Here is a 115,343-nt window from a genome sequence, read left to right on the forward strand (position 1 = left end):
AGTAGAACCCGACGATAGCGCCGAAGCCTATACCGGCAAGATCTTCGGTGCGACCATTGCTGCCCTGGATCTGGCACGCCGCGAAGTTTCCCCCGCAAGAGTCGAGCGCATGGTCGACTACTTGATCCAGGCCAGACAAATCCACTTCTTCGGTCTCGGGGCTTCGGGCGCAGTCGCCCAGGACGCCCAACACAAGTTCTTCCGCTTCAATCTGCCGGTAACCGCCTATGTCGATGTTCTGATGCAGCGTATGGTGGCATCGGTCTGCCATACTGGTGATGTCGTGGTCATGCTGTCCTATACCGGACGCACTCGCGAGCTGGTGGATATCGCCGCACTCGCCCGTGAGAATGGTGCAGTGGTACTGGGAATCACCGCTCCCGACTCGCCTTTGTCGCGACAATGCACTGAAACCCTCGATATCAGCGCTCCGGAAGATACCGAACACTACATGCCGATGACCTCGCGCATGATCCAGCTGGCACTGATCGATGTACTCGCCACCGGTGTGACTCTGAGGCGCGGTGAGGACTTCCTGCACCACCTCAAGAAGATAAAGGATAGTCTGCGCGATACTCGTTACCCAATCGAGCACTGACTCCTCCATCCTCGAACTGCCGCGCCATGCTACTGGCTGCGGCAGGCCTTGCCAGTCCAACGTTCTGCAACAGGAAAGTCGCCGCTATAATGCTGACCAGCGACATCAATGCCGCCCAACGACTTCATACGGATATCCTCATGCGCCATACCCTGCCTGTTCTGGGCCTGATCCTTGTCACCGGACCTCTCGCTGCTACCTCAGCGCTGGCCGATACCTTCCGTTTTACGGCGATACCGGATGAGGATGAGTCACGCCTCGTCGAACGTTTCTCCAAGGTAGCCGATTATCTCGAAGGCGAGCTGGGTGTCGATGTCGAGTATGTCCCCGTCAAATCCTATGGCGCGGCCGTCACTGCGTTCCGCAACGACCAGGTGCAGCTCGCCTGGTTCGGCGGTCTGTCAGGAGTTCAGGCAAGGCGCCTTGTGCCCGGATCCGAGGCATTGGCGCAAGGTGCCGAGGATGCCGAATTCACCAGCTACTTCATCGCCAATCAGAGCACCGGGCTGGAACCCGGCGAAGAGCTTCCTGATGCGGCAGAGGACATGACCTTCACCTTCGGCGCCAAGACGTCCACGTCCGGCCGTTTAATGCCCGAGCATTATCTGCGCCAGCGCTTCGATGAAGCGCCGGAGGGCACTTTCTCCCGCGTCGGTTTCTCTGGCGATCACTCACGCACCATCGCATTGGTCGAGGCCGGCACCTATGACATCGGCGCGGTGAATTTCAGCGTCTGGGATGCCGCCGTCGAAGAAGGACGTGTTGATACCGACAAGGTCCAGGTCATCTGGACTACGCCCAGCTACCCGGACTACCAATGGACGCTGCGCGGTGATGCTGATGAGCGCTTCGGTGACGGCTTTACCGATCAGGTTCGCCAGGCACTGCTGGAGATGACCGATCCAGATTTGCTGGAGAGCTTCCCACGCTCCGGGTTCATTCCTGCCGACAACAGCATGTACGCTCCGATCGAGGAAGTGGCTGAGAATCTTGGCCTGATCCGCTGATGAAATCCGAGGTGCTGGTCGAGTTTGAACGTGAGTCTCTGGGTCATGGCGATCGAATCGTCCTCAGCGACCTCAGCCTGACGCTGCGTGCCGGCGAGCGAATCGCGCTGCTCGGCGAAAGTGGCGCAGGCAAGTCCACGCTGCTTGGCGTCCTGCGCCAGCGGCTGGGCCGCCAGGCAGCCTGGTGCCCTCAGCACCACGGTCTGGTGGGCCCGCTGTCGGTGTATCTCAATATCTACATGGCGCGTCTCGATCAGCACTCGGCATTGGCCAACCTGTGGAACCTGGCTCGCCCTCTGCCACGTGCCTGGCAAGAGGTTGCCGAGCTGTGCAAACCGCTGGGGCTCGAAGGACTGATGAAGCGTTCGGTATCGCAACTCTCCGGCGGCCAGCGCCAGCGCGTGGCGATTGGCCGCGCGCTCTACCAGCAACGTGACATTTTCCTCGGTGACGAGCCTGTGGCCAGTGTCGACCCCCACCAGGCGCTATCGCTGCTGGAACTTATCGAGCAACGCCACCAGGGTAGCGTGATCGCACTGCATCAACGCGAACTGGCACTGACACACTTCGATCGAGTATGGGGCATCGCCGAGGGCCGCATGGTCATCGACGCTCCCAGCGCCAGCCTGAGCCTCGCTGACCTCGATACGCTCTATCCCAGCGCCACCCCGTCGTTTGCTGACGCGTCTTCCATTGCCGAGCAAGAGCATGCCGGTGACCAGGATGCTCCTGAAGTCGCTCTCCCCTGTCATCGAGGACGCCAGTGAGTCTGCAACACACCGATAGTCATCCTGGATTGTTACAAGGCAAGGGGATCGGTGCACGACTGGCTCGCCATAGTCTGACGCTGCTCGCCATTGCTCTGCTGCTTACGCCCTTCGCCGATCTGCACGTACTCAGTCGGGACCCCTGGGCGGAACTGGGGCGCATTGCTCATGGCATGTTGGTGCCGGATTTCGGCAGTGTCGATGCGCCACTCAAGGCGATCGGCCTGACCGTCGCCGTTGCTCTCTGGGGCACCCTTGCAGGTGTGGTGCTTGGCCTTCCCCTGGCGTTGGTGTTCTCGCGTTCACGTCTGGTCAGAGCCGGCTGCGCCTTCGTCCGCGCCATCCACGAGCTGTTCTGGGCGCTGCTGTTTCTACAGATTTTCGGCCTTTCAGCACTGACCGCGTTGGCAGCATTGGCCATTCCCTATGCCGGCATTTTTGCCAAGGTCTATGCCGAGATCCTTGAGAACACACCTTCTGCCGCTGGTGACGCCCTGCCACAAGGCACCGGCCGCCTGTCACGTTTCGTCTACTGCGAACTACCCCTGGCGTTCAGCCAGTTGGCAGCCTATACCCGCTACCGTTTCGAGTGCGGGCTGCGGGCCAGCGTATTGCTGGGCTTCGTCGGCCTGCCAACACTAGGTTTCCAGCTCGAAAGCGCCTTCCGTGAGGGGCGCTATTTCGAAGCCGGAGCGGTGATGTGGTTGTTCTATATCTTGATCGCCGCGCTGCCCTGGTGGGCGCATCGGCGCCTACTGATTGTACTGGCACTGGGCAGCCTGCTGTTGCTTGGCCCCTGGCCCGATATCAACGGCGCGCTGGTGTGGCGCTTCCTTTCCACCGACATCTGGCCTGCTCCTCTGTTGAATGGAGATCTGCCTGGGCTGGTTGACTGGGCGCGGGATATCCCCGAACTGCTGCCCGCCATAGGCAATACGCTACTGCTCGGGTTATTGGGGACGGCAGGCGCGCTGGTCGTTGCCATGTTGCTGTGGCCGCTGGCATCACGACACTTCGGGAATCGTTTCAGCCGTGCCGCCGGCGCAGGCCTGTTGATCTTCCTGCGCTCAACACCGGAGATGATGCTGGCATTTGTGTTTCTGCTGCTGCTCGGGCCGTCACTATTGCCGGCCTGGCTCGCCCTGGCGTTGCACAACGGTGCACTGATCGCCTTTCTGGTCGCCCAATACTCCAACACTCAGCAGCCGGGTATGCCCGATCTGCCTGCCAGTGGGCGCTTTGCCTATGAGCTATTGCCACGGGTCTATCCCAGTCTACTGGCGCTGCTCTACTATCGGGCCGAGGTGATCCTGAGGGAGAGTGCCATCCTCGGCATGCTGGGTGTCGCCACACTCGGCTATGTCATCGATGACTACTTCCAGACATTGATGTTCGATGTGGCCTTCGTGCTATTGCTGATTACCGCCACTCTCAACGTCCTTGTCGACGCACTGTCACGACGCCTGCGCCCCCGAGAAGCGACACAGGACGATCCGTGCCTGAGATAAAGAGACCGAAAAAGGGAAAGAAAAGAAGGAAGAAGTGCTATGCCCCCGATCCTGTCGACATCATCCCTGGTTCACAGATAAAAATCCGGGGGGTAGCAACCTCTGGTCGCCTGGAATCTACAGCTTACAGTTGGGTTGCTCGTTGCTCCTCGCCAGGACTGCTATTCTATGCGGCTTGCTTACCCCTGATCTCAAGGACGCTCCGTGCCACTTCGTGACCTGCTGCCAGGCCTGTTCGCCATTGCCCTCTGGGCGCTGAACATTATCGTCATCAAGGTTGGTGTCACCGAGATGCCGCCGCTGCTGTTGACGACCCTGCGCTTCACGCTGGTCGCTCTGCTGTTGGTGCCCTTCTATCCGGTATCACGCCACCAACTGCCGTTTCTGCTGTTGCTGTCGTTGACCTTTGGTGCCATGCATTTCGCGCTGATGATCATTGGCCTGGAACAGGCGGAAGCCGGTACCGGCGCTCTGCTGGTGCAGATGGGCACGCCCTTTGCCACTCTGCTGGCGGTGATCTTTCTCCGCGAACGTATGGGGCTCAAGCGCCTGGTGGGCCTGCTGTTGTCCTTCTCGGGAATCATCGTGCTCGCGGGGGGACCATCATTGCCGGCTCCTCTCCCTACCACCTTATTGTTGACCAGTGCGCTGGGCTGGGCCATCTCGCAACTGCTGATCAAGCGCGGACCCAATATCGCCCCCATGGCATTGGCTGGTTGGGTGGCATTGTTTACCGTGCCTCAGGTGGCACTGGGCTCCTGGTGGTTCGAGGACCACCAGTGGCAGATCATTCAGCAAGCAGGGGTGAAGGGCTGGGGTGCAGTGGTCTACACCGCAGTGATGTCATCGATTGTCGCCTACGGACTGTGGTTCAGTCTGTTGCGCCGTCACGATGTCAATCGTGTCGTTCCCATGACACTACTGGTACCAGTGCTGGCGGTGATACTCGGCATCCTGCTGCTCGGCGACAGCACCGATATCTACAAACTCGGCGGCGGTGGTCTGGTCGTCGCAGGCGTCGGCTTGATCGTGATTCGCTGGCGCCGCCGACGCCTAGTGTGAACGCAGCTCGTAGCTTACCCACACTGCCCATTACTACCCGGCCAGCTGACACAGTCCCCCACCCGAACACCGAGCTTCTCCAGCGTGCCGGCGTTGACCTCCAGCGCTGCATGATAGGCCTGCGCAGGTTGAGTCGCCGGGCAACTGGACGCCTCAACCTTACAGGGTTGCATCTGCTGGATATCGACAATACGCCCATCTGCACCGATAAAGGCGATGTCCAGCGGGATCAAGGTGCGATACATCCAGAATCCGTTTTCCACTCCCAGCGGCGCGTCGTACAGAAACAGCATGCCATGATCCGCCGGCATTGATTCGCGTTCCATCAAGCCGAAGTTACGCTCCTGGGGATCATCCGCGATCTCGACATCGAAGCGGGTTGGACCCTGTTCGCCGTGAATCACCAGGGGAGCGGTCTGACTCGGCGATGCCGAGGCTGAGGCCGTACGCCACACTGTCGCCAACGGCGTAATCACCAATGGTGACAGGGCTAGCGGTGACAGGGCCAGCGGTGACAGGCAAAGTGTCTTGAGCAGTCGTCGACGACTCATTGTCATGATCAAATCTCCTGGTGGGGAATCGCGTCCTGCGACGCCGTTCCCATGATATGAATACCCGCCGCAAGCAGCGATACTTCCACTTGCTGATGACGCTCCAGCCCACCACGCCGCACGACATGCGTGGCGATATCGAAGCGCATGGTCTGACTCTCGTGCGCAAAGGCCAGCGTCATGCTGCTCATGCCGCCCAACACCACCAACTGCTCGATACGCGCGTGAACACGGTTCTCGTAGTGCCCCCGGGATGATTGCTCGGAGCGCTGCAATACAATATCCGACTCCGGAAGATACCAGCTCAGTCGATCACCCTCGGCGTAGTCCGCCAGCCCCTCGGCAACCTCCAGTTGCCACTCGCCCCACGCCAGGCGCCGCCCCTCCGGGGTATCCACCACATGGCCGCTGAACACATTGGGACGATCGATCAGTCGGGCTACCTCGGCACTGGCTGGGCGCCGGAAGATCTCGCCTGGTGCTCCCTGCTGCAATGAGCGTCCGCCATGCAACACACAGATGCGATCGGCAAGTGCACTGGCCTCATTGAGGTCATGGGTGACCATGATAATGGGAATGTTGAGACGCTCACGCAACAGAGCCAGTTCGCACTGCAGACGACGGCGCGTCACCTGGTCCACCGCGGAGAATGGCTCGTCGAGCAGCAATGCCTGGGGTTCACGGGCCAGGGCTCGTGCCAGCGCCACGCGCTGACGCTGGCCTCCGGAAAGCTGATGCGGATAACGTCGCTCGAAGCCCTCGAGGTGCACCAGCGTCAGCCAGTCTTCAGCACGCTGGTGACGCTGATCGCGCGGCAGGTGGCCCAGTGCCGTGGCGATATTGTCGCGTGCGTTGAGATGCGGAAACAGCGCATAGTCCTGAAAGACCATGCCGACACGCCTCCGCTGTGGCGACCAGCAGTGACTGCCTGCCGCATACCACAGCTCATCCCCACAGCGGATCGAGCCTGCCTCAGGCCGATAGAGTCCGGCGATGCTACGCAGCAGGGTGGTCTTGCCACTGCCGGAGGGGCCAACCAGTGCCAGCAATTCTCCGGGCCCACAGCTGAAGGTCGCGGCCAGCGGAATCGGTGCCGACTGCGTCAGGCTCACCTGTAGCGTATTGGTTGCCATCAGACGTGCCTCTTCCAGCGTTGTCGTGCCGCCAGACCATAGACCACACCAATAGTCAGGAAAGACACCAGCAGCAGCATCGCCGACATGATGCCCGCGCCACTTTCATCGAAGGCCTGCATGCGATCGTAGATGGAAATTGCCAGGGTTCGGGTCTCACCGTCGATGGAGCCGCCCACCATCAGGATGACGCCGAACTCGCCAAGAGTGTGGGCAAAAGTCAGCGCCAGCGCAGAGATGATGCCAGGAAGAGCCAGGGGCAGCTCGATGCGCCATAGCGTCTGCCAGTGCGAGAGTCCGGAACACCAGGCGGCCTCGCGCAAATGAGCCGGGACCGCCTCGAAAGCGCGCTGTACTGGCTGAACCGCGAACGGCAGATTGACCACCAGAGATGCCAGCAGGATACCGCTGAAGCTGAAGTTGAGACTGCTGCCGAACAGCTGCTGCCATGCTGCGCCCAGTGGCGCATCACTACTGAAGCCCTGCATCAGATAGAAGCCCAGTACCGTCGGCGGCATAACCAGCGGTAAAGCCACCAGTGCTTCAGGAAGCACCTTCCAGCGCCCCTTCGCCTGGGCCAGGCGACGCCCCAACAGGACACCCAGCGGCACCAGCAACACACTGGTCAGCAGGGCCAACTTGAGGGAAACAAACAGCGCCGCTCCATCCATGGCAGGGCGCCTACGGGGTATCGGGTATCGAGAAACCGAAGCGGTTCAGAATCTCTCCCGCCTCAGGTGACTGCATGAAGTCGAAGAAAGACCTCGCCCCCTCTCCGGCATCCTTGACCAGTACCATCCTCTGCACCAGCGGCGCATGCCACTGTTCGGGAATCAGACGCCAGGCGGCACGCTCCTCGAGTTCGGGCGCGGTTACCAGCGAATAGGCCGAGAAGCCGCCAATCGCCTCCGCTGACAGGGAAAACTGCGCTGCCTGAGCAACATTCTCACCCACGATGCGCAGGTCCTGACTGTCCTGCCACAGCCCTTCCCGCTCAAGTACCTCACGGGCCGCCATGCCATAGGGAGCATGCTCGGGGTTGGCCAACGCAAAGCGTTGACGCGTGCCACTCTTCTGTGCCTGAGCGATGGCCTGACGCACCGCCTGTAGCGGGTCGCCCTCATCGGGCAACGGGTGCTCTTTTGATTGCAGCCACACCAACCGACCCAACGCATAGGTCAGGCCTTCGCCATCACTCAGCCCCTGCTGCTCCAGAGTACGCGCGCGGGCTTCATCGGCGGACAGGAAAATCTCGAAGGGGGCGCCCTGCTGAATCTGGCGCAGCAAGTTGCCGGAGGCGCCGAAGGTCACCCGAACGTCATCGTCGTGCTCAGCTTCGAAGCGCTCGACCAGCTCGGGCATGGCAAACTGCAGCGACGAAGCCGCGGCGACGGTAATGGTCTCGGCATGCGCCGCTACGCTTGCAGACAAGGTCATCGCCAGCAACAACGGAGCCTGGAACAACGGAGCCTGGAACAGCTTTCGCATCATGGTTGACACGCCTTGGTGAAATCGGATGTCAGGCCCGGCTGCCGGACAGAATCGCCTTGAGATCGATGCTGCTCTCACGTGGCCCCAGATCCAGCAGCCCCTGCAGGCTGGACAGATGGTTTTCGATATCGGCACGTGCTGCATCACCATCGCCGCTACGCAGATGCTTGATCAAGGTAGGATGATCGCCTTCGAGATAACAACTGCCCAGTCCCTGACGCTTGTAGAGAGCAATGACGATCGAAGTGCGCAGTATCAGATCGGTCAGCATCGCGCCGAGAACACGGTTGGGCGAGTGTTCGGCCAGCAGATGATGGAAGGCCAGCGAGTGCTCGATACGCGTCGGTTCGTCACTGGCGAGAAAGGCCTCGCGCTCACGCTCGGCACGATCCTCCAGTTGCACCAGCACCCGATCTTCCAGGCGCCCGGCGGTCAGCGCCGCCACCTCGCCCTCGACCAGGTTGCGTGCAGCAAAGGTTTCCCGCGTCTCGTCCACATCCGGAGCCCGTACCCGCGCTACCTGGTTGGGGCGCTGATCGACCACATGCTCCGAGGCCAGGCGTGTCAGCGCCTTGCGCACCACCGAACGGCTCACGCCAAACACCTCGCCGAGCGTCACTTCCGGCAGCCGCGAGCCCGGCGGCAAGCGCTGCATCAACACGGCTCGCCTGACCTGGCGGACGATATCGCCATCACTGACACGTCCTCCGGCGCCAATTTCTGCCATCACTTCCTGCTGCCAGGTGCTGCTCATTGTCTACTCGCCTTTATTCACTTGGCCAATCAATGACCTTCGCACGTTTTCGTCAATTGCACCACAGAATCCAATTAACGTGTATACAACTGTCGAGGGGCGTGCAGTGAATCATGATCCATGACAACAGTCAGCGGCGAGAAAATGGCGACGGATACCCCTTTATCAGTAGCTCAGGCAACGCACCGCCTGCTCGACACCTCGCAGTTCAGCCAATCCCTTGAGGCGGCCGTAGAGCGGATAACCGGGCACCGTGTTGCGCTGCTGGTCGTCGAGAATATGATGGCCGTGATCGGGCCTCAGCGGTAAACGCGCGCCGCCTTCCTGCTCACGCCTGCGCTCCTCGGCGACCAGTGCCTGAATCACAGCGACCATATCCACGTCACCTGCAAGGTGCGCCGCTTCATGGAAAGAGCGCGGATCAGGTTGCTCGCGCTGCGTGGCTCGCAGGTGCACGAAGTGGATATACGGCCCGAAGTTCTGCGCCATCGCCACCAGGTCGTTATCGGCGTTGACACCGTAGGACCCCGTACACAGCGTGAGTCCATTGGCCGTCGATGGCACGGCGTCGAGAATCCAGCGCGCATCCTGCTCTCCAGACACGACTCTGGGCAAGCCAAGCAATGGACGCGGCGGGTCATCAGGGTGAATCGCCATGCGTACCCCGACCTCCTCGGCTACCGGGATTACCGCACGCAGGAAATAGCCCAGATTGTCACGCAGTCGCTCGGCATCGATCTCGGCATATTCCGCGATGACCTCGCGGAAACGCGCCAGGGTGTAATGCTCTTCGGCGCCAGGCAGTCCGGCGATGATAGTGTTCACCAACCGCTCGCGTCCGGCCTGATCCAAAGCATCAAGCCAGCCTCGCGCCTCATGCTTCTCGGCCTCGGAGTACTCCTGTTCAGCACCGGTTCTCGCCAGCAGGTAGAGATCAAAAGCGGCGAAAGCCGTTTGATCGAAGCGCAGCGCGGTCCCGCCATCAGGCAGAGGCCATGCAAGGTCGGTGCGTGTCCAATCGAGCACCGGCATGAAGTTGTAGCAGACGACATCGATACCACAGAGCGCAAGGTTGCGCAGCGTCTGCTGATAGTTGCCAATCCAGACATCACGAGCGGCGCGCGCCTGCTTGATGTCCTCATGCACCGGTACGCTTTCCACCACTGACCAACGCAACCCTGCCGCTTCGATCATCCGCTGGCGAGCCTGAATGGCCTCCAGCGGCCAGACGTCCCCATTGGGAATATCGTGGAGTGCAGTAACGATCCCGGTGGCACCGGTCTGCCGAATTTCTGCCAGTGAAATGGGGTCATCAGGGCCGAACCATCGCCAGGTGTGTTCCATGAGTCCATCCTGTGTCAGATTGCAGGTATTGAAGATAGCGAAAAGTGAAAGCGTGGCTACAGGACCGGTTGCAGGAAACGTACGAGTGTCGCGGAGACGCCCGCTTTCTGCAGCGAGCACCAGGCATCTACCACCGTCTTGACGAAATGCGGGTACCCGGCCAGTTCGCTCGGGAATACGTCTTCCTGCGCAAGGAAGGCCATCACCAATGACTCGGGATCGCGGTGCGCGGCATGCAACGCGGCCAGGCGCTCGGCAATCGGGTCATCCACGCCATGGGCATTGCCATGCAGATCACTGCCGGCGGTATAGCGCATCCATCCGGCGACCCCCAGCGCGGTACATGTTGCGTCCCTACCCGCCTGTAGATTGATCAGCGCACCCTGCAACCAGCGTTGTGGCAGCTTCTGAGAGCCGTCCATGGCGATCTGATGCAGACGGTGACGAAGACTGTCATTGGCGAAGCGCACCACCAGGCTATCGGCATAGGCTGTCGCGTCGGCCCCCGCTGGCAAGGTCAAGGTGGCAGCGGCTTCAGTGTGCATGTAGCGCTGCAACAGGGCGGTGAACGCTTGCTGTTGCATGGCATCGCTGACGGTGTGAATACCGGCCAACGAGCCCAGATAGGCCAGTAGCGAATGACTGCCATTCAGCATGCGCAGCTTCATGGTCTCGAAGGGTGCCACATCGGCAACCATCTGCACGCCGTCATGCTCCCAGTCGGGCCGCCCCTGGGGGAAGTGGTCCTCGACCACCCACTGGCTGAATGCCTCACACACCACTGCGCCAGGATCGTCGACGCCCAGCTCGGCGAGACGCTGGAAATCCGCCGCGGTCATGGCCGGGACAATACGATCGACCATGCTGCATGGAAAAGCGACGTGCTGGGCGATCCACTCGGCCAGTTGCGCATCCCGGTGACCGGCCAGTTCGACCACCGCCTGCCGCGTGCGCTTGCCGTTGTCCGGCATATTGTCGCAACACAGCACCGTGAACGGCGCGATGCCCGCCTCCCGACGCCGAGACAGCGCCTCCACCAGCATCCCCGGTGCAGTCTGCGGGCGTTGAGGATGTTGAATGTCATGAGCAATGGCTGCTGCATCAACCAACAACGCACCACTGCCAAGGCTGGATTTGAGCTCGAAGTGGAGCTGTAGAGAGAAGTTGGGTTTTAAATAGTAGCCCTTCTCGGTCACCGTCAGAGTGACGATACGCACACCGGGATCACTCATGCGCTCGAGCAATGCCTCGAGGTCCGGGCCATCGGGCCCGGCGTACAACGCCTCGCGGATCGCCGTTACCTCTCTCAGCGTGACATCGCGACTGTCACGGTACTCGGCCACGTGGTAGCGCATACCACCATCACGCAGTTGGCTGACCAGTTGCTGATTGGAGCGGATATTGGCACTGCATATGCCCCAGCTTCCGCCCTCGTGGCGAGACAGGTTGCGCTCGACATAGACGGCCTGATGAGCGCGATGAAAGGCGCCGAGCCCGAGATGCACAATACCGATATCGGCACCGGAATGGCAGCTGGCGATGTGTTCAACGTTCACTGGTTCCGTACACAACATGCTGATCACTCTCCCATCAACAGATTGGGTAGCCATAGCGAGATTGCCGGGACGAATGACACCAGCATCAGTACCACCAGGTTACAGATCAGGAAGGGAATAATGGCCCGCGCTACCTGCAGCATCGGTAGTTTACCGATACTCGAGACCACAAACAGGCACACCCCTACAGGTGGAGTGGTCAGGCCGATCATCAGATTAAGTACCGCCATCACGCCAAAGTGGATCGGGTCCATACCGATACCGGTCGCCACTCCCAGCAGTGCAGGGAACAGGATAATCAGGGCGGCGATGGTCTCCATGAAGGCGCCGACGAACAGCAGGATCAGATTGAGGATCAGGATCACCACAATCGGGTTGTCGCTGAAGCCCAGAATGGCATCCGCCAGCAACTGGGGAATCTGTTGACTGGTCAATATCCAGCCGAACAGGTTGGCCAGCCCCACCAACAGCATCAAGGATGCCGAGGTCAGGACGGTATCGGAGAGGATGCCGCGCAGATTGCTCCAGTTGATGCCCTTATAGACGAAGGTGCCAATCAGCAGCGCGTAGAGGCTGGCGACAATCGATGCCTCGGTGGGAGTAAACAGGCCACCGATGATGCCGTAGAGAATAATGAACGTCATCAGCAGCGCCCAGAAGGCACTACGCCCTTCCGTCAGCAGCTCCTTGAACGTGGCGCGTTTTTCTCTGGGGTAACCACGCCGCATGGCCAGCCAATAAACGGTGATCATCATCGCCACGCCCAGCAACAGGCCCGGTATTGCTCCGGCGAGGAACATGCGTCCCACGGAGATCCCCGACAGAGAACCGACAATGATCATCGGCACACTGGGCGGAATTATCGGTCCAATGGTTGAGGATGCCGCTGTCACCGCTGCAGCAAACGGCTTGTCATAACCTGAGCGAGCCATGCCGGGAATCATCACCGAACCAATGCTCGCCGCGTCCGCCACGGCGGTACCGGAAATACCGCTGAAAATCATCGAACCGCCGACATTGGCCAATCCGAGGCCACCACGAATATGGCCGACCAAAGCATTGGAGAAGCGCACGATATGCTGGGTGATATTCCCCACATTCATCAGATTGCCGGCCATGACGAAACCGGGAATGCACAGCAACACAAAGACATCGATTCCCGAGAACATGCGCTGGGGAATGATGGTCAGGGAAATATCGCTCAACAGCAGGTAGGCCAGTGAGGCGATCCCCAGACAAAAGGCAATCGGCAGGCCGATCAACAGCAGCACCAGAAAGGTGATGAAGAGTACCGCGATTTCCATTACCGCACCTCATTGGCTGTCTGTTCGCCGCGCACCAGAGCAATGATGCCTTCCAGCGTACAGATGACGCTGTAGAACAGCAGAGAGCCGAAAAGCACAACCGAAGACAGGAAGATATAGATCATCGGCACACGCATGGAGGGCGAGGTCTGGAAGGCACCGATCTGGGCGAACTTCCATGCCTCGGGCAGCACGATCAACGCGAATCCACCGGTCAACAGCGAGATCAGGGTGAGATAGGCAGCACGACCGCGAAACCCCAGCGCGCCATGAAACAGTTCAACATTGACGTTGCGGTGACGATGCAGGACCACACCGGCTCCCAGTGAAACCATGTAGATGAACAGATAGCGAGTCAGCTCTTCCGTCCAGGCCACAGTAAACGGCAGCAACAGCCGCGATACCACCTGCAGCAGAACCGTCAGCGATAGACCCACCAGCGCGATGACGGCGAGGGTCAACAACGTCCTGTCCAGCACATCGGCCAGCCGGCCGAGCGGTCCCTTGAGCCTAGGGATGGTGTTCAGTACCTCCAGCGACTCCGGTATCTCCTGAGCGAGATCCGACATGGGCTTCTCCATACGTGAAGGTCGACGGAAACCGAGGCGGTGGCCGCCCCGGCAAATGATCCGAAGTATGAGACTTACAGTGCCTGGATGGCCTCGTAGAGTTCGACCTGCTCTTCACTGAGGGACTCGAGCACTGCCGGACGCGCCTTCTCGGCAAAGGCCTGCTGATCGACCTCGACAAACTCCATTCCCTTGTCGGTCAGCGCCTGCTGGAGGCGCTGCTGATCTTCGCCAAACAGCTGCTGTTCGTAGGCCTGCATTTCCAAAGCGGCATCACGTACCACCTGCTGCAGGTCCTCAGGCATGGACTGTAGCTTGCTCTGGCCGATCACCACGTAGATCCAGCTGCGCACGTGGTCGGTCATGTTCACGTACTGCTGTACCTCGTTGAAACTGGCACTCTCGATCAGGCTGAGCGGGTTTTCCTGAGCCTCGATGGTGTTCTGCTGCAAAGAAGTGAACACCTCGGAGAACGCCATCGGTGTGGGTCGGGCATCAAGGGCTTCCCAGCTATCGACAAACAGCGGCACGTTGGGCACGCGCAGACGCAGACCATCGAGATCATCCGGAGTAGTGATCGGACGGTTGGAGGTCAGCTCACGCGGGCCACGCTCGAACCAGGCCAGCGGTACCAGGCCGGTACGCTCGGTGATCTGCGCTTCGATCTGTTTGCCGATATCGCTTTCGACGGTCTGACGCAGATGCTCCTCGTCGCGGAACAGGTAGGGCACTGCCATCATCGCGGCCGCCGGCGCCCAGTTCTGCAGGCTCTCTCCGGTGATGGTCATGTCCGCGGTACCCAGTTGGATGCTGTTGATGACATCCATCTCGCTACCCAGTTGCTCATTCGGATAGACCTGAACCTCGATACGCCCATCGGAATTGGCTTCGACCAATTCCTTGAACTTGAGCGCAGCCTTGTTCCAGATGTTCTGTTCATTGGCGAGGTGGCCGAACTTGAGAGTGAAATCAGCCGCCAGCAATGACTGGCTACCGAGAATTGCAGCACCCAGCAGGGCACCTGTTACCAGCCGCTTGAAGGTTGTTGTTGACATGGCGTGGGCTCCTTTCTCTTTTCTGGTCTGTGACAATTGCCGGGTCTGGCAATTGTGTGGCCTTGCGGTGGACCGAGCGCCTCAAGAGGCGATGTCGACGAGGACCTTGCGGGCCTTTTCGGGGGTGGTGTCGAGCATATGGATCGCCCCGGGCATATCGCGCAGTGCCACGCGATGACTGATCAGTGCTCGGGGATCAAGGCGGCCCGCATCGATATGCGCGAGCACCTCGGGAAACTTGCGATTGTTGAGGCGTGAGCCAATCAGCGTCAGCTCCTTCTTGATCACCTCGAGTTGAATCAGATCGCTGGGCGCCGGACTGAAGCCCAGCAGACCGATGCGTCCCGCCGGACAGGCGATGCGCAGCATGGTCGGCAGCATCGCCGGGATGCAGGCCGCATCGGCAATCAAGGGCACGCCCTCGCCCGCCGTCAGTTGCTGTACGGTCTGCTCCAGGTCCTGCTCAGCGCCATGAATGACATGGCGGGCGCCCAGTTCGAGAGCCGTATCCAGCCGCTCCGCAAGAATATCGGTGACGATGATCTCCTCGATGCCCATGGCCTGTGCCATCTGCACGATGGTCAGGCCAATCACGCCGGCACCGATGACCAGTAGACGATCTCCCGGCAGCGGCTCCATGTGCGAGAGCACATTGGCGGCAATCGAGTAGGGCTCGACCAACGCCGCCGCATCCAGCTCCAGTGAATCGGGAATCGGGTAGGCATTGGCCGCTGGTACATTGACCTGCTCGGCAAAACCACCGTGACGATGAACACCGATGACCTGCATCGCACTGCAGACATTGGGTCGCCCGATGCGACACGGATAGCACTCACCGCAGCTGACCACCGGGTCGATGCAGACACGTTCGCCGACACGCCCGGCATCAACGCCCTCGCCTACCGCACGGATGACTCCGGCGAACTCGTGGCCGGTGATACGCGGAAAGCGTACGAAAGCATTGTCACCATGGATGATGTGCATGTCCGAGCCACAGATGCCGGCATAGGCCACACCCACCAGCACCTCCCCCGCTTCCAGCTGCGGAGCCGGTTGCTCGCTGACGTCATAATCGTGCGGGGCCTTGACCTGAAACGCTTGCATGAAACCGCTCCTCGAGCTTGAAAACTCACACCGGAAAAAGTCACACCAGGAAAAAAATCACACCGACGATGGCTACCAATGCCAGAGCGTGCCGTCCTCGAGACGGTTGACCGGCAGGCTCGCCCGCTTCCAGGGGTATTGCGCCGCCAGCGATTCATCGATATCGACGCCATGTCCCGGTGCTTCACCGACGATGAAGTGACCGTCCTCGAAGCGAAAATCGTGGGAGAAGACCTGCAGCGTCAGATCGTCATGCGGCATGTATTCCTGAATGCCGAAATTGGGCACCCAGCTATCGAAATGAATCGCCGCGCCGAGACACACCGGGGACAGATCGGTGGGGCCATGGAAGCCGGTGCGGATGTGATAGAGCGCAGCGAAGTCGGCGACCCGACGCATATGAGTGATGCCGCCACCGTGGCTCAGCGGCGTGCGGATGTAATCGATCCACTGGTTCTGGATCATCTCGCGGTAATCGTGAATCGAGTTGAAGACCTCACCGATCGCCAGCGGTGTGGTGGTGTGTTCGCGAATCAGGCGCAGGCTCTCCTGGTTCTCGGCGGGCACACAGTCTTCCAGCCAGAACAGGTGATAGGGTTCCACCGCCTTGCCCAGCCGCGCCGCCTCGATCGGCGTCAGGCGGTGGTGCACGTCATGCAGCAGATGCAGGTCATGACCGAACTGCTCACGCACCGCGGCGAACAGCTGCGGCACGTGGTTGAGGTATTTCTCGGTGCTCCACACATGCTCGGCAGGCAGCTCGGAATCCGCCGGCTCGTAGCGCTCGCCCTCACGTTTGGCAACGCCGTAGATGGTCGGTATTCCGGGGATCCCAGCCTGCACACGCACCGCCCGATAGCCCTGGGCCACATGACGTTCGACTTCCTGCAGACAGCCATCGATGTCCTTGCCGGTGCAGTGGGCATAGGTCATGACACGCTCGCGACTGCGGCCGCCCAGCAACTGGTAGAGCGGCATGTTTGCGACCTTGGCCTTGATGTCCCAAAGAGCCACATCGACAGCACCGATGGCCGCCATGGTCACCGGCCCACGGCGCCAGTAGGCACCGCGATAGAGATACTGCCAGATGTCTTCGATACAGCTGGCATCCCTGCCGATCAGCGCCGGAAGCACATGTTCCTCGAGGTAGGCCACCACGGCCATCTCTCGGCCATTGAGCGTGGCATCGCCGATGCCGTACACCCCGTCCTCGGTAACGATCTTGAGGGTGACGAAATTGCGCCCGGGCGCACAGACGATGGTGTAGGCCTGCTCGATCTTCATCGGCTTGCTTCCTCGATAAGTGATTGGGTCTGTTGATCATCGAACATGTCGGGAAAGCGCTGCACCAGGTCAGGCAGCGAGATCAGCACCTCACGCAGGTGGATCTGCATGGCCTGTTCGGCGGCCTCGACATCACGCGCCTCGATGGCAGCAAGGATCTGTACATGCTGCTCGATCAGCTTGCCGATCGGCGTGCTGTCGGGGACGCTGAGATAGCGCACCCGGTCGAAATGCGCCCGGACCTCCTCGACCACCTTCCATGCCGCCTGCTGGTGAACGCCGAGAATCAGTGCACGGTGGAAGAGTTCGTCGAGATGATAGAAACGGTCGTGATCACGCGGATCGGTACAACGCCTCTGGCGTTCGACCAGATCCTGCAACTCCGACAGTGCCTCTGGTGCCAGCCCTCGGCTCGCCGCCAACCGCACCACAGCGACTTCAATGGCTTCACGAACGAAGCGGGCCTCAAGCACCGCCTGCTGCGAGATCTTGACCACGAAAGTGCCTCGCTGCGGCCGCACCTCGACCAACCCTGCTTCCGAAAGGCGAATAAAAGCTTCGCGGACGGGCTGCCGGCTCACCGAGAAAGTGTCGGCCAGTTCCTTTTCCGACAGCCCCTGCCCCGGCACCAGCACCATCCTGATGATCGACTCGCGCAGTACCTGATACAGCCGCTGGCGCACCGGGTCGCTGATCCTTGTCTCCTGCCATAGCGATTGCAGCGTTGTCTTCATGCGCTCCACCTTGACTGAGCCCGTTGCGGTTCGAGGCGCGTCGACCCCGTTCTGATATGACTAGTATGGTAGTATGGTAAGAAAACACAAAGCCTCTTTTTCTTAGACTTTGGTTCTACGAAAACCCGGTTCTACAAAAACCCGGTTCTACAACAATCTGGTGTTACAACAGTCGCCTGGAGACCACCGTGAAACGTCGCTCGTATACCGGAACCGATTACCGCAAGGCCCTCAACATCCAGGACCTGGAGCGCATCGCACAGCGTCGTCTGCCCAATATGGTCTTCGAATATCTTCAAGGGGGCGCCGATGATGAACGCACCCTGCAGCGCAACAGGAGCATCTTCCATGACTACCTGTTCGAGCCTCGCACCCTGACTCGAGTAGGCCCCCGCGACCTGAGCACCACACTGCTGGGCCAGCAGTATTCCCTGCCACTGGCCATCGGCCCCACCGGCTACAACGGCATGCTGACCCGTGATGGCGACCTCAAGCTGGCCCGTGCGGCACGCGACGCCGGCATTCCCTTTGTGTTGAGCAATGTCGCCACCACATCGCTGGAGGAGATCGCCGCGGTGGAGGGACTCAGTGCCTGGATGCAGATCTACTTCTATCGCGACCGGGATTACGTCAGAAAACTGGTCGAGCGCTGCCGCACAGCAGGCTACGAGACCATCGTGGTCACCACCGACAGCGCCATCTATGGCAATCGCGAATGGGACCTGCGCAACTTCCGCAAGCCCATGCAGCCGACCCTGCTCAATCTGCTGCACATGCTGACGCGCCCACGCTGGATCACCGATGTACTGATTCCCGACGGCATGCCGACCTTCAAGAACCTCGGTGACCTGCTGCCTCCGGGCAAGCAGAGCGTCCAGGGCGCCTCGGCAGTCATCGGCCAGCAGCTCGACCCCACCCTCAACTGGGACGATATTGCCTGGCTACGCGACCTCTGGCCGAAGCGACTGGTGATCAAGGGAATCCTGTCCGCCGCCGAAGCACAGCGCGCAGCAGAGTTGGGAGTCGATGCGGTGGTGTTGTCCAATCATGGCGGCCGCCAGCTCGATCAGGCCTGCTCGCCCCTCGAGATACTGCCGGAAGCCCGGCGAAGCGTCGGGGATCGTTGCCAACTGTTCATCGACAGCGGCTTCCGACGGGGCACGGATATCGTCAAGGCACTGGCCCTGGGAGCCGATGCGGTATGGCTGGGGCGCACAACCCTGTATGGACTGGCCGCAGGAGGCCAGCCCGGGGTTGCCCATGCACTGGGCATTCTGCAACGGGAAATCGACCGCACCATCGGTCTGCTGGGCGTCGAGCGCATCGCCGACCTCGACGCCAGCAAGCTGAGGCCCGCAGGACGCAGTTCATAGCCTCCGGCCCGGCACTCTCATCGACAAGGGAAACTCATCAACAGCAAAGCCCATCAACAGCAAACGAAAGCAGGCCACCTCGGGAGAGATGGCCTGCTTGTCGGCTTGTGGATCAGCGCTTGTCGCTATCGAGCCTTGCTCAATTCACAGCATCACTTGCTGACATGACGCTCGTTGACATCGATGATCTTCAGGGTGTTGGTACCGCCATGGGCATTCATGTGATCACCACGGGTCAGGATCACGAAGTCACCGACGCTCGCGACACCATGGGCGACGACGCGCTCGAGTGCACGATCATTGAGTTCCTCGGCGCTCATGCCACTGGTATCGAAGGGTAGCGAAATCACGCCGCGATACAGCGCCATGCGCCGCTGAGCCACCGGGTTGTGCGCCAGGCCAATGATCGGCAGGCCAGAGCGAATGCGCGAGGCAATCAGCGGCGTGTAACCGGTCGAGGTCATGCAGGCGATGGCCGCCATGCCGGACAGGTGGTTGGCGGCATACATGGCCGACAGGGCGATGGTCTCGTCGATGCGCTCGAAACCCTCGTGAATACGGTGGCCGGATTCCTGAGCGATACGCTCACGCTCCGCTCCCAGACAGACACGGTTCATGGCTTCGACGGTTTCCACCGGGAAATCACCAGCAGCGGTTTCTGCCGACAACATGACCGCATCGGTGGCATCCAGCACCGCATTGGCCACGTCGAACACCTCGGCACGGGTCGGCAGCGGCGATTCGATCATCGACTCCATCATCTGAGTCGCGGTGATCACCGCACGATTATGGCTACGCGCATGCTTGATGATGCGCTTCTGGGTACCGATCAGCTTCTCGTCACCGATCTCGACACCCAGGTCACCACGCGCCACCATTACCGCTTCACTGGCTTCGATGATGCCATCCAGCGTCTCGTCATTGGCAACCGCCTCGGCACGCTCAAGCTTGGCAACCAGACCAATCTCCTTACCGGCCTCGCCCAGCAGACGACGCGCCTCGAGCATATCCTCAGCAGTACGCGGGAAAGACACCGCAAGGTAGTCAACGCCGATATCCATCGCCGTCTTGAGGTCCTGCTTGTCCTTGTCGGTCAGTGCAGGGGCCGAAAGGCCACCGCCCTGCTTGTTGATACCCTTGTTGTTGGACAACTTGCCACCCACCACCACGCGGGTATGGATTTCGGCTCCAGCAACGCGATCCACGTCGAGCACGACTCGGCCATCATCCAGCAACAGGCGGTCGCCAGCGGTCACATCGTCGGCCAGTTCGCGGTAATCACAACCGACACGCGTGGCGTCACCCGCTTCCTTGTCCAGCGACACATCGATAACGAAAGCATCGCCTTCCTTGAGGTGTACAGCACTCTCGGAAAAACGGGCAATACGAATCTTCGGGCCCTGAAGATCACCCAGCGCGGCGACACTACGCCCCAAACGATCTGCAATTTCGCGCACCTCGCTGAGGCGACGTCGGTGGTCGTCGGCACTGCCGTGGGAGAAGTTGAGGCGCACCACATCAACACCTGCATTGATCATCTTCTCGAGGACGCCCTCGCGATCACTGGCAGGCCCGAGAGTGGCTACGATCTTGGTACGGCGAATTGGGGGATGTGGCAGTCGGCTCATGCTGTCCTCGATAGTGGTTCGAGATGGTGGCTCGAATATGACTTCTGGAAACCCCTGATGCACTGCCCTGCTGCGCCCACCGCGCCCTGGAATACTCACGCCAATGATAGGAGTCATGGCGATACGGATGAGATGCATCAGCGATCTCTTGCGACGATCTTTTACAACGATCCTTTACAGCGATCTTTTACAGCGATTTTTTACAACCGGGAGTCGCCTACTGGGCAACTTATTGTGTAATTTTACTACACATCCAGCCATCAACGCGAACGCCAGCGTTACAAGAGTCATATTGGTAGAAATTTCTCTTTCCAACAATAGCTTGAATGGCGTTATCTCAATTCAGCAAAGGATCGAAGAAATCCTCACATTCGCCTGGAAACGACACGCCAACAACGTTTTTGTAAATAAACTACACAGCGAACATGACAGGCGAATGGCGCCGCCAGCTTCGCCTGTTGCCACAAACACCGAACGTCCAGCTCGAGCTGCTCGTAGCTCGATCCGGTCAAAAAAGCCCGCCGACCAGCAGGAACAGGGGGGAAGCAAGCCGGCGAGCAAGGGCCATCCGATCCACAAGAGAAACGGACGGCCCCAGCAGGCGACGACCCGACGCCTGCACTCAGGGAGCAGTCATCTCCCCTGTCCGCCATCTCCCCGGGCTGTCATCTCTCGAAGCCGCCCGGGGCGATAGCTGACACAGCAACGGGTTACCTCAATCCTGCTGGCCAACTTCGTGGTCCGACAGAGCTTCGAGGGCACGCAGGATACCGGCATGATCCCAGTCACTGCCGCCCTGTGCGGCGCAAGCCTGGAACAGCTGCTGGGCATTGGCAGTACCCGGCAGTGCCAGATTGAGACTGCGCGCCCCTTCCAGCGCCAGATTGAGGTCCTTCTGGTGCAGGCGAATACGGAAGCCTGGCTCGAAAGTCCGCTTGATCATGCGCTCACCATGTACATCGAGAATCTTCGACTGAGCCAGGCCGCCCAGCAACGATTCACGGACCTTGGCAACATCAGCGCCTGCACGCGAGGCGAACAGCAGACCTTCCGCCACCGCCTCGATGGTCAGTGCAACCACGATCTGGTTGGCGACCTTGCAGGTCTGTCCTGCGCCAGGACCACCGATGTGAGTGACGGTCTTGCCCATCACTTCGAGTATCGGCAGTGCACGCTGGAAGCCTTCTTCAGTCGCGCCGACCATGATCGTCAGTGCCGCATTGATGGCCCCCCCCTCGCCACCAGACACCGGTGCATCGACATACTCACCACCCGCCTGATGGACACGCTCAGCGAACTGCTGGGTGGTCATGGGCGCAATCGAGCTCATGTCGATCACTAGGGTGCCCGGCTTGAGGCCTTCGATCACTCCCCCCTCTCCGAACAGCACCTCTTCAACATCAGGGGTGTCAGGAACGATGGTGATGATGACATCCGAGGCCTCAGCCACGGCCTTGAGTGAGTCCGCCTCCTTCATGCCCTTGTCGGCGAGGGTCGCATCCAGACTGCCACGCTTGACGGTGGTCAGTTGATGACCGGCATCCAACAGATGTCCTGCCATCGGGCGCCCCATGATTCCCAGACCGATAAAACCGATATTGTTCATGATGTTACTCCTGAATTCCGTAGATCGTCGTGCAACAAATTCCGGTGAATACGATAGTCAAAAGCGCCAGTGGCTAGCGCCGCGCTCAACCGCGTGCCGAATCCAGCCAGCCCAGACCTTCCTGCGTAGTGGTCGCCGGCTTGTACTCACAACCAATCCAACCGTCATAACCAAGACGTTCCAGGTGAGCGAACAGGAACGGATAATTGATCTCGCCGGTGCCGGGCTCATGGCGTCCGGGATTGTCGGCCAGTTGTACATGGGCAATTCGCGCCAGGTGACGTTCGATGGTCGGCGCCAGATCGCCTTCCATGATCTGCATATGGTAGATGTCATACTGCAGCTTGAGGTTATCGCTGCCGACTTCGTCGAACAACGCCAACGCCTGCTCGGTGCGATTGAGGAAGAATCCCGGGATATCACGCGTATTGATCGGCTCGGCCAACAGCAGAATACCCGCCTGGCCCAGCCGCTCGGCGGCATAACGCAGATTGTCCACCAGAGTCCGGTGGGCCTGCTCCTGACTCACCCCCTCGGGCACGATGCCGGCCAGGCAGTTGAGCTGGCGACAACCCAGCGTGGTGGCGTACTCAATCGCGGTATCGACACCGGCGCGAAACTCCTCGACACGATCGGGGTGGCAGGCAATACCGCGTTCTCCCGCTGCCCAGTCACCGGCAGGCAGATTGTGCAGCACCTGCTCGAGGCCATTGGCTTCGAGACGTTGCTTGATTTCAGTTGCGGAGTGGTCGTAGGGAAAAAGGTACTCGACGCCCTTGAAGCCAGCCCTGGCGGCGGCTTCAAAGCGCTCTAGAAAGTCCACCTCGGTGAACAGCATGCTGAGATTTGCAGCAAATCGAGCCATTGTGGGTCTCCCTGTTTTATGGGTTGTAGACCCGGTCGTGCCATCCCCATGGCACGACCGGAAAAAGGATCAGGTCAGTGCAGCGATGGAGCTCGGCGCATCTTCGAGATTCTCGGCCAGCGCCTCGAATTCATTGATGCCACCAAGATCGGTACCCATGGAAATATTGGTGACACGTTCGAGGATTACCTCGACCACCACCGGCACACGATACTCACTAGCCATTTCCCGCGCCTGACGCAGTGCCGGCGCAATGTCGTCCGGACGAGTGACACGCAATGCCTTGCAGCCGAGACCTTCAACAACCGAGACGTGGTCGACGCCGTAGCCGTTGATCTCTTCGCAGTTGATGTTCTCGAACGCCAACTGCACGCAGTAGTCCATGTCGAAGCCGCGCTGCGCCTGGCGGATCAATCCCAGATAGGCGTTGTTGACCAGCACATGTACGTAGGGCAGACGGAACTGAGCGCCCACTGCCAGTTCCTCGATCATGAACTGGAAGTCGTAGTCGCCGGACAGCGCCACCACTTCGGCATCCGGATCGGCACGACAGACACCCAATGCCGCGGGAATCGTCCAGCCCAGCGGCCCCGCCTGACCACAGTTGATCCAGTGACGCGGCTTGTAGACGTGGAGGAACTGGGCTCCGGCGATCTGCGACAGGCCGATGGTGCTGACATAACGCGTGTCACGCCCGAAGACCTTGTTCATTTCCTCGTAAACGCGCTGGGGCTTGACCGGCACGTCATCGAAGTGGGTCTTGCGCAGCATGGTGCGCTTGCGCTGCTGGCAGGACTCCGCCCACTCACTGCGATCCTTGAGACGGCCATCCGCCTTCCACTCTCCAGCAACTTCAAGCATCAGGTCGAGCGCAGCCCTGGCATCGGATACGATGCCGTAATCAGGGCCGAAGATACGCCCGATCTGGGTCGGCTCAATGTCGACGTGAACGAACTTGCGGCCTTCGGTGTAGGTCTCGAGATTACCGGTATGGCGATTGGCCCAGCGGTTGCCGATACCCATCACGAAATCGGACTCAAGCATCGTAGCGTTGCCATACCGATGAGACGTCTGCAGCCCCACCATGCCCGCCATCAGCGGATGATCATCGGCAATCGTGCCCCAGCCCATCAGCGTCGGAATCACCGGCACTCCGGTCAATTCGGCAAAGGCCTGTAGCTGCTCTGCCGCATCAGCGTTGATGATACCGCCCCCAGCCACCAGCAATGGACGCTCGGAGTCATTGAGCATAGTCAGCGCCTTCTCGACCTGGGCGCGAGTCGCCGCAGGCTTGTAGGCCGGCAACGGCTCATAGGTATCGGGATCAAACTCGATCTCGGTCATCTGCACATCAATCGGCAGGTCGATCAGAACCGGGCCAGGGCGTGATGAACGCATGATCTGGAAGGCCTGCTGAAAGGCACGCGGCACCTGGGCAGCCTCAAGCACGGTGATCGCCCACTTGGTGACCGGACCGGCAATCGCCGTGATATCCACCGCCTGGAAGTCTTCCTTGTGCAGCTTGCTGGCCGGTGCCTGGCCGGTGATGCACAGAATCGGAATCGAGTCTGCTGAAGCCGAGTAGAGACCGGTAATCATGTCGGTGCCAGCAGGGCCGGAAGTCCCGATACAAACCCCGACATTACCCGGCTTGGTGCGGGTATAACCCTCGGCCATGTGAGAAGCGCCCTCGACGTGGCGAGCCAGCACGTGGTCGATACCTCCTACCTTACGCATCGCGGCATAAAAGGGGTTGATGGCGGCACCGGGCAATCCGAAGGCAACGTCAATGCCCTCCTTGCGCAGCACATACACAGCGGCTTCAGCGGCAGTCATACGAGCCATGATGTATCTCCTGATATTTGATTATGATTTTTGTATACAAAAAGTTTCGACAATGATGCCAAAACAAGTTTTGTGGAAATTCTTTTCATTATTTGTAGCAGTCACAAAAGCTCTTTGCCAGAAAAATTGGAAAAAATTTCCACAAAATTGTCGACAGTCATTGCCAATCATAAATAGATCATTGTTTTTACTTGTAAATAAGCAAAAATATATACTTCATTCATCTTCGACATGATGCAATCAAGTGGAGCAGGAAGCTGCGATATGGACGAGATCAAACCGTGCAAGGCGCAAGATCGATATACCTGTACGAACCAGGCAAGCATCCTTTTCCCACGAACAAGCGTTTGATAACGTATACAGAAAGTCGTATTCGGAAGAACGCCAGCCAACGCAGTCATTGGCTATACGCAGACACGACGAATGCCCCCGGAACAGAATGCTCCGAGGGCGACGGGTTACCAGCCTGAAAGACAGCGACGAAACCTGAGGTCGGCCTTCAGTCCAGCGTCGGCAGTTTCATGTACCGTTCAGAATGCCTTGCTCATGCCTCGCGGGCGCGCCGGCGATTGTAAATACAATCATGGTGATCGACTCCCCCCCGGCGTCACCCGCAAGACATCGTTCTATCCCACAGCGCCGGGCAGCCACAGGACCAGCCCAGGCCAGAGGATGATCAACCCGACGAACAGCAGCATGATGGCGAGGAACGGCAGACTGCCGAGCATGACATCACCAATCGAGCCACGCCCACGCACGCCCTGTACCACGTAGAGGTTCATACCGATGGGCGGAGTGATCAGCGAGATTTCCATCATGATCACCAGGAAGATACCGAACCACACCGGGTCGAAGCCGAACTGCACCACCATGGGCACCACGATGGGTACGGTGGCAATCATCATCGACAGCGTCTCGAGGAAGCAGCCCAGTACCAGATAGAAGATCACCAGCGCGAGGATCAAGCCCAATGGCGACAACCCCAGATCGGCGACCCATTGGGTCAGGGTATGGGGGATGCCGAGGATACCCACGATGTAGTTGAGGAAGAAGGCTGCCACGATGATCAGCATGATCATCGCCGTGGTACGCGCCATCGACAGGAAGCACTCATGGAGCATGGCGAGGCTCAACTTGCGATTGATCGCCGCCAGTACCAGCGCCGCCACCACACCCAGTGCCGCCGCCTCGGTGGGCGTTGCCCAGCCGCTGTAGATGCTACCCATGACAATGGCGAAGACAAAAGCTGGTGGCAGCAGGTCCACCAGTGATACCAGCCGCTCGCGGAGCGAGGCCCGAGGTTCGGCCTCCCCGGCTACGTCCGGGCGCAACAGGCTGAAAGCAATGATGGCCAGCATGAAGGCCCCAGCCAATGCCAGACCGGGAAGTATCCCGGCAATGAACAGCTTGCCGATTGAGGTGTTGGTGATTGCCCCATAGATGATCATGTTGATGCTGGGAGGGATCAATATCCCCAGCGTCGCTCCGGCAGCCAGCGTCCCCAGCGCCAGGCGCTCGTTGTAGCCACGTTCGGCGAATGCTGGAAGCGCTACGGTTCCGATGGTAGCCGCGGTCGCCACCGAGGAACCCGACATGGCAGCAAATACCGAGGAGGCACCGATGTTGGTGTGCAACAGCCCGCCAGGCATACGGTTGAGCCAGACAGACAACGCACTATACATCCGTTCGGTGATGCCACTACGCAGCAACAGCTCCCCCAGCAGGATGAACAGCGGAATCGATGTCAGAATGAAGTCATTGAGCGTGCCCCAGAGGACATCGCCGAAGGAATACAGCAGCGGCGTACCCAGGTACATCAAGGTGCCGAGAGCAGCCACTGTAAAGATGGCCACCGACACGTGGATACCAGCCCCCATCAGGCCCAGCATGATGAGAAAGCCGACCAGGACCTCGATTGCGGTGATCATGACGCTTTCCTCTGCGGCGTGGTGGTCAAGTCGTCGGCCTGATCCTGCAGCGCATAGTCATGCCGAGCTTCGTCCAACTCATCCTGGGTATTGCGGGGTCCGTAGTCGCTGTTGAGCGCGAGGAACCGACCGCTGAACAACTGCCTCAGGGCATGCAGAGCAAGCAGGCTGGTCAGCACAGCGAAGACTCCCAGCCCCAGAACCCAGAGGCTCTGCGGGAGCCATAGCGGGGTCTGCAGCGGGGTGCTGGCGAGACTGCCGAACTCCAGTGTCTCGATCAGCGTCTCGACGGCCCGCCACAGCATGAACAGTGAGAAGCCGGCCAGCATCAACATGGCCAGGGCATTGAGTGGTGCCTGCGCCTTGCCCGGCAGTCTGGCCAGCAGCACGTCGACCCGGGTATGGGCGCGATGCAACAGGGCGTATGCAAAACTGAACGAGACACCGATCGCCAGCACATAACCGCCGATCTCATCCACACCCTGCAACGAAAAGCTGAACAGCTTGCGTGCGATCACCTCGAAGGTGATCAGCAGTGACAGGACCAGCACGGCGTAGCCGGCAGCCACGGCTGCACCATGCGCCAGACTACGAGCTAACCAGTAGGGACTTCGGGATTCCATCGGAAACCTCCACGGGAGCCCCGGCCACGGCCGGGGCTCGGGTTGACGAGACTTACTGGATGCTCAGGCCGGTAACCTCACCGACGGTGGCATTCCAGTCCTCAACGCAGGCTGCGTACTGCTTGCTGCAGGTCTCGGCCCACACCGGCAGCACTGCCTCGCTGGCAATCGACTCGACCAACCTGCGGGAATCCGGATCGATCTCCACCAGCTGCATATCGTAGGCCTCATGGCCTGAGCAGCTCTGCTGGCCGGTGTTGCAGGCAATGGCGTCGTCGTTGACATCGTGGGCCAACTGCCACAGCTGATCGTCCAGGCGTGAGAATGCCTCGCTGAGTTCCTGCTGCTGCGTCTCATCAAGGCCATTCCAGGTATCCAGATTCATGAAATGTCCCTGCACCGAATACGCCAGCGGCAACGGCACGAAGCGATCGGTGACTTCCGGCCATTTGCCGTTGTTGCCGGCGGATGGTGCCGTCACACCGCAATCGGCAACGCCTCGTTGCAAGGCCAGGTAGACCTCGCTGAACTGCAGCGTCACAGGGATCGCCCCGAGGCCTTCCACCAGCCGCGACATGGAGGGAGTGAACACACGGACCTTCTTGCCGGCGAGATCATCGACACTCTCGATATCACCATTGCAGAACATCATTTGAGGCCCAAAGGGCCAAAGCGTCATTACCTTGGCGTTGAAGCGCTCCTGCAGGCGCTCGTCAAACTTCTCGCGTACCGCGTTCACCACCTCTCGCTGAGTCTCCAGATCGGCGGCTACCCCGGCCAGATCGATTCCTTCGAAAAAGGGCTCATCGCGTGAGGCCATACCGATCTGTACCGACATGACATCAAAGGCGCCAGAGCGAAGCAGACGCAAGGCGTCGGCGGCCTCGACACCAATCGCGTCCATCGGGTTGTAGACGACCTTCAGACCGTCCATGGCATCGAGCTCGGTGAAGAAGGGCCGCTCGACCTCCTCGACATGCAGCTTGTTGCCGGAGAAGTTGCCGACCGTGCGCAACAGGGTGTCGCTGGCCTGTGTCAGCCCTGTTACCAGCATGCCAGCGGCAAGTGTTCCGCCGAGCGCAATTGTCCTGGGAGTCATGATTGGCATCAGTTCACCTCGTGATTGGGATTGTTGGTGGTGGTCTTGCCCTTGCGTCGTGCCGGTCAGGAAGCGCCTGACCGAGCCTCCGGACCTCACGCCGTCAGGCGCGGGTCCTGGAACAGCCCTCCCCAGCCACGGACCCTTGCCGGGTCAACATTGGCCATGATCAGTGCCTTCCACACTGTCACGCTGACGGAGTCGTAGATGGGAATTCCGATATCCTTCTCCAGGGCCTCGACAATTCCTGCACCACGCAGATTGGTGCACAGAATCGTGATTGCCTGAGGCCGGGCTCTGGCCACATCACGGACCATGTCGACGAGAATGTCCTCGTGGTACTCCGAGAAGGAAAAGTTGCCGCGATCGTTCAGGTGACGCTCAGCGATCACCTCGACGCCAGCCTTGTGGTAATGGCCGATGATCTCGGCCTGGATCTCGTCGAGATAAGGTGTCACCAGTCCCAGACGCTCCACACCGGTCCGCGCCAGGATCTCATTCAATGCGAGTACGCTGCTCGTTGCAGGCACCCCTGTCGTTTCGGCAATCGCAGCACATAAGTGGCGGTCTCTCTCGAAACCCAGCCAACTGGCCGAGGTACCGTTCCAGGCAATGACATCCATGTGGGCATCACCCAGCAGTGCGGCGGCTTCCAACTGTGCTGTCGGATCGAACTGCGCAAGGGCGGCAGCATCCAGGGCGATTTCCTTGACCCTGAAACGCTGGAAGTGAGCGGTCACATCAGGTGCCAATTCCTGCAACATTGCCGACGTGTAGGGTTCCAGCACGGTATTGGATGACGGTGTCAGCATTCCGATGAGCTTGCGCTGCATGGCTCGGACCTCAGGTGTCTATGCATTTTCTTATGCATCTAGCTTTGTGTACAAAAAAATGCAGATTCTTATTTTATTTCTTTATGTGGAAATTCTTTTCATTAGTTGTATCAGCTGTAAAGCAACGTTACCAGATAATTGGAAAAAAATTCCACAAGCCTTTCTCATACCAGCACAGACGCAAATCAACTAATTGTTTTAATTAAAAAAATTACAAGAAACTATCTCTCGTCATTCTTCGAAATGAAGCGACGAAACACTGAAAAAGAAAGGGGAAGGAACAGAGAAAGACCCTGGAGAGCCCTCGCTGAGGATGTCTTGAGGCGTTGAAAAATAAGTTCCGGATACGAGAAGGTCGCTGTGCATTGTATACATGACCAACGCCCCTAAAGGTCGATGATCAATCTCGCCAATGACCGCTTACAGACACGACGAATGCCCCCGGAACAGAATGCTCCGAGGGCGACGGGTTATAACCCTGAAAAACCAGCGTTTCGTCAGAGGATTGTTTCGACAGATAGCCGTTTCTACAGACAATAATATCGAAATCTGAGGTCAACTATCTGTTCAGTGTCGGCAATTCCAGGTGGCGCTCAGAAGCCCTTACTCATGCCCCGCGGACGTGCCGGTTGTGGTCGCTCGCATTCGAGGAACTGTCCATAGCCCGGGCTCCCTGCCGGGGCGCCGTCGCGGGATACCACCGTGCCACGGCAAAGGGTCAACACCGGCCTGCCGATCAACTCCAGCCCTTCGTAGGGTGTGTAGTCAACCGCATGATGCAGGTCCTGATTACGCACGGTAGAGCGTGCTCGAGGATCCCACAGGGTGATGTCGGCATCACTGCCGATAGCAATTGTGCCCTTGCGGGGATAGAGCCCATAGATCTTCGCCGGATTGGTCGCCGTCAAGGCCACAAAGCGAGTGGCATCGATGCGTTCCTTGATCACTCCTTCGGAGAACAGGATCGATAGTCGTGTCTCCAGTCCCGGGATCCCGTTGGGGATATGAGTGAAGCTTGCCGACTCACCATTGAGCTTCTTGCCCTTCGGGTCGTCATAGCGAAATGGCGCGTGGTCCGATGAGAACACCTGAAAGACCCCTGTCTCGAGCGCTTGCCAGACAGCTTCCTGGGCAGCGGGATCTCGGGGTGGCGGGCTACATACACACATGGCGCCATCGAATCCTGGTTGATCCAGGTCATCCGCCGTCAACATCAGATACTGGGGACAGGTTTCACCGTAGACCCTCAAGCCACGCCCCTGGGCCCAGCGAATCTGCTCGATGGCCTCCGGGCCTGAGACATGCACAATCAACACAGGAACATCGATCAACTCGGCCAACGAAATAGCACGATGAGTGGCCTCACGTTCAGCGATGGATGAGTGAGCCTCAGCATGAAAGTATGGAGCGGTTTTTCCCTGTTCCTCAAGCAGTTCGGTGAGATAGGCAATGCAGTCAGCATTCTCTGCATGCACCATCACCATGCCGCCCTCACGGCGCGCCAGCGCCAGCACGTTGAGTACCTCACGATCATTGAGTTTGAGATCGTCATAGGTCAGATAGATCTTGAACGAGCTGTACCCCTCTTCAATCAATGCGGGGAGTTCCTCCTTCAGCACCTTCTCGGTGGGATCCGTGACGATCATGTGGAAGGCATAGTCGACCCAGGCCTTGCCTTCGCTACGCTGGTGGTAATCCGCCACAGCAGCCCTCAAACTCTGGCCCTTGAACTGGGCCGCAAAGGGAATCACTGTGGTCGTCCCGCCGCATGCTGCTGAACGCGTCCCGGTATCGAAGTCGTCGGCCATCACCGCTCCATCCCCCAGCGGCTGGTCAAGATGACAGTGCGCATCAATCCCACCAGGCATCACCCAAAGCCCGTCAGCGTCGATCGTCTCGTCCGCCTCACCGGGCTCCTGACCCAAAGCAACAATACGGCCATCTCGAATACCAATATCCGCGGTGTAGCGATCGGCAGCCGTAATGATCAGCCCATTCTTGATCAGGGTATCGAACCTTTTCATTTCAGCACCGCCTCATTAGTTGTCATTGTCATGGTAAAAATTCATGGCGATTCTTCTCCCGTGCAGTCTGCTTTAAACCGAGGCCGTCAGCCCATGGCCTCCGGTAGCCACAAGACAAGTCCTGGCCACAATATAATCAGTCCAACGAACAGCAGCATGATCGCCAGGAATGGCAGACTACCGAGCATCACATCAGAAATGGAGCCCCGACCACGCACCCCTTGCACCACATAAAGGTTCATTCCAATGGGTGGCGTTATCAGAGAGATTTCCATCATGATGACAAGGAATATTCCGAACCATACCGGATCAAAACCGAACTGCACTACCATCGGCACAACGATGGGAACTGTGGCAATCATCATCGACAGGGTCTCAAGGAAACAGCCCAGCACCAGGTAAAAGACCACCAATGCCAGAATGAGACCAATAGGAGAAAGTCCCAACTCCGCCACCCATTGGGTCAAGGCATGAGGAATACCGAGAATACCAACGATGTAGTTGAGGAAGAATGCCGCCACGATAATCAGCATGATCATCGCCGTGGTACGCGCCATCGACAGAAAACACTCATGCAGCATCGGCCAGCTGAGCTTACGGTTGATCACCGACAGCGCCAGCGCCGCCACTACCCCAAGCGCTGCAGCTTCAGTAGGCGTCGCCCAACCGCTATAGATGCTGCCCATGACGATGGCAAAGACACAGGCCGGGGGAAGCAGATCCAGCAATGCGGCAAGGCGCGCCCGAAACGGTATGCGCTCCTCAGCCCTGCCGGCCACTCCCGGTCGTAACACACTGATCGCCATGATGATCAGCATGAAGGCCCCCGCAAGCGCCATGCCCGGCAGAATACCGGCAATGAACAGCTTACCTATGGAAGTATTGGTAATCGCCCCATAGATGATCATGTTGATGCTGGGTGGGATCAGGATTCCCAGCGTTGCCCCGGCGGCAAGGGTACCCAGCGCCAGACGCTCACTGTAACCTCGTTCCGAAAATGCCGGTAATGCCACCGTGCCGATCGTCGCTGCGGTAGCTACGGACGATCCTGACATCGCAGCAAAGACCGACGATGCACCAATATTGGTATGCAACAGCCCACCAGGCAAACGATTCAACCAGACTGACAGAGCATGGTACATGCGATCGGTTATGCCACTTCGCAGCAGCAGTTCTCCCAACAGGATGAAAAGTGGAATCGATGTCAGGATGAAGTCATTGAGTGTTCCCCAGAGGGTATCGCCAAACGAATACAACAATGGCATCCCCAGATACGTCAGCGTGCCGATCAGGGCTACCGAAAATATCGCCACCGCCACGTGCACACCAATTGCCATCATGCCGAGCATGATCAAGAAGCCGACCAGAACTTCGAATGCTCCCATCATGTCTGCTGACTCCCGGGAGACGTGACGGATGTGGAGTCACCCTCGTCCCCTCGATAATCCTGCTGTGCCTGGTTCAACTCGTCCTGCGCCGAACGCGGCCCGAACTCGGTATTGAGCTGAGTTACCTGCCCTCTTGCCAGCAGAACCACTGCTCTCACCGCCAGCAGAGTGCTCAAGGCCGCGAATACGCCAAGCCCAGCAACCCACAACCCCTGCGGAATCCACAATGGTGTCTGCAAGGGCGTACTGGCCAGGCTACCAAACTCAAGCGTCTCGGCCAGGGTCTCAGCAGCTCTCCACAACATGAACAGCGAAAAGGCGGCCAACAGCGCCATGGCCAGCGCATTCAGCCCTCCCTGCACTACAACCGGAAAACGTCCCAACAGAACATCCACCCGGGTATGAGCGCGTTCCAACAAGGTGTAAGCGAGGCTGAATGAGACTCCTGTCGCCAGCACATATCCACCAATCTCGTCAGCCCCCTGGAGGGAAAAGGAAAAGACCTTGCGCGCCACCACCTCAAATGTGATCAATATCGCCAGGCCTAATGTGGCATAACCTGCAATTACCGCAGCGCCACCTGCCAACCGTTTCGGCAGATAATCAGCGTCATTCTTTCTCATCAGGGTCCTCCTGTCTCCTGGAGTCTTGCTCCAGGAGACAAGTTCCTACTGGATGGTCAGGTCGGTAGCGGCACCTACGGTCTGGTTCCAGACTGCGGCGCAATCAGGATATTGCCTACCACAATCCTCAGCCCATTTCGGCAACACTACATCCTCGGTAAGCTGTTCAATATGTGCTCGTGAGTCCGGGTCAATCTCGACCAGTGCCATGTCATAGACTTGATGGTCGGCACAGCTTTCCTGGCCAGTATTACAGGCAATGGCATCGTCATTGACTCGATACGCCAGCTCCCACATCTGCGTTTCCAGACGCGCAAATGCTTCACTCAGCTCCTGTTGCTGTGTCTCATCAAAGCTGTTCCAGGTATCCAGATTCATGAAGTGACCCTGCACCGAATAAGACAGCGGCAGCGGTACAAAGCGGTCGGTAACCTCTGGCCATTTTCCATTGTTTCCGGCAGATGGTGCCGTCACTCCACAATCGGCGACACCTCGCTGCAGCGCCAGATAGACTTCGCTGAACTGTAGAGTCACGGGGATGGCGCCCAGGCCTTCCACGAGTCGCGACATGGATGGGGTGAATACACGAACCTTCTTGCCGGCAAGGTCGTCGACACTCTCGATGTCGCCATTGCAGAACATCATCTGGGGACCAAAGGGCCAGAGCGTCATCAGCTTGGCGTTGAAACGCTCCTGAAGTCGCTCGTCAAAGCTCTCGCGCACTGCGTTCACAGCCGCTCTCTGAGTATCCAGATCAGCCGCCACACCGGCCAGGTCGATCCCCTCGAAAAAGGGCTCGTCGCGGGAGGCCATCCCGATCTGTACCGACATCACATCAAAGGCACCTGAACGAATCAGCCGCAAGGCATCGGCAGCTTCGACACCAATGGCATCCATGGTGTTGTAGACGACAGAAAGGTCATTGCGAGAATTCAGCTCGTCGAAGAACGGTCGCTCAACACCTTCCACGTGTAATGTGTTACCGGAAAAGTTGCCGACGACTCGTAGCGCAGTCTCCGCCCGGGACTGATCGGCCATCGCCACCCCCGCGACGAGAGCAACTCCTGCGATGGCACCCCTGGTTATCATTGTTGGCATGGTGTACCTCGTTTCTGGTGGGAAAAAGTCATGCAATACCTGGCCGGGTAACTCCCTGTCACCGAGCCAGACGCGGATCCTGAAACATTCCTCCCCAACCACGAACCCTTAGCGGGTCGATGCCGGACAGGACCAATGTCTTCCACACGGTCACGCTGACGGAGTCGTAGATGGGGATGCCGACTTCCCGCTCCAGTTCCTCGACGATCCCTGCGCCGCGCAAGTTGGTGCACAGGACCGTGATCGCCTGAGGCTGAGCTGCAGCGACATCTCGCACCATCTCGGCGAGCGTGTCTTCACCGTATTCGGAGAAGGAGAAGTTGCCGCGGTCATTCAAGTGGCGCTCAGCCACCACCTCGATTCCCGCTTTGCGGTAGTTATCAATGATCGCGGCCTGGATGTCGGTCAGATAAGGCGTCACCAGCCCCAGCCGACTCACGCCGGTACGTTCCAGAATCTCGTTCAAGGCGAGCACACTGCTCGTTGCGGGCACCCCGGTCGCCTCGGTGATGGCGGTGCATAGCCGCTGATCAGTGTCGAATCCGAGCCAACTGGCTGAAGTGCCATTCCAGGCAATGACATCCATGTGGGCATCATTGAGCAGCTCAGCGGCTTGCAATTGTGCTGTTGGATCAAACTGCGCCAGGGCCGCGTCGGCCAGCGAAATTTCCTTGACCCTGAAGCGCTGGAAATGCGCGGTGACGGACGGTGCCAGCTCCTGAAGAAGAGCGGAGGTGTAGGGCTCCAATACCGTATTGGAGGAAGGCGTCAGCATTCCGATAAGCGTGCGTTGCATGGCTGTGGCCTCTTGCGATTGTTGTATTTGTCGCACAACTGGTATTTGGTATACCGAATACTAAATACTGTTCTCAAGCGTTGCACAGGATTCTGATATTGCCAACCTCCTTGAACACCAAGCGTTCGCGCACCGCCTCCCCTTCACTCACTCCAAGACCGGCTTTAAAGATCAATAAAATCAAATAAATACAAGAAACATTCTGTTGAAGAGCAATGAATAGCAGCACTTATCAAAAAATTATTATCCATTTGTTTTTAAACAAAAAATAAAAATACAGTATTCGGTATTTTGTGTTCTGTTACATTCTGACCTATGGTTTCCTACACCAGCACCAAACCTCCACAGGACACGGGCGCTGGTCACCAACAAGATCAACAATCAGCAGCAAAGGACATCCCATGACAACACGACGTATCCCCCACTATGGCGCTGCCCTGGTGACGGCGCTGAGCCTGAGCGTTCCTCTTGTGGCTGGAGCCGAGACCCTACGCTTCGGCGGCAACTTCACGGATGACCATTCCAGCAGTCGAGCCATGGAGATGTTCAAGGAAGAACTGGTAGAGAGAACCGGTGGCGAACTTGACGCTCAGCTGTTCCCCAACATGCAGCTGGGGGGAGCTGGAGAGAATGTCGACCAGGTCAGCTCGGGCGCCATCATGGGTACCTGGATCGGTATTTCCTATCTGTCACGCACGGTGCCTGAGCTTGAGGCGCTGAGCCTGCCCTTCGCATTTGATGATCGCGAAGAAGCCTTCAACCTGATCGATGGGGAAGTCGGGGACCTTCTGGATGAGAAGCTGGCCGAGAAAGGTTTTATCGCACTGGGCTACATGGAGCTGGGATTCCGCAACGTAACCAACAATGTGCGGCCTCTCGAAACGCTGGATGACTTTCAGGACCTGAAGATCCGCCTGCAACCCAACCAGACCCACCTCGACACCTTCCGCGCCATCGGTGCGAACCCGGTATCCATGGATATCAACGAGGTCTACGGTGCCCTGCAGCAGGGTGTTCTGGATGGCCAGGAGAACCCCTACAGCATCATCAGTACCAAGCGCCTGGATGAGGTTCAGAAGTACCTTTCCGACACAGGCCACTTCTATGACTACATCGTGGTGATTGCCAACCGCGACAAATTCAATTCCCTGGAGGACGAACAACAACTAGCTGTACGTGATGCCATGGCTGAAGCCGTCGCCTGGCAACGCAGAACCGCCGCAGAGGAAGACGAGACCGCTCGCAACACTCTGATCGAACGAGGAATGGAGTTCACCCCACTCAGCGATGAGACTCGCGCGGCCTTGCGTGAGGCATCCCAAAGCGTCGTGAACGACCTGCGTGACAAGATCGGCGCAGACATCATCGATCAGGTCCTTGAGGGGGCCTCGTCATGACATCCGCCTGGCAACGGCTGGAAGCGCATGCTTCCAGCCCTCTGGCACGACACTATCTGCACGTTCTGGCACTACTGGATCGCACATCCTACTACGCCATTCTGGTCGCAATGGGTGTTATGACGATACTGGTATCCACTCAGGTATGCGCCCGCTATCTGCTGGGCACCTCCATTGATTCAGCAGATGAACTTTCTCGGTTGTTCTTCGTATGGGCCATCTTTCTGGCCATTCCTCATGGCATCAAGGTCGGCATCCATGTCGGTATCGATGCGTTGATAACTCTCCTGCCAAGCAGGATGCAACAGCTACTGTCTCGCCTGATGGCGCTGATCGGTGCGGCCTTCATGGCAGCGCTTTTCTGGATAAGTCTGGGCGCAGTTGGCGACAAGTGGCAGGAACTGATGCCGACGCTGCCGATCACCGCCGCCGTCTTCTACATCGCGGTAGTGATCTGTGCCGGGCACTGCTGCCTGCATCTTGTCGCTCAGGCCTTCCGGCTCCCCCCGCTGTCCACGGTACCGGCCAGCCACAAGGAGGAAAGCGAGTCATGACTCCCGCCATCATCTTCACCTTCCTTGGATTTGCTCTTCTGCGTATGCCACTGGCCTTTGCACTCGGCCTGGCGTCACTCGTCGGACTCTACGTCGGCGGCATGGATTTCTCGGTACTCCCCCAGCGCATGATGCACTCGGTCAACAGCTTCCCCTTGATGGCTATTCCGCTGTTCATGCTGGCTGGAGAACTGATGGTTGCCGCGGGCATCCTGCAACGCCTGGTCGACTTTGCCAACTCCCTGATCGGGAGAGTTCACGGTGGGCTGGCTCATGTGGCCATTGTCGCCGGCATGGTGCTGGCGGCGGTCAGCGGTGCTGCCGTAGCCAGTGCCAGTGCTCTGGGCAGCTCGCTGGTTCCCTCCATGCGCCAGCAGTACGATACGGGCTACAGCAGTGCCGTAGTGGCATCCGCGGCCAACCTTGGCGCCATCATTCCCCCCAGCAATGCCATGATCGTTTATGCGCTGATGGCGGGCTCCAGCGTGTCGGTAGGCGGCCTGTTCATGGCCGGCGTGGTACCCGGCATCGTTCTGGCGCTGGGCTTCATGGGTCTGGCCAGCTTCATCGCCATGCGCCGCCGCTATCCTCTGGCCGGTGGCACCATCGGGCTGCGTCATGTACTGGTCCAGACCTGGCGCGCCCTACCGATCCTGCTGATGCCAATCGTCGTCGTTGGTGGCATCGTCGCGGGTGCCTTCACGCCTACGGAGGGTGCCGCCATCGCCGTGGTCTACGCGCTGCTGATCGGGTTCTTCGTTACCCGCCAGCTCCGCCTGTCTGATCTCCCCAAGGCAATGTTCAATGCTGCGGTCACCGCCGCCATGGTGGGGGCTCTGATCGCCTTCGCCTCGACCATGACATTTGCCTTCACTATCGACCTGATTCCCATGCAATTGACCGCATGGCTACAAGGCGTCACCTCCGACCCGATGGTTTTCCTGCTGCTGGTCATGGCATTACTGATCGGAGTGGGCATGTTCATCGAATCCAATGCCGCCTACATCATGTTGGTTCCGCTGCTGGCTCCCATTGCCCTCGCCTATGGCATCGACCCACTGCTGTTCGGCTTCCTGTTCGTGATGAACCTGGTGGTCGGCATGATGACACCACCTGTGGGTGTTCTGCTGTTTGTGATGTGTGGCATCTCCCGCATCAGTCTCAACGAACTGATGAAAAGCGCATGGCCATTCATTGTCTTCCAGTACGCAGTGCTGGCTGTCTGTATCGCCTTCCCGAGCATCGTCACCTGGCTACCGCGCGCGCTGGGCTATTGAAAAGATCAAACACGAGGGCACGCCATGAAACTACTTGTCATCAATCCCAACATCTCGCGGGATGTCACCTCCCTTATAGAAAGCGAAGCGCGCCGCAGTGCTCGCCCAGGTACCGAGCTGAGCATGGCTACCGCCTCTTTCGGCGTTGCCTACATAGAAACCCGCGCCGAGGCTCAGATCGGTGGGTACGCCTCCATGCAGATTGCCGCTGAACACTATATGCAGCATGACGCGGTGATTGTTGCCGCCTTTGGAGACCCGGGCCTACCGGCCCTGCGTGAGATTCTCCCCATCCCTGTCACGGGCATGACCGAGGCCGCTCTGGTCAGCGCTTGCCAACAGGGCAACCGCTTTTCGATTATCGCCATTTCCCAGCGAATCCAGTCCTGGTACCGCGAAACCATCGCCAGCTATGGCTTCAGTGATCGTCTAGCGAGTATCCGCGCCCTCGATGAGCCTCTCGCTCATATCGGCCGTGTCCAACAGGATCAGGGAGATCGCCTGATCGCCCTGGCCGAACGCGCGGTAGCCGATGACGGCGCCGATGTGCTGATCCTGGCCGGCGCGCCGTTGGCCGGACTCGCGCGCAGCGTGAGTGATCGGCTACCTGTTCCGGCACTGGATGGTGTGACCTGTGCCATGCACCAGGCCCAGGCGATGGTGGACCTTGCTGCCAATACACCACGTAGAGGCAGTTTCGCCCCTCCTCCGAGCAAGGGTTGCCAGGGCTTGAGCGAATCACTGTCAAGCCTGGTTGGTCGCCAGCACCTGCCTCCTCATCCCATTCGCGAAGTGTGAGTTCTTCCATGAAAAGCGAGAAACAACAATGACAACGTCTCTGCTGCCGAATCTGCTACGCCCCCTTTCAACATGGCTGGCCATGGGGTTGTTGAGTACAACACTGGCAGTGAGTGTGGCGTCCAACGCGCTGGCCAATGACCTGCCGACAGCATCGCCTGAGAGCCACGGGATGGACACCCACCCGGGCCCGGGTGTATTCATCGACCAGTCCGATACATCTCAGCTCTTGTGACACAACTCTTGCACCACAGCTCTTGCACCACAATCGCAAAACATTTCGCCACCGGTATACCGATGGCCTTTCTGCCTGACGGCAACACAAAATATACTGAATACAAAAAAATACGACTCGCCAGCTCACCGACAAGGCTCAGCCTATGACCATGGATAGCGACGCCAGCTCTTCTGTCGATACCACTTCACATCGACGCCGTATTCAAAGCACTTCTCTGGCTCAGGAGGCCTATCAAGTTCTTCAGCAGATGATCGTCCACGGCGAATTGGCGCCGGGGGCAAGAATCGTCGAACCCGCGCTGTGTGAGCAATTGGGTATCTCACGCACTCCTCTGCGCGAAGCGCTCAGCCTGCTGGCCAGCGATGGCCTGATCACCCCCAGACGCAACCGCAATGCGATCGTCAGCCTCATTGATGCTCAGGAACTCGAGCACCTGTTCGAGGTCGAGGCCGGAATCGAGCGTCTGGCGGTCAGTCTGGCCGCCGAGCGCATGAGCAATACCGAAATCAAGCAGCTGGAAACCCTACAGGAACAGTTGGAAAAGCTGCTTGAGAAAGGCGATAGAGACGCTTACTTCACCCTCAACCAGCGTATCCATTCGTTGCTGGTAGCGGGCGCCAGGAATCCGGTTCTGGAAGAAACCCACCGGCGTTTACTGGGACGGCTCGAACGAGCTCGCTATCTGGCCCTGGACCGCCTTGGCCGCTGGCAGGAATCCACTGACGAGCACCGCGCCATCCTCGAAGCTCTCAAGGTCCGAGATGGGGAACTGGCAGGACGGCTGCTCTCTGAACACGTGCACCATACTGGTGACGCTATCACGGCAATCAACCGAGCGCCGAAAGGCAAGACAGAAACGAAGAGCCCCCCTCAAGCATCCGATGCCTGAGGGGGGGCTCCCATGGAACATGTGTTTAATCCAACGTCAGCATCAGTCCAGCGTCGGCAGTTTCATATGCCGGTTCACATCCTTGTACAGCAGATAGCGGAAGGGGCCGGGACCGCCGGCGTAGCAGGCCTGAGGGCAGAAGGCACGTAGCCACATGTAGTCGCCGGCCTCGACCTCGACCCACTGCTGATTGAGGTGGTACACCGCCTTGCCTTCGAGCACGTACAGGCCATGTTCCATGACGTGGGTCTCGTCGAAGGGAATCACACCGCCGGGCTGGAAGGTGACGACAGTGACGTGCATATCGTGGCGCATATCGTCCGGATCGACGAAGCGCGTGGTCGCCCAGACCTCATTGCAGTCCGGCATCACCGTCGGCTCGATATCATTCTCGTTGGTGACGATCGGCTCCGGCAGATCAATGCCTTCGACACGCTCATAGGCCTTGCGCACCCAATGGAAGCGTACTGGCTCTGAAGAGCGGTTGAACAGCTGCCAGTCACTTCCCGGTGGGATGAAAGCGTAACCACCTGCCACCATGGTATGGGTCTTGCCGGCGAGGGTCAGTTCCAACTCCCCTTCGACAACAAAGAGCACGCCCTCAGCATCGGGATTGGGCTCCGGACGTTCGCTCCCCCCCTCCGGACCAACTTCCATGATGTACTGGGAAAAGGTCTCGGCGAAGCCGGATAACGGCCGCGACAGGACCCAGAGGCGAGTATTGTGCCAATGCGGCAGCTTGCTGGTGACAATGTCGCGATAAACACCCTTGGGAATTACCGCAAAAGCCTCGGTGAACATGGCGCGATCGGTCGTCATGACCTTCTGATCCGGATGGCCACCACGAGGTGCGTAGTAGCTTCTAGCGGGATTGGCTGTGCTCATTGTATTTTCCTTGTCATCGTATTCTGAATATCTGTCTCTCGAACCACTCAGCCCAGAGTGACGCGAGCCTCCAGGGGCTGCTCGTCACAATTGTTGCCATCACCACCGCGGTCAACGACCAGGAACTCGCCTTCGCGTTCCAGAACTGACTGGATGGCATGCCAGGTTCCGGCACGATAATTGACCCCCTGACGCCCATCAGTGACAAAGGCACGTACGTCCGCTGGATCAATGTTCTCTCCCGGCGGAGCGACGACGATCACGAACCGCTCTTCGTGCAGCGGCATGAAGGCCTGGCTGCCCTGAGGATGGCGTTCGAGAAATGTCAGTTCCAGCGGCAGTGAAATCGGCTGACTGACAAAGATACTGATCAAGGTATGCGCGTTGTCGCCCAACGTCTCTACCCTGGCGAGATCATGGTGACGCTGGGTACGCCCCGCATTGATCGGGAAATGCTCAGAAGTTCTCGAATCGATCACATCACCGAAGGCGGAGAAGGCCTCAGCAGTCAGTGGCTGCGCAACAAGTTCCAGCATCCCGTTTCTCCTATTATGACAGCTCTTGTTCGAAAATTATGGAAATCGATTCCATATTAATATTCACTGGCAGGTGGCGCAATTCGCAACACGCTTTATAAGCGTGACCAAATCCAACAGCGCCTCAAGGCAAGTCCCACACTGGCCTTTACGGAACAACCACCTCCCCTGAGGGCATCATGAATCAAACAACACCAACATCATCCGAGGCGGCCGACAAGGCCACCAACACGAAACGCAAGACCGGGCTACGTATCCCGAACATCTACGTCATTCTATTCGTCTTCATCGCTCTGGCCTCTGTCGCCACCTACTTTATACCGGCGGGTGAATACCAGCGCGTACCGGGCCCCGAAGGACGCACCACGATTGATGCCGAGTCATTCCAGTTCGTCGACGGCTCGCCCACCACACTCACTGACTTCATGCTGGCCATTCCCAATGGCCTGATGAGCGCCGGCCAGGTGGTGTTCTTCACCTTCATGATCGGTGGCATGTTCATGGTGCTTCGCCGCACCGGCATCATCGAGATCGGTGTCGATAAATTGAGTCGGCGCTTTGCCAACCGACGCCTGCTGATGATTCCGGTGTTGATGACAGTGTTCGCCGTCGTCGCCACTATCATCGGTACCCAGGAGCTGGCTCTGGTTTACGTTCCGGTCATTCTGCCGTTGATGATTGCGCTGCGCTTTGATTCAGTCACCGCCGCCGCAGTAGCGCTGTGCGCCACTACCGCAGGCTTCGCCACTGGGGTGCTCAACCCGATCAATACTGGCCTGGCACAACAGCTATCCGGCCTGCCTCTGTACTCCGGCTTTCTACTGCGTACGCTGGCCTTCATCGCGATTCTGGCTGCCGCCATTTTCTTCGTCATGCGCTACGCGAGGAAAGTCAGTCATGACCCCGCTGCCAGCCTGATGGCCGATGATCCGACCGAAACCGAAAAGCGTCACAGCTACCTTCATGCCACCGATGATGGAGCGCTGACCGCCAATCCACGCCAGAAACTGGCCGCACTGACGACTTTCGCCTTCATGGCCCTGCTGGTCTATGGCGTTCTGGCTCAGGGCTGGTTCATGATGGAAATGGCGGGCCTGTTCATCATCATGGGCATTGTTGTTGGCCTGGTGGCTGGCCTGACCACCGAAGACATCTGCGAAGGCTTCAACCAGGGCTTCCGTGATGTGCTGGTCGGCGCGATGATCGCCGGTATTGCGCGTGGCGTTGCCGTTGTACTCGAAGATGGTCAGATCATGGATACCCTGGTTTACGGGCTCGGCAATCTGGTTGGCGAACTACCGACGTTACTGTCCGCCAGCGGCATGTACTTCGCGCAACTGGCCTTCAACTTCGTGGTGCCATCCGGTAGTGGCCAGGCGCTGGTTACCATGCCAATCATGGCTCCATTGGCCGACCTGATCGGTGTTACTCGGCAAACAGCCGTGCTGGCCTATCAACTCGGCGACGGTATCGGCAATATCCTCTATCCAACGTCTGGCTATTTCATGGCCACTCTGGCACTGGCGGGCGTACCCTGGCAGAAATGGGTCAAGTTCTTCTTCCCACTGTTCTGCGTATGGATCATCATCTCGCTCGGCTTTCTGCTGGTTGCCCAGGCCATCGGCTGGGCCGGCTGAGTCCCACACTGCAGCCGCCCCCTGCCGTCGACCAGCCCCTGCTGGTCGACGGCAGTTCCGATCACGCCTGGCCAGTCGGCGCAGGGAAATGCTCCGCCCAGTGACGGGCGATATCCACTCGACGCGTCACCCAGACACGATCATGTGCCTCGATATGATCAAGGAAACGCTGCAGGCCACGGAAGCGGCCCGGCCGTCCAATCAAACGGCAATGCAAGCCAATCGACAGCATCTTCGGTGACTCCTCACCCTCTGCGTAGAGCACATCGAAGGCATCACGCAGATAGGTGAAGAAGTGATCGCCGGTGTTGAAGCCCTGAGGAGCGGCGAAGCGCATATCATTGCTGTCGAGGGTATAGGGCACCACCAGATGGGACCGCTCGACGCCTTCGCTATCCGCTTCACGAGTCCAGAACGGCAAATCATCGCCATAATAGTCGCTGTCATAGAGGAAGCTGCCCTCATCGATCACCAGACGACGAGTGTTGGGACTGTCACGGCCGGTGTACCAACCCGACGGAGGCTCCCCATACAGCTTTTCGAAGATCTCGATAGCGCGACGCATATGCTCGCGTTCGATCTTTTCCGACACCTGCTGGTAATGAATCCAACGATAGCCGTGGCCGGCAATCTCGTGGCCCAGTTCCTTGAAGGCATGTGCCACTTCCGGATTGCGCTCCAGCGCCATGGCCACACCAAATACCGTCAGCGGCAAACCACGGCGTTCAAACTCCCTCAGAATACGCCAGACACCGGCGCGTGAGCCGTACTCATAGATGGACTCCATGCTCAGGTGGCGGTCCGGGTAACTGTCGGCACCGATGATCTCTGACAGGAACTGTTCCGAACCGGCATCACCATGCAGCACGCAGTTCTCACCACCTTCTTCGTAGTTGAGCACAAACTGGACAGCAATCCGTGCCTTACCGGGCCAATTGGCGTGAGGCGGGTTCTGACCGTAGCCGATCAGATCACGGGGATAGGAAGACGACGTACTCATGCCCTTTCTCCTGAGCCTCTGAACTTCGGCACTCGAACGCTAATGCTCCAATACCGTTTGCCCCGAGGCACTGATGTGATTGTTTTATTAGGATTTCTTTATGGAGGCTGCGATCTCGAGCGAAGGTGCCGTTAGCATGGCAACGCTTTGCCGAATCTACAGCCATCCGTTATGTATACAAAGAAAAGATAGACTGTATGCAGCAATTCATCAACCCCTCGTGCCGCTCGGGTTCGACAATTCTGCCCCTCTCCTTGCCATTCCTGCACCATTGTCGGCAGTGCTACTACCACTACAGGGTCCTTACGGCATATATTTCACCTTAAATGTATACAAAAAATCCGAAAAATGTGACCGCATGATCGCGCCTATATATGAAACAACCATTGAACACAGTCGTGTTGATGCATTCCATGAAGCTGCTAACTTATATAACAGCATGATTTTAAAAAGATAAACCTACCATGCCAGATCAGCGTATCTTTGACTTGATACGTATTCGAAGCGAAGCTATTTTGTGTACAAAGACAGGACGTCATGTCGCACACTGGATCACATCAACCCAATATCGCGCCAGCCAGGATTGCCAATATGCATATTCACCTGATCAACCCCAACACCACAGCAGGCATGACCGCCACCATTCGTGATGCCGGCATCGCCATCGCAGCATCCGGCACCAGAGTGACGGCTTCCCAGCCTGACAGCGGCCCGGTGTCCATTGAAGGGCATTTCGATGAAGCCATCAGCGCCGTTGGTGTCACGGAAGAGATCATGCGCATGGATCGCGAGTCACCTGCAGATGCCTATGTGATCGCCTGCTTCGGCGATCCGGGATTATTGGCGGCACGCGAGATCACCCGCGCACCGGTCATCGGGATTGCAGAAGCTGCCTTTCATATGGCGGCCCTTATCAGCACCCGCTTTTCCGTTGTAACCACGTTGGGCCGCACCGTGATCATCGCCGAGCACCTGCTCGATCAGTACGGATTCAGCCATCAATGCCGCCGCGTGCGTGCGGCGGAAATTCCGGTGTTGGACCTCGAGGATGATGGTGATCGCGCGCTGGAAAAGATCATAGAAGAAAGTTGCCGAGCACGAGATGAGGATGGTATCGGCGCTATCGTGCTGGGCTGCGGCGGTATGGCCAACCTTACCGAGACCATCAGTCGTGAGGTCGGGTTGCCAGTCGTCGAGGGAGTGACTGCGTCGGTCAAACTGGCTGAAGCACTGGTAGGACTGGGACTGTCCACCAGCAAGGTTGGCGATCTGGCCTTCCCGCGAGCCAAGACCTTCACTGGCCAATTCAGCCATCTATCAGGACTTGAACCCGCTCAATAACCACCATTGCCAGGACATGATCATGGTTGCAGAACCCCCATGGTCCGGGAACACGAAGAGCGCCGGATGGCGCTGTAACTCACAAGCATAAATCGCTCTTTCCGAGCGAAAACGAACTCCAAAGGCCAATTCCAACAACAAACATCAGAGCGAGAATCGACATGTCTACTTCGACTCCGCGCCCGGCGACGGGCGCCACTGCTGACCACGCAACGACCAAGGCTGCCGGAGACGAGTCTCTGGCTCCTCAGAAGACCCGCATCATGGGCCGAACCTCTTATCTGCTGGCCTGGTTCGGCGGCTGTGTCTCAATCGGCACCTTCACCATGGGATCGAGTGTGGTTGGCACCCTCAACCTCTACCAGGCCACGTTGGCGATTGCCATCGGCTGTTTCGTGATCGGTGTGGCACTCGCCCTCAACGGTGCTGCTGGCTACAAGTACGGTATTCCGTTCATGGTCCAGGCGCGTAGCTCGTTTGGCTTCCAGGGCACACGCCTGCCGGGGCTGATACGTGCCGTACCGGCCATCGTCTGGTACGGTTTCCAGAGCTGGATCGGTGCCGGTGCCCTCAACCTCGTCTCGGCCACGCTATTCGGCTATGACAACCTGGTGTTGTTCTTCATCGGCTTCCAGTTCCTGCAGATCGGCCTTTCGGTGCTCGGTTTCCAGGGCATCAAGTGGCTGGAGAACATCGGTAGTGCCTTTATCCTCGCCTCGCTGGTCTACATGTTCTACAGCACCGTGGTGCGCTACGGCGACACGCTGTCGGCCAACCTGCTGACCATGGAAGGCTCGTGGGGCCTGCCATTCTGGGGAGCCACCATGCTGTTCCTCGGTATCTACAGCACCATGATCCTCAACGTCAGCGACTATTCCCGCGAGCACAAGGAAGGCTCCGGCCCTGGACTGCTGACCACCATCTATGCCATGTCGATCCTGCCCTGCACCATGTTCATGGGGCTGATCGGCTACATGGTCTCCGAAGCCACCGGCGTCTCCGATCCCATCAAGGTATTTTCCAATGCCGTCGACAATACGCCGCTGCTGATGACCACGCTGCTGTTCATCGCCTTTGCCCAGGTCACCACCAATGTGCTCAACAATGTGGTGCCACCGACCTATGTGCTGATGGACACCTTCAAGCTCAGTTTCCGCAAGTCATCGATCGTCGTCGGCCTGCTGGCCTTTGCCACCTTCCCCTGGGAGCTGGTCAAGGATGAATCGGCAACCGGCCTGCAGATTTTCGTGCAGACCTATTCCGCCTTCCTGGGTCCGATCTTTGCGATTCTGGTGGTCGACTATTATCTGATCCGCCGCCGTACTCTGGACCTGGACAAGCTGTATGACGCCACCGGCCCCTACCGTGGCATCAACCCTGCTGCTCTGGTTGCCACTGTCGTCGGCGTGATCGCGGCCTTCAGCATCTCGACCGTTTCCTGGTATGCCAGCCTGATCCCGGCGGGCCTGACCTATCTGCTGCTGATGCGCTACTGGCCCGCCTGCCAGCGCTTCTGCAACTGAGCACCGGTGCCGCCCCACAAACCGGGGCGGCATCTCAAGTGCCGCCTGGCGCCCCCCGGGCTCTCACGCCTCGTCGCCGGCATGTGTCGACAACAATAGTTGTCAGACAACGATGACAAACAGACAACGATGACAAACAGACAACAACGACAATCAATGGAGTTCTCTCATGCGCAAGCATCTCCTTCCCGTTTCGGGTCACAAGCTGGCCACCTGCAGCCTGCTGAGCGCCTGTCTCTTCGCGGCCTTCATACCCACGGCAAGCGCCGAGAATAACGCCGCCGATACGGCCGACGCCCCCGATCACGCCATCGTGCTGATCAACCCCAACTCGAATGCCGAGGCCACCCATTCCATGGCGGAACTGGCTCGGCTCGAGACCACTGGGGTGGCAAGCGTTATCGAACGCAGCAACACCGATGCCCCGCCGCTACTGACCACGCCTCAGGACATGATCGATGCCGCCCCGGGTGTCGTTGCCATCGGCGTTGAGGCCGCTGAAGACGAGCGCGTGGCCGCAATCATCGTGTCAGCCTTCAGCGACCCCGGACTCGAGGAGCTGCGCGCCGAAGTCGATATTCCGGTATTCGGTATCGGTGAGGAGGTCTTCCACGAGGCTGCCCGCGGCGAGCGGGAGTTCGGCATTGTCACCGTTACCCCGGACGAGGCGCTGATCGAATCCTTCCGCCAGAAGGCCGCGTCCCTCGGCTATGAACACCTCTATCGTGGTGTCAGGGTCACTCCGGGTGATCCCAACGAGCTGGTGCAATCTCCCGACGCTCTTGATGCCGCTCTGGCAAAAGCGGTGCAAGCTTCCATCGAGGAGGATGGCGCCCAGGCCGTGATCATGGGGGGAGGCCCGCTATCGGCCTCGGCGTTCAGGCTGCAGCCTCGCTTCGAGGTTCCGTTGGTAGTCGCCGTCAATGCAGCGGCCCGTGCGGCCGTCGCCGCCATTCGCAGCGAATAGTTGTCAGCCGCCTGCTGCGGACATAGCGGCAGGCCTGCCTACACTGAGAGTGACGGACCTCCCGGACCCAGGGCCCCCCGAGCAGGAGGGCCATTTCCGACCACCACAGCGCAAGGTGTCTCCCATGAACGAACCGGATCTGCACCTCGACACCTCACGTGTCGATGCCTCGCTATACAACAAGGATCTCGCCCCGTTGCCCCATGCCAAACGTAACTGGGGCGCTTTCGAGATATTCAATGTGTGGTCCAACGATATCCAGAGTCTGTTCGGCTACACCCTCGCCGCATCACTGTTCCTGACCTACAACCTGAGTGGCTGGGCGGTGATGGCGGCCATCATTCTCGCCGGTGTGATCGTGATGTTTCTGGTCAACCTGACCGGCTCGCCCAGCGTACGCTACGGCATTCCCTTCCCGGTCATGGTCCGCGCCAGCATGGGAGTGAGGGGGTCCAATCTTCCGGCACTGCTGCGCGCCATTGTGGGGATATTCTGGTACGGCGTGCAGACCTACTTCGCCTCCACCGCCGTTACCCTGATGATCACCGCCCTGATCGGTACCGATGGCGGCGAAGGGGCCCTCGGGCTATCGCCGGTGGCATGGTTGTCCTTCCTGATCGTATGGGTCTTCCAACTGGCCATCTTCTGGGCCGGTATCGAGCGCATCAAGCACTTCCTCAACTGGGCCGGCCCGCTGGTCTATGTGGTGATGGTGGCGCTGATGGCGATTATCTGGTGGCAGGCCGGTGACCAGTTGTTGCCGGCGGTAGGCAGTATCTTCTCCGGCACTGGCGATGATGCCCGCATCGGTGGCTTGCAGGCCTTTGCCGCCATCGTCGGTACCATGGTCGCCTACTTCGCGGCAGTGGTGATCAACTTCGGCGATTTCACCCGTTTCGTGCGTACCGAGCGTCAGATGAAGCTGGGCAACCTGCTGGGGCTGCCGCTGAACGTGGCCTTCTTCTCGTTCATTGCCCTGATCATCACCGCCGGAACCATGGTGCTGTTCGGCGAGGCTCTGACCAACCCCACCGATATCGTCGAGCGGGTCGATGCCCTGCCGCTGACACTACTCTCGGCGTTGACCTTCTTCGCCGCGACCGTAGGCATCAATCTCGTCGCCAACTTCATTCCCCCCGCCTATGACCTGGCCAACCTGTTTCCGCGACATATCAGCTTCCGAACAGGAGGCCTGATCACCGCCTGTGTCGCGCTGATCGTGGGTGCGCTATGGGTGTCGGTCATCAGCCATATCGGCGTGTCGGGCTTCGTCAATGCAGTAGGCGCCGTCGTCGCGCCCTTCTACGGCATCATTGTCGTCGACTACTACCTGATCAAGGGCGGCAAGCTGGATATTCAGGCGCTGTACTCGGCCCGGGAAGGTGATGCCTATACCTATACCAACGGCTGGAACCTGCGTGGTCTGGTGGCATTCGCCATCGCCGCGCTGTTCTCGGCGTCAACTGTGGTAGTGCCCGCCATGGCCAATCTGTCCGGCTTCGGATGGATGCTCGGCGCAGCGCTGGGAGGTGTTCTCTATCTGTTGCTGATGCGCGGCCAGGCGGCAAAGGTGAAAACAGCCTGAGCCAGGTTCACACCGAGGGAGAAGCCAGTCTTCTCCCTCGGCCTTCTCTCACGTTCAGCGAGCGAATATCTCGAACAGATCCAGAGACTCATTGTCTTCTTCAACAATCGACAGTGAGGCTTCGATCGCCTTGAGATGCCGGCTCATGAAGGCCTGGGCACGCTCGCCCTTGCCCTCGGCCAGAAAATTGATCAGGTCCTGATGGTCGTGCGACTCACAACCGAGGTGGCCGGTATTGCCATACACCGCCAGAATCAGCGACGAGCGCGAACACAGGCGTTCGACAAACTCCGCCAGGGTACGATTGCCCGAGATACTTGCTATGTAAGTATGAAAACCGGCGGACAGGCGAATCGCCTGACTCTGCTCCCCACCACGCAAGGCCTCGTGCTCACGCTTCGCCAAGCGCTGAAGCTCCGCTATGTCCGCGGATGTGATTCGCCGGGCAATTTCCGGTATCAGACCACACTCCACCATCTGCCGCGCCTCAAACACATCCCTGGCTTCCTCTGCAGTGGGCCGAGTTACACTAGCCCCACGCCGTGGTGTCAGAGTGACCATTTGTTCGAGCGCCAGGCGCTGCAGAATCTTGCGAATTCCTGTACGACTGACTCCGAATACATCGGACAGAGCATCCTCGCGCAGGCGCGCGCCCGGCTTGAGACGATGTTCGATGATGGCGTCGCTTATCGATCGATAGATGGCTTCATGGCGCTCGGCACCATCGCCGTTCTTCCCCATGCGAAGGCCTGGTGCGTCGGCAGCCTGAGGGGAAGCCTTCACGCGTTGATTCATCAGCGCTCTCCTGTCAGTGCGCTATCCACAGAGTCTGGGCTGGCTTGCCCACTATACTGCAGTCTATTGTATACGACATCCTGCATGCCTGAGTTGAAAAGGACGACACAAAAAGGCCTGTCCACAGAGAGAGGACAGGCCGGAAATATGTCACAGTGCGTATCATCAGCACGGATACAGCGGCTATTCGCTTCCCCAGGCAGCAATCAGCTTGCGCTCATCGTCGGTCATCTGGGTCAGATTGCCCAGCGGCATATAGCCGCTGGCGACTACCTGCTGGATAACCGCCTTGTGTTGCTCGACCTCAGCTTCCGTCTCGAGTGCAATACCAGCAGGTGCGGCGCTGAAACTCGGATGCTCGGGCTGAGCGGCATGGCAGGATGCACAACGCTCAACCATCACGGAGTGAACTCTCGCAAGCGGCGCCTCGTCTACCTCTGCACCTTGCTGCTCGGCGGTGGCCGTCGGTTCGCTGGTGACAGCTGCAGTCGCCTCACCATCATTACCGCTCAGGCTCGGCGCCCCCAGGCCAAAGGCCAACAGGATCAACACGACCCCCGCGGCAGGATAGGCCGGCTTGTTGTGACCCGCGTGCATCAATACGAAGTACTGGCGAATCAAGGCACCGGCAAAGATCAGCAGCGCAATGATCACCCAGGCCCAATCATTGGCGTAGGCAAAGGAATAGTGGTTGCTGATCATCAGCAACACCACCGGCAACGTGAAGTAGGTGTTATGCACCGAACGCTGCTTGCCGCGTTTGCCATCCAGAGGATTGGGTGTCTCTCCAGCCTGCATCGCCTTGACCATGCGACGCTGACCAGGAATGATCCAGAAGAACACGTTGGCCGACATTGCGGTCGCCATCACCGCACCGGTGAGCAGGAAGGCCGCTCGCCCGGAAAAAATGTGCACGCTCAACCAGGCGACCACAACCATCAGTACCGCTACGGCGATACTCAGCAGGCCATCGCGATCCATATTGGGGCTGATGCGCTTGCACAACTCGTTATAGACAATCCAGCCCCCGGCAAGGAATGCCAGCGCGACCAGATTGGCTTCCAGTCCACTCATGTTGGCCGCCCACTGCCATGGGCTGCCGGGGTTTACCAGGTAGAAGCTGGGATTGGCCATGTACAGGATCACGAACAGCGCGAAACCCGACAACCAGGTGGTGTAGGACTTCCAGAACGACCAGTGCAGGTCATCCGGCAGCTTGTCCGGTGCCGTCGCATACTTCTGGTTGTGATAGAAGCCGCCGCCATGCACGGCCCACATTTCACCGAAGACGCCCTTGCGGCGGTCCTCTTCGGCCTTGGGCTTCTTCAGCCCGTTGTCGAGCATGACGAAATAGATCGACTCGCCAATCCAGGCGATGGCAGCGATGACGTGCAGCCAGCGCAGCATGAAATTGGTGACATCAAGCAAGTAGGAAGACATGGCGTGTACTCTGCCGTTGTTGTTGGAAGGCGCGGGAACCGCTGCATGGCGTCACCCGCGCCGAGTCACGGTGGTAAAGAGAGACTCAGCTGCCGCGATAGGTGGAGTAGCTGTAGGCGGAAAGCAGCAGCGGTACGTGGTAATGCTCACTGGAATCGGCTACGCCGAAGCGCAACGGGATATGGTCGAGGAAGCGCGGCTCGCTGGCTTCCATCGCCTGGGCACGCAGATAATCACCAGCGTGGAAGAGCAGTTCGTATTCACCGCTGGTGAAGGCATCGCCTTCCAGCAAGGGGTTATCGCAGCGACCATCATCGTTGGTCACCGTACTCCCGAGTTGAACGCGCTCATCACCGTTGATGCGGAAGATATCGATGCGAATGCCCTGCCCCGGACAGCCGCGCGAGGTATCCAGTACGTGTGTGGTCAAGCGACCCATGATGCTCCTCCTGCTATACGCGATGCCATGTTCGATTGGATGATAATTGCTCGTCGGTGCGAGCCAATGGTAAACATGATTGATCTAAATGAGGGTACATTTCAACCAATTTTTTGTATACAGTTTACGCAGACCTTTACATTCGCTATTCAACCTTCCATCCGTGCAGGCAATAACTGCAGAAGATAACAACGACAGGAGACCACATGACCACGCCGATTCTCGAAAAGCGTCCCAGCCTCATGGACAAGGCTACCTTCGTCGCTACCTATGGCGATGTCTTCGAGCACTCGCCCTGGGTCGCTGAAGCCGCCTGGGAGCTTGGCTTGACTGAGCGGCACGATAACCCCGTGACCCTTGCGGAACATATGGGGCAAGTGCTGATCGATGCCGACAAGGCACAACAGATGCAGGTGATTCTGGCGCACCCCGATCTTGCCGGTAAGGCTGCAGCAGCGGGAGAGTTGACCAACGACTCAACAAGAGAACAGGCCGGCGCGGGGCTGGATCAGTGCACCCAGGAAGAGCTCGAACGCTTCACTCGACTCAACAATGCCTACAAGGAACGCTTCGGCTTTCCCTTCATCATGGCAGTGAAGGGCGGTAATCGGCACACCATTCTCGCCGCATTCGAGGAGCGTCTACACCATGACGCTGATCAGGAGCGTCGAGAGGCTGTCGCGCAGATCAACCGCATTGCCCGCTTCCGTCTGGAAGATCGCGCCAGTTGACCAGCACCACAAGGCACAACGGCCAGCCCTGAACAGGCTGGCCGTTGTACTGAATAGCGTTGCCGCGGATAACGCAAGTCGTTAGCCAATGATGATAGCCTCCCGGCAACCCTCTTCCAAGCTTGGCTCCTTCCCGGCCTGACTCCTTCTACTCCTGACTATAGGCACCGCTGATATCGGAGATGCGTAGAGCCTCGCGTCCCATGCCACCGTGGAGATCCAACATACGCTCCAGCCATGCGTATACCGGGTCGGCGTTGGAGACAAGGTCAGCATTGGAAACACTGCGCGCCCACATGAAGTTTCCAAACACCAGATAGTCACCGGCGCCAGGCGCCTCTCCATCGATGAAATCGGATTGCGCGAGCACTCCGCGCAACGGTTCCAGAGCCGCATCAAGCTGTGACAGCCCCTTGGCAGGCGAATGGAACTCCTCCAACCGACAGCCGAAGCGCTTTTCTCGGGTCTCGCGGAAGTAGCTTCGATCCTTCGGATGAATCGCGTTGATCAGGTCCATGATGATGGTGCGCATGATTGCCGGCGCCATGACACGTTCGACATGACCCTTGATATACAGCGCACGTGCTTCGGCCGCAGGGTCACCCAGCAACGATGGTGTATCCGGATAGGCACGATCCAGGTAACGCAGGATCTCGAAACTGTCGGTAACGGTCTCATCACCATCAACCAGCACTGGCACCTTGTCATGATCAGCAAATGCCAGCGCCTGCTTATCCGTGAAGTTCCACGCCCGAGTTTCCACCTCCAACCCCTTGTGAGCCAAAGCCAGCTTGACTCGCCAGCAATACGGTGAAAACCGCAACTCGTCATCGATACCACACAGGTCATACAGCACTCGTGACATTCTGCTTGCCTCGGTTAAGGAGCGATTGCCACATAGTGCCAGCATCCTGGCCTGGAACCAATGTCATCGCCCGGGTGAAGGGTTGTCATTGTGACACCAGCTCATTGGCAGTCGTCTCCCGAGTGAAATTTTGTCCATTAGTCTAAGAATCTGACACTCCACGCCGAGTTCCGTTCTTAGTCATCCACTTACAAGATATTGTTTTTAAAATACATATCTCAGAAAGAAAGTTGAAATCAGCTTCGGGAAGATTGGTAATACCAATTCTCCAACTATGGAGTTTCCATCGTTGGAGAGCTTATCGTGCAGCGGACGCCATACCGTGATCCGGTGGGCGAACCTTCATCGAGTCTGCTGACCGCAAACGACAAGAGAACACCGGCTGATGACTGATACGACCCTTGCACTGCTGGCATTCGTGCCACTGATACTGGCAGGTATTCTGCTGATTGGACTGCGTATGGCCGCAAGAATAGCCATGCCGATTGTCTTCGTGGTGACCGCTTTGATTGCGCTGCTGGCCTGGGATATGACCATGACCCGGGTCATTGCCTCGACCCTGCAGGGCCTGATCCTGACCGTCGCGATCCTGTGGATCATCTTCGGCGCCATTCTGCTGCTCAACACTCTCAAGCACTCGGGTGGTATTACCGCCATCCGCAACGGCTTCTCCGGCATCAGCCCCGATCGCCGCGTGCAGGCGATCATCGTTGCCTGGCTATTCGGCTGCTTCATCGAGGGTGCTTCAGGCTTCGGAACACCGGCAGCTGTCGCCGCTCCGCTGATGGTCGCACTAGGCTTCCCGGCACTGGCCGCCGTTACTGTGGGCATGATGATCCAATCCACACCAGTCTCATTCGGCGCCGTGGGCACGCCCATTGTGGTCGGGGTTTCGGGGGGCGTTGATCGTGCCGGTATCACCAGCGCACTCGAGGCCGGAGGTTCCAGCTGGCTGGATTACTTCCACCTGATTGCCGGTGAAGTCGCGTTGGTACACGCTGTGGTGGGTGTCTTCATGCCATTGATCATGGTCATGGTCATGGTGCGCTTCTTCGGTGCCAACCGTTCCTGGAAGGAAGGCCTGTCGATTGCTCCCTTTGCCATCTTTGCCGGCGTTGCCTTCGTGGTGCCCTACGCTCTGGCAGGAGTATTTCTCGGCCCCGAGTTCCCATCGATGATCGGCGCCATGGTGGGACTGGCGATCGTTGTCCCTGCCGCCCGTCGTGGTTTCCTGATACCGACCGAGAACTGGGACTTTCCCGACAGCAAGCAATGGCCGGATCACTGGATCGGCAAGCTGAGTATCAAGACCGATGAAGTCGTCGGCAAGACCCGTATTTCCACCTTCATGGGTTGGCTGCCCTATGTGCTGCTTGCCCTGTTGCTGGTGCTGTCTCGCAGTGTCGAGTCCTTCAAGTCGCTGCTGACCTCGGTGAGTTTCGGCTTTTCCGATATTCTGGGAGAAACGGGTGTGTCCGGCAGTGTCGAGCCACTCTTCCTGCCCGGCGGCATCCTGCTGATCGTGGTGCTGATCACTGCGGTAATGCATCGCATGAAGGGTGCCGAGCTCAAGAATGCTTTCAGCGAGTCCACCCGCACTCTACTCGGTGCAGGTTTCGTGTTGATCTTCACCATCCCGATGGTGCGTATCCTGATCAACTCCGGCGTCAACGCTTCCGACCTGCCCTCTATGCCGGTGGCCATGGCAACTTTCGTGGCCAACAGTGTTGGCGATATCTACCCGCTGTTCGCGCCTGCTGTGGGCGGTCTGGGAGCCTTCATCGCCGGCTCCAATACGGTTTCCAACCTGATGCTGTCGGACTTCCAGTTCAATGTCGCCCAGCAGCTTGGCGTATCCACCGCACTGATGATTTCTCTGCAGGCCGTTGGTGCCGCCGCCGGTAACATGATCGCCATTCACAACGTGGTTGCTGCTTCAGCCACTGTCGGGCTGCTGGGCCGCGAAGGCATCACCATCCGCAAGACGCTGCTGCCGACCCTGTACTACGTGATTGCCGCCGGCCTGATCGGTCTGATAGCGATGCAGGTGGTCGGGATATCGGACCCATTGATGGCCATCGAAGCCGCGGGCTAGACAGCAAGTGCGCAGCACAGAAACGCCGCCTCGGAGATGAGGCGGCGTTCTCGTCGCTGAAAGCTCGCCACTAGCTCGCCGCTAGCTCGTCACTACGGGGTTACTTACAGCTTATAACTTACCGCTTACTGCTCGAGCCGCTCGTAGCTCAGCCTATTCTTGCCAACCGGCTACGATGCAGCCTTGCCTTCGCCACATACCCTTCAACATTGTCCTTGAGCGCCGCTATTGTCTTGTCATCCAGTTCCCGGACCACCCGCGCGGGGGCTCCCACGATCAAGCTGTTGTCGGGAAACTCGGCACCCTCCTTGATCAGAGCGCCAGCGCCCACCAGGCAGTTCCTGCCGATTACCGCACCGTTGAGAACCACCGCTTGAATGCCAATCAGGCTACCCTCGCCAATGATACAACCATGCAACATGGCCTGGTGCCCTACCGTCACGTCCTGACCAACCCGCAACGGGAACCCCGGATCGGCGTGCAGCACGGCGCCGTCCTGGATATTGCTGCGCTGTTGAATCTCGATGCTCTCCGTATCCCCACGTACCACTGCCTGGTACCAGATACTGGCGTCCTCGAATATGCGAACCTGGCCGATGACTTCAGCACTCTCGGCTACCAGAACGCTACGATGTATCTGCGGAGAATGATTACCCAACCGATAGATCGCCATCCTATGCTCCTTCCATGCACGCTCTTGGATCAATAAGAGTATGGCTACTTATTCAGGTGTTTGCCGCACACCAGGCGCCAATTTCACTGGCCACTCTACGCACATCCGACTCACCGACATCGAGATGTGTGACCATCCGCGTACGAGGACGTACCGCGACAAGGATATCGCGCTCGGCCAGCCATGCTTCGAGATCGGCACAGTAGGGTCTGGGTACGTTGACATAGACCATATTCGTCGCCTGCTCCGCTACCGAGATTCCCGGAACACAAGCCAACCACTCGCCCAGCAAGCGTGCATGACGATGGTCATCGGCCAGACGCTCGACATGATGCGTCAGCGCGTACTGACAAGCCGCCGCCAATAATCCAGATTGACGCATGCCGCCACCGAGTGTCTTGCGCCAACGGCGTGCCGCGCTGATGAAACGCTCTCCTCCCAGCAACAAGGCCCCCACTGGTGCGCCCAGCCCCTTGGAAAAGCATAACGTCACCGAGTCGAATCCCGCGCACAGCTCAGCCAGCGACTTGCCGGTCGCGACCGAAGCATTGAACAACCGAGCACCATCGAGATGGCTGGCAAGGCCACGTTCAGCAGCCAGTCCAGTCACGGTATTGATGTAGTCCTGGGGCAGGACCTTGCCATGAAAGGTGTTCTCCAGGCAGATCAGACGCGTGCGGGCATGATGGATATCATCGTCCTTGATCGCAGCGGCGATGTCCTCCAGTCCCATACGACCCTGGGCATCCTGGCTCAGCGGCTGTGGTTGGATACCGCCCAACACGGCCCCTCCACCGCCTTCATCGTGATAGATATGCGACAACTGACCGGCGATGTATTCATCACCACGCCCGCAGTGAACCAACAGCGCTGTCAGGTTGCTCTGAGTCGCAGAGGGAAAGAAAGCCGCTGCAGCAAACCCGGCACGGTCGGCCACTTCCATCTCCAGCATGCGGACACTGGGATCATCCCCCCAGACATCATCACCCACCGCCGCCCGAGCCATTGTCGCGAGCATAGCCTCCGTCGGCCGTGTCACCGTGTCACTGCGTAGATCGATCATGTCGTCCTCTCCCTGGGGCTCAGCAGTAGATCGTATTTCAGGACTATCATCGCCCGCTCTCACTTACCACTTTCAACTACTATGCCAGAGCTCGGGACAACAATTGCACCACATGTTCGGCCTCACGTTCGGTGCCGTCCTTGATCTGGTGGCGACAGCTGGTGCCATCGGCCACGATCAGAGCCTCCCCCGCACTGCGTACTGCGGGTAGCAACGCAGCCTCAGCCATCTGAATCGATGCCTCGTAATGCTCACGCTCGTAGCCGAAACTTCCCGCCATTCCGCAACAGGATGAGTTGATGGTTTCCACCTCGAGACCCGGAATCCAGCTCAACACCTTCTCCACCGGCCGCAACGCATCGAAGGCCTTCTGGTGACAGTGTCCGTGCAGCAATGCCTTCGGCTGGGGCAACGGTTTGAGCGCCAACGCGAGGCGACCTGCTTCCTGTTCACGCACAAGGAATTCTTCAAACAATAGACAGGCCTCGGCCAGCTTGCGGGCCGGCTCACCCAATCCATATCCCAGGAACTCATCACGCATGGTCAGCAGGCAGGAAGGCTCCAGTCCCACCACAGCCGCACCACGCTCTACATAGGGCATCAGTGTTGCCAGGGTGCGCTCGGCTTCGGCGCGAGCACGGTCCACCTGCCCGGCGGACAGGTAAGTGCGCCCGCAACATAACGGGCGCTTGTCCGCCCCCCGGGACAGGATCACACGATAGCCCGCAGCTTCCAGTACCCGGTGAGCGGCCTCGGCATTGGTGCCTTCCATGTAGTTGTTGAAAGTGTCGACAAACAGCACGACTTCAGGCAGTTCGGTTTTGCCCCCTGCAGCGTCTCCCTGGCTAGACGAAGCCTGGGTCTGGAGAGAGGAGGCCCGGGCGAGATAGTTGTCGGTGACCAATGGCAGTTCACGGGCCTCGGCCAGCCCCAGGTAGCGTTTGAGAGGACGCGCCAGCCACGGTAGACCATCGACAAGACGAGTAATGGGCGCAAGGCGTTTGAGGGTCGGTGCCATACGCGGCAGGTCGGCCACCAGCCGCTCACGCAGCGCCACCCCATCGCGTGCCACTCGAGCTGCACGGGCCTCGATCTTGATCCGGGCCATATCCACACCGGTGGGACAATCCCGCTTGCAGCCCTTGCAGGAGACGCACAGGTCCAGCGCCTCCTTGACCTCGTCGCCGGCCAGTCCCTCGCGGCCCAATTGCCCGGACAACACCAGACGCAGGGTATTGGCCCGCCCTCGAGTCAGGTGCTTCTCGTCACGGGTGATGCGATAGCTGGGGCACATGGTCCCGGCATCGAACTTGCGACAGTGACCATTGTTGTTGCACATCTCCACGGCACTGGCGAGGCCGCCAGTGGTATCCACTCCCGTGCCCGGAGCGCTCTGTTCACCGGTCAGCGGATCACGGGTCACGTTCCATGGCGACCAGTCGAGCACCGGGGTCAGCGGGATAGTCTGATACTCCGTCGGGAAGCGGAACAGACGATTGTCATCCATCTTCGGTGTATCGACGATCTTGCCCGGGTTCATCAGGTTATCAGGGTCGAACAGCCCCTTGACCTCGCGGAAGGCATCATTGATGGCATCCCCGAACTGCCATGCCACCCACTCGCCACGGCAGATGCCATCGCCATGTTCACCGGAATAGGCGCCCTTGTATTCACGTACCAGCGCGGCAGCTTCCTCGGCAATCGCGCGCATCTTCTCGGCGCCACCACTGCGCATATCGAGAATCGGCCTGACATGCAGGGTGCCGACACTGGCGTGGGCATACCAGGTACCTTCGGTGCCATGACGATGGAAGACTTCGGTCAGGCGGTCGGTGTATGCGGCGAGGTGCTCCAGCGGAACCGCACAGTCCTCGATAAACGACACCGGCTTGCCGTTGCCCTTCATGCTCATCATGATATTGAGTCCAGCCTTGCGCACGTCCCACAGCGCCTTCTGCGACTTTGCCTCGGCCATGTCGACCACCGATCCGGGCAGCCCCAGCTCCCCCATCAGCTCATTGAGTCGCGCCAGATCACGGATCAGCGCCTCGCGATCGGGACCTGCGAACTCCACCAGCAGCACCGCATCGGGGCGCCCGATCAGGGCGGTCTCGATCACCGGACGAAACGATGGGTTCTCCAGCGCCAGCTCGATCATGGTGCGATCGACCAGCTCCACCGCGGTCGGCGCCAGGGTGACAATGTGCTGGGTCATATCCATGGCCTGATAGAAGGTCGGGAAGTTCACCACTCCCAGCACCTTGTGTTCAGGCAATGGCGACAGCTTCAGCGTGATCCGCTGGGTCACCGCTAGAGAGCCTTCGGAACCAATCAGCAGGTGCGCCAGGTTGGCTCGGCCATCAGAGTCATAGGGCAAGGGGTTCTGGCAGTCGAAGATGTCCAGGTTATAGCCCGCTACCCGCCGCGTGAGCTTGGGATAGTGCTCGCGAATGCGCTGTTGTTCGCGCTCGGCAATCCGACGCACAGCCTCAGCAATCCGGGATTCCCTTGATCCCGCCGTCAGCTCATCGACAAACCCGAAACGGGCCTCACCTCCATCGGCCATCAGCACATCGACACCCAGCACGTTGTGTACCATGTTGCCGTAATGGATCGAACGCGAGCCGCAGGAATTGTTGCCGGCCATCCCGCCCAGGGTGCACTGAGCGCTGGTCGAGACATCCACCGGGTACCATAGCCCATGCGGCTTGAGCCAGGCATTGAGATGATCGAGCACGATCCCTGGCTCCACCACTACGGTACGAGCGTCGGGATCAAACTCGATTACCCCATTGAGCGAACGGCTGACATCGATCACCAGTGCCTCACCCACCGTCTGGCCACACTGGCTGGTACCGCCGCCACGCGGCAGAACAGGAACCCCTGCATCGCGAGCGATATCCACCGCCAGCGCCAGGTCGCGCTGATGACGAGGAATCACCACTCCAAACGGAGTGACCTGATAGATCGAGGCATCGGTGGAGTAGCGACCCCGCGAAGCCTCATCGAACAACACATCACCTTCGAGCTCCTTGCGCAGACGCGATGCCAACTCAGTCACTGGACGTATTCTGGCATCACGACCAACCAGCTCTCGATCGGTATGGGGTGAGGTAAATACTGTCATGAACCCTCCTCAGGCATCGCTGGCGTGAGCCGGAGCATGCTCGGAGAAGTAACGCATGGCGGCCTCCACTCCGCTGCTGGCCAAAGGCACGCCAGACATTGTCAGGCCCATCTCGCAGCCGCTGAGGGTCGCCATCAGCGTCAGATCATTGCAGTCGCCCAGATGACCGATACGGAACATGCGTCCTTTCGCCTTACCCAGCCCCATCCCCAACGACAGGTCGAAACGCCGATAGATCAGCTGGCGTACCGTATCGGCATCGACACCCTCGGGCATCACAACCCCAGTCAACACCGGTGAGTACACGGCAGGATCCTGGCACTGGATCTCGAGGCCCCAGGCCTTGACTGCCTCACGGACCCCAGCTGCCCAGCGCTGGTGGCGGGCAAAGACATTATCGAGACCTTCTGTGAGCAGCATGTTCAGCGACTCGTCGAGGCCATAAAGCAGGTTGGTGTTGGGCGTGTAGGGCCAGTAGCCATTGCGGTTGGCCTCGAGAATCTCGTCCCAGGCCCAGAAACTCTTCGGCAGTTCAGCCTTGCGGCTGGCGTCGATGGCCTTGTCCGACAGCGCATTGAAGCTGATCCCTGGCGGCAGCATCAGTCCCTTCTGCGAACCTGAGATGGTGACATCGACGCCCCATTCGTCATGCCGATAGTCGGCACTGGCCAACCCGGAGATGGTATCGACCATCAACAGTGCTGGGTGGCCAGTGGCATCAATGGCACGACGCACCGCGGCAATATCACTGGTCACCCCGGTGGAGGTCTCGTTGTGGACCACGCACACCGCCTTGATGCGCTGCTCACTGTCTTCACGCAGACGGGCCTCGATCATCTCGGCCTGTACCCCATGCCGCCAGCCCTCATCACCGGGCAAGCCGATGAATTCTGGCTCCAGACCCAGGCGCCTGGCCATCTTCTGCCACAGGGTGGCGAAGTGCCCGGTCTCGTACATCAGCACGCTATCTCCCGGTGATAGTGTGTTGATCAAGGCCGCTTCCCAGGCACCGGTCCCCGAAGCGGGATAGATCACTACCGGCCCCTGGGTCTTGAACACCTGACGAACCTTGTCGAGTAGCTCACGTCCCAACGCACCGAACTCCGGACCACGATGATCGATGGTCGGCAGGCTCATGGCTCGCAGGATACGATCCGGCACCGGCGAAGGTCCGGGAATCTGCAGGAAGTGACGGCCGGAAGGATGGAAGTCCAGGTTAAGCATGTCTTGGTCCTCATCGGCGCTATCATCAGCGCCTGTTGTTGTTCCAGATCAGGAAATTCGACTCGAGATAACCTTGAAGTCAGGGGGTCGACAGGCCCGAGAATAGCGACAGTGAGCTCGTGTATATGTAATTATGAATTCAACACCATCGATACCAGCGCCTGAAAAAGCACTTATGTATGCATCAGGACGAATGGATCAGCGTACGACGCCCTTCTCACGCAACTCGGCAAGCTCCTCCTCGGAGACACCAAGCCCTTGCAGCACTTCATCGGTATGTTGAGCAAACAGCGGCGCCGGCATGCGGATATCCAGCGGCGTGGCAGAAAATTTGGTCGGAAAGCCGATGGTCTTCATGCGCCCCATCACCGGGTGCTCGACTTCCTGGACCATGCCGCGCTCCAGATAGTGCTCGTCGTGCATGGCCTCGCTGAAATCATTGATCGGTCCCGCAGGAACACCCGCCTGGTCACAACGCGCCAGCCAGAAGGCTCGATCCTGGTCGACAAGAATCGCCTCCAATACCTGTTCCAGCGCCTCGACATTGGTGCCGCGGTCCAGATTGGTGACGAAACGCGGATCTTCCATCAGTTCAGGGCGCTCGATGACCTCGGTACAGAAGCGCTCCCAGGTCCGCTGGTTGGCACAGCCGAGCATCATGTAACCGTCGCGAACCTGCACCGCCTGATAGGGCGCCGAAACACGGTGCCGCCAACCGGTTGCCGCCGGAACCCGCCCTTCGGAGAAGTATGCCGCCGCCTCCCAGGTGAACCAGGGCAGCCCACATTCAGCAATGGACACGTCGAGATGCTGGCCCTCTCCGGTCTTTTGCCGATGGATATACGCGGCCAATATCGAGTAGATGGAGGTGATGCCTGCGCCGATGTCATATACCGCGACACCAGTCTTGAGTGGACGCCGGCCCGGCTCCCCGGTCATCGACATCAAGCCGCTCATGCCCTGCGCGACCAGATCGAAGCCACCCTTGCGGCTATAGGGACCGGTCTGGCCATAGCCGGAAATCGAACAGTAGATGATGCTCGGATTTACCTTTTTCAGGCTCTGGTAATCGATACCCAACGATTGAGTCACACCGGGGCGGTAGTTCTCCACCACGACATCCGCCTCACTAGCGAGGCGGTAGAACAGCTCGCGGCCCTGCTCGCTCTTGAGGTTCAGTGAAATGCTCTTCTTGTTGCGATTGATCTGCGCAAAGCAGGTCGACTCGTCATTGACGTAAGGGCCCATTTGACGGCTGTCATCACCACCATTGGCCTTCTCGACCTTGATCACCTCTGCCCCCATATCGCCCAGCACCATGGTGCAGTAGGGGCCAGCCATGATCTGGGATGCGTCCAGAACCTTGATGCCTTCGAGTGGCAGCATATTGATCTCCTTGCCCGAACCCGGCGTCAGCGTCCACGCCAGGTGAAAGGCGTCTTGTTGACGAATTTGTTCACGGCAGCCTTGAAGTCCTCACTGGTGTAGCAAGCGGCTATCCAATCATCACTGGCATCGCTCGCTGCGCGTTTCTCATCCAACAGACGTTGAATCACCTGCTTGGCGGCCAGTACCGTCAATGGCGCACGACGCTTGAAGGCAACAGCGCGCTCGGTGACCGCCGCCGTAATCTGCTCAGCGTCGATAATCTCGGCGACCAGTCCGGCAGCATGTGCGTCTTCGGCGCCGATCAGCTCACCGGCCATCAACACCTGCTTGGCACGCGCCACTCCCGCATGTTCCACCAGTCGCGAGATATTGGTGATCGACAGGCAGTTGCCGAGGGTGCGAGCAATGGGAATACCGAATTGCAGCGACGGCGTGGCGTAGCGGAAATCACAGGCCAGGGCGATGGCCGCGCCACCGCCAACGCAGAAACCTTCCAGCAGAGCCAGAGTCGGACGCGGCAGGCGCTCTACTCGCCCCACCAGATGGTCGATGCGTCGCTCGTAGGCAATGGCATCCTCGCCACTGGAGAACTCAGCGAACTGCTTGATATCGGTGCCGGCGACGAAGGCTTCGCCGCCAGCACCGCGCATTACCACCGCCACCACTTCCGGGTCGTTCTCGATCGCCTCACAGTGGGCATCAAGCTGGTCGTACATCTGCCAGGTCATGGCATTACGACTGGCCACGCGATCGAAGGTCAGCCAGGCAATGCCATCTTCGACGCGGTAATCGACCCGGCCCTGTTGGTTGTCACTCATCACAGTCTCCCGATGTTGTTCATCAACACCTGTCATCAAGATTGCTCATCACGTGCCGTAGATCAGATTGACCAGCGCCAGAGCGACTGCCGGCACATAGGTGTTGATCATCAGGATCACGAACAGCACCCCGAGGAACCACAGGTTGGTTCGGGTGGTGGCCCATATATCGGCCTTGGCTATGGAGCACGAGGCGATCAATACGCTGGCCACCGGAGGTGTCTGTTGGCCGATGGCCAGATTGAGGGTCACGATCAAGCCGAAATGCAGAGGATCAATGCCGACCGCCGTTACCAGCGGCAGCACAATCGGTACCACCAGGATGATCGCCGCCGCCGAGTGCAGGAAGATACCGAGGATCAGGAACACGACATTGAGCAGCGCCAGCACCACATACTTGTTGCTGGTCATCTCGGCGATCGAATTGGCCAGTTGCTGTGGAATCTGACTCTCGGTGAGGTAGTGCCCCACCACCGCCGAGCTGGCCACCAGCAACATCACCACCGCAGTCTGCACCCCGGCATCGAGGCAGGACTTGTAGAAGGTACGCAGGGTGAACTCACGGTACACCACCGCACTGATGAAGATCGCCACGATCACCGCCAATGCCGCGCCTTCGGTGGCCGTGACGATACCGCCGAAGATACCGCCGAGAATGATCACCGGGATCACCAGCGCCCAGGCGGCGCCCTTGAAGGCCTTCCACAATCGGCTGGCCTGAAAGCGCTCTTCCGCAGGCAGGTTGTAGCGCCGTGCCAGGAAGTAACACATCGCTGCCAGCCCCAGAGCGCCAAGCAGCCCGGGGAATATCCCGGCAACGAACATCTTGACCACCGACTCTCCAGACATCACCGCATACAGGATCATGGGAATCGATGGCGGCAGAATGATCGCCAGGCTCGCGGCCGACGATGAGATGGCGGCGGCAAACTCCTTCGAGTATCCCTTGCTGCGCATGGCGGGAATCAGCAGGCTACCGATTGCCGATACCCCCGCCACCGCCGACCCGGAAATTTCCGCGAAGAAGATCGAGGCGCCGATGGTCACCATCGCCAGCCCGCCCTTGACGAAACCGATCATCGCCGAGGCCAGTTCAATCAGGCGCCGCGAGATGCTCGAGGCATTCATGATTGCCCCGGCAAGAATGAACAGTGGAATAGCGATCAACGGAAAGTTGGTAGCACCGTCGAACATCACCATGCCGATATTGGGCAGTGCATAACTGCCATAACTGACGATGGTCGCCAGCGCACCAACAATACCCAGTGCAACAGCCACCGGAACATTGATCAAGATCAGCCCGATCAGGCCGACGAACATGGATGCAATGATCATGGGGCACTCTCCTGTTCAGTTGGCCTGGCGGGATGTCGAGGGTGCCTCGTCATGCCCGGCCTGGTGGGTGTCATGGACAGAGTCAGGCGTGATACCTGCCTCTTCCAGCTCGTGGTCAATGAAGCCTGCGCCACGCGCGCTGGCAATCACCTCAGGCAGGCGCAGCAACTGTGCGATGATGAACAGCGCCGAGCCGATCGGTATCACTGACTGGGTCACCTGCAGCGATACACTGGTCAAGCTGATCATCGTCGACCCTTCGAGGATCTCTACGACCTGATATCCGGTGATTCCAAGCAACACGAAGAAAGCGACGGTGCATAACTCCCCCAACATTGCGACCGGCAGACGAACCGCTGGCGGCGTCATGTTGAGAACACTGGGGCAAGCGATATGCGCTCCCTTGAGCGCAGCCAGAGCTGCACCGTAGTAAGTCAGCCAGGCGAGACAGATGGATGCCAGCTCGTCGTACCAACTGAAGGGAGAGCCCAATAGGCGCGACAGGAAGCCCACGGAAATGATTATCGTCAGCGCCAGCATATTGAGAAAAACAATGGCTTCGAGGGCACGTTGATAGGCTCGAGCGAATGACTTGAGGGACACGATGCGAACCTCCCGAAGGGGGGTGATACCTCCAGAGCGTCAAAGGCTGAAGAGGCGGGGCGGTAGCGCGGTGTCATCACCTTCGTTCGTGAGACACCGCACAAGGGTTACGGGCGCAGCGCTTCAATCTGCTCAAGCAACTGCTGACCGCCTTCCACTTCGGCCGAGAACTTCTCGTAGATAGGCGCCGAGCCTTCAACAAAGGCCTGGGTATCGACCTCGTTGACCTCCATACCCGCCGCTTCGAATTCCGCCACCAGCTCTTCATCCAGAGTCGCGCCCTGCTCCAGAGCAAAATCCTCTACATCCATCGCCGTCTGTTCGAGCACTTCACGCACATGTTCGGGTAAACGGTTCCAGCTCATGCCCGCGACCACGTAGGCCGGCGTGTAGACATGATTGGACAACGACAGGTAATCCTGCACCTCCTGGAAGCGCTGCGAGAATATCTGTACCAGTGGGTTTTCCTGCCCATCCATGGCACCGGTCTGCAGGGCTACGAAAGCCTCGGACAATGCCATCGGTGCCGGACTGGCGCCGTAACTCTTGAACATCTCCACGCGCCAGACGCCATTCGGGGTCCGCAGCTTGATGCCCTGAAGATCATCGGGGGTCACGATGGGTCGGACATTATTGGTGATCTGACGAAAGCCGTTCTCCCAGATCCCAAGCAGGCGATAGCGCTTGCCCTCTGCGGCCTTCGCCAACACATCGCGCAGCACTTCGTCACGCACTTGCCGGAAATGATCGCGATTCTCGATCAGATAGGGCATCTCGAATACCGAGAACTCCGGAGCCACGCTGGACATGACTGATGATGGCAGCGCCAGATCGATAGTCCCGAGCTTCAGTTTATTGAGCATCTGCGAGTCATTGCCCAGCTGACTGGAGCCGAAGACCACCACTTCCGCCTCACCTTCCAGGCGCTCATTGGCGAGTCGTGCGAATTCATTGGCGGTGATCTCGAACAGTGAGCCAGGCCCACCGACATGACCAAACTTGACTTCAATTTCATTGGCCTGAGCGCTACCGACACCCAATGCAATCACGGCAGCGGCCAGAGCGGTCTTGAATAGCTTCATCTCACTCTCCGAAATGTTGTTGTTATACGCGGAATGGCACCTCAAGCAGCGCTTTTCTGCTTCGCGCCATCGTCTGACCTCTGGAATATGGATACATAATTCAAAATTAGGTATTATACTTTTGTCGTCATGAATACACCGCAGTCATCCATTTTCATGTTTATTTTCAATAAAGTAGAAGATATATTCTGGCAATATATTGATGATCAGTGACAAAAAAAGGGCCCATCGGGCCCTGGTATTACTGTCTGTGGTACTGGACAAGCTCTAGTTCAGAATTCTGGCCAGGCGGTCAGTCAGGTGCCAATCCAGCCTTCCACTGTTGCGATGCAATACCGTGCATCGCCACCTGCTGATCCTGCTCCGAGGAAGCCCCACTAACTCCCACCGCTCCCATCACACAATCATCGTCGTCGAGAATCAGCACTCCTCCAGCAACCGGTATGAAACGCCCGTCCGCCGCAGCAGCGACCGAGGCCAGAAAGGCGGGACGTTCCGCATTACGTTCACCAATGGTGCCGCTGGATATCCCCATACCGAGAGCAGCATTGGCCTTGCCCCAGGCTACCGGGAAGCGCAGCGGACTGCAGCCGTCCTCGCGCTCGGCAACCACCGCGTGGCCACCCGCATCCAACACCACCACCGATAGAGGAGGCAGGCTCAGCTCACGAGCCAGTGCCAATCCTGCATCGATCAAGCCTCTTACCTGTTTTCGCGGCAGCATCACTCTCGCCGCATATACCTGTCCCGCCATCGTCTGTCCTCCATTCCTGTTCCGGTCGTTCACTCTTGTGTGGTTGTATCGCTGGCACTGCAGGCCTTCCCTGCCTTGCGAGGAAAAAGGCATTGGCCTGATTGAATTTTGAATTCATAATGCCAAAAGCATGGCAGTGTCAAGCCTGCTCATCCAGCAGAACCGTCGCTACTACGCCGCATCGGACTAAGCCACTCCAGCGCAGCAATCGCCGTATTGTCCCGCGCTTCAAGATGCGGCAAGGTAACTCGAACGGCGTGACGCCGATCTGACTCAGGAAACACGACATGGAAAAGATTCAGCCGCGCAGCCTGTATCTCGAAGTAGCCGACAGGATTCGCGACCTGATCGAACAGGGAAATCTGCTCCCCGGTGAGAAGGTCGCCGAAAAGGAGCTCTGTGAACGGTTCGGGGTATCGCGTACGCCGCTACGCGAAGCCCTCAAGGTACTGACATCCGAGGGCCTGGTGGAGAACCTGCCCAACCGTGGATCGCGGGTGGTACGCCTGACTCGCCAGGGCGTACAGAACACCTACGATGTCATGGGTGCCCTTGAAGGGTTATCCGGAGAATTGGCCTGCGATCATATCTCGGACGCCGAGATCACCTCTATCCGCAAGCTGCACCAACGCATGTTGGGTCACTATCAGCGCCAGCAGCTGAAGCCCTATTTCGAGGTCAACCAGCAGATTCATGAGGCAATTCTGGCGGCATCACGCAACGACGTGCTCAGCGAGATGTACAACAACCTGAGCCAGCGCGTGAAACGCATTCGCTATAGCGTTGAAATGGGGGAAGCCAACTGGGCCCAGGCTGTCGCTGACCATGAAGCCATGCTCGAAGCTCTGGAAGCCCGCGATGGCCCGAGCCTTGGAGCCATTCTGCGTCGGCACCTACGCCACAAGCTGGAGGTAGCTGCCGTCTCAGGCATCATTGATGACTGAAACGATGGCCGTCGATCGTTACCACTCCTCAAGCCGCATCGCGGCACGCTCCAGGCGCTGCCCCTCGGCATCGATCTCACGCAGCTGTTCACTGATGGCTGATAGATGCTCAAGGGCGACGCGGCGTGCCAGCTGTGCCTTGCCTTCGACGACGGCACGATGCAGGCGTGCATGCTGGCGATTGATCATGTCTCGGGAATCGGGACGATGATAAAGGTGCTTTACCGAAGCAAAGACTGAGCTCAGCAACAGATCGGTCAGGCTCGACAGGGTATGCATCAACACCGGGTTGTGCGATGCCTGACAGATCGCCAGATGAAAAGCATGATCCAACCTCGCCAGCCGCTCGACATCGATGCTCCCGGCCTTTTCCACGTAATCCGCCATCTCGCGATAGCGTCGGGTAATCAGTACGCGGTCGGATGGTGTGCCACGATTGGCTGCCAAACTCGCTGACTCACCTTCCAGCAGGGCTCGCACCTCCAGTAGGTCATAGAGCGTACGCGGGTGCTCACGAAACAGGTGCATCAACGGAGTGACATAGGGCGCCTCCACCAATGGAGCCACCTCTGATCCACGCCCCTGTCGCGTGATGATCACGCCCTTGCTGCGCAGCGTGCCCAACGCCTCGCGCAACGAGGAACGCGCCACGCCGAGGCGCTCACAGAGGCGTCGCTCGGATGGCAGCAACTGTCCCGGCCGAAAGACGCCATCGAGAATCAGGTTCTCGAGCCTTGAGGCAATCGCCTGTGGCGTAGTGGATGGTTTCAAGCGTTCATTTTCTTCCACCCGGCCTCCCTCTCCTGCCATGAATCAGAGTGCTGATCGCACGTGATGACTGGGCCCAGCGCGATATTCAGTCATTGCTCCAGTGAAATAACTGGTCAGACCAGCAAACCAGAATATGGACAGTATCGTCAAGGACGCGCAGATTGGGCGTCATGGCAGACAACAACAGCAGACAACTACGATAGCGGGAAATGCCCATGAACATCCTTCACGACGAGCGTCTCGATGGCGAGCTTGTGCCGCATGACCGTGCCAAGGTGTTGGCAGCTCTGGCCAATGCCGCGCCGGACCTGACTTTGCTGCACCGAGAGGAGGATCTGCGTCCCTTTGAGTGTGATGGCCTCTCCGCTTACCGGGTGCTGCCAATGCTGGTGGCGCTGCCCGAGACGCTCGACCAGGTCGAAGCGTTACTGCGCAAATGCCATGAGCTGCGTGTCCCGGTGGTGACGCGTGGCGCTGGTACCGGCCTGTCCGGTGGTGCCCTGCCGCTGGAACAGGGTGTGCTGCTGGTCATGTCGCGCTTCAGCCGTATTCTCGAGATCGATGCCGATGCCCGCATTGCCCGAGTTCAGCCAGGTGTCCGCAATCTGGCGATTTCCGAGGCTGTCGCTCCCCATGGGCTCTACTACGCGCCGGACCCCTCCTCACAGATCGCCTGTTCGATCGGCGGCAATGTCGCCGAGAATGCCGGAGGTGTGCACTGCCTGAAATACGGGCTGACCGTACACAATGTGATGAGCCTCAACGTCATGACCATCGAAGGTGAGCGCATGACCATCGGCTCGGAGGCACTAGACAGCCCGGGCTTCGATCTACTCGCACTGATGATGGGCTCAGAGGGCATGCTCGGCGTGGTCACCGAGGTCACGGTCAAACTGCTGCCGAAACCGGAAACCGCAAAGGTACTGATGGCCAGTTTCGATGACATCGAGAAGGCAGGTACCGCAGTCGGTGCAATCATCGCCGCCGGCATCATTCCCGGTGGGCTGGAAATGATGGACAACCTCGCCATCCGCGCCGCCGAGGACTTCATTCAGGCCGGTTACCCGGTGGATGCGGAAGCCATCCTGCTGTGCGAACTGGATGGCGTCGAGGCCGATGTCCAGGAAGATATCAATACAGTGCGCCGCGTACTCGAGACATCCGGGGCCACCGACATTCAACTGGCGAGGGATGACGCCGAGCGCGCGCGTTTCTGGGCCGGACGCAAGAACGCCTTCCCTGCCGTCGGCCGCATGTCACCGGACTATTACTGCATGGATGGCACCATTCCTCGACGCGAACTACCGCGAGTCCTCAAGGGTATCAGCCAACTATCCGAGCAATACGGCCTGCGGGTGGCCAACGTCTTCCACGCTGGTGATGGCAACATGCATCCACTGATCCTGTTCGATGCCAATCGCGAAGGCGAACTGGCCGTCGCCGAGGAACTGGGAGGCCGCATTCTCGAACTCTGTGTCGAAGCCGGTGGCTCGATTACCGGCGAGCACGGTGTTGGCCGCGAGAAGATCAATCAGATGTGCGCACAGTTCGGCAGCCTGGAAATCACCGCCTTCCATGCGGTCAAGCACGCCTTTGACGAACATGGCCTGCTCAACCCGGGCAAGAATATTCCGACCCTTGCCCGCTGCGCCGAGTTCGGTGCCATGCACGTGCACAACAATGAACTGCCCCACCCGGAACTGCCGCGTTTTTGAGGACACCCCATGTCAGCAACCGAAACCTCCACAACGTCAGGCGACGATCTCGTCTCTCTTGGCGAACGCCTCAAACAGGCGCACCGAGAAGGTGGTGCAGTACGCATCGAGGGCGGCGGCACCCGGCATTTCACCGGACGTCAGGTCGAGGGCGAGGTGCTCTCCACGCGCAGGCATCGCGGTATCACCAGTTACGACCCGGTCGAACTGATTGTCTCGGTGCGTGCCGGCACCCCGTTGCAGGAGCTGGAAGCAACCCTCGCCCAGCACGGTCAGATGCTGCCCTTTGAGCCACCGCGCTTCGGTGCCGAGAGCACCGTGGGCGGCATGGTTGCCAGTGGGCTTTCCGGTCCTCGCCGCCCCTGGGCCGGAGCGGTGCGCGACTTCGTACTGGGTATGCGCGTACTGGATCACCAGGGTCGCGAACAGCGCTTTGGCGGTGAGGTCATGAAGAACGTGGCCGGCTATGACCTGTCGCGTCTGATGGTTGGCGCCCAGGGCACACTCGGCCTGATCACCGAGGTATCGCTCAAGGTCCTGCCGGTACCCAGCTCGAGTCGCAGTCTGCGCCTCGAGATCGATCGTGAGCGGGCCATGCAGCAACTGGCCAGTTGGGGGCGCCAGCCCCTGCCGTTGAGTGCGGCCACCTGGCATGACGGCGCCCTGAACCTGCGCCTCGAAGGCGGACCGGGTTCGGTGGCTGCGACGGCGGACATGATCGGTGGTGATGATCTCGACGCTGGCTACTGGCAACAACTACGCGACTGGCAGTTGCCGTTGTTCAGGGATGATCAGTTCAGAAGCCAGCCGTTCACCGATCATCAACAGCCGCTGTGGCGCCTGGCATTGCCGGCCAATACCCCAGCTCTGGCGCTTGCTGAGCTGGAGGGCGCGGAGAGTATCGATGACTGGGCAGGTTGCCAGCGCTGGTTGCGCAGCGACATCGAAGCCACAACTCTGCGTGACGCCTGTGCGCTGGCTGGTGGTCATGCCACCTGCTTCACGCCACAGGCCGCTGATCCCTATACGCCGCTATCTCCGGTGCTGGCACGCTACCATCGCCAGCTCAAGCAGCAACTCGACCCCAACGGTGTCTTCAACCCCGGTCGGCTATATCCCGACTTCTAGCGATTGACTCGAGAATTGCACCACACAATAAGCAACGGGCCGATGGAGTCCGAGACCGGTACCAGGACGAGGAAGAGATGCAAACCAATTTCAGCGACAGCCAGCGTCAACAGGTGCATATCCGCGAGGCCGAAAAGGTTCTGCGGACCTGTGTGCACTGTGGCTTCTGCAATGCCACCTGCCCGACCTATCAACTGCTGGGTGACGAGCGCGATGGGCCGCGTGGGCGCATATACCTGATGAAGGAATTGCTCGAAAGCCGCGATGACGACGAGCGTATTACCGACGAAACTCGCCTGCACCTGGATCGTTGTCTGACCTGTCGCAACTGCGAAACGACCTGCCCATCAGGCGTCGAGTACCACAAGCTACTGGACATCGGCCGTGCCGAGATCGAGCGGCGCGCACCACGTTCGGCAGCCGACAAGGCATTGCGCTTCGGGTTGCGCAAGGCACTGGTTGACCCGTCTCGTTTCAAGGCGCTGCTGTCCATGGGCCAGATATTCCGGCCACTGGTCCCGGGTGCCCTCAAGGACAAGATGCCGGCCCCTGCTCCGGATCCCGGTGTACGTCCCGAAAGGCACGACCTGCAACGTCAGATGCTGATTCTCGAAGGTTGTGTACAGCCCGGTTTGTCCCCCAATACCAATGCCGCCACCGCGCGAGTGTTGGAGCGCCTGGGTATTGGCCTGACGCCAACGCCTCAGGCAGGTTGTTGCGGCGCCATCGACTTCCACCTGAGTGCGATGGAGGCCGGCCGTGAGCGTGCACGCCGCAATATCGATGCCTGGCTGCCACACCTTGATGCCGGCTGCGAGGCGATCATCCAGACAGCCAGTGGCTGCGGTGCCTTCGTCAAGGAATATGTCGATATTCTCGCCAACGATCCCGAGTACGCCGACAAGGCTCGCCGCGTCAGCGACGCGACACTTGATCTGGTTGAAGTGCTCGGCCAGGAGGCACTGGATAACCTGTCGATCAAGGCCGAACAGCGCCTTGCCTTCCACTGCCCGTGTACATTGCAACACGCCCAGAAACTGAGTGGCGCAGTGGAGCGGGTGCTTGCCGACCTGGGCTTCGAACTGACAGCGGTACAGGATCCACATCTGTGCTGTGGGTCCGCCGGAACCTACTCGATCACCCAGCCCCAGTTGTCGAAACAACTCCGAGACAACAAGCTCGCCGCTCTCGAGGCCGGCAACCCCGAAGTGATCGTCACCGCCAACATCGGTTGTCAGTCACACCTGGCATCGGCCAACCGCACACCGGTCCGCCACTGGATCGAGATCGTCGACGCGGCACTACAGTGAGTCCAGAGCGTATAGGGCTCATAGGGTGCGACAGGAAACCACTGTGCACAACCGAAGCGAATACGACTAGACTGCAAATGCAGAAATAATTTCCATTAAACAATCAACCTTCTGCTGGAGACTCCCCTGATGCCGACCAAACACTACCTCGACCAACAACAGGTCAGTGCCATTCTCGATGCCGCCGAGCGCGAGGCCGAGGCCAATGGCTTTGCCGTGACCATTGCCGTTGCCGACGATGGAGGTTATCTACTGGGACTGCGTCGCCTTGATGGCGCCGCGCCCTTCAGTGCCGAGGTGGCAGCCGCCAAGGCACGCTCAGCTGCCATCGGTCGCAAGGAAACCCAGGTGTTCGAGGACATGATCAACAACGGCCGCAACGCCTTTATCTCAGCGCCCATGCAGGGCCTGATGTCCGGCGGCGTACCCGTCATCATTGATGGCCAGGTCGCCGGCAGCGTGGGAGTTTCCGGGGTCAAACCCGAACAGGATATCCAGGTCGCCAGAGCCGGTGTTTCCGCCGTGCTCTGATGCCTTCTCACGCCCCTGGCCAGAACCAGGGGCGCATCCACTCCTGTTCTTCTCCAGCTTCCTTGATCATGCCTTCCCGCCTTGCATTCCTCCCTGCCCTGCCCTGCCTTACCTTGCCTCACATCCCTGACCGCTGTTTCTTCCTTCATCGACTATCTTCAAGAGGGCCATGGAAGTGAACCAGCATCATCGGAATGACTCACCTCCTGCTGGCCACAAGCCAGGCCCGGAATGTAGTGCAGGCCCGGCTTGTTGCACCACTCCACCACCACAGTGAGTAAGCGCCATGCCGGGTTACTACGAACTCAAGAAGACAGATGCCGACAAGTACCACTTTACCCTCAAGTCCGGGAATCATCAGGTCATCCTGACCAGCCAGCATTACAAGAGTCGCTCCTCAGCGGAGAATGGTATCGAATCGTGTCGCAAGAACAGCGGGATCGATGAGCGCTTCGAGCGCAAGACGGGGAAGAATGGACAACCGTTCTTCAGCCTGAAGGCCAGCAATGGCCAGATCATTGGCAGCAGCGAGATGTACAACACCGAAGCGGCACGCGACAAGGGTATTCAGTCGGTCAAGACCAACGGACAGGGGCCCACCAAATTCAAGGAGCAGTAGCCCGGTCAGGTATCATCGCCTTCGGCCGGTGTCGAAGGCGAATTCAACCGCCCCACCGGCACATGCACTGACGGCATGATGTCGCTGGTATCGGTAAGGTGGGATGACTGATCATCGAAGAAGATATCGGGCTGAATGACCTTGAGTACATGATGCTTGGCGATCCCGCCGAGAAAGTAAGCCTCATTGACCGTGACACCCCAGTCGCGCAGGGTATGCACAACCCGCTCATGGGCGGGTGCATTGCGTGCGGTGACAATCGAGACCCGCACGCGGGGTTGATAGCTCCCCTCCGCTGTCTGCGCATGCGCCCTTTCGCGCTGCTGAACCACGGCCAGCCTGCGTACCAGGTCGGCAAGCACCCCCGGTGCAGCAGGCACTTCCGCATGCTCTCGCTCATGGGCAAGAAAAGCGTCCAGCCCCTGGTCCTGGAAGATGACCTCCGACGCATCGCTGGCCAGCACACCATCGAAATCGAAGGCGATGTGCAGTTCATCTCGCTCATCAACCAGCGGGTTGCGTGACGGCATGACCCGTCCCGCCGGATAACCTGCGGCAATCGCGCGATCCACATCCTCACGGTTAGCCGACAGGAACAGGCTGATATTCAGCGCGGGAATGAAGCGGTGTGGATAACGCCCCTGAAGAAAGACAGCACGGGTAATGCCCAGCTGGTGGTGCTCGATGGATCTCATCACCCGCAATCCTGTATCAGGGTCGTTGCGTGACAACAGCACCACCTCAACTAGAGGGTCATCCGGTGCCAGCGCATTCAGCGACAACAGCTTGCGAATGAAAGTGAAAGCTACCCCCGCTGCCAGAGGCTCGTTTTCGTGCTCGCGCTGATAGAGGCGATAGGCCTCTTCGCCCTGCTCGCGAAAGACGCGATCAGATGCGGAGAGATCGAACAGGGCACTGGACGCGAGGCCAATGACCAGACGCTCAGCGAGTTCATAAGGCATATCCTGACCTCCCCGGTCATCGGTCGTCGTGGATGCCGAGCTTACCGGGTTATACGCTCGCCGGCGATCCAGTCCAGAAAGCGTTGCTTGGCTCGCGAAGGTGTCGCCGGATGAGTGTCGACCACGTCATAACCCAGCTCGGTAGCAACCCGGTAGCCCTCGACCTCGACCAGAAAGCCTTGATCGATCAGGTCATCCACCAGACCTTGCCAGCCAAGCGCGATTCCCTGCCCGGCAATGGCGGCCTGGATAAGGAGCGTGTAGTTGTCGAAGGTCAACGCCGGGGTGGGATCATGACGAGGACCAGATACCTGCTGGAAGAATCCCGGCCAGTCCAGCCAGCGTTGCCCGGCAGTGGTGCTCAATGCCAGCAAAGGCGCCTGTCGCAACAGCTGCTGGTCCGTACCGTTGTTGCTTGCCCCCAACAGGCCCGGGCTGCATACCGGAAACACCTGTTCGCCCATCAGCCGCAACCAACCCTCCCGTTCAGGCTGATTGCTGAACACGATGGCCACATCCGCGCTGCTGACTCGCCAGCTGATATCGCCATGGTTGGTCAATAACTGCACATCGATATCCGGGTGCTCGCGACGAAAGCGTGGCAGGCGCGGCAAAAGCCAGTATGAAGCCACGGAGAAGTCGGTCATCAACGTCAAGCGCGACTGATTCTGCTGCTGCTGAATCCTTTCCAATGCCTGCTCGATACGGCCAAAACCTTCCTCGACACCGAGTTGCAACAACACGCCGGCATCGGTGAGGCGCACACCACGATAGACCCTTTCGAACAACTCGACGCCCAACGCCTCTTCCAGCGCCTTGACGCTCTGGCTGACCGCGGACTGTGTCGAGCGCAGCTCGCGTGCCGCCGAAGTGAAGCTGAGATGACGCGCTGCCGCCTCGAAGACCCAGAGCCCATTGGGCGACAGTCGCTTACTCGTCAACGACATTAATCCACCTTATGGCAACCATTAAAAATCAAGGAATTTACAGGACTATAGATTAGCTAGAAGAATATAAAAACGCACCGACGCAGTCGCGTGGGTGTCCGGTTTCATTGAACCACTACAAAGACCCAGCCAACCGAGGAGCGCTGCATGACTTCGCGACCCAATATCCTGTTTCTCATGGCCGATCAGCTGACCGCATCGCGGCTGCCGTTTCATGGCCATCCGCTGGTCAAGACGCCAAACCTGTCGCGCCTTGCCGAACAGGGTGTGGTGTTCGACTCGGCCTACTGCAACAGTCCGCTTTGCGCACCTTCACGCTTTGCGCTGATGACCGGTCGCCTGCCGTCGCGTACTGGAGGTTTCGACAACGCCTCCGACCTGCCAGCGGATACTCCGACCTTCGCCCACTACCTGCGCGACGCCGGTTACCGAACCGCGCTATCCGGCAAGATGCACTTCTGCGGGCCGGACCAGTTGCACGGCTTCGAGCGCCGCCTGACTAGCGACATCTACCCAGCGGATTACGGTTGGTACGTCGATTGGGATCATCCGGATGAACGCCCCAGCTACTACCACAATATGTCGTCAGTGCAGCAGGCGGGACCCTGCGTGCGCTCGAATCAGCTCGACTTCGATGACGAGGTGACCTTCCAGGCACGGCGCTTCCTGCATGATCATGTACGCAGCAAGGACACTCGGCCATTCTGCCTTACGGTATCGCTGACGCATCCGCACGATCCTTACACCATCCCCCGTCAGTGGTGGGATCGCTACGATCATGATGCCATCGACATGCCATCATTGAGCTGGCAGCACGTCCCTCACGACCCCCACTCCGAGCGCCTGCGCAGCGTCTATCAGTTGGATGATGCCACGCTCAACGAAGAACAGATCCGCAACGCCAGACATGCCTACTATGGCGCAATCAGCTATGTCGACGACCAACTCGGCGCGGTGATCGACACGTTGGAAGAGTGTGGTCTGGCCGACAACACCATTATCGTGTTCTCCGGTGACCACGGAGACATGCTCGGTGAGCGAGGCCTCTGGTACAAGATGAGCTGGTTCGAGGACTCTGCCCGAGTGCCGATGATCGTCCATGCACCGGGACGCTTCACGCCTCATCGGGTCGCCCAGTCAGTGTCGACCCTCGACCTCCTGCCCACCTTCGTCGAGCTTACGCATCCCGAAGGCGCGCCTGACTATCCGGTGCCCATCGACGGGCGCAGCCTGTTACCCCACCTGACGGGTAGCGGTGGTCACGATGAAGTCATTGGTGAATACCTCGCCGAGGGTGCCATTGCACCACTGATCATGATCCGACGCGAAGCATACAAGTACGTCTACAGCCCCAGCGATCCGGAGCAGCTGTTCAATCTCGCCGAGGACCCTCAAGAACTCGAGAACCTCGCCAACAGTGCCAGTCACGCGCAGTTACTGGACGACTTCCGAACCGAAGTCCAGCAACGCTGGGATTTGAATGCACTGCATCAGCAGGTTCTGGAGAGCCAGCGTCGGCGCCGCATGATTGCCCGTGCTCTGCGACGCGGCGAAGTGACGCCCTGGGACCACCAGCCGTTTTTCGATGCCAGCACTCAGTACATGCGCAACAACGTTGACCTGGACGACCTGGAAAAACGTGCACGCTTCCCCGCAGTAGGGTGAATAGCGGCTTGTCTGTCACTGGATGAATAGAGGTTGAATGAGTAACGAGACGTTCCTGACAACAACAATACGAGATAGCCATGAACTCCTCCGATAGAGATGCCCAAACGGGCAGTCGCCTCAACAGCGCCGTGTTTCACGGCTCTGTGGCCGGTATTCTGGTCTTTCTGGTCTATGCCATGGTCTTCACCGACCATGCCACGACCTTCTTCAATGCCGGCCTCAACTGGATCGGTAATACTTTCGGTTGGTATTACATGCTGGCGATCGCTGCCTATCTGGCGTTCGTTATCGCCATCGGTCTATCGCGCTTCGGGCGTATTCGCCTTGGCCCGGACCACTCGCGCCCGGAATTCTCGTTACTCTCCTGGTCGGCGATGTTGTTCGCCGCCGGGCTGGGTGGCGCAATCCTGTTCTTCGTGGTTTCGGAGCCGCTGACTCACTATCTCAATCCTCCGTTCGCCGAGGCTGCCACCGAGGAGGCAAGACGGCATGCGGTGGTGCAGACCTACTTCCACTGGGGCATCTCCGGCTGGGGACTCTATGTGTTGATGGGCATGGCGCTGGCCTACTTCAGCTATCGACACCGTCTACCACTGGCGATCCGCTCGACCCTCTATCCTCTGCTCGGGCAGCGCATCTATGGCCCGATCGGCAATGCGGTGGATATCGCCGCCGTACTGGCAACAGTCTTCGGTATCGCTACTGCGTTGGGTATCGGTGTGATCCAGATGAACTACGGGTTGAACTATCTATTCGGCATTCCCGAGGGTCTGATCGCACAGAGCGGCTTGATCGTGCTGGTGGTGGTCATGGCGACTCTATCAGTGGTCAGCGGTGTCGACCGAGGCATCCGCATACTCTCCGAGTTCAACCTCTATCTGGTCGGTGCTCTGGTACTGTTCGTGCTGTTTCAGGGAGAAACCCTCAAGGGCCTCAACCAACTGGTGCAGAACGTCGGCGACTACCTGGTCAGTCTCCCGGGCATGACGTTTCATACCTATGCCTACGATGATGACAAGAGCGGCTGGTTCAGCGCCTGGACGGTGTTCTTCTGGGGCTGGTGGATCGCCTGGGCACCCTTTGTCGGGCTGTTCCTGGCTCGCATCTCGCGAGGACGCACCATCCGAGAGTTCGTCGCCGGCGCCCTGTTCATCCCGTTGATCTTCGTGATGATCATGATGTCGGTGTTCGGCAATAGCGGCATCAGCATGGTCGATGGAGGCCTGACCGAGCTGGGTGAGCAGGCGATCAACATGCCGCAGGCAACGATCTACACCTTTCTCGAGCAGCTCCCCTGGGTCAAACTCACCGCGACTCTGGTCACACTGTTGAGCATCGTGTTCTTCGTTACCTCCGCAGACTCCGGTGCGCTGGTGCTGTCGAACTTCACCTATCTGCTGCGTGACGTAAACCACGATGCACCGATTCCACTGCGCATATTCTGGTCGGCGATCATCGGCCTGATCACGCAGGCCCTGCTGATGAGCGGTGGACTTCGCACACTACAGAGTGCTGTGGTGATCACCGCGTTGCCCTTCTCGCTGGTGATCTTTCTGACCATGTTCTCACTGCTGCGCTCACTCAAGAGCGAAGCAAGCAAAGCCGACAGTCGCCTGCATATCGCTTCGCATCAGACATCGCGCAGCGACTGGCGAGAGCGCCTCGACCGCACCCTGGATGGCTCCACACGCAGTGGCGCCGAGGCCACATTGCAGTACGCCATTCGCCCTGCGCTGGCCGAGTTCGCCGATGAGATGCAAAGCCGTGGCATGGAGGCCAGTCTCGAGGAAGACAGCCAGGCCGGTCAGCAACCAGTGTGCCCGACACTACGTGTCGACTTCGAGGGTGCGCCGCCATTCATCTATGCGGTACGACCACTGCGCATGAAACCACCGAGTTTCCTGCCCGCCGACGATGATTACTACCTGCGTCTCGATGTACATCTCAGCGAAGGCGGTATCGGGCAGGATCTCAACGGCTACACACGCCAGGAAGTGCTGCACGATATTCTCAGCGAATATCAACGCCACCTGCATTTCCTCGCCGACCAACAGGATCAGCTGGAAACCTTGCCGGGCATGGCGCATGTCGGGCAGAACGATCCGACACCACCGGAGACAGTGAAGGTGTAGAAGGGAGCTGTCGAGCCAGGGGGGGGGCTCTAACCCCTTCCCTCTTCCCTCTGATCTCCTCCCTCTGATCTCCTCCCTCTGTTCTCCTCCGGCTTACCTCTCATTTCTTACCTCTTGAAACTCGTCACTCAATCTCCATCATCCGGCCAGAGTCGACGCGCCTGGTGGTGAGGTACCATCCGCACCCGCATCTTGCGACGCACCGGTTGCAGCGGCACTTTCCCGGTCGATATTGCAGCGTCGGAGTTCGCCTGCCGGTCGCTGGTTGAGCCTTGCTTCGAGGCATTGCGATGTATCTCGTTGTGGTCCGAGCTATCTTGATCTGAGCCAGGGTGATTTGAATCCTTGTCAGTGCTGGCATGCGTATCAAGCATTGCCCAGACGAAGACCGGCAATGAAAGCCTCCAACGAATCGCTGCAAGGCGCAGCCCCAGCGTCGTCAACAGCGACAGCACCAGCCCCAGAGGAGCGACTCCGAGCTTATCGCAGACGACATAGACGATGCCCCCGGCAATGGCTGCCGTGGCATAGATTTCACTGCGCAGAACCAGTGGTACTCGGCGCGCCAGCACGTCACGGATCATTCCTCCGGCAACGCCGGTAAATAGCCCCATCAGTACGGCTACCACGCCGCTGAATCCCAACAGTAATGCCTTGTTGGCACCGATCACCACAAACAGCGCCAAACCAAAGGCATCCGCAATCGGCAGGAATATTCGGTTGAGTCGATGGATGTATCGATAGCCCACCAGACAGGCGAGCACAGTGGCCAGTACCACCCACAGATAGAGAGTATCGGTAACCCAGAAGACCGGCTGCACGCCCAACACCAGATCACGCATGGTGCCGCCACCTACGGCAGTTGCCGCCGCCAGTACCAGCATGCCGATGGGGTCCATCCGTGACCGGCAGGCAAGCAGCACTCCGGAGAGCGCAAAGACCACCGTGCCCGCCATATCCAGCCAATAGACGATAGCGCTATCCACGTCACTTTCCTCTAGTCATCATCTGGTCGCCCGAAGCAGATAAATGGATGAATGCTTGTCTAACTGGGTAGATAAAGCCCCCCAGCTCGCGTCAAATGCCGGTCCATTTCACGCACGGCGGCCGCCTCATCGGCATTGGCCAGCGCCTCGAGAATACGCCGGTGCTCTTCCAGGGTGATGCTCTCATTGCCCTTCCAATGCAGCAGCGAGGTGTGAAATCTCGCCAGCCAGTCGAGCATCGCACGACTGACGGCGATAAAGATCGGGTTGGCTGTGGTCTCGGCAATGGTGATGTGAAAAGCCATATCCGCGGCAATGAAGGCATCGATATCACTGTTGAGTGCCTTGTCCTGCTGCTGAATCAGCTCTTCCAACCGGGCAATGCCTGCAGCGTCGATACTACGCGCAGCTCTCGCTACCATCCCCAACTCGAAGAAGGCCCGCGCTTCCTTGAGATGCTCAAGCGTCGCCGGTTCGGTCGACAACATATGCATGGCCGTCAATTCGATCTGCGCCAGCATGCCTTCAGCGCTGGGGGCGACCACGCGTGGCCGCTGCCCATGATGAATGGCCACCAATCCGAGACGTTCCAGAGCCTGCATTGCTTCGCGTATTGCCGGTCTGCCGACGCCGAAGGTATCCATCAATTCGCGCTCGGAAGGCAGCACGTCTCCCGCTTTATAGTCGCCATTCAGCAATTGCTGATAGAGACGGTCAAACACTTCATCCGCCAGCTTGCGGCGGGGAATCTTCAAATCGCTCATTCATCTATCCATGGTTCATGGCAGGCTCGCGCTCACCAGCATACTCACGGCATGCCCTCTGCCATGCCAGCGCGAGGCGTGTTCCCTGATCTGTATGATGCCGCATAACGCTGCGCCTGCCGCGCCTGCACGACCAAGGTTGCAATTGACAGCCCGTCAACTTGTCATGTCATTATACCAGTTGATTCAACCTACAGAACAACGAAAGGTCCAACCCCATGACCAGCATTGCCTTGATTGGTGCAGGCGGCAAGATGGGCACCCGCCTGTCGCGCAACCTGCAGAAAACGGATTACCGGATTCGCCACGTTGAAGTCAGCGAGGCGGGTCGCCAGCGGCTCAGCGATGAGCTAGGCATTACCTGTGTGGACAGCGCAGAACAGGCGGTCAAGGATGTCGACGTCGTGATCCTCGCCGTCCCCGACACGCTGATCCAGCGCATCGCCCACGACCTGTCCGAGCATATTTCCTCCGGCACCATGGTCATTTGCCTCGATGCCGCGGCGCCCTTTGCCGGTCATCTGCCGCCGCGTGACGACCTGGTGTACTTCGTCACCCACCCCTGCCATCCGTCGATCTTCAATACCGAACCCGATGTCGATGCGCTGCTGGATCGTTTCGGTGGCAGCCATGCCGTTCAGCATGTGGTCAGCTCGCTGATGCAGGGCGAAGCACAGCATTTCGACCTTGGTGAAGATATCGCGCGCGCCATCTATGCGCCGGTCGGCCGCACCCACCGGGTCAGCGTCGAGGAAATGGCTCTGCTCGAACCGGGTCTATCGGAAACGGTCTGCGCCACGCTGCTGGCGGTCATGCGTGAAGCCATGGATGAAGTCGTCGCTCGCGGTGTCAGCCATGAATGTGCCCGCGACTTCCTGCTCGGCCATCTCAATATCCTCGGTGCGGTGATCTTCGACGAACAGCCCGGCGCCTTCTCCGATGCCTGCAACAAGGCCATCGAGAACGGCAAGCCGATGCTGATGCGTGACGACTGGAAGAAGGTCTTCGAGCCCGAGGAAATCGCCGAGAGTATTCGCCGCATCACCTGATGCTGCCAGCATAACCCGACAGCCGGACGACAGAGGGAAGCATGATGAGTGAGCGTATCGAGGCCAGCTACCTGATCGAAACGCCCTTCGATCTAGAGCGTGCCTGCGACGTCATGGCCGGAGAGCAGTCCTGCGGTACCTTCACCCGCCTCGCCGCAGAGACCGACGAACTGCGTGAGCAGCATGCCGCGCGCGTCGAGTCGATCGAGCCACTGGAGGACGTGGACAGCCCATCGCTACCGATGCCTACTCGCCCACAGCCTCCCGGCACCCGCTATCGACGCGCGCGGGTACGGCTGTCCTGGCCGCTGGCCAACTGCGGCACCTCACTGGCCACCTTGATGGCCACCGTGGCCGGTAATCTCTACGAGCTCAAGGAGTTTTCCGGGCTGCGTCTGCTCGACCTGTCGGTCCCCGATGCCTTCGCCGACGCCTGGCCCGGCCCGCAATTCGGCATCCAGGGGACTCGCCAGTTGACCGGAATCGACAGCGGGCCCTTGATCGGCACCATCATCAAACCCAGTGTCGGTCTGTCTCCTACCCAGACTGCCGATGTCGTGGCCCAACTGCTCGAAGGAGGCATCGATTTCATCAAGGATGACGAGCTGCAGGCCAACGGCCCCCACAACCCCCTCGAAGCGCGAGTCGATGCGGTCATGCCACTGGTGCGAGAGCATGAGCAACGCACCGGTCGCAAGGTAATGGTGGCCTTCAACATCAGTGGCGATCTCGATGAAATGCGTCGTCATCACGACTATGTGGCGGCGGCAGGCGGAAGCTGCGTGATGGTGGCGGTGAATGCCGTCGGCCTGTCGGGCGTCAGCGAGCTGCGGCGTCACAGTGCGCTTGCCATCCACGGGCATCGTGCCGGGTGGGGCATGCTCAGCCGTCATCCGCTGCTGGGCATCGACTTCGCCGCCTGGCAGGTGTTCTGGCGGCTGGTCGGTGTCGACCACCTGCACGTCAATGGGCTGGACAACAAGTTCTCCGAATCCAACGACAGCGTTACCGCCAGCGCCCGCGCCTGTCTGACGCCACTGTTCCAGCCACCGCGCCCGGCACACACCGTGATGCCGGTGTTCTCCTCCAACCAGACCGCTTGCCAGGCGGATGCCACCTGGCGGGCCGTCGGTGGCGTTGATGATCTGATCGTCACCGCCGGGGGCGGCATCATGGCCCACCCCGATGGTATCGCCGCCGGAGTGCGTAGCCTACGCCAGGCCTGGCAAGCCGCCGCGCTGGGCGTGGATGCTGCGCAATATGGCCGCGAGCATCCGGAACTGGCCCGCGCCCTGGAGGCCTTCGCTCCATGAGTTCCCTGCTACTGACCTACTATGGCGATGACCTCACCGGCTCCACCGATGCGCTGGAAGCGCTGGAATGCCACGGGGTCTCGACGGTGCTGTTCACCCGCCTGCCCAGCGAAGCACAGCTGCAGCGCTTCGCTGACTGTCGCGCCATCGGCCTGGCTGGCACCAGCCGCAGCGAGTCACCGCAATGGATGCGGCGTGAGTTGCAGCCGGCACTGCAATGGCTGGCTGCGCGAGGCGCACCACTGACGCATTACAAGACCTGTTCGACCTTCGACAGCAGTCCCCGGATCGGCAGTATCGGCTGCGCCATGGAAGTCGGTCGTGAGGTCTTTCACCAGGCGCCGATACCGCTGGTCGTCGGCGTGCCACAACTGCGCCGCTATACCATCTTCGGTGAGCTGCACGCCGCCTGGCAGGACCAGATCTATCGCATCGACCGCCATCCGGTGATGTCCTGTCATCCCGTCACGCCAATGCGCGAAGCCGACCTGCGCCGCCACCTGGCCGAGCAGACGTCGATGGCCATCGGCCTGATCGATGCACCTACGCTGCTTGCCAAGGGGGTGGATGCCAAAGAGCTGGACACTAAAGAGCTGGATGCCAAAGTCGATCAGGCGTTGAACGAGTATCCAGCAGTCCTGTTCGATGTGCTGGATGAACGCCACCAGGCCGAAGTCGGTCGCCAGCTATGGCGCACCCGCTGCGCCGAGGGTCGACTGGTAGTGGGGTCATCCGGTGTCGAATATGCATTGACCCGCGAATGGCAGCGCTGCGAGGAAATCACCACCGCGGCGCGCTTCGCCGAGGCGGGAGAAGTGGATCGTATCGCCGTCGTCTCGGGCAGCGTCTCCGCGACCACCGCCCGCCAGATCGAAGCCGCGCAACGCTACGGCTTCGAGATCATCGCCATCGACGCCATCGGCCTCGCCGACGCCAACCACCATGCTGCGGCCTTCCAACAGGCCATTGAGCAGGGCGACAAGGCATTGGCCAGTGGCCGAAGTGTCATTCTGCATACCGCCAGCGGGCCACAGAGCCACCAGTCAGCGCTGGCCAACGAAGAAGCTCGGCATATCCTCGGGCGCAGCCTCGGCGATATCCTCCGCCAGCTCACCGCCCGTCACCAGCTATCGCGAGTCTGCGTGTCCGGCGGTGATACCTCCAGCCACGCCATCAGCGCGCTGGATATTCATGCCCTGACCCTGAAGGCCCCCTTCCCCGCCGCGCCAGGCGCCCCGCTGTGCACCGCGCACAGCGACATTGCCGAACACGACGGCCTTGAAGTGGTGTTCAAGGGCGGCCAGATGGGCGGCGATGATTTCTTCGAACGCCTGCGGCGTGGTGGGACCCTTACTGACTCACCCTGAGCGTCACAACGTCATCGCCGGCTTCGACAATCGCCGGAGCCAGGCTCACGCCCAGACCGTTGCCTTCGGCGGCACGGATATAGCCGTTATTGATTGGAGGCAGCCCTTCGACGCAGTCGCCGTACCAGCCGTAGTAGAAGGCACGGGTAAACTCCTGCTCGGCAACATTGGGCAGCGCCATGGCCAGATGCGTCGAGACCGCGAGGGTCACCGGGCCCGAGCAGTCGTGGAAGGCAATCGGTCGACCATGGGCTTCGGCCAGCGCAGCGGCCTTGCGGGCAAAGGTGATGCCGCCGCCCCAGGTGACATCGATGATCGGTGAATGCACGCGGCCGGTGGCGATCAAGTCGCGCAGCTGCCCCAACCCACCGAGGGTCTCACCTCCGGCGATGGGCACGCCGGTATCGGTCAGTTCGGCCAGCTCCGTAAAGCGATCCATCCAGATCGGGTCCTCGACCCAGTCGGGCTGAATCGGCGCCAGCGCCTGGCAGATACGCCGTGCGCTGCTCAGGTTCCACAACCCATGCAGCTCGACCTTGAGTTTCATGCGCTCGCCATGCACGCGGCGGATTTCCTCGAAGGGCCAGAGCGCACGTGCGAGGTCTTCGGGACTGATATCGACACCGTCGCGCGCGCCTTCGGCAAAGTCGAAGGGCCAGATCTTCATCGCGTTGATGCCCATCTCAAGCAGTTCCCCGGCCAGCTCGGCGGGACGCTCCAGAAACGCCTGCAGGTCCTCGTAGCGGGGCCGTTCACGGTTCTCGCCGCTGTCGCCCTTGCCGAGACCCGGCTTTTCGAGACCAGGCTTTTCGAGACCAGGCTTTTCAAGACCAGGCTTTTCAAGACCAGGCTTTTCAAGACCAAAGTTGCCGGGACGCACATCCGCCGACTTCGATACATAGTCGGGACCGGCACAGGTGTTGTAGAGCCGTACCTGATCGCGGCTACGCCCACCGAACAGCTCATGCAGCGGCAATCCGGCGCGCTTACCGGCGATATCCCACAGCGCCACATCCACCGCCGACAACGCACGGATTTCGGCGCTGGTGCCGCAGAAGCCAACGTAGGGTCGCATGCTGCGATGCAGAGCCTCGATCCGCGAGGCGTCCTCGCCGAGGATCAGCGGCGCGATGCGGCCATGGATATCGGCCTCGATGGTCTCGGCCCCAAACCAGCTCTCGCCCAATCCGACTAGACCCTCATCGGTGTGCACGCGCACCCAGATCAGTGACGGCCGCGCGCTCGGACGAAACGTCTCGATTCGGGTAACCTTCATTTCCGGTCACTCTCATTGCCATTGCCATCGCCCTCATCAGCGGCCAGCAACTCGACCAACTCGGGTACCAACTGATCTCCACTGCCGTTGTCGACGGTACGCTGATAGAGCGCACGAATCGCCTCGGACACATCACGCTCGGCATCCAGCCCCTCGGCCATGCTCTGGTAATAGCCAACATCCTTCAGCGAATTGGACAGCGTAAAACGAAAGCCCGATGGGTCTGCGGACTCGATGAACGGACGTAGACGCTCCATCACCACCCCTGCACCACCGCCGTTGCCCCACACTTCGAGCAGCACCGCATCATCGATCCCGGCACGCCGCGAGGCTGCTGCAGCCTCGGCCATGACGGCGGTAAAGCCCAGCGACACATAGTTGTGCAGCAATTTCAGCGTATGCCCTGAGCCTACCGGGCCACCGTGAGTAATGTGCTCCGAGAAGCTCTGCAGCAATGGCTTGAGTTCGCCGAACAATGCCTCAGGCGCACCAACGATCAAGTTGAGCCGCCCTTCGGCAGCCTCCTTGGGTGTGCGAGTCATGGCGGCATCCATGAAGCGCCCACCGGCCTCGGCGACACGCTCGGCGATATGGCGTGTCGAGGCCGGAATCGCCGTCGAGCAGTCGATCACCACCTGGTCGGCCTTGAGTCCCTGCAACACACCCTGCTCCTCGAACAGCACCGCTTCCACCTGCGGCGTGCCGGTGACACACAGAATGACGACCTCGGCGACCTCAGCGACCTCTCGGGCACTGGCACAGGATTCGGCTCCGCTCTGCAGCAGGTCCGCGCAGGGCTGATTGCCGGGATGATCGAGAAAACTCAGCCGATGACCTGCGCGCAACAGGCTCTGGGCAATGCCATGCCCCATCAGCCCGACACCGATCAAACCGACATGAAAGCGCTTGTCCATGCTATCTCCTTCTCCTGATGACTGTGACAGTTACGATTCCAGCAACGCCTTGCGGATGGCATCACCCAATGCCGCCGTGCTGCCCTCACCCTTGAGGTCCGGCGTCAGCACACTGGAATCAGCGCTGGCCAACACCTTCTCGATCGCTGCCACCACGGCATCCGCAGCGGCCTGCTCGCCGAGATGTTCAAGCATCATCGCCCCACACCAGATCTGGCCGATCGGGTTGGCAATGCCCTGGCCGGCGATGTCCGGGGCACTGCCGTGCACCGGCTCGAACAGGCTGGGAAACTCACCGCTGGGATTGATGTTGGCCGAGGGCGCAATGCCGATGGTACCGGTACAGGCGGGCCCCAGGTCGGACAGGATGTCGCCGAACAGATTGCTGGCCACCACCACGTCGAAGCGGTCCGGGTTGAGCACGAAGTGCGCGGTGAGGATATCGATGTGGTACTGATCCAGCCCCACATCCGGGTAATGCTGGGCCATGGCGACGACACGCTCATCCCAGTATGGCATCGAGATCGACAGGCCATTGGACTTGGTCGCCGAGGTCAGCTTGCGACGTGGACGCTTCTGCGCCAGCTCGAAGGCAAAGCGCAGCACGCGGTCCACGCCGACCCGTGTCATCAAGGTTTCCTGCAACACCACCTCGCGCTCGCTGCCTTCGAAGGCACGACCGCCCAGGCGCGAGTATTCGCCCTCGGTGTTCTCGCGCACCACCAGGAAATCAATATCACCCGGCTCGCGGCCCTTGAGCGGGCAATCGACACCCGGCATCAAGCGGCACGGACGCAGGTTGATGTACTGGTCGAAGGCGCGGCGGAACTTGAGCAGCGAGCCCCAGGCGGAGACGTGATCCGGCACTGTCTGCGGCCAGCCCACCGCACCGAAGAAGATCGCATCGAATGGCGAGAGCGTCTCGAACCAGTCAGCCGGCAGCATGTCGCCATGTTCGGTGTAATACGCGCAACTGGCGAAATCAAAGGGCTCGAACTCCAGCTCGATATTGAAGACTTCTGCCGCCGCCTTGAGTACCTTGAGCCCTTCGGGCACCACTTCCAGGCCGATACCATCTCCCGCCAATACCGCGATACGATGCGTCATGCTGTTCTCCTGCAAGTCTTGTTGACCCGTAAGTCATATTGGCCCGTAAGCCATATTGGCCTGTCAGCATTACTGTCTAGACCGCTGGCCTGTGGTTCAGTCTCAGCCGTGGCGAATCGCCACCGTCTTCAAGCGGGTATAGCTCTTCAGCCCTTCGAAGCCCTTCTCGCGTCCATGCCCGGAACGGCCAACGCCACCAAAGGGCAGTTCGACGCCCCCGGCGGCGCCATAGTTGTTGACGAATACCTGGCCGGAACGGATCGCTCTGGCCAGGCGCAACTGACGGCCCCCATCGCGTGTCCAGACCCCAGCACACAAACCGAAATCCGTGGCATTGGCCAGTCGAATGGCATCGGCTTCATCGGCAAACGACTGCACCGCCAGCACCGGACCAAACAGTTCCTCACGACTGACCACATGCCCTTCCGGAATCTGCGTGAGCAGATGCGGCACCACGAAGCAGCCATCCTCAGGAGCACTTTCGGCAAGCTGTCCACGCGCCGCCACTTCTATGCCATCGGCGACAGCCGCATCAATCAAGGCCTTGACCTTGTCACGCTGGCGGGCGTTGATCAGTGCACCGCAGTCCGGATCACGCTCTCCAGCATCACAGCGCAGCGCCTCGAAGCGTTGCTGCAGACGCTCGACCACGGTGCTGTAAACCGAAGCCTCGACCAGCAGGCGACTACCCGCGGAGCAGGTCTGACCGGCGTTCTGGATGATTCCCCGCACCACCGCGTCGAGGGCAGCATCCATATCCGCATCGGCGAACACCAACTGGGGCGACTTGCCACCCAGCTCCATGGTGACCGGTACATGATGTTCGGCACACGACTGCGCAACCAGGGTTCCGGTCTGCGGTGAACCGGTGAAAGATAAATGATCGATATCGGAATGCGCCGCCAGCAGTGCACCGGCTTCACGCCCCAGCCCCGGCACCACATTGAGCGCTCCCTCGGGCAGCCCGCTACGCACCGCCAACTCGGCGAGCCGCAGCACACTCAGGCAAGCATCCTCGGCGGGCTTGAGTACGCAGGTATTACCTGCGGCGAGTGCCGCGGCCACGCAGCGTCCGAAGATCTGTGCCGGATAGTTCCAGGGAATGATCTGCGCGCAGACACCCCAGGGTTCACGCAGCGTCATCACCGCGTATTCAGATTCATAGGGAATCGTCTCACCGTGCAGCTTGTCGGCGGCTCCGGCATAGAAGCGGAAGTAGCGTGCGCAGGCGGCAATATCGCCTCGCGCCTGGCTGATCGGTTTGCCGGTATCGGCGCACTCCAACGCAGCCAGATTATCGGCATCAGCATCAATCGCATCGGCGAACGCATACAACCACTCGCCACGACAACGCGCCGAGAATCGTGACCAATTACCCAACTCACCACTGAAGGCTGCACGTGCAGCGGCGACGGCAGCATCAATTTCCTCGCCGGAACAGCGAGCAATACGCGCGATGACCTGTCCCGAGGACGGACGCAGTACCTCGAGCGTCTCGGCAGTTTCACGCCAACGATCACCAATCAAGGCGCCACTCTGCGGTGTTACAGGCAGTTCGGACATCTATCTGACTCCAGGTTGTTCGCGATTGCAGTTCAATAGAGCAGGTTTACCAATCCCATCGAGATCCACGGCATATAGGTGATCGCCATCAAGCAGGCCAGCACTACCAGTACGAAGCGCAGCAACCAGGGTAACAACTGATCGATGGATAGCTTCGCTACTGCGCAGGCAGCGAACAGGTTGACACCCAGCGGCGGCGTGAACATGCCCAGCGCCAGGTTGACCACGACGATCAGGCCGAAATGCACCGGATCGATACCGTAGTGGATGGCAATCGGGGTAAAGATCGGCGCCAGCACGAGGATTGCCGCCGATGTTTCGACGAACATGCCGACTATCAGCAACATCACATTGACGGCCATCAAGAAGGCGACCGGGCTGTCGAAGACCCTGGTCACCCACGCAGCGACTTCGCCGGGCAGCCCCGAGCGGCTGATCAGGAAACTGAACAACGCTGCTGCCGAGATGATCAACATCACCGTCGCCGTGGAGATCACACTCTGACGCAGAATCGGCAGCAGCTCCCGCCAACTCAGCTCGCGATACACCAGCCCCCCTACTATCAGGGCGTAGAACACTGCCACCGCCGACGCTTCCGTAGGCGTGAAGACGCCACCATAGATACCGCCGATCACCACTACAGGCATCAGCAGTGCCGCCCAGGCGCGTCGCATTGCATGTGGAAAGGAGGTGCGGTCCTCACGGTCACGCAGGCCATAGCCACGAACCTTGCAGAAGAGATAGAGGAACAGCAGCAGAGCGCCACCGACCAATAACCCCGGACCGATACCTGCAATGAACAGTCGACCGATGGACGTATCGGTACTGACGCCATACAGGATCAACGGGATCGACGGTGGAATCAGCACGCCCAACTCCGCCGACGACGCCTGGATCGAGGCCGCCAATGGGCGCGGATAGTCATGGGCGACCATCGCCGGAATCAGGATCGAACCGATGGCGAAAGTGGTTGCGACACTGGACCCGGACACCGCAGCGAACAGCATGCAGGTCAACACACAGGTCATCGCCAGGCCGCCCTGAAGGCCACCGACGATCGATTTGGCCAGATCGACCAGACGCCGGGAAATTCCACCAGCGGCCATCAGGTTACCGGCGAGGATAAAGAACGGGATGGCCATCAACGGGAAGTTGTCGATACCCACAAACATCTGCTGGGGCACCATCAACAACGGAAAGCGGGTAAAGAATTCGATGCCGATGATCGATGCCAGCAGAATCGATACGGCGATCGGTACTCCCAGTGCAAAGAGAATGATCAGTGACAGGCCAATGGCGGCATTCATCCGCGTTCCCTCCCGGTCTGCGCTGCATTATCGGGCTGACTGTCAGCTGGCATTTCGCTGCGCATGTCATCGGGAATTTCCGAGTCCACTGGCCCAATCGGCTCGCGGCCACAGAGCTGAGCCACGAGGCGTACCACTACGGACAACAGCGAGAATCCTGCGCCGATGGGAATGGCCATATAGATCCAGGCAATCGAGATACCTACTCCCGATAACGCCTGAGAACGCACTCGCAGCGTCATCAACGTGCCGTAGTACACCAGAATACTCAGTACGATCAGGCAGCAGACCGCGATGAACACTTCCAACAGCACGAGCCCGCGCCGAGGAACCAGCTTGTAGATGGCTTCAACCGCCATCATGTAGCCGCCGCGAAAACAGGCAGCGGCCCCCAGAAAAACGCACCAGATCATGGTCGAGCGCGCCATCACCTCCGACCAGGTGGAGGGTGCATCGAACACGAAGCGGGTCAGGACTTGATAGAAGCCGAGACTGACCGAGGCAATCAGCATGACCACCGCAAGGTACAGCGCCACCTGCGAAATGGCGCGTTCAAGGCGCAACAGCAGATCCAGCATGGAAAGCTCCCGAGCCGGCCCAGCATCACCGGCAGGATGGCAGGTGCCAACACCCGGGTGGAGAGAGACCACCCGGGCACTGCTCTTCTATCTCATACGAAAAAACATCATATGGACGAGCATTCTCATCACTGGGACGAGCATTCGCTGGCGCGAATCCGATCCAGCCACTCGGAACCGTACTCATCGGTATAGACGCTGTAGGACGGCTCGACGGCCTGCTGGAACTGTGACTTGTCGATATCATCAACTACCGTCATGCCCTTCTCTTTCAGCTCCTCGACGCCTTCGGTCTCGAGCCGCGACACCATCTCGCGGGTTGCCTCGGCGCCAGCATGCGCGGCCTCGAGGAACCAGCCCTGCTCTTCTTCACTCAGCCCTTCCCAGAGAATCGGTGACGCCAGCATGATCGCCGGTGAGTAGACATGACCGGTCAGCGTCAGGTAGTCCTGCACTTCCCACAGGTTACTGGTCAGGATCACCGAGATCGGATTTTCCTGACCGTCCACGGTGCCCTGCTGGAGTGCCGTAAACACTTCGGGGAACGCCATGGGAGTCGGATGCACGCCAAGTTCTTCGAAGGCCGCCATGTGCATCTTGTTTTCCATGGTGCGAATCTTCAGGCCTGAGGCATCATCCGGTTGCTTGACCTCACGACGGCTGTTGGTCATGTGACGGAAGCCGTTCTCGGTCCACGCCAGGCCAACCAGATCATGCTCGCCCATCATGTCGAGCAGGTCCTGGCCGATCTCGCTATCGAGTACGCAGCGGGCCTGATCGTAATCGGCGAACAGGAATGGCAGGTCCAGTACATAGGTTTCAGGGACGAAATTGCCCAATGGACCGGTAGAGGTAATGACCGTATCGATGGTGCCGATCTGCAGGCCTTCAATCATGGCGCGTTCGCCACCCAGGGCACCGGCAGAATGCTCCTGTACCGTGAACTCTCCCCCCGAGAGCTCCTCGAGGCGTTCCTTGAAGGCATCGACACCCGCAGAGTAATGCGAGGTATCCGCAGTCGTATGACCGACAGTGATGGTCTGGGCAGCTATAGCAGGTAGGGTCATCCCAACCATCGCCAGCCCCAGTGAGGCGTGAATGGCAGTAGGGATAGCGCGGCGTGCAAAGGTCTTCATTGTTGTATCCTCTGATTTACGCGGGCTTGCGGGACAGGTGCTGAACCTATCTATTTTTCGTCGATAAAAGCCTCGACGATGGCATTGAAATCACTGTCGGCAACGAACCCCAGCCGCTCGGCCCGAGTCGTTCGGAACCGTCCGGGCCAACTGGCAACGATGGCAGTGACTCTTGCATCGGGTTCATGACGTACTCGCGCCAGACCGGCGTCACCGGCATAGCGACACAATACTTCAAGCATTTCCGCTACGCGGACGGTAACACCGGGCAACATGAAGGCTCGGTTATCCCCCATCCGCTCGGCCTCTACCTCTGCACCATGCACCAGTGACTCGATCACCTGGCCTGGCGACATGACGTAGAGTTCCAACTCGGTTGGCACCGGGCAGATGGCGTCTTCATCATTGAGCGGTTCACGCAGGATGCTTGAGGCAAAGCTGGAAGCCGCCGCGTTGGGGCGACCCGGACGGATGACGATCGTCGGCAGGCGCAGCACTCGGCCATCGATCAGTCCTCGGCGGCTGTAATCACTGATCAACAGCTCACACATCGCCTTCTGGGTACCGTAGGAACTCTGGGGCATCAATGCGGTGGTATCGTCGAGCACCTCGGGCAGCTCCCCACCATAGACCGCCACTGAACTGGCCATTACCAGCCGAGTGCTACTCAGGCCGCGCTTGCGGCAACCATCAAGGAGCGCGCGAGTGGCATCGAAGTTGACCGCCATGCCCAGCTCCAGATCGGCTTCGGCCGCCGAACTGACCACCGCCGCAAGGTGATAGATCACATCCGGGCGCTCATCGAGCAACGTGTCCCAGGCGTGTTCCGCGGTGATATCCCGGGCCTCGGTAACGAACTGAATATCCGTCGTGGCATCCGGTAGCGCTGGCGCGACCTGGTCTACCAGCGTCAGGCGCTGGATGGGCTGGCCATTCAACTGCTGGCGAGCCACCAGCTGTGCGGCAAGGCGTTGGCCGAGAAATCCGGCGGCACCGGTAATCAGAACATGCATGAAAGAACTCCCCGGAACTGCTCTGTAGATTGCCTCATGTTCTGCCCCCGATACCGTATGCCGAGGCCCAGCCAAGGCCCGCGACGGTACCGGCACGAGGCCGATACTCACACCCCACCCAGCCACGATAGCCAAGCCCCTCGAGATGCTCGAGCAGTTGGGGATAATTGACTTCTCCCCGGTCCGGTTCGTGACGCTCCGGTACTCCGGCGATCTGAACATGACCGATCTGTGGGTATTGCGCTTCCATCTCGTGCATCAGGTCCCCTTGAACGATCTGGCAGTGATAGAGATCGAACTGCACCTTGAGGCTATCAACACCAACCTCGCGGACGATGTCTCGTGCCTGTTGTTGGGTCTGGAGAAAGAAGCCCGGCATGTCGCGGCCATTGATCGGCTCGATCAGCAAGGTGCGACCGGCGCTGGCACAAGCCTCAGCAGCGTAGCGCAGGTTGTCGATGTAGGAGGCGTGATGCCGGCGGTATACGGCATCATCTGCATCCTCCGGCAGCAAACCCGCCATGGCATGCAGGCGCGGACAGTCGAGCGCCTCGGCATAGCGCAGCGCCACCTCTACGCTGTCACGAAACTCCTGTTCACGGCCCGGCAGGCTCGCCAGCCCCCTCTCACCGGCATCCCAGTCCCCCGGCGGCAGATTGAACAACACCTGTTTCAAGCCATGAGCATCGAGACGCTGCCGAATGTCCTGCGCCTCGAACGCATAGGGAAACAAGTACTCCACGCCCTTGAAGCCCACCTCAGCCGCCGCCGAAAATCGATCGAGAAACTCATGTTCGGTGAACAACATGCTGAGATTGGCAGCCAACTTGATCATGGTTTTTCCTTGAGCGTCGTTGTTCGTTGAGCATCGTTGTTCGTTGAGCATCGCTGTTCGTTGAGCAAGGTAGTTCCGCGCCCGCCTCGCTCATATCAATCGCGCGGGAAGGTACGTTCAAGTTCGGCGATCTGCTCTGCTGTCAGGCAACGAGGATTCTCGCCGCGCAACAACAGATACAGTTTCGCCGTCTCCTCCAGCTCTTCAGTAGCGTAGACCGCCGCTTCCAGCGACTTACCGGCCACCACCGGGCCATGGTTGGCCAACAGTACCGCACTGTGCTTGCCCGCCAGGCCACGTACCGCATCGCCGAGGCCTGGGTCGCCCGGAATGTGGTAGGGCACCAACGGCAATTTACCGACCCGCATCACGTAATAGGCGGTCAGCGGAGGAATACAGTCATGGTGATCGACATCCGGCAGACAGGACACCGCCACCGAGTGGGTCGAATGCAGATGGACGATGGCCCCGGACTGTGGCCGTTCGGCATACATTGCCATATGCAGAAAACTCTCCTTGGTCGGCTTGTCACCATCCAGCCACTCGCCACTCGCCGAGAGTAATGAAATTCGCGCGGGATCAAGACGACCAAGACAGGCATTGGTCGGCGTCATCAACCAGCCACCGTCCTCGAGCCTTACGCTGATATTGCCACTGGAGCCCATGGTCAGGCCGCGATCGAACAACGACTTGCCATAGGTAGCGATCTGCTCACGCAGCACGTTATGTGGATGGTTGCGTAACACCTCACTCATACCGACACCTCCCCCAGCAACGTGAAGCCACGGGTAAAGATGTCGACACCCCCGAAATTTCCGGACTTCAGTGCCAACGACAGGGTACGCTCACCCGCCGGGGTCTGAATCCGCGCCTGGGTCCAGGGCACACCTGCATCGATCTGCGGCCCGATACGCAATTGATCCAACTCCAGCGCCGATACCACTGCACCGGAAGTCTCTCCACCGGCGACCAGCAGTCGGCCCACGCCTTCCTTGACGCTGGTGACCGCAATGGTCGCCAATGCCTGCTCGACGATCTCTCCGGCGCGAGCCACACCGAGTTGCTCCTGCGCCGCCTTGACGCGATCCGGCTCGGCGGAGGCATAGACCAGAATCGGTTCATCGGGCCGTAGGCGCCGATGCTCACGCACGGCGTCCAGCACTGAGTTCAGACTCTCATCACCCGCAGCCAGCTCCAACGGATCGAGGGCTATACCGGGATAGTGTTCGAGGAAATGTGCCACCTGACCGAGAGTGGCACGGGAACAGCTACCCGACAGCACCAACGGGCTACCACTGGCCGGCACCAGGCGCGCGGCATTGTCAACCGAATCGAGCCAGCCCCTGCGGCGGTACTGTTCAGGCAGTGCCTGGCCCAGTCCCGAACCACCGGTGACCAGTGGCATATCAACACAGGCCTCAGCCAGCACATCGAGATCGTCATCATCGAGGGTGTCACAGATGACATGACGCACATCATTGTCGGCCAGCGACAGCAGATGCTCACGCGCGGCGCCAGCGCCCGAGACCAACAACGGCCTATTGAGAAGCGCCACAGAATGCGGAGTTTGACTACCCAGCACGCGCACCAGATCCGCATCGGTCATCGGGTTGAGCGGATGGTCCTGCATGCCACTGTCATTGAGCAGTCGATCTCCAACAAACAAGTGGCCCTGGTAGACGGTGCGTCCGGTGGTCGGGAATGCCGGTACCATCACCGTCTGGCGGGTATTGAGCGCGTCCATCAAGGCATCTGCGACCGGGCCGATATTACCCTCGGCGGTGGAATCAAAGGTCGAACAGTACTTGAAGAATATCTGTTGGGCGCCCAGGCCAGACAACCAATCCAACGCCGCGAGACTATCCTTGATCGCCTCGTCTACCGGACAGCTGCGTGATTTCAGCGCCACCACAATGGCGTCCACATCCTCAGGCTGCGGCTTGCCGGTCGGCACGCCCAGTATCTGTACCGTACGCATGCCGGAGCGCACCAGATTGTTGGCGAGATCAGTGGCGCCGGTAAAATCATCGGCAATCGCTCCCAGTACCAGACTCATTCCTCTCTTTCCCTATCGTGATTGGCATCATTGGTCGCCGGCAGGTCAATGCCAGCCGTCGCCGCGTAAACCTTGATAACTGCCGCGTCATCTTCACGTCCGTGGCCCATGCCACTGGCGGCGGTAAATTGCTGCAACGCGCTCGCCGCAACCGGCATGGCCAGGCGCAGATCGCGGCCGGTGTCATGCACGAGATTGAGATCCTTGACGAAGATATCCACCGCCGACAGTGGGGTGTAGTCTCCCTCGAGAATGTGCGGCACGCGATTCTCGAACATCCACGAGTTACCCGCAGACTGAGTGATAACCTCATACAGACGCTGCGGGTCGATACCCATCCGCACCCCCAGCGCCATGGCTTCCGCCGCTGCGGCGATGTGTACCCCGGCAAGATGCTGGTTAACCAGTTTGACGCTGGAACCAACACCAGGAGCATCACCCAGGCGGTGCACATTGGCTGCCATCGCCCCCAATGCCGGCTCAGCCATCGAAAAAGCTTCCACTCGCCCCGAAGCCATCACCGATAATTGTCCGCACGCTGCCTTGGCCGCACCACCGCTGATCGGTGCATCCAGTAACTCGAGTTCCATCTCCTGAAGCCGCTCTCCCAGCGCCACGGCATAGGCCGGAGCCACAGTCGCACATTGAATTACCAGGCTACCTGGCGCCAGACGCTCGGCGAGGCCACCCAGGCCATCCTCGCCAAATAACACCGCATCAACCTGAGCGGCATTGACTACCACCAGAATCACCACCGAACACTCTTCAGCCAGCGCCAATGGTGATGGCAGAGTCCTACCACCCGCGGCAGCGAAGTTATCTCGGGCGCTGACAGCAACATCACAACCAATGACCGGCAGTCCTGCAGCGAACAACGAGCGTGCAATGCCCATTCCCATGGCTCCCAGGCCGATCACACCGTAGGTGACATCAGGCGTCGGTACAGACGATGAATCGGACATGGCATGAAACCCCTGGGTAAAACAACTCGGTGAAACTGCTCGAAAAAAACGCTTCGACAAAACTGCTCGGAGCTCCACGACCGTCAGCAAGCGCTGATTGTTGGGCGACAGGGCCAGGGGCAGTCGGGTCAAGTGCAAATGCAACCAACATAAACAAGCTGTTCCGAGCGAGTGGCAAACTGGCTTGGAAAAACCAACATGTTAGCGCTAACATCCATTTTTAGAACAGCCAGCAACACGTCGCAAGCCCAGCGACCAAAGACTCGACCAAAGTCCAAGGGCTTACCTACCAAGAGGAGCCAGGGATGAGCGAACCTCCCCGTCACGAAAAGCGCCGTCGCAAGGGCCTCGACAGCCCGACACTCACCGATGTTGCAAGAGAGGCTGGTGTCTCCTCGATTACGGTGTCGCGAGTTCTCAACTCACCCGACAGCGTGCGCGAAAGCACCCGCCACAAGGTGGAAGCCGCCATTGAGCATATCGGCTATGTGCGCAATATGGTCGCCGGTAGCCTTGCCTCGGCGCGCTCACGCTTCATACCCGTCATTGTGCCCTCGCTGTCCAACGTGGTGTTCATCGAAGTCATACAGGGATTGCAGGCAACCTTCGAGCAACACGACTATCAGATTCTGCTGGGCAATACCGACTACAGCATGAAACGTGAGGAAGAGTTGATTCAGACCTTCCTCGGCTGGTCGCCTACCGCCCTGATAACCACGGGACTTCGCCACCAACCAGGCGTGCGCGCAGTGCTCGAACGCTACTCCCACCCATTGGTGGAAATCATGGAGGTCGGTGAGGCCATCGACATGAGCGTGGGCATGTCGCACTACCACGCAGGACACTGCATGGCCGACTATCTGGTGTCGCGCGGATATCGCCATATCGTCTACGCGGGCACCCAGATGGACGGCAACTACCGCGCCCAACAGCGCTATGAAGGACATCGTGACCGACTGCAGGAACAGGGCATGGCCGCGCCATTGCTGGAGTGGCACGACCCCAGCCAATTCGAGCTGGGCGCCACTGCTCTGGAGGAGGTCCGCAAGCATCATCCCCGAGCCGACGCCATCCACTTCGCCGACGATGTGATGGCCTGTGGAGCGATCCTGCACGCCAACCGGCATGGTCTACGTATTCCCGAAGATATCGCCATCGCCGGCTTTACCTGCCTGCCTCTAGGCCAGAGCCTGACCCCACGCCTCACGACGATCCACTCCCCCCGCGAGGCCATCGGACGCCTGGCCGCTACTCAGATCATCACCCGCCTCAACGGCGGACAGCCGGACTCATCAGCGATCGACCTTGGGTTTGAACTGGTGCCGGGAGATAGTGCTTGAGACCCTTTGCGGGACGCTGAGTTACCAAGCCAACAGCAGCGGGAGACCAATGCACGCGTTGACGCTGAGCCGCACTCCGCGTACAACCCAAGCTGTCCATCACCAAGCCCCAATGGAGAAGCCTATGCTCCCCATCTCTCAAAAGGTGAGCATTCCCGACAACGAAATCGAATTGAATGCAGTGCGTGCGCAGGGTGCAGGCGGCCAGAATGTCAACAAGGTATCCTCGGCCATTCACCTACGTTTTGATGTTCAGGCCTCGTCATTGCCTGACTTCTACAAGCAGCGCTTGCTGAAGTTGAGCGACCAGCGCATCACCTCGGAGGGAGTGGTGGTGATCAAGGCCCAGTCGCACCGCCGCCAGGAGCTCAACCGGGCTGATGCACTGGAGCGACTGCAGGAGCTGGTGCGTTCAGTAGCAGTCACTCCCAAGAAGCGCATCGCCACACGCCCCACCAAGTCATCCAGGAAACGGCGGCTCGACAACAAGACCCAGCGAGGACAGACCAAGGCTGGACGGAAGAAAGTGAACAAGATCGACCACTGAGTGCTGTAGCTCTCAGGAATTGTCTTGATCTCGATTCGCACCAACATCCTTGCGCATCACTTCTCCCCCGCCCGAGTCGCCTCATCGAGGCGGATAATGGTGTGCGCGTTGGTAGCGCTGGTAGCGAGAGTGTCGATCACGCCGGTGCGCAATGCACCGAGGATACCGACCGCCTTGGTGTGCTCACTGGCAATGGCCACCACGTCGGGAATTCGGGTCAGATCGTGGATATTGAGGCCAATCACCCGGCCCTGCATCGGAGTGATGGAAGGGTTGCCATGAATATCGATGAAGTCGTAGCCCATCACGTCACCGATAGTCCCGGACAGGCGCGCCTCGGCAATCTCCTGAGGCGTGAACCAGCCCATCCGCACCATGTTGCTGTTCTCACTGACATCGCCGACACCAATCAGGGCGATATCGGCACGGCGCGCACGGTCGAGCGTCTGACGCACGGTGGCGTTCTCGTAGAGCACATCGCGCAGGCTGGTATTCTGCACCAGCGCCGGAGCATAAAGCGTCTCGCTTTCGCCACCGAAACGTGTCGCCAGACGCCGGCAGATATGGTCCGGATTCATGTATTCGCCAGCGCGCAGAGAGCCGCCGATGGCGCAGACAAAAGACACATCGAGACTACGTTCACCGAAGACGTTATCGGCCACTGCCCCCACGTTGCGCCCCATGCCCACGGCAACGATATGCCCATCCGCCAGACTCCGAGACAAATGGTCAGCAACCAGACTGGACACCGCCGAGCGCTGCGCGTCCGCATCAGAATGATCGAGAGCAATCAGCGCCCGCTTTAGGCCGAAGCGACGCTTGAGCTCCTGCTCGATCTCGGCACTGACCGCCGGATGCTGACGCACTCGGACATCAACGATACCCTCGGTCTGGGCACGCTTGAGCAGACGCCCCACGCGAATACGTGACAGTCCGAGACGGTTGGCGATAACCTCCTGCGTCTCCCCCTGCACATAGTAGAGAGTGGCAATCTCGGTCATCAGATCGATGTCAGCATTTTCCACGCGGTCATTCATCGCACGATTCCTGGTGCAGCTTGCTGAAGGTGAAGGTGACTGTAAGGCAACAATTCGCGCCACACGATAGCATACCCGCCAGTATCCCTACCCTGCCCCTATAGACACACGCCCCCGACAATAAAGCCGAGGGCGTGCACGAGTCCTGCCAATCACAGAATCAAACGTCAGTCACACGCCTTGATCAGCGGGGTCAGGGCACGAATGATCAGCGATAGGGAAACACCACCGGCATCCGGCGTCCCGAGACTCTTCTCGGCCAGCGGCCGCGCGCGACCAACCTTCGGCAACAACTGCGCAGTCGCCTCCGAGGCCTGCTGTGCCCGTACTGCAGCAGCAGTCCAGGCATTCCCGGCGCCCTGCCCCGCGTGCTCAGCAAGAGTCTCGGCGAACGGCACAAGAACATCGACCAGCGTCTTGTCACCAACCCTGGCCTTGCCGAAGCTCATCACGTTGCTGGCGGCGGCCGAAACCCCAGCCGACAGGCGCTGAGCAGAGAACGCCTCCTGATCACCCAGCGACTCACCGATCGAGGACAGGATCACGCCCCAGATCGCCCCGGATGTACCGCCCGCTCGGTCAGACCAGGCATCGGCAGCAAACGACAACAGCGTCTCGGCCCCCGCACCACGCCGCAACGCTTCGCGCGCCGCCTCAAGAGCGGCATGACAACCACACTGCATACCGATACCGTGGTCGCCATCCCCTGCCACCGCATCGATACGCCCCAACTCCTCGGCGTTGGCATCGATGGTTTCAACCAGTATCTCCAAACCTTGCAATGTACTACCCGCAAGCTTCCGAGAGGCCTCACTGGCGACAGGAATGTCCCGATCCAATGCCTGTTCCAACTCGACAGGATCAATGGCTTCGGCAGGCACTACACTGCCCTTGCGATACGCCGGAGTGTTGGCGGGCGCACGCCACAGGCGCTCCATTTCGTCATCGAGCCAGAACAGGGTCAGCGAGACGCCAGCCATATCGAGGCTGGTCACCAGCTCGCCAACATCCGGCTCGACAATCTCGAGCCCAGCCTTGCGCAGCAGCTCATCGACACGCCGATAGACGACAAACAACTCTTCGTACTTTACGGTGCCGAGGCCATTGAGAATCGGCGCAACGCGCGCGCCCTGTGGCTCGATCCCCTCGGGAATTTCGGCCAGCAACTGCTCCACCAGCAGCTCGGCCAGCGTATCGGCACTCGGTACGTCCTGCTCGCTGATACCCGGCTCACCATGGATTCCCAATCCCAGGGCCATGCGCCCCTCGGGAACATGGAACAATGCATCGCCAGCCCCAGGCAGAGTGCAGCCATCGAACGCCACACCAAAGGAGCGAGTGCGCCGATTGGCCTCGTTGGCGACGGCAACGACTTCCGCCAGTGTCGCCCCGGCCTCGGCCGCCGCGGCTGCCGCCTTGAATACGGTCAGATCACCGGCAATACCGCGACGCTTCTCGATTTCTTCCAGCGAGGCACTGGACACATCATCAGTCACCAGCACGATCTCGCAGGGAATACCTTCCTTGATCAGGCGCTCGCGTGCTTGACCGAAGTGCAGGACATCGCCGGCATAGTTACCGAAGGTCAGCAATACGCCGCCACCGTTGTCGGCGGCCTTCGCCACCGAATAGACCTGCTGCGCAGAAGGCGAGGCAAACAGGTTGCCCATCGCCGCCCCGTGAGCCAGCCCCTGGCCGACGAGACCGGAGAAGGCCGGGTAGTGGCCGCTGCCACCACCAATCACCACCGCAACACTGCCTTCGGCACAGCGGGTGCTGCGCACGACACCACCGGGTACCGCCATCAGCTTGTCGGGATGGGCCGCCACGACGCCGAGACGCGCCTCTTCGCAAAAATCACTGGGATCGTTGAACAGTCTTGTCATGAGTTGTTTCCTGTTCCGAGAAGGCATGTGACCGAGTTCATATCAGCCGCTGCCTCGACACGGGTTGATCGGCTGTGGCTTTTCACCCCTGTTTATCGTTTCTGATGTATCACATCAGGAAGCGTCCTGGACACCATTCGCCCGAGCCTCGTATTGCGTGATCCGTTCCACCTTATCGGCCGATGCACCGCCGGCAAACTCCCGGGAAAGAAAGGTGGCCACGATATCCTTGGCCAACTCCGGCCCCACCACCCGCGCACCGATGGTCACGATCTGCGCATCGTTGCTGGTTCGTGCCTTGCCGGCGGAATAGGTGTCATGCGCCTGGGCGGCCCGGATTCCCGGCACCTTGTTGGCCGAGATCGCTACACCGATGCCGGTACCGCAAACCAGCACACCACGGTCGAAACGCCCTGCCTTGATCGCCTCAGCCACCTCGACGGCAACATCCGGGTAAAGAATCGGCTGAGCGTTGAAGGTACCGAAGTCCTCTACCTCGTGCCCCAGACCACGGACATGTGCAATCAAGGCTTCCTTGAGATCAAAGGCCGCTTCATCACCACCGATGGCGACACGCAGCACAGATGTTTGCTCGGACATGGTTAGCTCCTCTGAGTGAGATCCGGCACGACGGGTCAGATGCCATATCGATCAAACTATCACCGATCAAACATTTGTAAAGATCAGGATCATGTGTTCAGCCCATTTCCCTCTACGACCAGTCGATGACAATAGCCACTTGAATATCCATAACAAACTGAATATAAATATTATTTTCAGAATTTTCCGTAGCCGATGATCACATCACTATTCTTTGGTCTAATGATCTTTTAGCGATCATATGCACAACAACCATTGACATGCACCGGCAATATGCAAAATCATTTGATCATTGACCGAACGGAAAACCGATGCGCTGACCAGGCCAGCCACCTCTTCGTTGGAGAATCAGCGCTTCACCAGCTGCCCCAACAGGAGCCCTATATGTCTCAGCTAGACGCGCTACGCCAATACTCCGTGGTCGTTGCCGATACCGGCGACCTCGATGCCATCAAGCGTTACCGGCCACAGGATGCGACCACCAACCCGTCGCTGATTCTCAAGGCCTTCGATCTCCCCGGTTACAGCGCCTTGATCGAAGACGTCCTGAGCAAGGAGACCGGTTCGAGCAGTGATCGTATCGACCAGATAGTGGATGCACTCTCCGTCGCCATGGGAGCCCGGATCTCCGAGCACATCCCCGGACGCGTTTCCACGGAGGTTGCCGCCCGCCTGTCATTCGACCGAGAGGCCAGCATCCGCAAGGCTCACGAATTGATCGAGCGCTATGACCGCCTGGGGGTGGGCCGTGATCGCATCCTGATCAAGCTGGCCTCAACCTGGGAGGGCATCCGCGCAGCGGAGGTACTGGAGAAGGAAGGCATTCAATGCAACCTGACGCTGCTGTTCAGCGAGGCCCAGGCTCAAGCCTGCTTCGATGCCGGAGTACACCTGATCTCACCCTTCGTTGGCCGTGTCAGCGACTATTACAAACAGCGTGATAACCGCGACTTTGCTGCCGACGAAGACCCCGGCGTGGTTTTTGTGCGCGAGGTCTGCAAGCGTGCCAATCAGGGGGGCTACGACACCGTGGTCATGGGTGCCAGCTTCCGCACCACCGGCCAGGTACTGGCGCTGGCCGGCTGCCCGCGCCTGACCATCTCACCGGACCTGCTCGAACAACTGGCCGCCAGCGATGGCGATGTAGAGGCTGCCATCGATACCGGCAACAGAGATGCAACACCAGCCACCACATTGGATGAAGTAAGCTTCCGTTGGGGGCACAACCAGAACCCCATGGCCGTCGAGAAGCTCGCCGACGGCATTCGCCGCTTCGCCGAGGATCAGCACAAGCTGGAAGGCCTGATTGCTCAGCGGCTGGGGGGGTAGGTCTCAGCCGCGCGCATCGAGCGGCTCACCGCTCGCTCAATACCATCACAATGGATACCCTGATGACCTCAAGATTCCAGCTGGCCAATGCCATTCGCGCCCTATCCATGGATGCTGTCCAGAAGGCCAATTCCGGCCACCCCGGCGCCCCCATGGGCATGGCCGACATCGCCGAAGTGCTGTGGAACGACTATCTCGTCCACAACCCGACCGACCCGAAATGGGCGGATCGCGATCGCTTCGTGCTGTCCAACGGCCACGGCTCGATGCTGCTCTACTCCCTGCTCCACCTCAGTGGCTACGAGCTGGGCCTCGAGGATCTCGCCAACTTCCGACAGCTGCACGCGAAGACCGCCGGGCATCCCGAGTACGGTTATGCCCCCGGCATCGAGACCACCACCGGTCCGCTGGGCCAGGGCCTCGCCAATGCCGTCGGCATGGCCATCGCCGAGCGCACACTCGGCGCCCAGTTCAACCGTCCCGGCCACACCATCGTCGATCACTACACTTACTGCTTCCTCGGTGATGGCTGCCTGATGGAGGGCATCTCCCACGAGGTGGCCTCGCTGGCCGGCACTCAGAAGCTCGGCAAGCTGATCGCCTTCTACGACGACAATGGCATCTCCATCGACGGCGAGGTCGAGGGCTGGTTCACCGACGACACCGCCAAACGCTTCGAGGCCTATGGCTGGCAGGTAGTCCCCGCCGTCGACGGTCACAAGCCCGACGAGATCAAGGCCGCCATCGAGATGGCGCGTGCCCGGGACGATCGCCCGACGCTGATCATCTGCAAGACCATCATCGGCTTCGGGGCGCCCAACAAGCAGGGCAAGGAAGAGTGCCACGGGGCCGCACTGGGCGAGGCCGAGGTGGCCGCCGCTCGCGAGCAGCTCGATTGGCCGCATGCCCCCTTCCATATCCCCGAGGACTTCTACCAGGCCTGGGATGCCAGCGAACGTGGCGGCAGGCAGCAGGCCGACTGGCAGGCACGCTTCGAGCGTTACCAGCAGGCCCATCCGGAGCTGGCACGTGAATTCCTGCGCCGTCAGGCCGGCACCCTGCCCAGCGAGCTCAACTGCGCCGCACAGGTCGAGGCTGCACAGGAAAAAGGCGAGAGCATCGCCTCACGCAAGGCCTCGCTCAACTGCCTCAATGAGCTGGGACCGCAACTGCCGGAACTGCTCGGCGGCAGCGCCGACCTGGCACCGTCCAACCTGACCTTCTGGAATGGCGCGCAAGCCATCACCACCGAGGACGCCAGCGGCAACTACCTGCACTACGGCGTACGTGAGTTCGGCATGGCGGCGATCATGAACGGTATCGCCCTGCATGGTGGCTTCGTGCCCTATGGCGCGACCTTCCTGATCTTCATGGAATACATGCGCAATGCCGTGCGCATGGCGGCATTGATGGGCCAGCAGACGGTGTATGTGTTCACCCACGATTCCATCGGCCTGGGCGAGGATGGACCGACCCATCAGCCGATCGAACAGCTGACCAGCCTGCGTACCACGCCCAACCTCAGCACCTGGCGTCCGGCCGATGCGGTCGAGACCGCCGCCGCCTGGGGCTATGCGATCAAGCGCTCCGCCGGTCCCACTGCACTGGTGCTGTCGCGCCAGGGCCTGCCGCACCAGCAGCGCAGCAAGGCACAGGTCGCCGACATTCAGCGTGGTGGTTATGTGCTCAAGGACTTCCTGAAGGACGAGAACGGCACACCGGAACTGATCCTGATTGCCACCGGCTCCGAAGTCGGGCTGGCGATGGATGCCGCCGCGAAGCTGGCGGAACAGGGCAAGCAGGTGCGCGTGGTATCAATGCCGGCCACCGATGTCTTCGACAAGCAGGATGCCGATTACCGTGACGCTGTGCTGCCACGCGGCGTTCGCGCCCGTCTGGCCATCGAGGCCGGTCATCGCGACTTCTGGAACAAGTACGTCGGTCTCGACGGCGATGTAGTCGGCATGACCACCTACGGCGAGTCCGCGCCTGCCGGCGATCTGTTCAAGCACTTCGGCTTTACCGTCGACAACGTGGTGGAAAAGGCCCAGGCACTGCTGGGTTGATATGACTGAGCCAATCCTGATCGCCAGAACTGACAATTCTCTGCGCTATCTCGATTCTCTACGCCATCTCAATTCTCTGCTCTATCTCAATTCTCTGCACTATCTCAAGGTAGTGCAGAGAAGTTAGCGCTCCGGAGACGTTTTATGCTTCCACCCTGATAAACTGGCGATATCACCCAAGAGAAGGTGCTCATGAGAATCGCTGCAGCTCAATTCCGCCCCATAAAGGGCAACATCGATGAAAACCTCTCGCGCCACCTCAGCCTCATCAAGGTCGCGACGCAGGAAAATATTGACCTCATCGTCTTCCCCGAACTCTCACTGACAGGTTACGAACCTGAGCTGGCGGCCGAATTGGCTATCAGTGCTGGTGATCCAAGACTTGCCAGGCTTCAGAAAATAGCCGACGAGAACCAGCTGACCATTGTCTGTGGTGCCCCCATAGCCAATGAATCACCACACCCACAGGTCGGCTCACTGATCATAGCTCCCGGTCAACGGGTGCTGCTCTACCGCAAGATACATCTGCACCCCGGAGAGAACACGTACTTCACTGCCGGCCACCAGCATTGCACCTTTGCCCACGGCGCCGTACGCGCCGGTGTTGCCATCTGCGCCGACACTCAGCATGAGCACCATGCCGCACAGCAGAAAACCGCTGGTGCCGATCTCTACCTGGTATCCTCGGCAATCACCGCCGAAGGGTACAAACGCGATACTGGGCTACTGGAGCGTTGGGCACGTCGCTACGAGATGCCAGTCGTCATGGCCAATTTCCATGGTGCGACAGGCGAAATGCTCACCGTGGGCAGCAGCTCGATCTGGGACCGGCATGGTAAATTGCTGGTCCAGGCGTGCAAGGATCGCGACACCCTGGCCATGGCGGATATCTCGACGAGCAACAGTCGGGGCTGGACCAGAATACTCCCTCACACCAGTGACTGATGGCGACGTCTGGCGAATTGATGCAGGTCACTGGTAGAATATCCTGCGCCGCAGCAAGCGCAGCGGCGCATTCAGCCTCCCTTTGGGGAGATAAAGGTTCTCAGGGCGGGGTGGAAGTCCCCACCGGCGGTAATCTCTCACATCGCGCATGCTTCCCTGTATTGGAGCATGCATGGAGAGTCAGCCCGCGAGCGCCTTTCCGCCACAGCCACGCCAGCGCGGAGAGGGTCGAGCAGATTCGGTGAGATTCCGAAGCCGACGGTTATAGTCCGGATGGAAGAGAACGGCAACGACGATCTGAATCACCTTTTCCGGTGATACTGTCGCTGGTGCCCGCATGCCCTGATTCTGGTGTGAATTGAGGAAAACCATGAATCAGATTACCCCGCAGTCCCCCCGTATTGCCTTCATTCAGGCCAGCTGGCACAGCGACATTGTCGGCCAGGCACGTGAAGCCTTCACCAGCACACTCGCCAATGAATACGGCATCGATGCTTCTCGGGTCGATACCTTCAGCGTGGCCGGTGCCTATGAAATCCCGCTGCAGGCCAAGCTTCTGGCCCAGAGCGGCCGCTACCACGCGATCATCGGCGCAGGCTTTGTCGTCGACGGCGGTATCTATCGTCACGACTTCGTCGCCCAGGCGGTGATCGACGGCATGATGAAGGTTCAGCTCGAAACCGAGGTGCCGGTGCTGTCTGTGGTGCTGACGCCCCACCACTTCCACGAGCATGCAGTGCACACCTCATTCTTCCATGATCACTTTGTGACCAAGGGCTGCGAGGCCGCACATGCCTGTGCCATGACGCTGGAAAACATGCAGAAGGTGCGTCAGCTGTTCGAATAACAGCAACGCCGTTGGATGGAAGGCCGCTGCCGGGGGATACCCGAGCAGCGGCCTTTTCGTTCCGGCGAAAGCCCTTTCAGGCAACAGTACCATCTTCAGGCAACAGTACCATCTTCAGGCAACAGTACCTTCAGCCGATGGCGTTCTCGACACCAGCGCTGACTTGGCGGTTCGCTACTTCATTCGACAACCAGTTCGCGACGCGCGCGATTTCTTCGTCATTCATCGCCAGGTACAGCTTGGTACGTCGCTCGAGGATGTCCTCGGCACGGCGAGCCCACTCGTGTTCCACCAGGTAGCGAGCTTCAGCCACGTAGAGATCCGCGCCCAGATGCTCGCCAAGATCGTTGTAACTCCCGGCATTGCCGAGAATCCTGCGGGCGATGGTGCCATACAGGCGAGCATAGCGAGTGGCCGTGGCCGCCTCCAGCCATGGGTAGTCACGCTGCAGCTCGCGGAGAAAGGCGTCGAAATCGGCACCGGGCATATCACCGCCGGGTAACGGTACGCTCTCGTTCCAGCTTCCACGCATCTGCGGAAAGTACGGTTTAAGCTTCTCCAGCCCGTGCTCGGCGAGCTTGCGATAGGTGGTGATCTTGCCCCCGAACACCGACAACAACGGTGCCTTGCCATCCACATCCTGCACATCGAAGACATAGTCCCGCGTCACCGCCGAGGGGTTTTCCTGCGAGTCGTCGAATAGCGGTCGAATACCGGAGAAGGCCGTCAGGATATCGTCGCGGCTATAGGGCTGCTTGAAGTAGCGATTGACGACACCCAGCAGATAATCGATCTCGTCATCGTCAATTGCCACATCGTCCGGTTCTCCGTCATAGGCGATATCGGTAGTGCCGACCAACAGTTTGTCGCCTTCGTAGGGATTGACGAAGATCACTCGCTTGTCATCGTTCTGCAGCAGGTAGGAGTTGGCGGTGGCATAGCGCTTGGGCAGTACGATATGACTGCCTTTGACCAGCCTGACGCGATCCTGTCCTTTTTCGGCAAAAGCCCCTTTGAGTACCTTGTCAACCCAGGGCCCCGCCGCATTGATCAATGCTCGCGCGCAAACGGTCGTTACCTCACCACTGTCGACATCGGTCATCTCGACCTGCCAATAGTCCTGGTGACGGGTGGCACGGGTGCATGCGGCTCGCGTATGAATGGTCGCCCCCAGACGCTCGGCATCCAATGCATTGAGCACCACCAATCGCGAATCATCGACCCAGCAATCGGCATACTCGAAGCCCTTGGGAAAATCATCCTTGATCGCCTCACCCTCGGCGCAACGACGCATATCGAGTCCCCGGCTACCCGGCAACAGATCGTCGCGCCCTCCCAGGTGGTCATAGAGGAATAGACCACAACGAACCAGCCATGCCGGACGTTGCTCGGGGCTGTGCGGCAGCACGAAACGCATCGGCCAGATGATGTGAGGCGCCTTCTTCAACAACACACTGCGCTCACGCAGCGCCTCACGTACCAGGCGGAACTCGTAGTACTCGAGGTAGCGCAGCCCACCATGCACCAGTTTGCCACTGCGCGACGAAGTGCCCTGGGCCAGATCATCCTTCTCGCACAATGCCACCGACAGGCCACGACCTGCCGCATCGCGGGCAAATCCGGCGCCATTGATTCCTCCACCGATCACCAGTAAGTCATGAACAGCTGGCTGAGTGTCGAGTGTCTCGGTTGTTGTCATGGGGAAGTCTCCTGCGAAAGGATCCCAGGTGATCAGGAGGATTCGGCGTTAACTCGTTCGAGATGACGCCAGAAGCCATCGGTATTGGTATGCGAACGCCGATAGACACCGAACAGTCGCTCATAGAGGTTCTGCAATTCCGGATCCGGCATCACCGCTTCCTCGGCCAGCCAGGGCGTCACCCACGTCTGGCAGGCATCGGCGAGGTCGCGATGGCGCCCGAGACACAGGCTAGCGACCATGGCAGCGCCTGCTGCTCCGGTTTCACCCCGCTTCAGGGTGCGTACCGGCACACCCATCACTGATGCCAGGATGGTGCATAGCGTATGGCTCTGGGCCGCGCCACCGGTCAGTCGCAGTTCCTCTGGATGCGCTTCGAGGGCGTGGTAACAGTCGCGCGCGGCGAAGGCTACGCCCTCGTAGATGGCACGCACCATGTGCAGATGATTGGTTTCAGTGGTCAATCCAAGGAACTGAGCTCTGGCACGTGGATTGAAGAACGGCCCCCGCTCGCCACTGGCACAGATGAAGGGGTGGTAGATCACCTTGCCCGGCTCGGTTGCCGCCAGCGCCTTGTCGAGGCGTGGCAATAGACCTTCAGACATCATCGGAGCCTCGCCGATGGCATCGAGCATCTCGTTCATGCCCTTGAGGAACCACTCCAGATTCAGTGTCGCCGCCATGTTGGAGCACAACTGCACCCAGGTGTCCGGGGCAACACAGGGCATGGTGTAGCAGGATTGATTACTGAGGATGATGTCCCGTGCCGACTCGCGTACACAGAGGTGTGCCCCCGTGGTGCCGATAATGCTGCAGGCAACGCGCTTACCGGGCTCGTAGACCCCTGCCCCCAATGCAGTGGCCAACATATCAACCGGCGCCAGCACCACCGGAACTCCCGGCGCAACACCAATGGCAGCGGCCACTCCGGCATTCAAGGCAGCATGTTGGCGGCTACCATCCACTATTGGAGGCAGCATCTCGCCAAACTCCCCCAATCCAAGCCAGTCGAGTACTTCGCTGCTGTAGTCACCAAGCCGGAAGTCACCATAGGTCCACATGGCTTCGGCAGGATCGGTGGCTCGCTCTCCGGTCAAACGAAAGTACAGCCAGTCCTTGCAGTGAAACGCGGTTGAGGCGCGCGACAGACGCTGACCGTCATGCTCCTTGAGCCAACGCAATTGACCACTCTGAATCGACTGGTTGAGCCCGGTCGCGGTGCGCCGAAATGCCTCGGGACCGGCACTGGTGGCACGCCAGTGGGATACGATGTCGCTGGAGCGGTTATCCAGCCACAGCATGGCATCGCCGACCGGTTCGCCTTCGGCATCGATCAACCAGGTGCCATCGCCCTGGCCGGTCACCGCTATCGCTGCCAGCCTCGTCACCAGCTCCGGTTGGTCGGAGAACAACGCCGAAAGCGTGTTCAGCGCTGCCTGCCAGGTGTTATCGAGACTCTGCTCAACGCCGCCACCCGGTAGGTTAACCACCTGGTTCTCACACTGGGACCTGGCCAGCTCTCGCCCCTCACCATCGAAGGCCACCGCCTTGATGACCGACGTGCCGGCATCGAGTCCGACGATGATGTCGGGGTCTACCCCCGAGTGGTATTGGCTCATGGCGACTCCGCATCATTTATCATTATTCGGTTTTCGTTATTCTCGTTACCGCTATCTAGTGCTTGTCTTGCTCGCAGTGTCGTCCCATAACGCCAGAATCCGGCGAGCGACGTTCTCGTCGGTGATCAGCCCCTTGAGCAACCCGCTACGCAGCACCGCGAGAATGGCATTGACCTTCTCCATGCCCCCCGCCACCGCGACAATGTGATGGTGTTGCAGCTGATCCAGCGATAGCCCGAGGGTACGCTGGTTGATCTCGCATTCGACGCGTTGCCCATTGGCATCGAGGAACTGACCGAGAATTTCCGCGGCGGCCCCTACCTCACGCAGACTGGCAGCGTCTCGCTCGTCGAGTTCTCCCAGTTCCATCAACAGCGAATGCCCCTGGTCGGGTACCGCCCCCAGGCCCACCATGGTCAGGTCTGCTTCCACGGCAATACCCATGACATCCTGCACACTGCGCTGTGCCATCAGCACATCGCGGTGCTGCTCGGTATCGGCGAACAGCGGCACCGGCAAGAGATAGCCTTCACCACCGGTGCGATCCACCAGACGGTGAATAACGTCATAGGGGTTCAAGGCCATCTTGCGCACCACACTGCCCAGCACCGGCACCATGCGGACGTCGGAACAATCCATATCAGGCAGAGCATTGACCATTTCCGACAGGCTGCGCCCCCAGCCGAGCCCCAGCACATTGACCTCCGAGGACTCCAGTCGCGACTTCAGATAGTGCGCCGCGGCACGCCCCAGGTTGATCTCCGGGTTAGCGGCATCCTCCGTTACCGAGGGCACCAGGATGCACTCTTCCAGGCCCATTCGCTGCCGCAGTTGGTCCTCCAACTGCAGCAGGTCTTCTGGCGAGCCATCGATAAAGACCTGTACTGCGCCCATGTCATGCGCCATCGCTACCAGTCGGTGCACCTTCATGCGTGACACCTTCAGGCGATCGGCGATCTGTGTCTGGGTGTAGCCGCCCACGTAGGACAGCCAGGCAGCGCGCAGAGCCAGGTCGGCTTCACTGTGGGTGCTGGGTTTGGCCTTCACGGTTCGCCTTCTCTTTTCGGATTCTGCTGACTTTACTGGCTTTGAAATTTTTTTCATGTGTTGTTAAAAATAACAATGAGAGTAACGTTAGTGAATGAAATGGCAGGCGTCAACGTCAGGTGCCGAGAATCGCCGACAGGAACCTGAACCAACGCCGAATATTCGACTGCTGGCCAACCGTATTCACCGATCAACGGCTAACCAATCATCAACAACAACGACTGCTGAGGTTCCTGTGCTCAAGCTCGCTGCCAACTTGACCTTCATGTTTACCGAAGTGCCATTTCTCGAGCGCCTTGCCCTGGCTCGCGAAGCGGGATTCCGCCGCGTCGAGTTCCACAACCCCTATCCGTTCTGCGAAGACACGGCGACTATCGCCCATGCCGCCGAACAAGCTGGCGTCAGGATCATCCACTGCAACCTACCAGGCGGTGACTGGCAAGCAGGAGAACGCGGCATTGCCGTATTACCCGATCGAGAGGACGAATTCCGTCGCGGGGTGGACAGCACCATCGCCATTGCCCAGCAACTGGGAATTCGGCAACTCAACTGTCCGCTGGGCTACCCGACGAACAAGCTGGAACATCAGCAATACCACCCGGTATTGGTCGGCAACCTGCGCTACGCCGCTGAAGCCACGGCACGAGCCGGAATCATGCTGTTGATCGAGCCACTCAACCCGATTACCCACCCGGGTTATCCGCTGATCAATACCCGTCAGGCTCTGGAGCTGCTGACCGAGGTTGACCACTCCAACCTCAAGATCCAGTACGACTTCTACCAGATGCAGCGCTCCGAGGGAGAATTGATCGAAACAG

At 59.4% G+C, this 115,343-nt stretch carries 104 protein-coding genes and 1 riboswitch (2 of these 105 cut by a window edge); of the genes, 38 read left to right on the top strand and 66 right to left on the bottom strand.

The genetic code is table 11. The features are described from left to right. From AR456_RS15640 to AR456_RS15660, 5 genes are all read left to right on the top strand, one after another. Nucleotides 1–598: the 3' portion of a MurR/RpiR family transcriptional regulator gene (locus AR456_RS15640; protein ID WP_021818402.1), read on the top strand. The gene continues 260 nt to the left of window position 1, outside the view; the window shows 598 of its 858 coding nt (coding positions 261–858); the start codon falls outside the window, past its left edge; it ends in the stop codon at nt 596–598. Between the two features lie 140 nt (nt 599–738). Beyond that, nucleotides 739–1,605: a putative selenate ABC transporter substrate-binding protein gene (locus AR456_RS15645; protein ID WP_031207471.1), complete on the top strand. Its 867-nt coding sequence runs from the start codon at nt 739–741 to the stop codon at nt 1,603–1,605. After that, entirely contained in the window at nt 1,605–2,372 is a 768-nt protein-coding gene (locus AR456_RS15650; protein ID WP_021818400.1) for an ATP-binding cassette domain-containing protein, read from the top strand. The genes AR456_RS15645 and AR456_RS15650 overlap by 1 nt, the downstream gene beginning before the upstream one ends. Beyond that, nucleotides 2,369–3,880, top strand: coding sequence for a PhnE/PtxC family ABC transporter permease (locus AR456_RS15655; protein ID WP_021818399.1), 1,512 nt, complete (start codon nt 2,369–2,371; stop codon nt 3,878–3,880). Before AR456_RS15650 ends, AR456_RS15655 begins: the two co-directional genes overlap by 4 nt. Nucleotides 3,881–4,084: 204 nt before the next feature. After that, nucleotides 4,085–4,942: a DMT family transporter gene (locus tag AR456_RS15660; RefSeq protein WP_021818398.1), complete on the top strand. Its 858-nt coding sequence runs from the start codon at nt 4,085–4,087 to the stop codon at nt 4,940–4,942. 14 nt (nt 4,943–4,956) lie between these two features. On the opposite strand, the gene AR456_RS15665 is transcribed toward AR456_RS15660, so the two are convergent. The 13 genes from AR456_RS15665 to AR456_RS15725 all read right to left on the bottom strand — a co-directional run bounded on the left by AR456_RS15665 (nt 4,957) and on the right by AR456_RS15725 (nt 17,821). Next, the gene (locus tag AR456_RS15665) at nt 4,957–5,499 is read right to left on the bottom strand and encodes a DUF192 domain-containing protein (protein ID WP_021818397.1); all 543 of its coding nucleotides are present in this window, start codon (nt 5,497–5,499) and stop codon (nt 4,957–4,959) included. 2 nt (nt 5,500–5,501) lie between these two features. Beyond that, entirely contained in the window at nt 5,502–6,626 is a 1,125-nt protein-coding gene (locus AR456_RS15670) for an ABC transporter ATP-binding protein (RefSeq protein WP_021818396.1), read from the bottom strand. After that, a complete protein-coding gene (gene modB, locus AR456_RS15675; protein ID WP_021818395.1) occupies nt 6,626–7,297 on the bottom strand; it encodes a molybdate ABC transporter permease subunit in 672 nt (223 codons plus the stop codon). Before modB ends, AR456_RS15670 begins: the two co-directional genes overlap by 1 nt. A gap of 10 nt (nt 7,298–7,307) precedes the next feature. After that, entirely contained in the window at nt 7,308–8,117 is an 810-nt protein-coding gene (gene modA, locus AR456_RS15680; protein WP_021818394.1) for a molybdate ABC transporter substrate-binding protein, read from the bottom strand. Between the two features lie 28 nt (nt 8,118–8,145). Next, nucleotides 8,146–8,871: a GntR family transcriptional regulator gene (locus AR456_RS15685; RefSeq protein ID WP_021818393.1), complete on the bottom strand. Its 726-nt coding sequence runs from the start codon at nt 8,869–8,871 to the stop codon at nt 8,146–8,148. A 165-nt stretch (nt 8,872–9,036) separates the two neighbouring features. After that, complete coding sequence (gene uxuA, locus AR456_RS15690; protein WP_021818392.1) at nt 9,037–10,215, bottom strand: mannonate dehydratase; 1,179 nt, start codon at nt 10,213–10,215, stop codon at nt 9,037–9,039. Between the two features lie 56 nt (nt 10,216–10,271). Further along, nucleotides 10,272–11,789: a mannitol dehydrogenase family protein gene (locus AR456_RS15695; protein ID WP_051995720.1), complete on the bottom strand. Its 1,518-nt coding sequence runs from the start codon at nt 11,787–11,789 to the stop codon at nt 10,272–10,274. 5 nt (nt 11,790–11,794) lie between these two features. Continuing rightward, entirely contained in the window at nt 11,795–13,075 is a 1,281-nt protein-coding gene (locus AR456_RS15700) for a TRAP transporter large permease (protein WP_021818390.1), read from the bottom strand. After that, nucleotides 13,075–13,644 (bottom strand): TRAP transporter small permease, encoded by a 570-nt coding sequence (locus AR456_RS15705; protein ID WP_021818389.1) that lies wholly within the window; start codon nt 13,642–13,644, stop codon nt 13,075–13,077. The genes AR456_RS15700 and AR456_RS15705 overlap by 1 nt, the downstream gene beginning before the upstream one ends. A gap of 74 nt (nt 13,645–13,718) precedes the next feature. Next, complete coding sequence (locus tag AR456_RS15710) at nt 13,719–14,699, bottom strand: TRAP transporter substrate-binding protein (protein ID WP_021818388.1); 981 nt, start codon at nt 14,697–14,699, stop codon at nt 13,719–13,721. Nucleotides 14,700–14,780: 81 nt separating this feature from the next. Beyond that, complete coding sequence (locus tag AR456_RS15715) at nt 14,781–15,803, bottom strand: Zn-dependent oxidoreductase (RefSeq protein WP_021818387.1); 1,023 nt, start codon at nt 15,801–15,803, stop codon at nt 14,781–14,783. A 72-nt stretch (nt 15,804–15,875) separates the two neighbouring features. Further along, nucleotides 15,876–17,087, bottom strand: coding sequence for a D-mannonate dehydratase ManD (manD, locus tag AR456_RS15720; protein ID WP_021818386.1), 1,212 nt, complete (start codon nt 17,085–17,087; stop codon nt 15,876–15,878). Continuing rightward, nucleotides 17,084–17,821, bottom strand: coding sequence for a GntR family transcriptional regulator (locus AR456_RS15725; RefSeq protein WP_021818385.1), 738 nt, complete (start codon nt 17,819–17,821; stop codon nt 17,084–17,086). Before AR456_RS15725 ends, manD begins: the two co-directional genes overlap by 4 nt. 188 nt (nt 17,822–18,009) lie before the next feature. Here AR456_RS15725 and AR456_RS15730 point away from each other — a divergent pair, with 188 nt between their 5' ends. After that, a complete protein-coding gene (locus AR456_RS15730) occupies nt 18,010–19,194 on the top strand; it encodes an alpha-hydroxy acid oxidase (RefSeq protein ID WP_021818384.1) in 1,185 nt (394 codons plus the stop codon). Between the two features lie 152 nt (nt 19,195–19,346). Here the strand turns inward: AR456_RS15730 and pyk are convergent, their stop codons facing one another. From pyk to AR456_RS15795, 13 genes are all read right to left on the bottom strand, one after another. Next, a complete protein-coding gene (gene pyk, locus AR456_RS15735; protein ID WP_031207462.1) occupies nt 19,347–20,822 on the bottom strand; it encodes a pyruvate kinase in 1,476 nt (491 codons plus the stop codon). 715 nt (nt 20,823–21,537) lie between these two features. Beyond that, nucleotides 21,538–22,428, bottom strand: coding sequence for a 2-hydroxy-3-oxopropionate reductase (locus AR456_RS15740; protein ID WP_021818382.1), 891 nt, complete (start codon nt 22,426–22,428; stop codon nt 21,538–21,540). 85 nt (nt 22,429–22,513) lie between these two features. Beyond that, complete coding sequence (gene hyi, locus AR456_RS15745; RefSeq protein WP_021818381.1) at nt 22,514–23,293, bottom strand: hydroxypyruvate isomerase; 780 nt, start codon at nt 23,291–23,293, stop codon at nt 22,514–22,516. Between the two features lie 69 nt (nt 23,294–23,362). Continuing rightward, a complete protein-coding gene (gene gcl, locus AR456_RS15750; protein WP_021818380.1) occupies nt 23,363–25,138 on the bottom strand; it encodes a glyoxylate carboligase in 1,776 nt (591 codons plus the stop codon). Nucleotides 25,139–25,764: 626 nt separating this feature from the next. Next, nucleotides 25,765–27,066, bottom strand: a complete 1,302-nt coding sequence (locus AR456_RS15755) for a TRAP transporter large permease (RefSeq protein WP_021818379.1) — start codon at nt 27,064–27,066, stop codon at nt 25,765–25,767. Further along, complete coding sequence (locus AR456_RS15760) at nt 27,063–27,689, bottom strand: TRAP transporter small permease subunit (protein ID WP_021818378.1); 627 nt, start codon at nt 27,687–27,689, stop codon at nt 27,063–27,065. The genes AR456_RS15755 and AR456_RS15760 overlap by 4 nt, the downstream gene beginning before the upstream one ends. Nucleotides 27,690–27,741: 52 nt before the next feature. After that, entirely contained in the window at nt 27,742–28,797 is a 1,056-nt protein-coding gene (locus AR456_RS15765; protein ID WP_021818377.1) for a TRAP transporter substrate-binding protein, read from the bottom strand. 86 nt (nt 28,798–28,883) lie between these two features. Then, nucleotides 28,884–29,621 (bottom strand): maleate cis-trans isomerase family protein, encoded by a 738-nt coding sequence (locus tag AR456_RS15770; RefSeq protein ID WP_021818376.1) that lies wholly within the window; start codon nt 29,619–29,621, stop codon nt 28,884–28,886. A gap of 593 nt (nt 29,622–30,214) precedes the next feature. Continuing rightward, nucleotides 30,215–31,645 (bottom strand): dihydropyrimidinase, encoded by a 1,431-nt coding sequence (hydA, locus tag AR456_RS15775; RefSeq protein WP_021818375.1) that lies wholly within the window; start codon nt 31,643–31,645, stop codon nt 30,215–30,217. Between the two features lie 86 nt (nt 31,646–31,731). Beyond that, the gene (locus AR456_RS15780) at nt 31,732–33,033 is read right to left on the bottom strand and encodes a TRAP transporter large permease (RefSeq protein WP_021818374.1); all 1,302 of its coding nucleotides are present in this window, start codon (nt 33,031–33,033) and stop codon (nt 31,732–31,734) included. Beyond that, complete coding sequence (locus AR456_RS15785) at nt 33,030–33,656, bottom strand: TRAP transporter small permease subunit (RefSeq protein WP_021818373.1); 627 nt, start codon at nt 33,654–33,656, stop codon at nt 33,030–33,032. The genes AR456_RS15780 and AR456_RS15785 overlap by 4 nt, the downstream gene beginning before the upstream one ends. A 45-nt stretch (nt 33,657–33,701) precedes the next feature. Then, a complete protein-coding gene (locus tag AR456_RS15790; RefSeq protein ID WP_031207456.1) occupies nt 33,702–34,754 on the bottom strand; it encodes a TRAP transporter substrate-binding protein in 1,053 nt (350 codons plus the stop codon). A gap of 58 nt (nt 34,755–34,812) precedes the next feature. Next, nucleotides 34,813–35,550, bottom strand: a complete 738-nt coding sequence (locus AR456_RS15795) for a maleate cis-trans isomerase family protein (RefSeq protein WP_021818371.1) — start codon at nt 35,548–35,550, stop codon at nt 34,813–34,815. Nucleotides 35,551–35,951: 401 nt separating this feature from the next. Between AR456_RS15795 and AR456_RS15800 the strand changes: the two genes are divergently transcribed. The 6 genes from AR456_RS15800 to AR456_RS15825 all read left to right on the top strand — a co-directional run bounded on the left by AR456_RS15800 (nt 35,952) and on the right by AR456_RS15825 (nt 40,703). Then, on the top strand, nt 35,952–36,947 hold the full coding sequence (locus tag AR456_RS15800; protein ID WP_021818370.1) for a TRAP transporter substrate-binding protein: 996 nt from the start codon (nt 35,952–35,954) through the stop codon (nt 36,945–36,947). After that, on the top strand, nt 36,944–37,501 hold the full coding sequence (locus AR456_RS15805) for a TRAP transporter small permease (protein WP_021818369.1): 558 nt from the start codon (nt 36,944–36,946) through the stop codon (nt 37,499–37,501). The genes AR456_RS15800 and AR456_RS15805 overlap by 4 nt, the downstream gene beginning before the upstream one ends. After that, a complete protein-coding gene (locus AR456_RS15810; protein ID WP_021818368.1) occupies nt 37,498–38,778 on the top strand; it encodes a TRAP transporter large permease in 1,281 nt (426 codons plus the stop codon). Before AR456_RS15805 ends, AR456_RS15810 begins: the two co-directional genes overlap by 4 nt. A gap of 24 nt (nt 38,779–38,802) precedes the next feature. Then, the gene (locus AR456_RS15815; RefSeq protein WP_021818367.1) at nt 38,803–39,576 is read left to right on the top strand and encodes an aspartate/glutamate racemase family protein; all 774 of its coding nucleotides are present in this window, start codon (nt 38,803–38,805) and stop codon (nt 39,574–39,576) included. A 28-nt stretch (nt 39,577–39,604) separates the two neighbouring features. Then, on the top strand, nt 39,605–39,811 hold the full coding sequence (locus AR456_RS15820; RefSeq protein ID WP_021818366.1) for a hypothetical protein: 207 nt from the start codon (nt 39,605–39,607) through the stop codon (nt 39,809–39,811). 145 nt (nt 39,812–39,956) lie between these two features. Beyond that, on the top strand, nt 39,957–40,703 hold the full coding sequence (locus AR456_RS15825) for a GntR family transcriptional regulator (protein ID WP_021818365.1): 747 nt from the start codon (nt 39,957–39,959) through the stop codon (nt 40,701–40,703). A gap of 42 nt (nt 40,704–40,745) precedes the next feature. Here the strand turns inward: AR456_RS15825 and AR456_RS15830 are convergent, their stop codons facing one another. Both AR456_RS15830 and AR456_RS15835 read right to left on the bottom strand, forming a co-directional pair. Continuing rightward, entirely contained in the window at nt 40,746–41,588 is an 843-nt protein-coding gene (locus AR456_RS15830; protein WP_021818364.1) for a bifunctional allantoicase/(S)-ureidoglycine aminohydrolase, read from the bottom strand. A 47-nt stretch (nt 41,589–41,635) separates the two neighbouring features. Further along, a complete protein-coding gene (locus AR456_RS15835) occupies nt 41,636–42,124 on the bottom strand; it encodes an ureidoglycolate lyase (protein ID WP_021818363.1) in 489 nt (162 codons plus the stop codon). 179 nt (nt 42,125–42,303) lie between these two features. Here AR456_RS15835 and AR456_RS15840 point away from each other — a divergent pair, with 179 nt between their 5' ends. Continuing rightward, nucleotides 42,304–43,761 (top strand): YfcC family protein, encoded by a 1,458-nt coding sequence (locus AR456_RS15840; protein WP_021818362.1) that lies wholly within the window; start codon nt 42,304–42,306, stop codon nt 43,759–43,761. Nucleotides 43,762–43,822: 61 nt separating this feature from the next. On the opposite strand, the gene puuE is transcribed toward AR456_RS15840, so the two are convergent. After that, nucleotides 43,823–44,761, bottom strand: a complete 939-nt coding sequence (puuE, locus tag AR456_RS15845) for an allantoinase PuuE (RefSeq protein WP_021818361.1) — start codon at nt 44,759–44,761, stop codon at nt 43,823–43,825. 591 nt (nt 44,762–45,352) lie between these two features. Between puuE and AR456_RS15850 the strand changes: the two genes are divergently transcribed. From AR456_RS15850 to AR456_RS15865, 4 genes are all read left to right on the top strand, one after another. Beyond that, nucleotides 45,353–46,102, top strand: a complete 750-nt coding sequence (locus tag AR456_RS15850; RefSeq protein WP_021818360.1) for an aspartate/glutamate racemase family protein — start codon at nt 45,353–45,355, stop codon at nt 46,100–46,102. 161 nt (nt 46,103–46,263) lie between these two features. Next, on the top strand, nt 46,264–47,625 hold the full coding sequence (locus AR456_RS15855; protein WP_021818359.1) for an NCS1 family transporter: 1,362 nt from the start codon (nt 46,264–46,266) through the stop codon (nt 47,623–47,625). A 169-nt stretch (nt 47,626–47,794) separates the two neighbouring features. Then, nucleotides 47,795–48,592 carry an aspartate/glutamate racemase family protein gene (locus tag AR456_RS15860; RefSeq protein ID WP_021818358.1) on the top strand — a complete coding sequence of 266 codons (798 nt, stop codon included), beginning with the start codon at nt 47,795–47,797 and terminating at the stop codon, nt 48,590–48,592. 124 nt (nt 48,593–48,716) lie between these two features. Next, on the top strand, nt 48,717–50,177 hold the full coding sequence (locus tag AR456_RS15865) for an NCS1 family nucleobase:cation symporter-1 (RefSeq protein WP_021818357.1): 1,461 nt from the start codon (nt 48,717–48,719) through the stop codon (nt 50,175–50,177). 54 nt (nt 50,178–50,231) lie between these two features. Here AR456_RS15865 and AR456_RS15870 read toward each other — a convergent pair whose 3' ends face one another. The 3 genes from AR456_RS15870 to uraH form a co-directional block, all read right to left on the bottom strand. Further along, the gene (locus AR456_RS15870; RefSeq protein WP_021818356.1) at nt 50,232–50,972 is read right to left on the bottom strand and encodes a GntR family transcriptional regulator; all 741 of its coding nucleotides are present in this window, start codon (nt 50,970–50,972) and stop codon (nt 50,232–50,234) included. Between the two features lie 183 nt (nt 50,973–51,155). Next, entirely contained in the window at nt 51,156–52,412 is a 1,257-nt protein-coding gene (locus AR456_RS15875; protein ID WP_021818355.1) for a urate hydroxylase PuuD, read from the bottom strand. Nucleotides 52,413–52,497: 85 nt separating this feature from the next. Then, nucleotides 52,498–52,851, bottom strand: coding sequence for a hydroxyisourate hydrolase (gene uraH / locus AR456_RS15880; protein ID WP_021818354.1), 354 nt, complete (start codon nt 52,849–52,851; stop codon nt 52,498–52,500). 206 nt (nt 52,852–53,057) lie between these two features. Between uraH and uraD the strand changes: the two genes are divergently transcribed. Then, nucleotides 53,058–53,582 (top strand): 2-oxo-4-hydroxy-4-carboxy-5-ureidoimidazoline decarboxylase, encoded by a 525-nt coding sequence (uraD, locus tag AR456_RS15885; RefSeq protein ID WP_021818353.1) that lies wholly within the window; start codon nt 53,058–53,060, stop codon nt 53,580–53,582. A 148-nt stretch (nt 53,583–53,730) separates the two neighbouring features. Here uraD and AR456_RS15890 read toward each other — a convergent pair whose 3' ends face one another. Next, nucleotides 53,731–54,447: a glutathione S-transferase N-terminal domain-containing protein gene (locus AR456_RS15890; RefSeq protein ID WP_021818352.1), complete on the bottom strand. Its 717-nt coding sequence runs from the start codon at nt 54,445–54,447 to the stop codon at nt 53,731–53,733. A gap of 385 nt (nt 54,448–54,832) precedes the next feature. Here AR456_RS15890 and AR456_RS15895 point away from each other — a divergent pair, with 385 nt between their 5' ends. Further along, entirely contained in the window at nt 54,833–56,542 is a 1,710-nt protein-coding gene (locus AR456_RS15895; protein WP_021818351.1) for an L-lactate permease, read from the top strand. A gap of 148 nt (nt 56,543–56,690) precedes the next feature. Here AR456_RS15895 and AR456_RS15900 read toward each other — a convergent pair whose 3' ends face one another. The 10 genes from AR456_RS15900 to AR456_RS15945 all read right to left on the bottom strand — a co-directional run bounded on the left by AR456_RS15900 (nt 56,691) and on the right by AR456_RS15945 (nt 68,610). After that, nucleotides 56,691–57,215 carry a gamma carbonic anhydrase family protein gene (locus AR456_RS15900; RefSeq protein WP_021818350.1) on the bottom strand — a complete coding sequence of 175 codons (525 nt, stop codon included), beginning with the start codon at nt 57,213–57,215 and terminating at the stop codon, nt 56,691–56,693. Nucleotides 57,216–57,267: 52 nt separating this feature from the next. After that, the gene (gene ltaE, locus AR456_RS15905; protein WP_021818349.1) at nt 57,268–58,278 is read right to left on the bottom strand and encodes a low-specificity L-threonine aldolase; all 1,011 of its coding nucleotides are present in this window, start codon (nt 58,276–58,278) and stop codon (nt 57,268–57,270) included. 79 nt (nt 58,279–58,357) lie between these two features. After that, nucleotides 58,358–61,405: an FAD-binding and (Fe-S)-binding domain-containing protein gene (locus AR456_RS15910; RefSeq protein ID WP_021818348.1), complete on the bottom strand. Its 3,048-nt coding sequence runs from the start codon at nt 61,403–61,405 to the stop codon at nt 58,358–58,360. Nucleotides 61,406–61,414: 9 nt separating this feature from the next. Beyond that, nucleotides 61,415–62,629, bottom strand: coding sequence for a pyridoxal-phosphate-dependent aminotransferase family protein (locus AR456_RS15915; protein ID WP_021818347.1), 1,215 nt, complete (start codon nt 62,627–62,629; stop codon nt 61,415–61,417). 198 nt (nt 62,630–62,827) lie between these two features. Continuing rightward, nucleotides 62,828–64,015 carry a CaiB/BaiF CoA transferase family protein gene (locus AR456_RS15920; RefSeq protein WP_021818346.1) on the bottom strand — a complete coding sequence of 396 codons (1,188 nt, stop codon included), beginning with the start codon at nt 64,013–64,015 and terminating at the stop codon, nt 62,828–62,830. A gap of 26 nt (nt 64,016–64,041) precedes the next feature. After that, nucleotides 64,042–64,836: an enoyl-CoA hydratase/isomerase family protein gene (locus tag AR456_RS15925; protein WP_021818345.1), complete on the bottom strand. Its 795-nt coding sequence runs from the start codon at nt 64,834–64,836 to the stop codon at nt 64,042–64,044. A gap of 48 nt (nt 64,837–64,884) precedes the next feature. After that, complete coding sequence (locus AR456_RS15930; RefSeq protein WP_021818344.1) at nt 64,885–66,171, bottom strand: TRAP transporter large permease; 1,287 nt, start codon at nt 66,169–66,171, stop codon at nt 64,885–64,887. Between the two features lie 15 nt (nt 66,172–66,186). Then, entirely contained in the window at nt 66,187–66,774 is a 588-nt protein-coding gene (locus AR456_RS15935) for a TRAP transporter small permease (RefSeq protein ID WP_021818343.1), read from the bottom strand. 107 nt (nt 66,775–66,881) lie between these two features. Continuing rightward, entirely contained in the window at nt 66,882–67,856 is a 975-nt protein-coding gene (locus tag AR456_RS15940; protein ID WP_021818342.1) for a TRAP transporter substrate-binding protein, read from the bottom strand. A gap of 292 nt (nt 67,857–68,148) precedes the next feature. Beyond that, entirely contained in the window at nt 68,149–68,610 is a 462-nt protein-coding gene (locus AR456_RS15945) for a GlcG/HbpS family heme-binding protein (RefSeq protein WP_021818341.1), read from the bottom strand. A 287-nt stretch (nt 68,611–68,897) separates the two neighbouring features. Here AR456_RS15945 and AR456_RS15950 point away from each other — a divergent pair, with 287 nt between their 5' ends. Then, nucleotides 68,898–69,554: a GntR family transcriptional regulator gene (locus AR456_RS15950; protein WP_021818340.1), complete on the top strand. Its 657-nt coding sequence runs from the start codon at nt 68,898–68,900 to the stop codon at nt 69,552–69,554. An 18-nt stretch (nt 69,555–69,572) separates the two neighbouring features. Here the strand turns inward: AR456_RS15950 and glcC are convergent, their stop codons facing one another. Further along, nucleotides 69,573–70,364, bottom strand: a complete 792-nt coding sequence (gene glcC / locus AR456_RS15955) for a transcriptional regulator GlcC (RefSeq protein ID WP_081694620.1) — start codon at nt 70,362–70,364, stop codon at nt 69,573–69,575. Nucleotides 70,365–70,540: 176 nt separating this feature from the next. Between glcC and glcD the strand changes: the two genes are divergently transcribed. From glcD to AR456_RS15980, 5 genes are all read left to right on the top strand, one after another. Continuing rightward, entirely contained in the window at nt 70,541–72,040 is a 1,500-nt protein-coding gene (gene glcD / locus AR456_RS15960; RefSeq protein WP_021818337.1) for a glycolate oxidase subunit GlcD, read from the top strand. Nucleotides 72,041–72,049: 9 nt separating this feature from the next. Then, on the top strand, nt 72,050–73,168 hold the full coding sequence (glcE, locus tag AR456_RS15965) for a glycolate oxidase subunit GlcE (RefSeq protein ID WP_021818336.1): 1,119 nt from the start codon (nt 72,050–72,052) through the stop codon (nt 73,166–73,168). 77 nt (nt 73,169–73,245) lie between these two features. After that, entirely contained in the window at nt 73,246–74,478 is a 1,233-nt protein-coding gene (gene glcF / locus AR456_RS15970; protein WP_021818335.1) for a glycolate oxidase subunit GlcF, read from the top strand. A gap of 129 nt (nt 74,479–74,607) precedes the next feature. Continuing rightward, nucleotides 74,608–75,009, top strand: coding sequence for a heme-binding protein (locus AR456_RS15975; RefSeq protein WP_021818334.1), 402 nt, complete (start codon nt 74,608–74,610; stop codon nt 75,007–75,009). A 286-nt stretch (nt 75,010–75,295) separates the two neighbouring features. Beyond that, complete coding sequence (locus tag AR456_RS15980; RefSeq protein WP_021818333.1) at nt 75,296–75,628, top strand: YegP family protein; 333 nt, start codon at nt 75,296–75,298, stop codon at nt 75,626–75,628. Nucleotides 75,629–75,633: 5 nt separating this feature from the next. On the opposite strand, the gene AR456_RS15985 is transcribed toward AR456_RS15980, so the two are convergent. Continuing rightward, the gene (locus AR456_RS15985) at nt 75,634–76,590 is read right to left on the bottom strand and encodes a 5'-nucleotidase (RefSeq protein ID WP_021818332.1); all 957 of its coding nucleotides are present in this window, start codon (nt 76,588–76,590) and stop codon (nt 75,634–75,636) included. Nucleotides 76,591–76,631: 41 nt separating this feature from the next. After that, a complete protein-coding gene (locus tag AR456_RS15990) occupies nt 76,632–77,537 on the bottom strand; it encodes a LysR substrate-binding domain-containing protein (RefSeq protein ID WP_021818331.1) in 906 nt (301 codons plus the stop codon). Nucleotides 77,538–77,684: 147 nt separating this feature from the next. On the opposite strand from AR456_RS15990, the gene betC reads away from it, so the two are divergent. Both betC and betT read left to right on the top strand, forming a co-directional pair. Then, nucleotides 77,685–79,202 carry a choline-sulfatase gene (betC, locus tag AR456_RS15995; protein ID WP_021818330.1) on the top strand — a complete coding sequence of 506 codons (1,518 nt, stop codon included), beginning with the start codon at nt 77,685–77,687 and terminating at the stop codon, nt 79,200–79,202. 80 nt (nt 79,203–79,282) lie between these two features. Then, nucleotides 79,283–81,337 carry a choline BCCT transporter BetT gene (gene betT, locus AR456_RS16000; RefSeq protein WP_021818329.1) on the top strand — a complete coding sequence of 685 codons (2,055 nt, stop codon included), beginning with the start codon at nt 79,283–79,285 and terminating at the stop codon, nt 81,335–81,337. Between the two features lie 128 nt (nt 81,338–81,465). Here the strand turns inward: betT and AR456_RS16005 are convergent, their stop codons facing one another. Together AR456_RS16005 and nanR are read right to left on the bottom strand one after the other, a co-directional pair. Next, nucleotides 81,466–82,323, bottom strand: a complete 858-nt coding sequence (locus AR456_RS16005; protein WP_021818328.1) for a trimeric intracellular cation channel family protein — start codon at nt 82,321–82,323, stop codon at nt 81,466–81,468. 59 nt (nt 82,324–82,382) lie between these two features. Continuing rightward, the gene (nanR, locus tag AR456_RS16010) at nt 82,383–83,087 is read right to left on the bottom strand and encodes a transcriptional regulator NanR (RefSeq protein ID WP_021818327.1); all 705 of its coding nucleotides are present in this window, start codon (nt 83,085–83,087) and stop codon (nt 82,383–82,385) included. 218 nt (nt 83,088–83,305) lie between these two features. Between nanR and AR456_RS16015 the strand changes: the two genes are divergently transcribed. The 3 genes from AR456_RS16015 to AR456_RS16025 are packed head-to-tail and all read left to right on the top strand — an operon-like array spanning nt 83,306 to nt 86,816. Then, nucleotides 83,306–84,136, top strand: a complete 831-nt coding sequence (locus AR456_RS16015; RefSeq protein WP_021818326.1) for a phosphogluconate dehydrogenase C-terminal domain-containing protein — start codon at nt 83,306–83,308, stop codon at nt 84,134–84,136. Between the two features lie 41 nt (nt 84,137–84,177). After that, nucleotides 84,178–85,449, top strand: a complete 1,272-nt coding sequence (locus tag AR456_RS16020; protein WP_236995516.1) for a ribulose-bisphosphate carboxylase large subunit family protein — start codon at nt 84,178–84,180, stop codon at nt 85,447–85,449. Beyond that, a complete protein-coding gene (locus AR456_RS16025; RefSeq protein WP_021818324.1) occupies nt 85,446–86,816 on the top strand; it encodes a four-carbon acid sugar kinase family protein in 1,371 nt (456 codons plus the stop codon). The genes AR456_RS16020 and AR456_RS16025 overlap by 4 nt, the downstream gene beginning before the upstream one ends. Here AR456_RS16025 and AR456_RS16030 read toward each other — a convergent pair. The 12 genes from AR456_RS16030 to ltnD form a co-directional block, all read right to left on the bottom strand. Then, nucleotides 86,800–88,092, bottom strand: a complete 1,293-nt coding sequence (locus AR456_RS16030) for a mandelate racemase/muconate lactonizing enzyme family protein (RefSeq protein ID WP_021818323.1) — start codon at nt 88,090–88,092, stop codon at nt 86,800–86,802. The genes AR456_RS16025 and AR456_RS16030 overlap by 17 nt on opposite strands. Further along, nucleotides 88,089–89,006: an NAD(P)-dependent oxidoreductase gene (locus tag AR456_RS16035; protein WP_021818322.1), complete on the bottom strand. Its 918-nt coding sequence runs from the start codon at nt 89,004–89,006 to the stop codon at nt 88,089–88,091. Before AR456_RS16035 ends, AR456_RS16030 begins: the two co-directional genes overlap by 4 nt. Before the next feature lie 30 nt (nt 89,007–89,036). Then, entirely contained in the window at nt 89,037–90,113 is a 1,077-nt protein-coding gene (locus tag AR456_RS16040; RefSeq protein ID WP_021818321.1) for a tartrate dehydrogenase, read from the bottom strand. Nucleotides 90,114–90,215: 102 nt separating this feature from the next. Next, complete coding sequence (locus AR456_RS16045; RefSeq protein ID WP_021818320.1) at nt 90,216–91,676, bottom strand: aldehyde dehydrogenase family protein; 1,461 nt, start codon at nt 91,674–91,676, stop codon at nt 90,216–90,218. Between the two features lie 32 nt (nt 91,677–91,708). Next, nucleotides 91,709–92,983, bottom strand: coding sequence for a TRAP transporter large permease (locus AR456_RS16050; RefSeq protein WP_021818319.1), 1,275 nt, complete (start codon nt 92,981–92,983; stop codon nt 91,709–91,711). Then, nucleotides 92,980–93,561 (bottom strand): TRAP transporter small permease, encoded by a 582-nt coding sequence (locus tag AR456_RS16055; RefSeq protein WP_021818318.1) that lies wholly within the window; start codon nt 93,559–93,561, stop codon nt 92,980–92,982. Before AR456_RS16055 ends, AR456_RS16050 begins: the two co-directional genes overlap by 4 nt. A 128-nt stretch (nt 93,562–93,689) precedes the next feature. Continuing rightward, the gene (locus AR456_RS16060; RefSeq protein ID WP_021818317.1) at nt 93,690–94,697 is read right to left on the bottom strand and encodes a TRAP transporter substrate-binding protein; all 1,008 of its coding nucleotides are present in this window, start codon (nt 94,695–94,697) and stop codon (nt 93,690–93,692) included. Nucleotides 94,698–94,747: 50 nt separating this feature from the next. Further along, on the bottom strand, nt 94,748–95,710 hold the full coding sequence (gene denD, locus AR456_RS16065; protein ID WP_021818316.1) for a D-erythronate dehydrogenase: 963 nt from the start codon (nt 95,708–95,710) through the stop codon (nt 94,748–94,750). Between the two features lie 34 nt (nt 95,711–95,744). Continuing rightward, nucleotides 95,745–96,545 (bottom strand): 2-oxo-tetronate isomerase, encoded by an 801-nt coding sequence (otnI, locus tag AR456_RS16070; protein ID WP_021818315.1) that lies wholly within the window; start codon nt 96,543–96,545, stop codon nt 95,745–95,747. A 95-nt stretch (nt 96,546–96,640) separates the two neighbouring features. Beyond that, on the bottom strand, nt 96,641–97,300 hold the full coding sequence (otnC, locus tag AR456_RS16075) for a 3-oxo-tetronate 4-phosphate decarboxylase (protein WP_021818314.1): 660 nt from the start codon (nt 97,298–97,300) through the stop codon (nt 96,641–96,643). Next, nucleotides 97,297–98,601, bottom strand: coding sequence for a 3-oxo-tetronate kinase (otnK, locus tag AR456_RS16080; protein ID WP_021818313.1), 1,305 nt, complete (start codon nt 98,599–98,601; stop codon nt 97,297–97,299). The genes otnC and otnK overlap by 4 nt, the downstream gene beginning before the upstream one ends. Then, entirely contained in the window at nt 98,598–99,563 is a 966-nt protein-coding gene (gene ltnD, locus AR456_RS16085) for an L-threonate dehydrogenase (protein WP_021818312.1), read from the bottom strand. Before ltnD ends, otnK begins: the two co-directional genes overlap by 4 nt. Before the next feature lie 305 nt (nt 99,564–99,868). On the opposite strand from ltnD, the gene AR456_RS16090 reads away from it, so the two are divergent. Together AR456_RS16090 and arfB are read left to right on the top strand one after the other, a co-directional pair. After that, nucleotides 99,869–100,903, top strand: a complete 1,035-nt coding sequence (locus tag AR456_RS16090) for a LacI family DNA-binding transcriptional regulator (protein ID WP_021818311.1) — start codon at nt 99,869–99,871, stop codon at nt 100,901–100,903. A 124-nt stretch (nt 100,904–101,027) separates the two neighbouring features. After that, the gene (gene arfB / locus AR456_RS16095) at nt 101,028–101,450 is read left to right on the top strand and encodes an alternative ribosome rescue aminoacyl-tRNA hydrolase ArfB (RefSeq protein ID WP_021818310.1); all 423 of its coding nucleotides are present in this window, start codon (nt 101,028–101,030) and stop codon (nt 101,448–101,450) included. Nucleotides 101,451–101,506: 56 nt separating this feature from the next. On the opposite strand, the gene AR456_RS16100 is transcribed toward arfB, so the two are convergent. The 3 genes from AR456_RS16100 to AR456_RS16110 all read right to left on the bottom strand — a co-directional run bounded on the left by AR456_RS16100 (nt 101,507) and on the right by AR456_RS16110 (nt 104,973). Further along, nucleotides 101,507–102,487: a sugar-binding transcriptional regulator gene (locus AR456_RS16100; RefSeq protein ID WP_021818309.1), complete on the bottom strand. Its 981-nt coding sequence runs from the start codon at nt 102,485–102,487 to the stop codon at nt 101,507–101,509. Nucleotides 102,488–102,654: 167 nt separating this feature from the next. Continuing rightward, nucleotides 102,655–104,373 (bottom strand): dihydroxyacetone kinase family protein, encoded by a 1,719-nt coding sequence (locus AR456_RS16105; RefSeq protein ID WP_021818308.1) that lies wholly within the window; start codon nt 104,371–104,373, stop codon nt 102,655–102,657. Nucleotides 104,374–104,487: 114 nt separating this feature from the next. Further along, complete coding sequence (locus AR456_RS16110) at nt 104,488–104,973, bottom strand: RpiB/LacA/LacB family sugar-phosphate isomerase (protein ID WP_021818307.1); 486 nt, start codon at nt 104,971–104,973, stop codon at nt 104,488–104,490. Nucleotides 104,974–105,357: 384 nt separating this feature from the next. Here AR456_RS16110 and tal point away from each other — a divergent pair, with 384 nt between their 5' ends. The 5 genes from tal to AR456_RS16130 all read left to right on the top strand — a co-directional run bounded on the left by tal (nt 105,358) and on the right by AR456_RS16130 (nt 110,160). After that, complete coding sequence (gene tal / locus AR456_RS16115; RefSeq protein WP_021818306.1) at nt 105,358–106,302, top strand: transaldolase; 945 nt, start codon at nt 105,358–105,360, stop codon at nt 106,300–106,302. 62 nt (nt 106,303–106,364) lie between these two features. Next, nucleotides 106,365–108,368, top strand: a complete 2,004-nt coding sequence (tkt, locus tag AR456_RS16120) for a transketolase (protein WP_056933012.1) — start codon at nt 106,365–106,367, stop codon at nt 108,366–108,368. Nucleotide 108,369: 1 nt separating this feature from the next. Beyond that, entirely contained in the window at nt 108,370–108,495 is a 126-nt protein-coding gene (locus tag AR456_RS21700) for a hypothetical protein (protein ID WP_257721106.1), read from the top strand. Nucleotides 108,496–108,560: 65 nt separating this feature from the next. Further along, on the top strand, nt 108,561–109,313 hold the full coding sequence (locus tag AR456_RS16125; protein ID WP_021818304.1) for a carbon-nitrogen hydrolase family protein: 753 nt from the start codon (nt 108,561–108,563) through the stop codon (nt 109,311–109,313). 92 nt (nt 109,314–109,405) lie between these two features. Next, a riboswitch (FMN riboswitch) is annotated at nt 109,406–109,602 on the top strand. An 81-nt stretch (nt 109,603–109,683) separates the two neighbouring features. Continuing rightward, on the top strand, nt 109,684–110,160 hold the full coding sequence (locus tag AR456_RS16130; protein ID WP_021818303.1) for a 6,7-dimethyl-8-ribityllumazine synthase: 477 nt from the start codon (nt 109,684–109,686) through the stop codon (nt 110,158–110,160). 130 nt (nt 110,161–110,290) lie between these two features. Here the strand turns inward: AR456_RS16130 and AR456_RS16135 are convergent, their stop codons facing one another. Genes AR456_RS16135 through AR456_RS16145 form a run of 3 tightly spaced genes read right to left on the bottom strand, consistent with a single transcriptional unit; the run spans nt 110,291 to nt 114,525 of the window. After that, nucleotides 110,291–111,859: a glycerol-3-phosphate dehydrogenase gene (locus AR456_RS16135; RefSeq protein ID WP_021818302.1), complete on the bottom strand. Its 1,569-nt coding sequence runs from the start codon at nt 111,857–111,859 to the stop codon at nt 110,291–110,293. Between the two features lie 32 nt (nt 111,860–111,891). Next, the gene (locus AR456_RS16140; protein WP_021818301.1) at nt 111,892–113,478 is read right to left on the bottom strand and encodes an FGGY-family carbohydrate kinase; all 1,587 of its coding nucleotides are present in this window, start codon (nt 113,476–113,478) and stop codon (nt 111,892–111,894) included. Between the two features lie 51 nt (nt 113,479–113,529). Further along, a complete protein-coding gene (locus tag AR456_RS16145; protein ID WP_021818300.1) occupies nt 113,530–114,525 on the bottom strand; it encodes a sugar-binding transcriptional regulator in 996 nt (331 codons plus the stop codon). A gap of 235 nt (nt 114,526–114,760) precedes the next feature. Here AR456_RS16145 and AR456_RS16150 point away from each other — a divergent pair, with 235 nt between their 5' ends. Continuing rightward, nucleotides 114,761–115,343, top strand: partial view of a hydroxypyruvate isomerase family protein gene (locus tag AR456_RS16150; RefSeq protein ID WP_021818299.1) — the 5' portion only. The gene runs 215 nt beyond the window's last position; only the first 583 of its 798 coding nucleotides appear in the window; the start codon lies at nt 114,761–114,763; its stop codon lies off the right edge, out of view.

This window comes from Halomonas huangheensis, assembly GCF_001431725.1.
Classification (GTDB): Bacteria; Pseudomonadota; Gammaproteobacteria; order Pseudomonadales; family Halomonadaceae; genus Halomonas; species Halomonas huangheensis.

Bases quoted from the DNA above. Each gene is read 5' to 3' on its own strand.
- AR456_RS15645 (WP_031207471.1), top strand. From the start codon at position 739: ATGCGCCATACCCTGCCTGTTCTGGGCCTGATCCTTGTCACCGGACCT.
- AR456_RS15650 (WP_021818400.1), top strand. From the start codon at position 1,605: ATGAAATCCGAGGTGCTGGTCGAGTTTGAACGTGAGTCTCTGGGTCAT.
- AR456_RS15665 (WP_021818397.1), bottom strand. From the start codon at position 5,499: ATGACAATGAGTCGTCGACGACTGCTCAAGACACTTTGCCTGTCACCG.
- AR456_RS15670 (WP_021818396.1), bottom strand. From the start codon at position 6,626: ATGGCAACCAATACGCTACAGGTGAGCCTGACGCAGTCGGCACCGATT.
- modB (WP_021818395.1), bottom strand. From the start codon at position 7,297: ATGGATGGAGCGGCGCTGTTTGTTTCCCTCAAGTTGGCCCTGCTGACC.
- modA (WP_021818394.1), bottom strand. From the start codon at position 8,117: ATGATGCGAAAGCTGTTCCAGGCTCCGTTGTTCCAGGCTCCGTTGTTG.
- AR456_RS15685 (WP_021818393.1), bottom strand. From the start codon at position 8,871: ATGAGCAGCACCTGGCAGCAGGAAGTGATGGCAGAAATTGGCGCCGGA.
- uxuA (WP_021818392.1), bottom strand. From the start codon at position 10,215: ATGGAACACACCTGGCGATGGTTCGGCCCTGATGACCCCATTTCACTG.
- AR456_RS15695 (WP_051995720.1), bottom strand. From the start codon at position 11,789: ATGTTGTGTACGGAACCAGTGAACGTTGAACACATCGCCAGCTGCCAT.
- AR456_RS15700 (WP_021818390.1), bottom strand. From the start codon at position 13,075: ATGGAAATCGCGGTACTCTTCATCACCTTTCTGGTGCTGCTGTTGATC.
- AR456_RS15705 (WP_021818389.1), bottom strand. From the start codon at position 13,644: ATGTCGGATCTCGCTCAGGAGATACCGGAGTCGCTGGAGGTACTGAAC.
- AR456_RS15710 (WP_021818388.1), bottom strand. From the start codon at position 14,699: ATGTCAACAACAACCTTCAAGCGGCTGGTAACAGGTGCCCTGCTGGGT.
- AR456_RS15715 (WP_021818387.1), bottom strand. From the start codon at position 15,803: ATGCAAGCGTTTCAGGTCAAGGCCCCGCACGATTATGACGTCAGCGAG.
- manD (WP_021818386.1), bottom strand. From the start codon at position 17,087: ATGAAGATCGAGCAGGCCTACACCATCGTCTGTGCGCCCGGGCGCAAT.
- AR456_RS15725 (WP_021818385.1), bottom strand. From the start codon at position 17,821: ATGAAGACAACGCTGCAATCGCTATGGCAGGAGACAAGGATCAGCGAC.
- pyk (WP_031207462.1), bottom strand. From the start codon at position 20,822: ATGAGCCGACTGCCACATCCCCCAATTCGCCGTACCAAGATCGTAGCC.
- AR456_RS15740 (WP_021818382.1), bottom strand. From the start codon at position 22,428: ATGAACAATATCGGTTTTATCGGTCTGGGAATCATGGGGCGCCCGATG.
- hyi (WP_021818381.1), bottom strand. From the start codon at position 23,293: ATGGCTCGATTTGCTGCAAATCTCAGCATGCTGTTCACCGAGGTGGAC.
- gcl (WP_021818380.1), bottom strand. From the start codon at position 25,138: ATGGCTCGTATGACTGCCGCTGAAGCCGCTGTGTATGTGCTGCGCAAG.
- AR456_RS15755 (WP_021818379.1), bottom strand. From the start codon at position 27,066: ATGATCACCGCAATCGAGGTCCTGGTCGGCTTTCTCATCATGCTGGGC.
- AR456_RS15760 (WP_021818378.1), bottom strand. From the start codon at position 27,689: ATGGAATCCCGAAGTCCCTACTGGTTAGCTCGTAGTCTGGCGCATGGT.
- AR456_RS15765 (WP_021818377.1), bottom strand. From the start codon at position 28,797: ATGCCAATCATGACTCCCAGGACAATTGCGCTCGGCGGAACACTTGCC.
- AR456_RS15770 (WP_021818376.1), bottom strand. From the start codon at position 29,621: ATGCAGCGCAAGCTCATCGGAATGCTGACACCGTCATCCAATACCGTG.
- hydA (WP_021818375.1), bottom strand. From the start codon at position 31,645: ATGAAAAGGTTCGATACCCTGATCAAGAATGGGCTGATCATTACGGCT.
- AR456_RS15780 (WP_021818374.1), bottom strand. From the start codon at position 33,033: ATGATGGGAGCATTCGAAGTTCTGGTCGGCTTCTTGATCATGCTCGGC.
- AR456_RS15785 (WP_021818373.1), bottom strand. From the start codon at position 33,656: ATGAGAAAGAATGACGCTGATTATCTGCCGAAACGGTTGGCAGGTGGC.
- AR456_RS15790 (WP_031207456.1), bottom strand. From the start codon at position 34,754: ATGCCAACAATGATAACCAGGGGTGCCATCGCAGGAGTTGCTCTCGTC.
- AR456_RS15795 (WP_021818371.1), bottom strand. From the start codon at position 35,550: ATGCAACGCACGCTTATCGGAATGCTGACGCCTTCCTCCAATACGGTA.
- AR456_RS15800 (WP_021818370.1), top strand. From the start codon at position 35,952: ATGACAACACGACGTATCCCCCACTATGGCGCTGCCCTGGTGACGGCG.
- AR456_RS15805 (WP_021818369.1), top strand. From the start codon at position 36,944: ATGACATCCGCCTGGCAACGGCTGGAAGCGCATGCTTCCAGCCCTCTG.
- AR456_RS15810 (WP_021818368.1), top strand. From the start codon at position 37,498: ATGACTCCCGCCATCATCTTCACCTTCCTTGGATTTGCTCTTCTGCGT.
- AR456_RS15815 (WP_021818367.1), top strand. From the start codon at position 38,803: ATGAAACTACTTGTCATCAATCCCAACATCTCGCGGGATGTCACCTCC.
- AR456_RS15820 (WP_021818366.1), top strand. From the start codon at position 39,605: ATGACAACGTCTCTGCTGCCGAATCTGCTACGCCCCCTTTCAACATGG.
- AR456_RS15825 (WP_021818365.1), top strand. From the start codon at position 39,957: ATGACCATGGATAGCGACGCCAGCTCTTCTGTCGATACCACTTCACAT.
- AR456_RS15830 (WP_021818364.1), bottom strand. From the start codon at position 41,588: ATGAGCACAGCCAATCCCGCTAGAAGCTACTACGCACCTCGTGGTGGC.
- AR456_RS15835 (WP_021818363.1), bottom strand. From the start codon at position 42,124: ATGCTGGAACTTGTTGCGCAGCCACTGACTGCTGAGGCCTTCTCCGCC.
- AR456_RS15840 (WP_021818362.1), top strand. From the start codon at position 42,304: ATGAATCAAACAACACCAACATCATCCGAGGCGGCCGACAAGGCCACC.
- puuE (WP_021818361.1), bottom strand. From the start codon at position 44,761: ATGAGTACGTCGTCTTCCTATCCCCGTGATCTGATCGGCTACGGTCAG.
- AR456_RS15850 (WP_021818360.1), top strand. From the start codon at position 45,353: ATGCATATTCACCTGATCAACCCCAACACCACAGCAGGCATGACCGCC.
- AR456_RS15855 (WP_021818359.1), top strand. From the start codon at position 46,264: ATGTCTACTTCGACTCCGCGCCCGGCGACGGGCGCCACTGCTGACCAC.
- AR456_RS15860 (WP_021818358.1), top strand. From the start codon at position 47,795: ATGCGCAAGCATCTCCTTCCCGTTTCGGGTCACAAGCTGGCCACCTGC.
- AR456_RS15865 (WP_021818357.1), top strand. From the start codon at position 48,717: ATGAACGAACCGGATCTGCACCTCGACACCTCACGTGTCGATGCCTCG.
- AR456_RS15870 (WP_021818356.1), bottom strand. From the start codon at position 50,972: ATGAATCAACGCGTGAAGGCTTCCCCTCAGGCTGCCGACGCACCAGGC.
- AR456_RS15875 (WP_021818355.1), bottom strand. From the start codon at position 52,412: ATGTCTTCCTACTTGCTTGATGTCACCAATTTCATGCTGCGCTGGCTG.
- uraH (WP_021818354.1), bottom strand. From the start codon at position 52,851: ATGGGTCGCTTGACCACACACGTACTGGATACCTCGCGCGGCTGTCCG.
- uraD (WP_021818353.1), top strand. From the start codon at position 53,058: ATGACCACGCCGATTCTCGAAAAGCGTCCCAGCCTCATGGACAAGGCT.
- AR456_RS15890 (WP_021818352.1), bottom strand. From the start codon at position 54,447: ATGTCACGAGTGCTGTATGACCTGTGTGGTATCGATGACGAGTTGCGG.
- AR456_RS15895 (WP_021818351.1), top strand. From the start codon at position 54,833: ATGACTGATACGACCCTTGCACTGCTGGCATTCGTGCCACTGATACTG.
- AR456_RS15900 (WP_021818350.1), bottom strand. From the start codon at position 57,215: ATGGCGATCTATCGGTTGGGTAATCATTCTCCGCAGATACATCGTAGC.
- ltaE (WP_021818349.1), bottom strand. From the start codon at position 58,278: ATGATCGATCTACGCAGTGACACGGTGACACGGCCGACGGAGGCTATG.
- AR456_RS15910 (WP_021818348.1), bottom strand. From the start codon at position 61,405: ATGACAGTATTTACCTCACCCCATACCGATCGAGAGCTGGTTGGTCGT.
- AR456_RS15915 (WP_021818347.1), bottom strand. From the start codon at position 62,629: ATGCTTAACCTGGACTTCCATCCTTCCGGCCGTCACTTCCTGCAGATT.
- AR456_RS15920 (WP_021818346.1), bottom strand. From the start codon at position 64,015: ATGCTGCCACTCGAAGGCATCAAGGTTCTGGACGCATCCCAGATCATG.
- AR456_RS15925 (WP_021818345.1), bottom strand. From the start codon at position 64,836: ATGAGTGACAACCAACAGGGCCGGGTCGATTACCGCGTCGAAGATGGC.
- AR456_RS15930 (WP_021818344.1), bottom strand. From the start codon at position 66,171: ATGATCATTGCATCCATGTTCGTCGGCCTGATCGGGCTGATCTTGATC.
- AR456_RS15940 (WP_021818342.1), bottom strand. From the start codon at position 67,856: ATGAAGCTATTCAAGACCGCTCTGGCCGCTGCCGTGATTGCATTGGGT.
- AR456_RS15945 (WP_021818341.1), bottom strand. From the start codon at position 68,610: ATGGCGGGACAGGTATATGCGGCGAGAGTGATGCTGCCGCGAAAACAG.
- AR456_RS15950 (WP_021818340.1), top strand. From the start codon at position 68,898: ATGGAAAAGATTCAGCCGCGCAGCCTGTATCTCGAAGTAGCCGACAGG.
- glcC (WP_081694620.1), bottom strand. From the start codon at position 70,364: ATGGCAGGAGAGGGAGGCCGGGTGGAAGAAAATGAACGCTTGAAACCA.
- glcD (WP_021818337.1), top strand. From the start codon at position 70,541: ATGAACATCCTTCACGACGAGCGTCTCGATGGCGAGCTTGTGCCGCAT.
- glcE (WP_021818336.1), top strand. From the start codon at position 72,050: ATGTCAGCAACCGAAACCTCCACAACGTCAGGCGACGATCTCGTCTCT.
- glcF (WP_021818335.1), top strand. From the start codon at position 73,246: ATGCAAACCAATTTCAGCGACAGCCAGCGTCAACAGGTGCATATCCGC.
- AR456_RS15975 (WP_021818334.1), top strand. From the start codon at position 74,608: ATGCCGACCAAACACTACCTCGACCAACAACAGGTCAGTGCCATTCTC.
- AR456_RS15980 (WP_021818333.1), top strand. From the start codon at position 75,296: ATGCCGGGTTACTACGAACTCAAGAAGACAGATGCCGACAAGTACCAC.
- AR456_RS15985 (WP_021818332.1), bottom strand. From the start codon at position 76,590: ATGCCTTATGAACTCGCTGAGCGTCTGGTCATTGGCCTCGCGTCCAGT.
- AR456_RS15990 (WP_021818331.1), bottom strand. From the start codon at position 77,537: ATGTCGTTGACGAGTAAGCGACTGTCGCCCAATGGGCTCTGGGTCTTC.
- betC (WP_021818330.1), top strand. From the start codon at position 77,685: ATGACTTCGCGACCCAATATCCTGTTTCTCATGGCCGATCAGCTGACC.
- betT (WP_021818329.1), top strand. From the start codon at position 79,283: ATGAACTCCTCCGATAGAGATGCCCAAACGGGCAGTCGCCTCAACAGC.
- nanR (WP_021818327.1), bottom strand. From the start codon at position 83,087: ATGAGCGATTTGAAGATTCCCCGCCGCAAGCTGGCGGATGAAGTGTTT.
- AR456_RS16015 (WP_021818326.1), top strand. From the start codon at position 83,306: ATGACCAGCATTGCCTTGATTGGTGCAGGCGGCAAGATGGGCACCCGC.
- AR456_RS16020 (WP_236995516.1), top strand. From the start codon at position 84,178: ATGATGAGTGAGCGTATCGAGGCCAGCTACCTGATCGAAACGCCCTTC.
- AR456_RS16025 (WP_021818324.1), top strand. From the start codon at position 85,446: ATGAGTTCCCTGCTACTGACCTACTATGGCGATGACCTCACCGGCTCC.
- AR456_RS16030 (WP_021818323.1), bottom strand. From the start codon at position 88,092: ATGAAGGTTACCCGAATCGAGACGTTTCGTCCGAGCGCGCGGCCGTCA.
- AR456_RS16035 (WP_021818322.1), bottom strand. From the start codon at position 89,006: ATGGACAAGCGCTTTCATGTCGGTTTGATCGGTGTCGGGCTGATGGGG.
- AR456_RS16040 (WP_021818321.1), bottom strand. From the start codon at position 90,113: ATGACGCATCGTATCGCGGTATTGGCGGGAGATGGTATCGGCCTGGAA.
- AR456_RS16045 (WP_021818320.1), bottom strand. From the start codon at position 91,676: ATGTCCGAACTGCCTGTAACACCGCAGAGTGGCGCCTTGATTGGTGAT.
- AR456_RS16050 (WP_021818319.1), bottom strand. From the start codon at position 92,983: ATGAATGCCGCCATTGGCCTGTCACTGATCATTCTCTTTGCACTGGGA.
- AR456_RS16055 (WP_021818318.1), bottom strand. From the start codon at position 93,561: ATGCTGGATCTGCTGTTGCGCCTTGAACGCGCCATTTCGCAGGTGGCG.
- AR456_RS16060 (WP_021818317.1), bottom strand. From the start codon at position 94,697: ATGAAGACCTTTGCACGCCGCGCTATCCCTACTGCCATTCACGCCTCA.
- denD (WP_021818316.1), bottom strand. From the start codon at position 95,710: ATGCATGTTCTGATTACCGGTGCCGCCGGATTTCTCGGCCAACGCCTT.
- otnI (WP_021818315.1), bottom strand. From the start codon at position 96,545: ATGATCAAGTTGGCTGCCAATCTCAGCATGTTGTTCACCGAACATGAG.
- otnC (WP_021818314.1), bottom strand. From the start codon at position 97,300: ATGAGTGAGGTGTTACGCAACCATCCACATAACGTGCTGCGTGAGCAG.
- otnK (WP_021818313.1), bottom strand. From the start codon at position 98,601: ATGAGTCTGGTACTGGGAGCGATTGCCGATGATTTTACCGGCGCCACT.
- ltnD (WP_021818312.1), bottom strand. From the start codon at position 99,563: ATGTCCGATTCATCGTCTGTACCGACGCCTGATGTCACCTACGGTGTG.
- AR456_RS16090 (WP_021818311.1), top strand. From the start codon at position 99,869: ATGAGCGAACCTCCCCGTCACGAAAAGCGCCGTCGCAAGGGCCTCGAC.
- arfB (WP_021818310.1), top strand. From the start codon at position 101,028: ATGCTCCCCATCTCTCAAAAGGTGAGCATTCCCGACAACGAAATCGAA.
- AR456_RS16100 (WP_021818309.1), bottom strand. From the start codon at position 102,487: ATGAATGACCGCGTGGAAAATGCTGACATCGATCTGATGACCGAGATT.
- AR456_RS16105 (WP_021818308.1), bottom strand. From the start codon at position 104,373: ATGACAAGACTGTTCAACGATCCCAGTGATTTTTGCGAAGAGGCGCGT.
- AR456_RS16110 (WP_021818307.1), bottom strand. From the start codon at position 104,973: ATGTCCGAGCAAACATCTGTGCTGCGTGTCGCCATCGGTGGTGATGAA.
- tal (WP_021818306.1), top strand. From the start codon at position 105,358: ATGTCTCAGCTAGACGCGCTACGCCAATACTCCGTGGTCGTTGCCGAT.
- tkt (WP_056933012.1), top strand. From the start codon at position 106,365: ATGACCTCAAGATTCCAGCTGGCCAATGCCATTCGCGCCCTATCCATG.
- AR456_RS21700 (WP_257721106.1), top strand. From the start codon at position 108,370: ATGACTGAGCCAATCCTGATCGCCAGAACTGACAATTCTCTGCGCTAT.
- AR456_RS16125 (WP_021818304.1), top strand. From the start codon at position 108,561: ATGAGAATCGCTGCAGCTCAATTCCGCCCCATAAAGGGCAACATCGAT.
- AR456_RS16130 (WP_021818303.1), top strand. From the start codon at position 109,684: ATGAATCAGATTACCCCGCAGTCCCCCCGTATTGCCTTCATTCAGGCC.
- AR456_RS16135 (WP_021818302.1), bottom strand. From the start codon at position 111,859: ATGACAACAACCGAGACACTCGACACTCAGCCAGCTGTTCATGACTTA.
- AR456_RS16140 (WP_021818301.1), bottom strand. From the start codon at position 113,478: ATGAGCCAATACCACTCGGGGGTAGACCCCGACATCATCGTCGGACTC.